Genomic DNA, 115,343 nt, shown 5'->3' with positions numbered 1-115,343 from the left:
GTTTCCTACACCGGCTACGCCAGCCAGACCATTCCCCTGACCGGCGAAACCACCCTCAACATTCAGCTGACCTCGGGCGAGCTGCTGGACGAGGTAGTGGTGGTAGGGTACGGCAGCGTCACCCAGAAGCAGGTGACCAGTGCGGTGACCACCATTGACGAGGACGACTTTAACGCAGGCAACATTAACGACCCCACCCAGCTGATCCAGGGAAAGGTCGCCGGCCTCACCATTTCCAAGCCGGGCGGCAACGTCAACGGCGGTAGCCAGATCCGCCTCCGTGGTCTGTCCTCCTTCGGTGGCAACCAGAGCCCACTCGTCATCATCGACGGTGTCGTAGGCGCTAACCTCAATACGGTAGACCCCGCGGATATCGCGTCGGTCAACGTGCTCAAGGACGGATCCGCCGCGGCGATCTACGGCATCCAGGCCTCCGCCGGAGTGATCATCATTACCACCAAGAAAGGCGTGGCCGGTGACCCGGTCATCGATTACCGTGGCTATGTATCGTTCGAGGACATTGGCAAGGCCCCCAGCACCGCCGACGCCGCCACCTACCTCAGCGAGCTGGAACGCGTGGGCGACCTCTTCCGCTCCCGGTCCGAGGATCCTTCCGGCCTACCCACCGGATCGGAAATCGCCAACAGCAATAACTACGGAGGGGAAACCGACTGGGTCGATGAGGTAACCCGTACGGGCGTCAGCCACGTACACAACGTCAGCTACGCCGGCGGATCGGGCAGCAGCACCTTCCGGGCTTCGGCCAACTACCGCGACATCAAGGGCATCGGGGTGGTGAACGATGGTTTCCAGCAGCTCAACGGTCGGGTCAACTTTACCCAGCGCGCCTTCGACGACCGTCTCTCGCTGAACCTCAACATCACGGCCACCGACCGCGATGCGGACATTTTCAACAACAACGCCTACCGCTACGCGATCACCTACAACCCGACCGCCCCGGTGCTGGCCGGTGCCGCCGGTTACGACGTACCCGAATCAATCATCCGCACCAGCAACCGCGGGTACGGCGGCTACTTCCGCATCGATAACTTCGATTACTTCAACCCGGTCGCCATCGCCCGCCTTACCGCCCGCAACGAACAAACCACCACCGTACTCTACAGCGTAGGGGCCACGTACAATATCCTCGATAACTGGCAGTTCAACATCAGCTACTCGCGCAACCGCCTGCAGCGCGTGGGTACCTCCACCGCTTCCCAGGCCAGCGCCTTCGCCGGCCAGGCCAACCCGGGCGGTAACCCCCTCACGGCCGGCTACGCCCAGCGCTACAACAACGACGAGCGCAATGACCTCTTCGAGGTGACGACGACCTACAACCTCGACCTCGGCGACAACGGTCTCGAGCTGCTGGCCGGTTACAGCTGGCAGGAATACAACAATTCCTTCTTTAACTCCGGTGGCTTCGGTACCGTCTCGGACGCCTTCGGTGGCAACAATCTCGGACAGCTGACCGCCATCGGCCTGGGTACCGTCCAGACCGCCTCGGGACGCGGGCTTTACCGCGTCATCGGCTTCTTCGGCCGGGCCCGTTTCAACCTGGGTTCCGCCTACAACGTGACCGCTTCGGTACGGCGCGACGGTACCAGCCGCAACAGTCTCGACAACCAGTACGACATCTTCCCGGCCATCTCGGCCAGCGCCGACCTGGTCGACGCCTTCGGACTGGGCTTCGCCGATAACCTGAAACTGCGCGTCGGTTACGGCATCACGGGATCGCTGCCCCCCGGCAACTACGACTACATCCAGCGCTTCAACGGCGTAGGCCAGTACCCCCAGGCCGGTGCATACAACACCGCCGTAGGCCCCATTTCCAACGCCAACGATCAACTGAAATTCGAGAAGAAGGGTGAGTTCAACGCGGGCATTGACTTTGCCTTCGGGGACTACGCCTTTACGGGTACCGTAGACTATTTCATCCGCCGCACCCGCAACCTGCTGGTGACCGCCGAGGTACCGAGTCCGCCCTTCCTGATCCCCACGATCCAGGCCAACCTCAACAACGCCGACCTCGTGAACTCGGGCGTGGAGGTCTCGCTCGGCTACTTCACCCAGCTGGGCGAGAATGCCAGCTGGGAGCCCCGCCTGGTCTTTTCCTCCATCAATACCCGCCTGGAGGACAACGGCAACGATCCCGATTTCAGCTTTAACAACAACCAGGATATTCAGTCGACCACCCCCGGTGCGCCGGGTCAGAACGGCGATCCGATCAGCCGGCTCGTCTTCGGTGCCGACTTCGGAGGAATCTACACCCGCCAGCTGGACGTAGAGGCGACAGTAAACTCGAACTCCAATGACTTCGTCTACCTCAACGAGGGGCAAAAAGTGTTGGTGGGTAACGGTTTGCCGGACTTCAGCCTCGGTCTGTCCAATACCTTCACCTTTGGCAATGCCGACTTCAGCTTCTTCCTGCGGGGCGATTTCGGTCACGACCTGGCTAACCTGTCGCGCAACTTCTACGGACAGGCCGGTAACCTGATCAGCCGTCCGATCGACAACATTCTCATCACCGATCTCTACCAGCCGAATATCACGGCGGCGCCGCAGTTCAGCGACTACTTCGTCGAAGACGCAAGCTTCGTAGCGCTGGACAACGCCCAGCTCGGTTACACCTTCGATCTGGGTGACGGCGGCGGGTTCAAGAACCTGCGGGTCTACGCTTCCGGCCAGAACCTGTTTTACATCACGGACTACACCGGCGTTGACCCCAACATCCGGTTCTTCGACGACGTAAACGGCAACGGGTTTGTGGACGGCGGCGAGAGCACCCTCAGCCCCGGAATTGACCGCCGCAGCACCTACTTCCGCACCCGGACCATCACCCTGGGCCTCAACGTGGGCTTCTAAGCACCCGCCGGCTCAAACCACAAATCAATCAGAATGAACTTCAACATTAAATCCAGGGTGCTCGGTATCGCAATGGCGGTAGCGCTCGTCCTGCCCTTCAATTCCTGTACGGACCTCGATCCGGAACTGTTCTCCGACCTTTCCAACGATAATTTCCCCGCTGGTCAGGGCGACGTGATCGGCCTGTACCTGAGTGCCTACACGCGTTTGTTCCCGATGATGAACCACAACAGTTACATGAGCATTCAGGAGGTCTCGAGCGATGAGGTCGCCATTCCCCAGCGGGGTTCCGACTGGTTCGACGGCGGCATCTGGCTGCGGACCCACCAGTTAACCTTTGACGCCACGGATCAGCAGTTCAACAACGCGTGGGTATTCCTGTACCAGGGGGTACAGCAGACCAACCTGGTTATCCAGACGATCCAGGAAACCGACGCCATCACTGACGAGGACAAGGCGCTTTACCTCTCGGAAATTCGCAGTCTGCGCGCCTACTGGTACATGCTCCTCATGGACGCTTTCGGTAGCGTGCCGTTGATCACCGAGGACTCCGACCTGACCGACCTCAGCCCGGTGCAAGCGTCACGCGCCGAAATCTTCAACTTCGTGGAGACCGAATTACTGGATGCCGCTTCCGGACTGCTAGAGGAGAAATCGATCAACACTTACGGTAAGATCAATTATTGGGTGAACCGGGCACTTCTCTCCCGCCTCTACCTTAACGCCGAAGTGTACACCGGCACCCCCCGCTACGCGGAGGCCGAGCAGATGGCCGATGAAGTCATCAACAGCGGGCTTTACTCGCTTACCGATGATTACTTTGACAACTTCTCCGTCGACAACGACAACGGGTTCAACTCAACGTCGGAGAACATGTGGGTCATCCCCTACGACGCGCCCGCCGTGGCAGGAGGCTTCAACATTCCCATGCAGACGCTCCACTACGTCAGTCAGACCACCTTCAGCCTGCAGGAGCAGCCCTGGAACGGCTACTGCAGCCTCTCGGAGTTCTACAATAGCTACGACGACGATGATCTCCGTAAGGGCGAGTACGGTAGCTACACCCGGGGTAACTTCCTGGCCGGACCGCAATACGCGGCTAACGGTGAGGACATCCTGGAGGACGGCGTCGCTACCGACCCCGACGGACCCGGCGTGGTCCACACCCCGGAACTGAACGCGCTCTTCCCGAATGCCTACCGGCAGGCAGGGGTACGGATATATAAGTACGAGATCCCCAACGGCTCTCCGAGCACCATTCCGAACGACTTCCCGATTGTCCGCTACGCCGAGGTGCTGCTCAACAAGGCCGAGGCCCAGATGCGGCAGGGCGACGACGGCGGGGCCATGCTGGTCAACATGATCCGCAACCGCGCCGGACTGGAGGACATGGACGATGTAGATATGGAGGAGATGCTCGCCGAGCGCGGCCGGGAATTTTTCTACGAAGGCCTGCGCCGGACCGACCTGATCCGCTTCGGTGCCTTCGCTTCGGGCACCTGGCCGTTCAAGTCGCCCCAGCCCGAAACCGCCAACCTCTTCCCGATCCCCGCCCCTCAGTTGAATGCCAACAGCAACCTGCAGCAGAACCAAGGGTATTGAATCGCGAATTTTCCGCCATCTTCGACGCCCCGCTTCCCCACAGGAAGCGGGGCGTCTTCGTTTACGTAAGTTGCCAGCCTATGAATTTCTGTTCCCACTGCGGGTCTTCCGAGCTCACCTTTGCGGTGCCGCCCGGCGACACACACGCCCGCTACGTGTGCGAAAACTGCGGAACGGTCCACTACCAGAATCCGAAGGTGGTCACCGGCTGCCTGCCCGTCTGGGAGGACCGGGTGCTGCTCTGCCGGCGGGCCATATCACCCATGCGGGGACTGTGGAACGTGCCCAGCGGCTACCTCGAGAACGGGGAGTCGGTAGTGGAAGGCGCCCGGCGGGAGGTACGTGAGGAAGCGGCCGCCGAGGTTGAGGTAGACTACCTCATCACCCTCTACAACATCGAACGTATCGGCCAGGTATACCTGCAATTCGTCGGGGATCTGGTGGACGGCGCTTACGGCGTCGGGCCCGAAAGCCTGGAAAGTCGGTTATTCACCGAGGCCGAGATCCCGTGGGACGACATCGCCTTCACGTCCTCGGCCTTTACCCTGCGTCGGTATTTCGCCGACCGCGCCACGGGCCACCGCCAGCTGCACCGCAGCAGCTATCCGGACGTGGGGAAATGAAGCCGCTAGCCGCCAAACCGGCGGAGGGCCTCTGCAAGGTCGGCCGGGGTGTCGATGCCCAGGCTGGGACGGTCGGTGAGCGCTACGTGGATGCGGTGGCCGGTAGCCAGCCAGCGGAGTTGCTCCAGGGATTCCTGTCGCTCGAGCTCACCGGGGGAGAGGCGGGTCAGAAGCTGCAGTACGGGCGCGCGAAAGGCGTAGAGGCCGATGTGCTGGAGGTGGTTGCCCTCATCGATCCACCGGCCGACGGGCAGGTCGTGCAAGTAGGGAATGGCGTGGCGGCTAAAGTAAAGTGCCTGCCCTGCGGTGCCGCGCACCACCTTCACCACGTTGGGCGACAGGAGGGCATGCTCGTCGCGGATCGGTGTAGCCAGGGTGGCAATGTCCACGGCATCATCGGAGAAGGGGGCCACGACGGCGGCAAGCTGCTCCGGAAGGAGAAAGGGTTCATCTCCCTGTACGTTAACGACCAGGTCGGCGGTGGGGTACGCCCGTGCCGCCTCGGCCACGCGGTCGGTGCCGGAGGGATGATCGGCGGATGTCATGACGGCCGCCCCGCCGAACCCGCGAACGTGCTGCAGGATGCGCTCGTCGTCCGTGGCAACGACCACTTCGTCGACTACCCCGGCTCCGCGAACGGCGCCATACACCCGCTGCACCAGCGATTCACCGCCCAGGTCAAGCAGGGGTTTACCGGGAAGCCGCGTACTCGCGTACCGGGCGGGAATGACCGCGAGAACCACCTAGTCCAGCTTCATTTCCGGAACATCGCCCTCCACCAGCAGCCGGCCGGCAGTAGCGTCGCGGATCTCCTGTACGCTTACGCCGGGGCCCCGCTCCAGCAACCGGAAGCCGCGATCGGGGGTGACCTCGAGGACGGCCAGGTTCGTGACGACCTTCTTCACGCAGTTCACCCCGGTGAGGGGCAGGCTGCACTCCCGCAGCAGCTTGCTTTCGCCAGCGCGGTTCGTATGCATCATGGCGACGATAATGTTCTGGGCCGAGGCTACGAGGTCCATGGCGCCGCCCATGCCCTTGACCAGCTTGCCGGGGATTTTCCAGTTAGCGATATCGCCTGTGTCGGACACTTCCATGGCGCCGAGGACCGTCAGCTGGATGTGCTGTCCGCGGATCATGGCAAAGCTCGTGGCACTGTCGAAGATTGCCGCCCCCGGCAATGCGGTGATGGTCTGTTTTCCGGCGTTGATGAGGTCGGCGTCTACCTCCTCCTCAGTAGGGAAGGGCCCCATGCCGAGGATGCCGTTCTCCGACTGGAAGGTGACGTCGATGCCTTCGGGCACGAAATTGGCCACGAGGGTGGGGATGCCAATGCCGAGATTGACGTACCAGCCGTCCTCGAGCTCCCGGGAGATGCGTTTCGCGATTCCTGTTTTGTCTAGCATGAGCTTAGCGGATTGTGCGTTTTTCGATGCGTTTCTCGTAGTCACGACCTTGGAAGATGCGCTGTACGAATACCCCGGGGGTGTGGATCTGATTGGGGTCCAACTCGCCTGGCTCGACCAGCTCTTCGACCTCGGCGATGGTGATGCGACCGGCCATGGCCATGACCGGGTTGAAGTTGCGGGCCGTGCCCTTGTAGATGAGGTTGCCGTCGGTGTCGCCCTTCCACGCCTTGACGATGGCGAAGTCGGCGGTCAGCGCCGTTTCCAGGATGTGGGGCTTGCCGCCAAATTCCCGTACCTCTTTGCCCTCACCGACTTCCGTGCCGTAGCCGGCGGGGGTGAAGAAAGCGGGGATACCGGCTCCACCGGCCCGGCAGCGCTCGGCCAGGCTTCCCTGGGGGATGAGGTCGACCTCGAGATCGCCGCTCAGCATCTGCCGCTCGAATTCGGCGTTCTCGCCCACGTAGCTCGCGATCATCTTCCTGATCTGCCGGCTCTGCAGCAGCAGGCCAAGGCCAAAGCCGTCGACGCCGGCATTGTTGGAGATACACGTGAGGTCGGTGACGCCGCTGTCGGCCATGGCGGCAATGCACTTTTCGGGGATACCGCAGAGGCCGAAGCCGCCCAGCATGAGGGTCATGCCGTCGGTGATACCGGCAATCGCGGCGCGCGCATCGGTGACGCGTTTTTGCATGGTCGTGAAATATTTAGGTCAGGGTGATCGATGGGGAGGGAGTATACGCATAATACGCAAGTCGGTCCGACGGCGGGGCCTATTCTTCCTCCAGTAATTGGTTATCCAGCCGTTTCTTCGTTTTGGCCCCCAAGCGGCGAAGGCGCTCGGCCCGCCCGATCAGGGTGCCGCCGTACTTACCCCCGGTGCTCAGCTTGTTGAGGGCATTGTGGTAGGAGGACTGGGCCTGGTCGAGCCGGTGACCGATCTTCTTGAGCTCCTCGGTGAAGGAGACGAATCCGTCGTAGAGTAGTCCGCTCTGCCGCGCGATCTCAAGGACATTCTTTTTCTGGTTCTCCTGCTTCCAGATGTAGCCCACGGTCCGGAGGGTGGCCAGCAGGGTAGAGGGGGTAACGAGCACGATGTTTCGGTCCAGGGCCTCGATGAAGAGCTGTCGGTCGGTGGTCAGGGCCAGGCCGAGGGCCGGCTCGATCGGGACGAACAGTAGCAGGTAGTCCGGGGAGTTGATCTGGTAGAGGCGGGTGTAGTTCTTGGAGGCCAGGTCGTGCACGTGCTGCCGCAGGCTTCGCAGGTGGGCGGCGGCCTCGAGCTTGCGCTGCGGCTCGTCCTCGGCCGCGCAGCTGCAGTAGCGCTCGTAGGCCGTCAGCGATACCTTGCTGTCCACGACTAGGTGCTTGTTGTCGGGCAGGCTGATGATGAAGTCCGGCCGCTTCTGACGGCCGTCGTCGTCGACGAAGCTGGACTGGGCGCGGAAGTGTACCCCCTCTTCCAGTCCGCTTGCTTCCAGGAGCGTCAGCAACTGCCACTCCCCCCAGTCTCCCTGGGTTTTAGTATTACCCCGAAGAGCACCAGCTAAGTTGTTGGCCTCCAAACTAATCTGCTGGTTTAGTTGTTGTAAATGTTGAATCTCCGTCCGCAGTTCTACCCGGTCGCGCGTTTCCTGCTCGTACCGCCGTTCCACCTGCTCTTCGAAGCCCCGGATACGCTCCTTCAGCGGCGTCAGTAGTCCGTCGAGTTGTTGGGCGTTCTGCAGGCTGAAGCGCTGGCTCTTTTCCTCCAGCAGCCGGTCTGCCGCCCGCTCGAAGTGGGCCACGGATTCGGCCTGCAGGCGTTCGGTTTCCTGTTGCTGCCCGTCGAGTCGTCGCTGCAGGTTGCGGTGGTCGGCGGTCAGCGTGGCCAGTTCCGCGCGTAAATCGCTGGCGGAGCGGATGTACTCCTGCAAGTTCTCGTACTGCAGCTCGGCGTCCGAGCGGACCTGCTCGTGCAGCTCCCGGCCGACAAAATCGCGTTTGACCGTCTCCAGCGATACGTGCGTGCCCCCCAGGCGCGTTCGCGCGTACAGCCACCCCAGCAGCGCACCAATGGCAACGCCTAGCCCAAGGCTGAAAAAGTACAGGGTGGGGGATACCTCCATGCCGCCAAGGTAGCATTCGGCAGTCATTTAACTAACAATACGTATAAAAAGCCACCGTTCTAAACCCAATGAAGTTTTTCCGCCTCTTACCCTTTTCCTTGCTCCTGTTTTCCGCTGCATCCACCGATGCCGAAGTGGGGTGGGGAGAATGGGTCGTGGACTGGTTCTCCAGCTGGTTCGTGGAGGCACCCGCGGAGACGCTCCCCGTCGCCGCGCCGGCCCCGGTCGCCGCGGCCGATCTGGCGCTGTTCTCCGTCGTGCCGGGCTCGGATACCCTGACACGCACCACGGGGTGGCCCTACGTAAGCGTGGACGCCGCTGCCGACGTCGACCGGCGCGAACGCCTGCTGGCGCAGACCGTCCTGGCAACCAATCCGGCGGGCCGTCTGCCCCTGGTCACCGCTTCCGCGGTCCGTATCCTGTACCAGGAAGGCCAACGGCCGGATTACTTTATCGATATGGCGCGCCGCTTCGCCGACGTGCAGGCCGTGGCCTTCGGCGACCGCCTTGCACCCGCGCTTGCCGCCGCCCCCGATCTGCCGACGCTCGTGGTCGTGACCGATCCCCCCACCAGCGTAGCTCCGGCGCACTGGTACCGGGCGCTGTATTCCCTCGGGAACTTTACCCTGATCCACTACGGCACTCCTGACCTGGTGACGGACCTGCCGACCGGCTGGGAGTGGGTGAATTGCCTGTTACGGGCCAAGGAAAGCGAGTCCTTCGTAGCCCAGGCCGTATTCGGGGCCCAGGAGCTCAACGGTCGATTCGCGGACGGCACCGGACTGGAGCTACCCGCCGTCCGCACCGGCTTCCGGGAGCCCGAGGCCACCGGTGTGGACCGCGAGCGCCTGGGCGCGCTGGATCAGGTGATCAATCGCGCCATCCGTTTCGGCGCGACGCCGGGCGCCCAGCTGGCCGTCCTGAAGGACGGAGAAGTGATCTACGAGCGAGCCTACGGCAACCACCGCTACCGCCGCAGCGAACCGGTACGGGTGTCTGACCTCTATGACCTGGCCTCGGTGACTAAAGCTGCGGCAACCACCCTCGCCGTCATGAAGCTATACGACGAGGGTCGGCTGCGCCTCGACGCCCGGGTCAGCGATTACCTGCCGGAGTACCGTGACCGTACCCCCGGCCGATACCGCATCGATCAACTGCTCACCCACCACACGGGACTACAGAGTAATCTGCCCCTGTATCCCTACCTGCACGAACCGTTCCTCTCCAACGTGCCTACGGCGGAAAACACCCTCGCCCTTAGTCCCCGGCGCTACCTGGCCAGCGACGTGCCCGCCCGGCTGCGCGCGGATCTTGCCCGTCTCGACCATACGCGTCGGCCGGTGTACCGCTACAGCGACGTCAATTACGTATTGCTACAATTTATCGTGGAAGCCATCGCCGGAGAAGGCCTCGACACCTACGTGGCGCGTAACTTTTACGAGCCCTTGGGGCTGCGCCATTTGTCGTTCCGTCCCCTGGAGCGCTTCGGGGAACGTCAGCTGGTGCCCACCATCGTAGACAAGTGGATGCGGCGCGGGGAGCTGCGGGGCTATGTCCACGACGAGGGAGCCGCCCTGCTCGGCGGGGTGGCCGGTCACGCGGGGCTGTTCGGCAACGCCTCCGACCTGGGACGGCTGTTCCAGCTGCTACTCGACGGGGGGGCGTACGACGGCCGCCAACTTCTTTCGCGTGCCACCGTTGAACGGTTTACCGAGCAGGGGCCGTACAACCGGCGCGCGCTGGGCTTCGACCGGCTGGCGGCCGGCTACGCCAGCGTCGTGCGGGCGGGCGCATCGGACCGCACCTTCGGTCACACCGGCTTTACGGGCACCTGCGTGTGGGCCGATCCCGACAACGACCTCGTATTTGTGCTGCTTACCAACCGCACGTATCCGGATCCCGACAACAGCAAGTTTATGAAGTACGGGACCCGCAGCCGTATGCAGCGCGACCTGTACCGCGCCCTCGGCAGTTTCCGCTCAGCCACCGCGGCGTGAGCTCAGGCCAGCCCGGAGCGAAAGGGAACGAACCGACATAAGCCCAGCTCCTCCTCTTCATAGCTATCGGAAGCCCGCTTCGTGATGCGCAGCAGTCGCTGATCCGCCTCCTCCGGTCCGACGGGGATAACCATGATCCCGCCTACGGCCAGCTGGTCGAGCAATGGCTGGGGAATTTCCGTAGCCCCGGCGGTGACTAAAATGCGGGCGTAGGGAGCCATCTCCGGTACGCCCCGGTTGCCGTCACGAAGAAAGAAGCGAATACCCCGGTCCAGGCGTAACTTTTTCAGGGTAAGCTTGGCTTTCCGGAAGAGGGGTTTGTGACGTTCCACGGTAAAAACGCGACCGCCCAGCAGGGACAGCACCGCCGCCTGATAGCCTGATCCGGTACCGATTTCCAGCACGCGCTGCCGTGGCAGGAGTTGTAGGGCGGTGGTTTGCCAGGCTACGGTAGAGGGTTGGCTGATGGTCTGTTCACAGTCGATGGGGAAGGGTTCGTCACGGTAGGCCCAGTCCCCGAAGGAGCTGTCCAGGAAGGAATGCCGCGGTATGTTGGCCATTACGTCAAGCACCCGGTCGTCAAACTCACCCGCGGCGCGCAGTCCGGTAATGAGTCGTTTACGTTGTCCGCGGTGCCGAAAACCATCTTCCATGTTACTTCAGTTGGCCGGCCAAGTCGGCGGGGGAGTAGTTGAGGTTCTTGAGCACCTTGTTATCGCTGTTGCGGTATACCAGCCAGTGATCGCCGCTGCGTTCCACGCGGCCCTCCTGCCCGAGCGACCGGTAGTGTTCCACGGTAGCTTCGGCCTCGGCGCGCGAGGCGCAGGTTTTGCTCATATTGGAGCGGTGAACCTCGTCGAATAAGGCTTTAAAGCGGTCGCCAAGACCGAATTCGAGTACGGCTCCGCTCAGTACGTATTGCAGGTCGGCCAGGGCGTCGGCTACTTCCACGATATCCCCGTCGGCGATCGCGGCTTGCAGCTCGTCCAGCTCCTCCTGCAGCAGATTCACCCGCAACCGGCTGCGGTCCGGGGGCGGGAGCGCAGGTGCCGTGCACACCGGAACGTGGAACGTACGATGGAATTCGGCGACCGCGGCCAGGGCATCGGGACTTTTCATACAGCTTGTTTGAGGAGGGGCGAATATAGCACAAACGGGGGTGGCTGCTTCGGTGCGACCGTGGATTACAGCCGTGGAACTTTATCGGACGTCTGAGTAAATACCCGATAAAAACAGGAAAAAAGGGGTATAGAATAGCGGCCGATAGGTGGGTGTGGTGCTCAGCTTCGCAATTTATTTTGTGCAACAAGGAAAACAAGAAACTTTAATTGCGTGATTTTTCTATTTGCGGAACTATTTTAGAAGTTTGTGCTGGTAATGTCCGCTCTCTGCTTGTCTTGGCAACTGTAATTAACCGGTTGTAATGGTCGTGGAACATTGTGCCGGTTTAATGTATCAGCTATCTTGTGTGTTCGATAAGGGTAAATGCGCCACGGCGTACGAGCCCCTCACCCCCCATAGCCCTCTGAACAATGCAATACCAAGATACTACCCCCCGCGAACCCGGCCTCTACACGCCCCACCTCGAATCCGACGCCTGTGGAACGGGTTTTGTAGCCAACCTGAACGGTGAGGCCAAGCACAGTATCGTCAAGGATGCGCTGTCTATGCTGGTCAATATGGAACACCGGGGTGCCTGTGGGTGTGAGCCGAATTCGGGCGACGGCGCTGGGATCCTGACGCAGGTGCCCGACGAGTTCTTCCGCCGCAAGTTGTCCGAAATGGGCAAGCAGCTTCCCCCCTTCGGGAAGTACGGTGTCGGCCAGCTGTTTCTCCCCGCCGAAAAGGAGCTGAGCCAGCGCTGCCGCTTCCTGTTCGAGGATTACTGCGACGAACTCGGCTTCGACGTGATCACCTACCGAAAGAACCCCCACGATCACGACGAAGTAGGTCCCACGAGCCAGGGTGCCAAGCCCCGGATGGAGCAGATCTTCGTGGAGCCGCGCACGGAAATGGAGCCCGCGGACCTGGAGCGTAAGCTGTACGTTCTGCGGAAGTTTGCCACCCACCGCATTCACGATACCTACCCCGAGACGCGCGACCAGTTCTACCTCTGTTCGTTCAGCTACAAGACCATCGTATATAAAGGCCAGCTGACCACCTGGCAGCTCCCCGGATTCTACAACGACCTGCAGGACCTGAGCTACAAGTCCGCGATCGCCCTCGTGCACAGCCGCTTTTCCACCAACACGGTGCCGAAGTGGAAGCTCGCCCAGCCCTTCCGCATGATCGCCCACAACGGCGAGATCAATACCGTACAGGGTAACGTCAACTGGTGGAAATCGAAGGAAAGCCTGATCCGGAAGACCTCCAACTTCACCGAGGAGGAGCTGGACATGATCTACCCCGTCTGCGGTAGTATGCTTTCCGACTCCGCCAACTTCGATAATGTCCTCGAATTTCTCACCATGAATGGCATGAGCATCCCTCATGCCCTCATGATGATGATCCCGGAAGCCTGGCAGCACGACGAAGCCATGCCCGACTACAAGAAGGCCTTCTACGAATACAGCAAGGCGTTGATGGAGCCCTGGGACGGTCCCGCTTCCATCTGCTTCACCGACGGTATCCTGGTGGGCGCTACGCTCGACCGCAACGGCCTGCGCCCGAGCCGCTACTGCCTCCTCGACGATAACACCCTCATCGTTGCCTCCGAGGCCGGCGCCCTTAAGGTCGACCAGAAAAAGGTCGTCAAGAAGGGGCGGCTGCAGCCCGGCCGTATCCTCGTGGCCGACCTGCAGGAGCACCGCGTTATCGGCGACGAGGAGCTGAAGGAGATCATCTGCCAGCGGTTGCCCTACCGCGACTGGCTGGACGAGCACAAGCAAGACATCAAGAACCTGCCGCTCTCGCGCAAGGCCGAGATCACCATGGATCAGAAGACGCTGTTCCGCCGGCTACAGCTATTCGGCTACACGAAGGAGGACCTCAGCGTGATGCTCGAGCCTATGATCAAGGGGGGGCAGGACCCCATCGGCTCGATGGGTAGCGACACACCGCTGGCCGTGCTGTCCCTGCAAAGCCAGCACATCGGCAACTACTTCAAGCAGCTTTTCGCGCAGGTGACCAACCCCCCGATCGACCCCATCCGGGAGCGGAGCGTGATGTCGCTCTACGCCATGCTCGGCAGCTCGGAGAACGTTATCGAGTCCACCGCCGCCAATGCGACCTACATCCACCTCGACACTCCGATCCTGAGCAACGACGAGGTGGCTAAGCTCCGCGAGCTGCACCACAAGAATTTCCGCGCCGGCGTCATTACCACCGTCTTCCCGGCCGACGGGCAGGGCGGCCGCCTGCAGGCCGCGGTGGAGCACATCCGCGCCCAGGCCGAGTCGATGGTGCGTAGCGGCTACAACATCCTGATCCTGAGCGACCGGGAAGCCGACAGCCACAGCGCCCCCGTGCCGAGCTTGCTGGCTCTGGGTGCCGTACACCATCACCTGGTCGCCAGCGGACTTCGGGCCCGTACCAGCATCGTGGTCGAGGGCGGAGATATCCGCGAGACCCACCACGTGGCCACGCTGATCGGCTACGGTGCCAGCGCGGTCTGCCCCTACATGGCCTACGCGGCCCTGGCCGACCTGCACGCCCGCAACGTCTTCGAGGAGGAGGGCTACGAGCTAAAGGACGTGATCAAGATCTACCGCAAGGCGGTGGGCAAGGGACTGCTGAAGATCATGTCGAAGATCGGCATCTCGACCCTTCAGTCCTACCAGGGGGCACAAATCTTTGAGATCCTGGGACTTAACCGCAAGGTCGTCGACGAATGCTTCCGGGGCTCCATCAGCCGCATCGAAGGCATCGGCTACGACGGACTGGCGAACGAAGTGCTGGTCCGCCACCACCTGGCCTATCCGAAGGAATACGTACCCAACCCGAAACTCGAGGTGGGGGGCGTCTACCAATGGAAGCGCCGCGGGGAGGCCCACACCTTCAACCCCAAGAGCATCCACTTCCTGCAGATCGCCGCCCGTAAGAACGACCCCGAGGCCTACGAGAAGTACCGCGACGCGATCAACGAGCAGACCGAGAAGGCCCTCACCCTGCGCGGCCTGCTGACGTTCCGCAAGACCGAGCCCGTACCGCTCGAGGAGGTCGAGCCCGCCGAGGCCATCATGAAGCGCTTCGCGACGGGTGCGATGTCCTTTGGGTCCATCAGCTGGGAGGCACATACCACCCTGGCCATCGCGATGAACAAGATCGGTGCCCGCTCCAATTCCGGCGAGGGTGGAGAAGACGAAGTCCGCTTCGAACTGGACGACAAGGGGCGCAATATGCGCTCCGCGATCAAGCAGGTAGCCTCCGGCCGCTTCGGCGTCACGAGCCACTACCTCACCAACGCCGACGAGCTGCAAATTAAAATGGCCCAGGGTGCCAAGCCCGGCGAGGGCGGACAGCTGCCCGGCCACAAGGTGGACGACTGGATCGGACGCGTCCGTAAGTCTACCCCCGGTGTAGGCCTGATCTCCCCGCCACCCCACCACGATATCTACAGCATCGAGGACCTGGCCCAGCTCATCTTCGACCTGAAGAACGCCAACCGCCGCGCCCGCATCAACGTCAAACTGGTGTCCAAGGCCGGTGTCGGCATTATCGCCTCCGGCGTAGCCAAGGCTCACGCCGATGCCATCCTGATCTCCGGCCACGACGGCGGTACCGGCGCCAGCCCGCTCAGCAGTATCCGCCACGCGGGACTGCCCTGGGAGCTCGGGCTGGCCGAGAGCCACCAGACGCTGGTGCGGAACAAGCTGCGCGACCGCGTCACTCTGCAGACGGACGGACAGATCCGTACCGGCCGCGACCTCGTGATCGCTACGCTGCTCGGCGCCGAGGAATACGGTGTAGCCACCGCCGCGTTGGTCGTGGAGGGCTGCATCATGATGCGCAAGTGCCACGTCAACACCTGCCCCGTCGGTATCGCTACCCAGAATCCGGAGCTGCGCAAGCGCTTCACCGGCGATCCCGAACACGTCATAAACTTCTTCCGCTTCCTGGCGGAGGATATGCGCTCGATCATGGCCGAGCTGGGCTTCCGCACCGTAAACGAAATGGTGGGTCGCGTAGAGCACCTGAAGATGAACAGCGAAGTAGAGCACTGGAAGTATCGCAGCCTCGACCTCAGCCCCATCCTCTATAAGGAAGTGGCCGACGAGTCGGTGGGCCTCTACAAGCGCGTGGATCAGGACCACGGCATCAGCGACGTGCTTGACCGCCGCCTGATCGCCTCCGCCAAGATCGCCCTGGAGGAAATGGAACCCGTCACCGGTTCTTTCGACATCAAGAACACGGACCGCAGCGTCGGCACCATGCTCTCCAACGAGATCAGCCGCCGCTTCCACGGGGAAGGCCTGCCCGACGGCGCCATCAAGTTCCGCTTCCGCGGTTCCGCCGGCCAGAGCTTCGGCGCCTTTGCCGCCAAGGGTATCGAGTTCCTGCTGGAGGGAGAAGCCAATGACTACTTCGGTAAGGGCTGCTCCGGCGCCCGGCTGATCGTGGTACCCGACCGGGTATCGACCTTCGACCCCCACGAGAACATCATCATCGGCAACGTAGCCTTCTACGGCGCGACCTCCGGCGAGGCCTACATCAAGGGGATGGCCGGTGAGCGCTTCTGTGTACGGAATTCCGGCGTGAAGGCCGTCGTCGAGGGCCTGGGCGACCACGGTTGTGAGTACATGACCGGCGGCGTGGTGGTAGTGCTCGGCGAAACGGGCAAGAACTTCGGAGCGGGGATGTCGGGCGGTATCGCCTACGTCTACGACCCCGAGGGCACCTTCGGCAACAGCGTCAATCCCGAGATGGTGGACCTGGAAGCGCTGGAGGAGTTTGACCGCAACCTGCTGAAGCAGATGGTCCGTAACCACTTTGCCTACACCAGTTCGAAACGTGCATTGGATATGCTCAACGACTGGGACACCGAGGAAGGTCACTTTGTCAAGGTGATGCCCCGCGACTACAAGGCTGCCCTCGCCAAGAAAGGGGAGCAACCCGACGTCGAGGTAAAGGTGGCGCAACTGGTCTAAGCACCCCAGCGTGAACAGGAAATAAACTAACGTAAACAGACTGGCTAGGTAGTGCGCCCGCGCCGTAACCGCCGAACGCTCCGCGCGCTACCCAGCAGGTAAAACGATAACTAACCATGGCAGATCCCACCGGATTCCTAAAACATACCCGAGAGCTACCCGGCAAGCGCCCCGTAGAAGTCCGCAAGACCGACTGGCAGGAACTTTACGAGCCCATGTCGGAGGAGAAGACCGTAACCCAGGCGAGCCGCTGTATGGACTGTGGCGTGCCCTTCTGCCACAGCGGCTGTCCGCTCGGCAATATCATCCCGGAGTTCAACGACGCCGTGTACGAGGAAGACTGGCGCGAGGCCTTCGAGATCCTGAGCTCCACCAACAACTTCCCGGAGTTCACCGGACGTATCTGTCCCGCTCCCTGTGAGTCGGCATGTGTCCTGGGCATCAACCAGCCGCCGGTTGCGATTGAGTTCATTGAAAAATCCATTGCCGAAGAGGCCTTCGAGCGCGGCTACGCCCGCCCCAATCCGCCTACTAGTCGCACCGGCAAGAAAGTAGCCGTGATCGGTTCGGGCCCGGCTGGCCTAGCTACCGCCGCCCAACTCAATAAGGCCGGGCATACCGTGACGGTCTTCGAGCGCAATTCCCGCGTGGGCGGCCTCCTCCGTTACGGCATTCCCGATTTCAAGCTCGAGAAGTGGGTCATCGATCGTCGTATCGAGCTCATGGAAGCCGAAGGGGTCAAGTTTCGCACCAACGCCAACGTGGGAGAGAACGTGGACGCCAAGCAGCTGGTCCGCGACCACGACGCCGTGGTCCTGGCCGGTGGCTCCACCATCCCCCGCGACATTCCGAGCAAGGGCCGTGAAGCACAGGGCATCCACTACGCCATGGAGTTCCTCGAGCAAAACAACAAGCGGGTGGCCGGCGATGACCTCAGCGACATGTACGAAATTCACGCCAAGGACCGCGATGTCGTCGTGATCGGCGGCGGAGACACCGGCGCCGACTGCGTCGGCACCAGCAACCGCCACGGAGCCCGCTCGGTCACCCAGATCGAGATCATGCCGATGCCGCCCACCGAACGCGGGGAGCACAGCTGGCCCAACTGGCCGATGATCCTGCGTACCTCCACCAGCCACGAGGAGGGGTGCGAACGGGAGTGGGCCGTGCTGACCGAGGAATTCGTAAAGGACGAAGAGGGTCACCTGTCCGGCATCAAGACAGTGCAGATTCGCTGGGGACGTGACCAGACCGGCCGCAACACCTTCGTCAAGATTCCCGGGACCGAGCGCGAGCTGCCCTGCCAACTGCTGCTGATCGCCGCCGGCTTCATGCATCCCCAGCACGAGGGCGTCCTGAATGACCTGGGCGTGGGACTCGACAGCCGCAAGAACGTAGCCGCCAGCCCCGAGCACAATTACCAGACCTCCGTCCCCAAGGTATTCGCCGCCGGCGACATGCGCCGCGGGCAGAGTCTCGTGGTCTGGGCCATCGCCGAGGGTCGGGAATGCGCCCGCGCGGTCGACGGCTTCCTGCGCAACGGAGAGTCCGTACTCGAAGGCCGCGACGAAGGCCGTCTGGAGCTGGATTTCGCCTGATCGTTGCCGGACCGGCAGCCGAAAGTTGTTGATTTTCCGACCTGGCGCTGCACCTGCGCGCCGCCGACCCGTTGGAAGGGAAAAACAACGACATGCAGTACCGGAAACTCGGAAAGACCAACTTTGACGTAAGCGAAATTAGCCTCGGCACCTGGCAGGTGGGAGGTAAGTGGGGTGAGCCCTTCAACGAGGCGACCGCCGAACGGATCATCAACGAGGCCATCGACGCCGGCGTCAATTTTATCGATACGGCCGACGTATACAGCGAGGGCCAGAGCGAAACCGCCGTGGGCAAGGTCGTCCGCGAACGCAGCGAGTACATCTACGTAGCCACCAAGTGCGGCCGGCAGATCAACCCCCATACGAACGAGAATTACAGCATCAACGCCCTGCGGAAGTACGTGGAGGACAGCCTGCAACGCATGAAGATCGAGCGCATCGATCTCATCCAGTTGCACTGCCCTCCGACGGACGTGTACTACCGTCCGGAGATCTTCGGCATTTTCGAGCGCCTGAAGGAGGAAGGAAAGATTCAGCACCTCGGCGTGAGCGTGGAGAAGGTAGAGGAAGCGATCAAGGCCATGGAATATCCCAACGTGGCCACCGTTCAGATCATCTTTAACCTGTTCCGCCAGCGGCCGGCCGAGCTGTTCTTCGAGCAGGCCCGGAAACACGACGTCGGCGTCATCGCCCGCGTGCCCCTCGCCAGTGGTCTGCTGACCGGCAAGTTTAACAGTGAGACCACCTTCGGGGAGGAGGACCACCGCCACTTCAACCGCAACGGCGAGGCCTTCGACCGCGGGGAAACCTTCGGTGGTGTCGATTTCGAGGAGGGGCTACGAGCGGTTAACCAGCTCAAAACCGTCTTCCCCAAGGAGGAAAACCTAGCCCCGGTCGCACTACAGTGGATCCTAAGCCACCCGGAGGTAAGCTGCATCATTCCCGGCGCCAGCAAGACGGAGCACCTCCGGTCGAACCTGTCCGTCGAGGAGCGCGAGCCACTCACCGACGCGCAAGTGGAACGCATGAACCGCATCTACGCGGAGCGAATCAAGCCGGAGGTGCACCAGCGGTGGTAATTACTGTGCTACCGTAAGCAGCGCGGTAAGAAAAATGATGAGGCTACCGGCCACGGCCATGACCACTTCCGCCCGCCGAGCGGGGGGTAGGGCCGTGCGCCGTCCGGCGAGCCGGAGTCCCGGGGATTCATGTAGGGCCGCCGCGCGGACAGCGCGGTTGTTGCGGCGATTCTGGAGCGGACTACGGGTCGGTTTGGGGGTGTGAAGCGGGGTCATTGGACGTTTATTTTGGGGTCGTTTACAAATGCGGCCGCAAAGATCGGTCTCTCCCGGGGGTGTAGCAACCCCATGACAAAATCATGTCCGGTTGACAGTTACAAATCAGGCGGTTTGCAGAATTTTGTATTGAGATGTAGGTACACGCAATTTAATCGCCCAGTTATACCGCCGGCGGAGCGATTATCGTCGCCGGGTTTTTTTAAAATTATTTGGACCCGCTCCGGGAACGCCGCTATTCCGTCACTTTCGCTTGCGTTTTTTGGTAGCGCGCTCCGCTTCTTCCATCAGTTCGGCCAGGCCCATACGGTCTTCCTTGCTCAGCGTCAGCGTTTCGCGGTACTGACTTCGGTCCAGGTCTACCACCTTGATGTCGTTACCGGTATACGCCTCTACCGCCCGCAGTAGCTCGTGCTCTTCGGGGGCGCAGAAAGAATAGGCCACGCCGCGGTGCTTGCCCCGGCCCGTCCGCCCGACCCGGTGTACGTAGTTGTCGGGTTGCTCCGGCAGGTCGTAGTTGATCACGTGGGTGACGTCGGGAATATCGATGCCCCGCGCGCTCACGTCGGTCGCCACCATGACGCGCTCCTCCCCGGCGCGGAAGGCAGCCAGGGCCGACTCGCGCTCCGCCTGTTCCATGTCGCCGTGTAAGGTGATGGTGGGGATGTTTACGCGCGCCATGGCCCTGGCGATGCGCTCGCAGCGGACGCGGGTGCGGGCGAAGACCAGCAGTTTGGCTTCGGGGTTCTCCTTGACGAAGCGCTCCAGGAAGAATCGCTTGTCATCCATGTCGATAAAGACCACCGAGTGGTCCACGTTCTTGCTGACCGGGTCCTTCGGCGAGATGCGAATGCGGATGGGGTTGCGTACCAGGGAATAGGCCAGTTTCTTGATGCGCTCGTTGATGGTGGCGCTGAAGAAAAGCGTCTGGTGGCGCTTCTGCAGGTGGCCGATGACGCCGCGGATGTCGTCGATGAAGCCCATGTCGAGCATCAGGTCGGCCTCGTCCAGCACCAGAATATCCACCCGCTCCAGGCGCAGGAGTTGCCGGCCGAGCAGGTCGTACATGCGGCCGGGGGTGGTGATGAGGAGGTCGAGTTCCTTGGTGAGCTGAGCGATCTGGGGTTCGATCTCCACGCCGCCGGTCAGGCCGAGTACCTGCACCCGCGTGCCCTGCGCCAGGGCGGTAAAGACGTCGGTGAGCTGCAGCGCCAGTTCCCGCGTGGGCACCATGACCAGGCAGCCGATGCCCGTCTCGCGCCGCTGGCTCTGCTTGCGTTCGTGCAGCTTCTGCAGGATGGGGATCGCGAAGGCCGCCGTTTTACCCGTGCCCGTCTGGGCAATAGCGAGCACGTCTTCCCCCTCCAGGATCGGCCGGATCGCGCGGTACTGGATGTCCGTCGGGCATTTCCAGCCTTGCTTGGCGATACTACGCTTCAGTTCGGGCGAGAGGGGATATTCGGAAAATTTCATGGGCGGGACTTGGGGCGGCGGCGCGCGGGTGCAGTGCAAAGAACGTGCTCCAGCGGCGGTTGGTTACGGGCGGGGTGGGGGAGCTTGCTATCTTTGGCCCACACCCGTGCCTATGTTTCCCGCAACCGTTGCCCTACTCCTCGTCGATCTGCAGGTCGACTTTTTACCCACCGGCATGCTCCCCGTCCCCGAGGGCGACCGGGTCGTACCCCTGGCCAACGCGCTGATGCCGCGCTACCGGACCGTCGTCGGGACCCAGGACTGGCACCCCGCCGACCATGGCTCTTTCGCCGCTAACCATATGTGGCGCAAACCCGGGCAGGTGATCGACCTGCACGGACTGCAGCAGGTGCTCTGGCCCATCCACTGCGTGCAGGAAACGTGGGGTTCCGAATTCGCCGCCGACCTTGAGGCAGCGGGTATAGATAAGGTCTTCCGCAAGGGCACGGATCCGCGGATCGACAGCTACTCCGGCTTCTACGATAACGGTCACCGCAAGTCGACGGGCCTGGCCGACTGGCTGCGCGAGCGGGGCATCACTACCGTACATGTCATGGGCCTGGCGCAGGACTACTGCGTCAAATTCACCGTGCTGGACGCCCTGAAGGAAGGCTTCTCCGTCACGCTCATCGCCGACGGTACGCGCCCCGTTGAGCTTGCCCCCGGCGACGGTGCCAGGGCCATCGAGGACATGCGGGCGGCCGGTGCTACGGTGGCGGAATCCGGCGAACTCTAGGGCATACCCGACATCGGATGTCCCCGACATCCGATGTCGGGCGGAAAAGACGCGATATTTTCCAAGCTACCGGCTTGTACACCCCTACGACCCGCAGCCAGCCTGGGATTTAACCGACATCCGATGTGCCGTACATCGGATGTCCGTCGGGTAACGACCAGCATTTGGGCGTGTCCCCGCGGATGACGCGCTCCCACATCGGATGTCGAGCACATCCGATGTGGGGAGGGCTCGCGGGTGTTTCGTACTTTGGTCACCGTAAGATTCGATCATGACAAAGCAATGTTTCTCCCTCCTTTTTCTGTGCCTACTGCTCTCCGCCTGCGGTAGTGATAATGCCGAGCCGGAGGACCCAGCGGCCACCAGTGTCACCCAGGAAGCGACTTCCGCACCGAGTTTTGAAGCCGATCCCCAACCCGTGCCCGAACAGGAGGTGACTACCCTGGCCGTCGGGTCGCAGGCCCCCGATTTCACGCTGCCGGGGGCCGACGGCGAGATGCACTCCCTCGCTGACTACGCCGATGCCGAAGTGGTCGTTATCGCCTTTACTGCCAATCACTGTCCGACCGCCCAGGCCTACGAGCAACGACTGATCGACTTCCAGCGCGACTACGCCGACCGGGGCGTACAACTGATTGCCATCAGCCCCAACAGTCCCCTCGGCCTGCTCTACGAAGAGCTCGGCTACACCGACCTGAACGATGACTACGACGTCATGGAAACCCGGGCTGACTACGCCGGCTTCAACTTCCCTTACCTCTACGACGGCGACGACCACGCCGTATCCCTCAAATACGGTCCGGTGGCCACGCCCCACGTCTTTATCCTCGATGCCGACCGCGTCCTGCGCTACACCGGCCGCATCGATGAGAGCGAACGCCCCGGTACTGCCCAGGCCGAAGACCTTCGCGCGGCCACCGATGCCCTGCTGGCCGGTGAGCCCGTACCCAACCCGACTACGCCCACCTTCGGCTGCTCGACCAAGTGGGCCTGGAAAACCGAGTACAACGAGCAATCCGAGGACAAGTGGCAGGCCCGCCCCGTCACCCTGGAACCCGCCGGCGTCGACAAGATCAAAGAGATCGTAGCCAACGCCGACGGTGATAAGCTCCGGCTGATCAACGTGTGGGCCACCTGGTGTGGCCCCTGTGTGATGGAGTATCCGGAGTTCATCAAGCTGCAGCGGATGTACGGCGCCCGCGATTTTGAATTCGTATCCATTTCGGCCGACAAACCCGACCAGGGTGCGCGCGCGCTCAAGTTCCTGGAGCAGGTCCACTCCGGCGTCGACAACTACCACTTTACGGGCGACAACATCTACGACCTCGTGGCCGCCCTGGACCCCGACTGGAACGGCGCCCTGCCGTACACCCTGCTCGTGGAACCGGGCGGGGAGGTGGTGTACCGCCACCAGGCCGAAGTGGACTTCCTGGAGCTCAAGCGGGCCATCGTGGAGCACAAAATGATGGGGCGTTACTATTGATGGGGTAGGGCCGGTCAGCTTTCCGTACCTTTGCGCCCCTTAAGCGCAAGCGTATGAAAACCAGAACGCTGAGACCCGACAAGGTCAACGTCATTACCCTCGGTTGCTCCAAAAACCTCGTGGACTCGGAGAACCTCATCACCCAGCTGCAGGCCAACGACTACGAGGTCCGCCACGACAGCAACGATGCGGCTAATATCGTCATCGTCAATACCTGCGGGTTTATCGACCTGGCCAAGGAAGAGAGCGTCAATACTATCCTGGACTACGCCGATCGGAAATCCCGCGGCGAGATCGACCGGCTGTACGTAACCGGTTGCCTCAGCCAGCGCTACAAGGACAACCTGGAGGAGGAGATCCCGGAGGTCGACGACTTCTTCGGCACCATGGAGCTGCCGGGCTTGCTGGCCCGCCTGGAGGCCGACTACAAGCACGACCTTATCGGGGAACGCTTCATCACCACCCCGGAGCACTACGCCTACCTGAAGATCAGCGAAGGGTGCAACCGCACCTGCTCCTTCTGCGCGATCCCCCTCATGCGCGGCGATCACGTCAGCCGGCCCATCGAGGAACTCGTACGGCAGGCCGAGAATTTCGCCCGCAACGGCGTGAAGGAGCTGATGCTGATCGCCCAGGAGCTTACCTACTACGGGCTTGACCTCTACAAGCGCCGCACGCTGCCGACCCTGCTGGAAGCCCTGGCGAAGGTCGAGGGCATCGAATGGATCCGGCTGCACTACGCCTACCCCTCGAAGTTCCCGCGCGAAATTTTTGACGTGATGGCCGAGCAGCCCAAGGTCTGCAACTACCTGGACATCCCCCTCCAGCACGGATCCGACGCGGTGCTGCAGCGCATGCGCCGGCAGGTGACCCGTCAGGAAACCACCGACCTGATCCGCTTCGCCCGGGAGCGCGTACCCGGCATCGCGATCCGGACCACCTTTCTCGTCGGTTACCCCGGTGAGACCGAGGAAGAATTCGAGGAGATGTGTGACTTCGTCCGCGAGATGCGCTTCGAGCGGCTGGGGGTATTCCAGTACTCCCACGAGGAAGACACCCGGGCCTACGACGTGGAGGACGACGTGCCGGCCGCCGTCAAGGCCGAACGCGCCGAACGACTGATGGACCTGCAACGGGATATCAGTCTCGAACTCAACCAGGCCCGCATCGGTGAAGTACTCCGGGTCCTGATCGATCGTAACGACGGGGACCACTACGTCGGTCGCAGCGAGTACGATAGCCCCGATGTCGACAACGAAGTGCACCTTCCGGCCACGGCCGCCTATTTACGGACCGGTGATATGGTTACGGCCCGCGTAGTTTCGGCTACCGAATACGATTTAATCGCGGAACTGGTTGCGGAGTAAGCGGGCAACCAGTATGTTTGCCCCCGCACTGAAAGGTACCTGCCGCCATGGCGGAATTGGTAGACGCGCTGGATTCAAAATCCAGTTCCTCCGGGAGTGTGGGTTCGATTCCCACTGGCGGTACTTCTTCAGAAAGGGCAAAAAAGATTGCCTGAAGAGTTGGAAATAAAACCGGGACGTCTATCTTTGCGGCCCGTTACTTCGCCGGAGTGGTGAAACTGGTAGACACGCACGTTTCAGAGGCGTGTGCTTTTACGAGCGTGGGGGTTCGACTCCCCCCTCCGGCACAGAGCTTCCTAAGTTCTGCTTGGCCTCGATCCTTCACCGGATCGGGGCCTTTTTTATTGGGGCCGCCGCTCCTCGCCGTTCACGCGCATCACGTAGGCATCTTCGGTATACCTGGCCTGCACTTCCCGCAGCACGCGTCGCAACTCCGCCTCATCGGTGTACTCCACCTGTACGCCCACGCGGGTGTTACGGCCTTCCCGGTCGGTGTAGGGCGTGTAGCCCGCTTCCTCCAGCCGCCGCGTTTGCTTATCCACGTTTCGCTGCCGTCCGAACAGGCCGATGGCAATGACGGCGACGTTGTTCTCGGTAGTGGCAGCTGCCGCGGGTGCGGTTTCGGTCAGGGGTGCGGTGTTGAGGCGCGGTGGCGGGGCGGGCGATACCTCTCCGGCATCTACCGCCGGTTCGCGCCGGCGCTCCGGCCGGGAGGGAGAGACGTTGAGGCGTTCGCGGGGGACTTCGGCCCGGTCCCGGGCCTCAGTTGACAGTTCCGAACTCAGGGTGCCGGCCAGGCGAAAGAGCAGAAAGATGACCGCCAGCACGCCGAGGCCGGCGGCAGCGTACCAGGCGTAGCCGCCGTAACGGCGGCCCAGCTTCGACTCCTTCATCTTCCGTACCGGCACCGGATCGGGCTTGGGGGCGTCCGGATTCGGCTTTTCCTTGCGTACGATCGGGCGAACCGGAATGGCCGGCAGTCCAAAGCTTTCCATACGAAAATTTTCCCCGGAACCGGAGAAGCGCAGCTCGCCGTCGGGCTGCCGGTACAGTTTGCCGATCCCCTCGAGCGACACGGTACGGCCAGCATCCAGGCTCTGGTTGGTCTGTTGCAGGAAACTTTCGAGGGCGTCCCGGTCAACCTCCCGCAGGAGGCGTCCGTCGTCGACCACCAGGTTGGCGTTGAAGCCGACGCGGGCCGCCGGGGCCGAGGCTTTGCCTTCAATCAGGCTGACCAGCGCGGGCTGCTCTACGACCAAGAGGGTGCCCAGGCCGGGAAGGCAGACACGGCCTTCTTCCATGAGGAGCGAGCGGAGAGCGGTAAGTACGACGGAGTGCATACCGCAAAGGTAAGGCCGCCACTAGTTTGGTAGCGGGGAGGGGCAAGCGCCTAGTTGAAGTTGGCCCCCTCGCTCATGGTGGCGATGACTCCGAAGGTGTTGCCCTTGTTCTCCATGACCTGAGCCCAGAGGGCATCCGGGTCGCTATTGAAGAGGTAATTGGGATCCATGCGGGCGGTGACCCAGCTGCCGGAATTGAGTTCCTCCTGTAGCTGCTGCTCGGACCACCCGCTGTAGCCCACGAAAAAACGGATGTCGCCGGGCGTGATGACTTTCTGGTCGATCAGCGCGCGCAGCTGCTGGTAGTTGCCACCCCAGTAGATGCCGCGGGTCACCTCGTCGCTGCCCTCCAGCAGGTCGCCCTTGCGGTGGAGGTAGTGTACGGTATCGGTGCCCACCGGGCCACCGAAGTACACCGGTGCGTCGAATTCGGGGAAGTCCTTGACCAGTTCGTCGACGCGCATGCTGACGCGGCGGTTCATGATGAAGCCAAGACTTCCTTCAGCATTGTGCTCGACGAGGAGCACGGTACTGCGCTTGAAATTCTGGTCGAGCATGAAGGGTTCCGCGAGGAGGATGGTTCCGTTGGTGAGCTGCTGGGACATGGGGCGGGAGTTGGAGGTTCGCAGGTAAAACGGTGCGCCGGCGATCTTGGTTTGTTACCCAAATCCTAATCGTTGCATCACCGGGGTGTCGGATTTCACGGCGTGTCGCGGCCAGGCTCCGTCGCCTTGCCCGCTAGTCGTACCTTTGGCGCATGGAAAAACTGATGCGTCAGCACTGGTGGAAACTGCTCTCCGTCCTTATTCTCGTCTATGCGCTGATCGCCGGCCTGACCGTGCCGCTCAAGCCCAACCTGCTTAGCGTCAGCCCCAACGCCGCTACCTTCGCGGAGGCCAACACCTTTCGGGTGCTCGGCTATAATACGTCCTTTACCGACGACGCCGGCGAGCTGCGGGCCTGGCTTAACTACGGAGACGGATACGCCCTGCGGGCGACCTCCGTTCGAGTGGTCGACGATCGTCGCGCCGACGTCACCTTCGACGTGCCCGACGGGCTGCCCGCCGACCAGCCGGAGAACAAGAAGCTTTCACTCATCCTGAGCGGACCGGTGACCGGTGCTTTCGTCTCACCGGATGCGGTGATCCTGCGGCAGGAAACGACCCCTGCCGACCCCGCGGCCCTGGCCGAAGCCTGGACCATCGGCGCCATGCAGGCCGGAGACCTGACGGCCCACCCGGGCATGACCTTCCCGTACCGCAGCCTGCTAGCGGAGACGATCCGCAACACCTACTTCCACGTAAGCCTCTGGTTCGCCATGATGTTCCTGTTCATCGCGGCGGTAGTGTACGCGGTGAAGTACCTGCGCCGCAAGTCGGCGCAGGAGGGGGGGACGGTCACCGACTATACCGACCTCCGTAACCTTACCGCTATGGAACGGGCGGACCACTGGTCGCTGGTCTTCACCGGCGTCGGTATGCTGTTCGGCGTTCTCGGCCTGCTCACCGGAGCGGTCTGGGCCAAGTACACCTGGGGCAGCTGGTGGAACTGGGACATCAAGCAGTTCACCACCCTGATCGCCCTGCTGATCTACGCCGGCTACTTCGTACTGCGGGCCGCCTTCCCGGATCCCGAACGGCGCGCCCGGCTGGGGGCGGTGTACAACATTTTCGCCTTCGCCTGCCTCATCCCGCTGATCTACATTCTGCCGCGCATGTCGGCGACCAGCCTGCACCCGGGAGCCGAGGGCAACCCGGCCATGGGCGGGGAGGACCTCGACAGCACCATGCGGATGGTGTTTTACCCCACCATCATTGGGTGGACGCTCTTCGGTGGCTGGATGGCGGGCGTGGCCTACCGCGCGCGGGTCGCCTCGGAGCGGCTGCTACGCCGGAGCGATGCGTACTGAAGGTATTCTTTTCCTGCGGGTACGGTACCCGTTGATGTTGCTGCTAACGCTGGCCCTTTGCACCTGCGCTCGCGCCCAGCGAATGGCGGACCGACTGATTGTCGCCTATACTTCGGAGGCCCCGGTAAAGAAAGCCCGGGGTGACGCTCAACGACGGGCACTGGCTCCGGATATCGACCTGCTGCACTTCACCGACAGCGCCGCCGCCGCCAAGGCGTACCAACGCCTGCGGGTAGCCCCCGGCGTACGCGCCCTGCAGTACGATTACCGGGTGACGTGGCGGGCGGTACCCGACGATCCCCTTTACGCGCGGCAGGAAAACTTCGGCCGCGCGGGTTTTGAGACAGTATGGGAAAAGCAGACCGGGGGCCGGACCGCGGGCGGGGTGCCCATCGTCACGGCAGTACTCGACGGGGGATTCGCTACGGATCACGAGGACTTGGTCGCCAATCTGTGGCGTAACCCCGGGGAAGTTGCGGGTGACGGCATCGACAACGACGGCAACGGCTATGTGGACGACCTCCACGGATGGAACTTTATCGGCGATACCGCGAGCTACGACGCCGACCCCCACGGTACGGCCGTAGCCGGCCTGCTCGGGGCGGTAGGTAACAACGGGATCGGCGTCACCGGCGCCAACTGGGACGCCAGCCTCATGCTGCTGGAGATCAGCACGGTGGCCGATATCATCGCCGCATACCAGTACATCATCGATCAACGGACCGCCTTTCGGGAATCCGCCGGACGGCGCGGAGCCTTCGTCGTGGTGACCAATGCGAGCTTCGGCATCGAAGGGGCCACCTGCTCCGACTATCCGGTGTGGGGGGGCATGTACGACCGGCTGGGGGCGGCGGGCATCCTGACGGCAGCCAGCGTATCGAACGTGGCGGAGGACGTGGACGCGATCGGCGACGTACCCACCGATTGCCCGAGTGAGTTCCTGCTCGCGGTGACCAACCTCGGGGTGTCCGACGGGCTGTTCCCGTCGGCGGGCTACGGCCGCACGGTGGTGGATCTGGCCGCTCCCGGGGAAGGCAGCTACTCGACCCGCCCGAACAACGGCTACGCCCCCTTCGGAAGTACCAGTGCCGCGGCCCCCTACGTGGCCGGCGCCGTCGCCCTGCTGTACGCCACGCCCTGCCCGGCGGTTGCAGCACTCACGGACCGGGACCCCCCGGCCGCGGCCCGCCTGGTGCGCGACGCCCTGCTCGCATCAACCGTAAGCCGACCCTCGCTGGCGGGCCGCACGGTCACCGGGGGCTCGCTCGACGTCGCGGCCGCCCGCGACGTACTACTTTTTAGCTGCGTCAGCGATACGGGCCCGCTGGAGGTGCTGTCGGTGGTGCCGAATCCCTCCGACGGCCGGATGACCGTGCTTACCTCTGCCACGGCGCTTTCCTCCACGGCCGCCGTGGTCGTATACGATATGGCCGGGCACGCGGTGGTGCGTCCCCGGACCGATCGGGTTGCCGGCAACGAAGTAGGAGTGACCATCGATATTTCCCGGCTGCCGGCGGGGTATTACGTGGTGGAACTCCGCGACGGGGACCGGGTAGCGCGGGCACCCTGCATCATTTTCTAGTAATGGCCTAAATTTCTAGCCGCAACGTGCCGGAAATTGTAAACTTTCCGTCTTCTTTGTCGCGCGAACATGGTGCGGGGGCTGGTGTTTTATGGCAAGCTCCCGAACGTGGGTTCGGAAAGTCTACACAACCTTACTTAATTATGCATAAGAATTTTGCTTTACTCTTACTTCTGCTCATCGGCCTTTCGTCCTGTGTCAGCAAGAAGAAATACGAATCGCTGCAGACCGATCTGGCCTCCCGCGACGAGCTGATCGCCCAGCGCGATCAGGAGATCAACCGCTACGCCCAGCAACTCGCTGAATGCGAGCGCCGGGAGATGCAGATCAATCAGCAACTGGAAAGCGCCCAGCAGCGCGCCCAGGACCGCGACGAAACCATCGCCGACCTCCGCAAGCAGCGCGACGCCCAGCTCGAGCAAGTGGGTAACCTCACCGTGCTCAGCCAGGGTGCCAACGAGAACATCGGCAACACCCTCCAGCAGCTGGAAGGAAAGGACCAGTACATCCGCCTCCTGCAGGCGGCCAAGTCCAAGGCCGACTCGATCAACCTCGCCCTCGCCGTAAACCTGAAGAGCGTACTGCGCGACGGCATCGAGGATGAGGACGTCAACATCCAGGTCGACAAAACCGTGGTCTACATCAACCTGTCCGATAAGATGCTTTACAAGAGCGGCAGCTACCAGATCACCGACCGCGCCGGAGAAGTGCTCGCCAAGATCGCCGCTATCGCCAAGGATCGCCCCTCGCTGGAGATCATGGTGGAAGGCTACACCGACAATGTCCCCATCAACTCTGCCTGTGTTAAGGATAACTGGGACCTCTCCGTGCTCCGCGCCACGTCTGTCGTAAAGGCCCTGCAGAACAAGTACGACATAGATCCCAACCGTCTGGTAGCGGCCGGCCGCGGCGAGTACAATCAGCTGGTGGACAACTCCACCGCCGAGAATCGCTCGACCAACCGCCGCACCCGCATCATCCTGCTTCCCAAGCTGAACCAGTTTTACGACCTGCTTGATCCCAATAGGATCCCGGAATAATCCACCGGCAGGTACTACCAAGGCCCCGATTCGTTATGATGGATCGGGGCCTTGTCTTTGCAGCCGTACCCGCAGCACATCCTTTCCCTCATTGCCGACCGCATAGGGCTCGGCGATCCGGTGGCCTACGATCAGGACGATGTGGCCGTCCGCATCGCAGAGCAAGGGCGTAGCGTCCCGCTCCCAGGGCGGCACTTTCGCGTCGGTGAAGTAGTCTTTCACCTTTTTAGTTCTGCCCTCCATACCCAGGGGGGCGAAGCGATCGCCGTTGCGGCGGGGACGCAGGTGCAGGGGGAATCCCGGAAAACGAACGTACTGGGTTCCGGCCGTCTTTAGCTGTTGCGGCGGCGGTACTACGTCGAGTAACAGGCGGCCCAGCCCGGGGAGGTGCACCTCGTAGGGCAACTCCCGGACCGTGTGAGGGCCATAGGACGGTGCCAGGGGTTGCAGGCGGACCAGGCCCGGACTCACGAAAGCTTCGTGGGTCCGGCTTGACAAGCGGGTAGTGCCCTCGGAGTACACCATCTGACGGTACTGCTCGGCGGTAAACCCGGTGTCGGGCGACAACAACCGCAAAACGGTAAGGGCATCTACCGGGTCAAGCTCGTCTCCGGCGCGGTCCCAGGTGAGTACCGGGCCGGTCCGTACGAAGGCCGGTTCCCGGGTGGCGCCCCGCAGGAGTAGTCGCTCGGCGGACCGGAGGTGGGAGAGGGTACCCCGCAGCCCGTCATCCTGCAGTCCGTATTCCCGAAGTAGCGGCACCACCCGGTGGCGGAGGGCGTTGCGGAGGTAGTTGGTGGAAGCGTTGGACGCGTCTTCGCGCCAGTATAGCTCACGGGACCGGGCGAAGGCCAGAATTTCCGCGCGGGAGGCCTCCAGTAGCGGGCGCACCACCGGAAAGGCGGTGCGGGGCGCGATCCCCCGGATACCCGACAGGCCGGTTCCGCGCAGCAGGTTGATCAGCATCGTTTCCAGCGAATCATCCAGGTGGTGGGCCGTGCAGAGCACATCGTAAGTGTACTCATCCAGAATTTTCTCAAAATATTTATACCTCTTCGTGCGAGCCGTAAACTGCAGCTGGATGGTTTCGCCTCCGGCCCGGGGCAGCTCGATGGTGGTTACGTGGAAGGCCGCACCCAGGCGGGCAGCGAGGGCCCCGACGAACTGCGCATCGCCGTCGGAGTCCGCGCCCCGCAGGCCGTAATTGCAGTGGGCGATGCCGAAGGTATACCCCTCCTCGTGGAGTAGGTGAGCCAGTACCGTGCTGTCCAATCCGCCGCTGGCGGCCAGCAGCACCCGGTCCATAGGGCGCAGCAACTGGTGGCGATCCACCAGGCTTCGAAACCGCTCGGGCAGGCTAGGGGAGCTCACGAGTTGTGGTACTTCTCGTTGCGGAGGATCGTCATGGCCCGGTAGAGCTGTTCGGTGAAGAACAGGCGGACCATTTGGTGGCTGAAGGTCATCTCGCTCAGGCGCAGCAGGTGGTTGGCGCGTTCGTAGAGGGCGGGGGAGAAGCCATACGCGCCTCCGACCGCGAATACCAGGCGGCGGGCGGGGCGATGCAGTTGCTTTTCTAGCCACGCCGCGAAGGCTTCGCTGGTGTACCCCGTACCCGATTCATCGAGCAGAATGAGGTAGTCGTCGGGACCAACGCGGCTGAGCAGGGCGGCCCCCTCGAGCTCGATGAGCCGTTCGGGGCTGTACTTACCGCCTCCCTTGATGTCGGGCAGTACGGTAATTTCAATGGGCAGGTAATGCGTCAGCCGTTTGGCGTAGATCTCCTCGCCCATCCGCAGGTATTTCTCCGCGGTTTTGCCCGTGTAATAGACCGCTACTTTCACTTGTACTGTTATTGGTCGGTGAGCAAGGTAGGCATTCGGCCCGCGGGTGGCGCGGCGGGATGGTCCGCTTTACCTTGCCGGCCTGTTTAAAGCAACTCCCCCCATGACTACCGAATACAAGATCGACTGCAACCCGGACCTGACCGAAATTCTCGTGGCCTACCTCGCCTCGGCCGGCTTCGATTCCTTTCTTGAGGAACCCGACGGCCTACTTGCTTACGCCATCGACGGAGAAGACTGGGGGGCGGTTAACGTATTGGAGGAACTGAGCCATCAGTTTGAATTCACATACACGGCAAAGGAGTACGTGGAGCAAAACTGGAATGAAGTTTGGGAGCGGGGGTTCAGCCCCATCCGGGTAGGGGAACTCCTGCTGATCCGTGCCAGCTTTCATGCGGCGGAGCCGGAGGTCGCCCACGAACTCGTCATCGATCCCCGCATGGCCTTCGGTACGGGGCACCACGCGACTACCTACATGATGTGCGAGTTGATACTCGACCACTACGGCGCCGGCCGAAGCGGCGACCGGGTACTAGATTACGGCTGCGGAACGGGGGTGCTGGCGTTGCTGGCACGACGGCTGGGTGCCCGCACGGTGGACGCGGTCGATATCGAGGCGCCCGCGGCGGAAAATACCGCGGACAACGCGGCGACAAACGGGGTCGAACTGGACCAAATCGTCCACGGAACGCTAGAAGATGTGCCCGTTGGACTGCCCTACGACCTGATCCTCGCAAACATTAATCGCAACGTACTATTGGATACGGGGGCGGCGTTGAAACAGCGTCTCCGCAGCGGGGGTACCGTCCTCCTCAGCGGTATCCTGGCCCGGGACGCGGACCGCCTGACGGACCACTTCACCGGACTCGGCTTCACCCTTCGCCGGCAGGAGGCACGGGAAGACTGGCGGGCCTTCGAATTCGTACGTGCATGAACAACGCCCCTATGCGGTTTTTCCTTCTGAGTTTACTGATCATCCTGTCGCTTTCCGTGGACGCCCAACTCGCCGAGTTGCCGGCCGATGCGGACCTGGCCGGTTTCGAGCAGGAGCTGGAAGCGTTCATGACCGCTACGCGCAACGACCGGGCCCGCACCACTTATGCCAATTTCGTAGGTACCCTCTACGGCGGGGGACTGACCCCCGAGCAGCAGGCCCGCGTGCAGCGTACGGCGGTAAGCCTCGCCGTACAAAACGTGCGCGCGGAATCCACGATGGCCGACTACCTCGACGTGCTGGCGTACCTGGCGGGCAAGGAGGAAGCCAAGCAGCAACTGTTCGCCCAGTTCCACGATATGCTGGAGGCGACCCTGGCCGCACCCGACCTCACGCCCGCCACCCTGGCCAGCGTACTGGCCGCTTCCTTTAACTACCTCGACCGCCAGCGCCTGGACACGGACTCCGGGCCCTACGGTTGGCGGGTAGCCGGGGGGGAACCTTCTTTCACTTACGACGGAGCCCCGCTCCTGATCGTGGATGAAGTGAGCCAGCTGGAGGCGAGCATGGCCACCGACAGCTTTCAGATCCGGGAAACCAAGCTCATCGTCGACCTTACCCAGGCGACCTTCACCGGCAAGGGCGGCACCACCGACTGGCGGCGGGTAGGCCTGCCGTCGGACATTCTTGTACGCCTGGTCGATTACCAGGTAAATCCGGCCCGCAACCTGCTGACGTCCGATTCGGCCCAACTGCAATTCCCCCAGTACTTCGGTGACCGGATCATCTACGGCTACTTCGAGGATCGCCTTCAGTCCGGCGGACCCCGGCCCGCGGGCGACGTGCCGGCCTTCGACAGCGATAATCCCATGCTGGACATTGAGAATATCGGTGACGGTATGGTGCTCCGTGGCCGCTTCGAACTGCACGCCGCGCGCGTATACGCGACCAGCGAAGACGAGGAGCGCGGGCTGGTCTTCTTTGACGTGCTGAACCCCGACGGCACCCGCAAAATGCGGGCCCAGGCCAACCAGTTTCAGGTGATCCCCGACGAGCGGCTGGTCGCCCAGCGTGCCAACGTGGCCCTCTACTTCGGCAAGGACAGCCTCGTGCACCCGAACACCAGCATCGACGTCGATATTCCCCAGAGCTTGGTCAAGCTGAACCGCACGAAAAGTACCTCCTCCCGCACGCCCTTCTACCACAGCATGAATCACTTCAACCTGGACGCCGACAACATCGACGTTTACCTGAAGGGCGACAGCGCGGTCATCGGCAAGACTACCGCCAGCTTCCAGGAGAAGGGAGACGTGCTGATCGAAAGTGAAAATTTCTTCGACAAGCGCGACTACTTCCAGATCAAGGCACTGGCCGGTTTCCATCCCCTCGACGAAATCTACCGCTACCGCAGTTCGCTGGCGTACGGTACCGACACGCTCTCCGCCAACGGATTGGCCGATCACTTTAAGTCGGGGCTTACGGCCCGGGACATCGAGTCGGCCCTCTACGAGCTGCAGGACCGCGGCTTCCTCTCCTACGACGCCGAGAACGCCAAGGTGATTCTCAAGCCCAAGCTGGAGCATTACGTACTGTCGGAGCGCGGAGCCAAGGACTACGACAAGCTGCGGATCGTAAGCCAGACCGAGGGCACCAACGCCGAAATCGACCTGAAGGCCGGCACCATCCTCGTAGAAGGCGCGCTGCCTGTCCAGTTCAACAACAAAAAGCAAATCGCCATCAAACCGTACGCGGGGCAGATCGCGATCGTGGGCGACCGCAACCTGGACTTCGGCGGGCAGGTCTACGCGGGCGCAGCCATCCTGACGGGCAGCGATTTTCACTTCCGGTACGATCCCAACTACATCCAGTTCGATTCGGTGCAGTACATCGACCTGTTCCTGCCCGAATCGGGTCAGATCGAGGAGGGCGGCCGGCGGGTATCGACGGCCAGCCGCATCGAGAACGTGAGCGGGTACGTTCTCCTGGACGCCCCCAAGAACAAGAGCGGTTCCGAGGATATCGGCTACTTCCCCTCCCTGCAGACCCGCGGGCCTTCGTACATCTACTACGACCGGGCCGACACCAGCTCGCTGTACTCCCGCGATAGCTTTTACTTCGAGCTGGCCCCCTTCAGCCTGAATAATCTCGACAGCCTGACCGACTCCGGGCTGGGGCTGGGCGGAGAACTGGTCAGCGGGGGCATCTTCCCGCCTATGGAGCGCACGCTCAGCATCCAAGAAGATGGCAGCCTCGGCTTCGTAACCGAGGTCGACAGCCTGGACGGCAGCGCCTACGGCGACCGGGGGAGTTATACCGGCCAGGTGACCCTCAACAACGGCGGCCTCGTCGGTAACGGTACCCTCAGCTACCTCGAAGCCGAGATCAGCAGCCCGGACATTCGCTTCGGCGTCGACAGCGCCACCACCACCGCCCAGTCCTTCCTGCTGCGGGAGGGCATCACCGGCGATCGGGCGGTTCCGCGGGTGGAGGGCGCCACGGTGGACGTAACCTTCCGGCCCTACGGGGATTCGCTCGTTGTCACCCCCCAGGAGGGCAGCACCTTCGATCTCTACGGCACCGGCGATCACACCTTCGACGGCCCGCTGGTACTGACCCCTAGCGCCCTGCGCGGCGGTGGCGTGCTGGACTGGTCCCGCGCGACGGTACGCAGCGAGGACTTCACCTTCGGGCCCCAGACCGTGGCTATTGACACCGGTACCGTCAGTATCAAGAGCCTCAGCGATGACGGAACCATTGCCCTCTCGACCACCGACGTGGCCGCGGACATTGATTTTGGGAACAGTACCGCCACCTTTCGGAATAACGGTACCTCGCTGACCACCGAGTTACCCTACATCCAGTTCAAAACCAGCAGCGACCGGTTCGACTGGGACATGGCGGTGGGGGATATCACCTTCGTCACCCAGGAGGGCAAGGACCGCTTTACCAGCATCAACCCCGACCAGGATACGCTCACCTTCACGGGCGTAACGGCCGTATACGACAACGCCGCCGGTCAGCTCGAAGTTGGAGGAGTGCCCTACATCGTCAGCGCGGACGCCCGCATCCTTCCGGGCGACAGCGCGGTGGTCATCCAGTCCGGGGGGCAGGTGCAGGAACTGACCAACGCCCGCATCATTGCGGATACGCTCAACCAGTACCACGTGATCGACCGGGCCACCGTCAACATTGCTGGTCGGAAGGAATACAAGGCCTCCGGATTCTACCAGTACAACGTAGGTCCCCACGAGCAGGAGTTCGAGTTGCAGAACATCGTGGGTACGCGGGTAGGGAAGGGGTTGCGCTCCGAAAAGGCCACCGCCACCCGGGCTGAGGGGGAAATTGCGGAAGACACCATCTTCTACATCGACGACAAAACGCGCTTCTACGGTACCATCCAACTCGACGCGGGCAGCAAGGAACTGGCCTTCGACGGCTACGCCCGTATCGACGCCGAGAAGCTTCCCTCCGCGGAGTGGTTCGTCGTCCGCAGCGAAGGCGACAAGAAAAACCTCGTCCTGCAAACGGAGGGGGTCGTCGACCGGGATGCCCGGCCGTTGTACACCGGCTTCTACCTCAGCAAACCGGAACGACACGTTTATCCCGCCCTGATCCGGACACCGGACCGGCGCGCCGATCATCCTATTCTCGACGCGACCGGCGTATTTACCTACGATGAGGATAATGACCGCTTCCTGTTCGGCGACAGCACGCGGGTAGCGGACCCCGAATCCCGGCTGGGTAACCTGATGGTCTTCGACCACGCGGCGGGAACGGTCAGCGGCGACGGACTGCTGGGCATCGGCGGCCGCCTCAATTACATTAGCATGCAGACTTACGGTACGCTGACGATGCAGTTACCGGAGCAGTTCGAGCCCGAGCCCGAACCGGAGGTGGCCCTGACGCAGGCGAACCCCGACGCTCCGGCTGATACCACCGCCGCCGACGCCGAGACGCTGACCGATAATATGTTCCTGCTGGAGGAGGAAACCCAGGACGCCCCGGCAACCGACGTCACCCAGTTAAGCCTGAGCGTGGACACCCCCGAAAGCGAAGCCTACCCGCAGACCGACGCGGAAATCATGGCCCTAATCGACCTGATCATGCCCGAACCACTGGTGCAGATCATGGCCACCGACTTCGCATCCGGTGCCTACGGCGCTCCGCAGTTGGCCATCAACGAGCGCATTCCCTTCGCTACGGCCGGACTGGAGAACCTCTTCCCGGCGGGGGGCGACGTGGAACGGGCCATTGCCGGCCTGCGGGCGGATGCCATCGACCTGCCGGCGGGGCTCAATCGCCATACCTTCTTCTTCAGCGATATGAAGTTGCGCTGGAACACGGACTACCAGTCCTTCGTCAGTACGAACAAGATGAACGGCCTGGCCAGCGTAGCGGGGCGGCCCATCAACCGGCGTTTCGAAAGCTACATGGAGGTCAAAATGACCACCGGCGGCGACGACCGCCTGTATCTGTTCCTCAAATCGCCGAGCGAAACCTACTACTTTTTCGGCTTCCGGGATGGTATCCTGAACGTGGTCAGCAATAACAATACTTTCATGAACGAGCTGCGCGACACGAAGGCCAAAGACCTGGTCCTCGAAATGCCGGATGGACAAACCTACGAGATACTCGAGGTCACCCCCGGCACGGCCCAGACCTTCCTGCGCCGCGTGGAAGCCGCCTTCGGTACGGAGAACTAGCGCATCCGCGCCCGCTTGACCAGGTACTGCTGCAGGATGGGCCGGAATCCGGCCTGAATATCCGCCTCTACGTAGTCGATCTTGTACTGCAGGCACTTTAGGCGCAGCCGCTCCTGGTAGGCCGCTACCTGCTGTACGTAGTGCTCACGCACCTGTTGGGGTTGCAGCTTGACGCGTTCGCCGCTCTCCATGTCGATAAATTCGTACGGGCGGTTCTCGAATTCGAAGTTGATCTCCTTGCGGGTATCGACGGTATGAAACAGGACCACCTCGTGTTTCGCGTGCTTCAGGTGCTGGAGGGCGGCAAAGAGTTCCTCTTCGCGCTCCGATTCGTCAAACATGTCGCTGAACAGGACGACCAGCGAGCGCCGGTGAATGCTGTCGGCGATCTGGTGAAGTGCCGCGGCGGTGCTCGTCTTTACGTCGTGGGTGGGCGCGTCAATGAGTTGCTGCAGGTAGGTCAGCATGAGCCGGTAGTGGGTCGTGCTTGACTTGGGCCGGGTGTGCAGGTCGACCCCTTCATTGAAGAAGGTGAGCCCGAAGGCGTCGCGCTGCTTCATCAGCAGGTTCATGAGGCTGGCGGCGGCCAGGGCCGAGAAACGGATCTTGTTGACGTGCTCCTCGCTTTTCGTCGTCACTTCCGGGAAGTACATGCTGGAACTGCTGTCAACGACGATCTGGCAGCGGAGGTTGGTCTCCTCCTCGTACCGCTTGGTGTACATTTTATCGGTGCGGGCGAATACCTTCCAGTCGATGTTGCGGGTCGGCTCTCCCTGATTGTAGATGCGGTGCTCGGCGAATTCCACGCTGAATCCGTGGAAGGGACTCTTGTGCAGGCCGATGATGAAGCCTTCCACCACCTGACGGGCGAGAAGTTCGAGGTTGCCGAGGTCACGGACCTGATCGTTGGTGATGAGCTGCATAGGCTAACTTATGGGGCTGGGGGGCGTTTGTCGATAAGAACGGGTACACTACCCGAATGGTACTAATTTCGGAGCATGCTAGGTAAAGTAAAACAATGGTTGGGAATCGAGGGCGTCAAACTGGAGCTGCTGCTCCCCCCCGACTTTCACCCCGGGATGGGGAGCATCGCCGGGCGGATCCGCCTGACGAGCAAGCACCCGCAGACCGTTTCCGCCATCAAGATCGTCCTGGTCGAGAAATATTCTCGCGGTAAGGACGACAACCAGCTGGTCGACGAGTACGAGCTCGGCCGGCAGATCGTCACCGATCTCATCGAGGTCCCGGCGGAAGGTGTTCCCGTAGAGGTGAACTTCCGTCTTTCCTTCGAGCCCCTGCCGTCGCCGGTTGACGCTTTTGGCAGCCGCAACCCCTTCTTCGGCGGGCTGGCCTGGGCGGCGAAAAAGCTGCGGGGCGTCAACAGTGAATTTCGCATCGAGGCGGAAGCGCAGGTGCAGGGGGTTGGACTCAACCCTTTTGACAAGCAGGTGCTGAATCGCTGAACGGTGGCTTAAGGTTTCATTAAACCCCGGTCCGAAACGTAGGATGCGCGGCAAACCCGCTATTTTATACGTCAAAACCGGCCCTATGAAACACTGCTACTTTCTGTTCCCCCTATTGACCCTCCTTTTCTTTTCCTGCGGCCGCCCGCTGCGGGTAGTGCGCGTCGCACCCTCAACCGAGGAGAGCATTGACCGGTACGAATACGGCAACCCCATACAGCGCCGGTCGGTCGCAGGCACCGACGTAGAGATTAACTACTACGATGCTTCTCGGGAGTACCTCGTTTTCGATCTTGTGGTCACCAACCGCGGGACATCCGATGTCCTCTTCGACCCCGCTACCGCCAGGCTGCTGCCGGAGGGCGGCCCCTTCCTGCCGGCCATCGATCCCGAATTTCAGCTGTTGAGTATGGACCTGGACGACGTCCGCCAGCAGCGCACCGCCCGCACCCTGGCCTGGGTCGGTGCGGCGGTGCTCGTTGGCACGGCCGTGTACGCGGCGACCAGTACGGACGTAAGTACCGTCACCGACAACGGCGACCAGGCCTACGCGCAGCTGGGCGCTTCGGTAGCGGATGCTGCCACCGTTGCGATCTGGCAGCGGGAGGCCGCGCGCAGCGGCCAGGTCTCGGATCTACCCGCGCCCGACAACCGCTTTTTTTGGCTGGACTACAGCATGCGCAAGACCACGATCCGCCCCGGCGAGTCGGCGATGGGGAAGCTGGTGTTCCCGCGGGCCGATGAATCGGAGCGCTTGACCGTATCCGTACTTACTGGCGGAGAGGACGTGCGCTTTTCATTTACGCAAATGATCTACCGCTAGGCCAGGTAGTAAGTAAAGAAATCGATGGTGCGGTCCCAGGCTAGTTTGGCGGCCGCTTTGTCGTAGCGCGGCGTCGTGTCGTTGTGGAAGCCGTGCTGGACCCCGGCGTACACATGGGCGCTGTGCTGCTTGCCGTTTTCCAGGAGGGCCCGGGCGTACTCCGGCCAGCCGGCGTTCACCCGCTCGTCGAGCCCGGCATACTGTAGCATGAGCGGCGCCTGAATGGCGGCTACCTCGTCCGCTGACGGTTGTCCGCCGTAGAAGGGTACGGAGGCCGCAAGATCGGGCAGGCGAACCGCCATATTGTTGGCGATGGAGCCACCGAAGCAAAACCCCACGACGCCCACCTTGGCAGGTTCCTCGTTGAGGTCACGCAGGTATCCGTAGCCCGCGATGAAGTCCTCCAGCATCTCCTCTCCGTCGCGCCGCCGTTGCAGCGCCCGTCCGTCGTCGTCGTTGCCGGGATACCCCCCGAGGGGGGTGAGTGCGTCGGGGGCCAGCGTCACGAATCCGGCCAGGGCGGCACGGCGGGCAACGTCCTCGATATGGGGGTTCAGGCCCCGGTTCTCGTGCACGACGAGTACGCGGCCCATCGGGCGTTCCGGCATCTCGGCCGGGCCGACGAGCAGGGCGCGGATCTCCCCCCCGCCCTTCGGTGAGGGGTAGGTGACGTACTCCCCCCGGATGCGGGGATCGTCGGCCGGTATTTGCACTGCGGTGGTGTACTTGGGCTGCAGGTAGTCGAGAATCCCCTTGACCGTCAACCCGCCCACGGCGAAGACGCCGAGGCGTTCGATAAACTCCCGTCGCTCGAGCTGGCTGTGCACGTAGCGGTCGAACAGGCGGTACACTTCAGGGTCCAGGTCTTTTTTGGGATGCATGGGCATGGGATACGGATTTAGGGAAAGATACGCCGTGCCGGCGCAGAAACCGGCCGCATCGCCAAACCCGCGGGGGCGGGCCGGGGTTTGACCCTTGCCTGAACCTACGTCCTTTCGTGCAACCGCCCGTATCCGATGGATCTTTTCCGTTTGCCCGCCTGGCCCGGCCCGCCGCTTTCCGGTGGTCACCGCACCTGCGCACCGCCGCAAACCCCTTTTCTCTATGACCTTACGCGACGCCGTGCGTACCGCCAGTAACACCGTCTCCCGCACCGCCCGCGAGCTTGCCCTGGTCAGCGGCAACCGCAGCGCTTCCCAGCTGGACCGCATCACCGCCTTCGGTCAATTGATCGGGGAGGAGATCGGCGACACGTGGATGCGCCGCTCGCGTGGCCTCGAGCGCGATTTCAACCAATCGCAGCTCTTTATGAAATTCGAGGGGGAGAACCCCACCGGTACGCAGAAGGACCGGATCGCCTTCGCCCACGTAGAGGACGCACTCATCGACGGCCGGGAGACCGTCTCCCTGGCCACCTGCGGCAACTACGGCGTGGCCGTAGCACTGGCCTGTTCGCTTGCGGGAATCGATTGCGAGATCTTCATTCCGGCCGGGTACCACACCCACCGGCTGGGGGAGATGGAGCGCCTCGGTGCCCGCATCTACCGGCCGCCGGGAACCTACGAGGACACGGTGGCCTTCAGCAACGCCGAAGCGCAGCGCAGGGGGTGGTATAACGCCAACCCCGGCGCCGCCAACACCGACCTGCAGCTGCGCGCCTACGCCACCATCGCCGACGAGATCGTGACCACCCTGGGCCGGGCACCCGACGTGGTGGCCGTACCCGTGAGTAACGGGACCTTGCTGGCGGGTATTCACCAGGGGTTTGCGCGGCTGCGCGACCAGAGCCGCATCGCCGTGCTACCGCGTATGGTAGCCGCCTCCAGTACGCACAAGAACCCCATCGTTTCCTCTTTCCGCCGGGGCAGCCGCCGGTGCGAGGACCTGCGCCCCGAAAAGATCCGCGAAACCCGCATCAACGAGCCCCTGATCAACTGGCACAGCTTCGACGGGCAGGAAGCCCTGGATGCGCTGTACGAAAGCGGGGGAGGGGCCCACAACGTCTCCGACCAGCAGCTCAAGCGGATGTCCACCTACCTTAGCCAGCGCGAGGCCCTGCAGGTACTGCCGGCATCGACGGCCGGACTGATCGCGCTGACCGAAAACAGCCCCGCGGATGAACCCACGCTAAAAGTAGCGGTACTAACCGCAAAACGCTAATCCCCTACATGCAACAAGCACCCCTCGACGGTACCGCGATAGTCTACGCCGACGGCGCCTTCAATACCCCCAACGGAAAAACCGCCCACGGCCTGGTGCGCTTCACCAAGCGCTACCGCGTCCTCGGCGTCATCGACCGCCCCTACGCCGGCCGCGACAGCGGCGAAGTGCTGGACGGCAAGCCCAACGGTATTCCAATATTCTCCAGCCTGCAGGATGCCCTCTCCGAGAGCCGGGAACGGGTCACCCACTTCGTGGTCGGCCTCGCCCCCGACGGTGGCCGCCTGCCCGCAGCGGGCCGCACCGCCGTGCGGGAGGCCATCGAGGCCGGCCTGCACATTGACAGCGGCCTGCACGACTTCATCTCCAACGACGATGCCCTGCGGCGCGCCGCGGCCGACCACGGCGTGCGGATCCGCGACGTACGCAAAACGCCGGACCGGGATACGCTGCACTTCTTCACGGGCGACATCGAGTCGGTCGACTGCCTGAAGCTGGCGGTCCTCGGTACCGATTCGGCCATCGGCAAGCGCACGACCGCCTGGCTCATCGTCCACGGCCTGCAGAACGCAGGCTACCGGGCCGAAATGATCGGTACCGGGCAGACCGGCTGGATGCAGGGGGCCAAGTACAGCATGATCATGGACAGCTGCATCAACGACTTCGTATCGGGAGAGATCGAGCACGCCGTGGTCAGCGCCTACCGCAACGAAAAACCCGATGCCATCGTCATCGAGGGGCAGGGCTCGCTCATGAACCCGGCCTATCCGGGCGGCTTCGAGATCCTGGCCGCCGGGCGGCCCGACCACGTAATCCTGCAGCACGCGCCCACGCGCAAGGAGTACGACGGATTCCCCGGCTACCGACTGCACTCGCTGGCCGAGCAGATCAACGCTATCAAGGTCGTTTCGGGCCGGGAGGTTCTGGCCATAACCCTCAACCACGAAGGGCTCGAACCGGGAGAAATCAAGGACGCCTGCCGCCGGGTCACCGAAGAGACGGGCCTGCCCTGCTACGACGTACTGGCGCACGGGAGCGACGAACTGGTGGAGCTCATTTCGCGCTACCTTCGTGGCCATGCGGATAACCCACGTTGAATACCAGCGTTACGACCTGGAGCTGATCGAGCCCTACACGATCGCCTACGAAACCATCGGTAAGGCGACCAACTTCGCGTTGCGGCTCGTAACCGACACCGGACTGGTGGGGTACGGTTGCGCCGCGCCGGATATGGTGGTGACCAACGAACTGGCCGCAGACGTGGAAGCGCACATCAGCGATACCATTATCCCCGCCCTGACCGGCGCCAAGCCCTTTCACTACGCACGCATCGTCGAGGAGCTGCGGCCGGTGCTGCGCAGTTCCGCACTGGCGATGGTGGACAACGCGCTCTACGACCTTGTAGCGAAGGCTGCCGGCGTGCCGCTCTACGAATTTCTGGGTGGCTACCGCAACCGCATCGCCACGAGCATCACCATCGGCATTCTGCCGGTAGCCGAGACGCTGGCCAAGGCGCGGGAATTCGTTGCCCAGGGCTTCGGCATCATCAAGATCAAGGGGGGGCTTGACGTGGAGGAAGACATTGCCCGCGTCCGCGTCGTGCGCGACAAGTTCCCGCAGATCGTCCTGCGCTTTGACGGCAACCAGGGCTATACTCTCGACCAGGCGCTGCACTTTATCGGGGCGGCCCAGCCACTGGGCGTGGACATTCTCGAGCAGCCCACCAGCATCCACGAGGAGTCGGTGATGGGCACCCTCACCCGCGATTCACCGATCGCCGTGATGGCCGATGAAAGCCTCAAGACCCTGGCCGATGCCTTCCGGCTTACCCAGCACGAGCTAACCGACATGATCAACATCAAGCTACAGAAGGTGGGCGGTATCTGGCCGGCCCTGCACATCAATTCGGTGGCCAAGTCGGCCGCCAACGAAGTGATGGTGGGCTGCCTGGACGAGTGCGGGCTGGGTATCGCGGCGGGCCTGCACTTTGCGCTCAGCCGGCCCAACATTGCATACGCTGACCTGGACGGCCACCTGGATTTCAAGGTGGACCCCTTCAGCAACCTGTTTCAGCTCGACCGGGGGATCCTCATCCCCAACGGTCGGCCGGGCCTGGGTACCTAAGCCTGCCTACATCGAGGCGCTCTGGTCGATCTGGGCGTCGTCCGGTACATTGAAGATGCTGCTCTCGAAGGCACTGGGAGAGAAGGAAACGCGCTCGAAGCCGATGGTCGTTCCCGGGGTTCCCTCCGTCACCTCGTCGGGAGCGGAATATAGCGTAAGGACGGAGGGTACGATCAGTCCGTCCACCGTTTGCCACTCCTGGAAATCCACCATTTGCTGCAGGTTCATATCCGCAATAGCGGGGTAGGTAACCGGGAATACAGCGTACTGCAACTGGTGGGTTTCCGGGTCGGCGTACAGCAGGTAGTCGTTGCCGCCGTCGCCCATTTCGTCGGGGATCTGTACCTGGAACTCGTCCATGGTTTCATCGCCGTATTCCGCTTCGCCGGAGTAGGTCACGGTGATGCCCGCGTCCGCGAATACGAAGGGCATACCCATGAGGTAGAAGCTGGCGCCCTGGTACAGGCGGGCGGGCAGGGCGATCGCGTCGGTACCCGGAGAGATCCAGGTGCTGTCGTTGCGGGTCACGATGTCGTAGTTGTCACCCTCGATCACTTGGTCGCGACTGCCGAGGTTGACGCGGTGAAAGTCGGTCAGCGTCGTTTGTCCGTCGCCGACGGGGAAGTCGCGAATCAGGAACGACACGGCCTGGGCGTTGTTCCAACCGGGCAGCCCGCCGTGGGCCTCCAGCACTTCCACGAACTCAGGAGCCAGGTTGGCGGGGGTCAGTTCTTCCTCGATGGCGGCTTCCGTTTCGGGCATGGCGGCTTCGGGTTGTTCGGGGGCATCGGAACAGGCCAGCATCAAAAACAACAGCAAGGACAGGGGGTAAAGGCGTTTCATGGGGTCTCTTTTTCTATTTGTATCCCCGCCGGGCACCCATTTGTTCAACCCGGCGCGGCGGCGGTGCGCGGGTGCGGTGGTCACGCGAAGGGGCAAGGGGACTGGAATTCGACCCGTTCCTTGGTTTCCGGATGGACGAAACTGATCCAAGCCGCGTGCAGGTGAAGCCGGTCGGCGGGCGCTCCGTAGAGGTCGTCCCCTACGATGGGACAGCCGAGCCCGAGGGGGTGGGCACAGTGTACCCGCAGTTGGTGGGTTCGACCGGTGACGGGCCACAGATCGACCAGTGTCCGGTTGCCCCGCCGTTCCCGGACCCGCCACCGCGTGCGGGCCGTTTTCCCGTGCTCCGTACAGACGATCTGCCGGGGCCGATCGTCGAGATCGCCGCGTAGCGGCAGGTCGATGTAGCCTTCTTCACCTACAACCGAGCCTTCGACGAGCGCCACGTAGCGTTTCTCTACCGTTCGCCGGAAAAACTGTCGCTGGATGCGCTTGTGGACCTCCGCCGATTTGGTGATCAACAGCAAGCCGCTGGTTGACATGTCGAGCCGGTGCACGATCAGGGGACCGGTAGCCTCGGGAAACCGCTCACGAATGCGGTGGTGTACGGAATCCGCGATGTGCCGCCCCGGTACCGACAGAAACTCGGCGGGCTTGTCGACCACCAGCAGTTGCTCATCCTCGTAAACGAAGGAGAGGTGCTTGTCGCGGGCCGGATTGACCAGCAAGGGGTTGGGGTCGACTTCCAGGCCGCGGAGCATGTGCGAAAGGATGGGCTCGCACTTCCCGCGGCAGGCGGGGTAGTACTGAAGATGCTGGCGGATCTCCGAGTCGGGCGCCTCTCCCCACCAGAACTCGGCCAGTGCTACCGGCTCGAGGTCGTGCAGATAAGCGAACTGCAGAAGCTTAGGCGCGGCACATTCCCCGGCCCCGGCGGGGGGTACCCCGAATACCGTCTCCGAAAAGATGCTGCCGAGTTCCCGCTCTTTGCCACCGGCGTCGAGAAAGGTATAGGCGGCGAAGATGCGCTGTTGCAGATCGGCGGACATCCGTTTGCGAAGATCGATCAGCTCTTCTAACGCGGAATTATACTCATCCAGCTTTTTCTTTTTAAGTTTTAGTTGATACTTCACTGCTTTCGTCAGATCCTTAAGGCCATAGCTGCGACGAATACTTTCCGCGGCCAGTTCTTGCTCCAGCGTGCTTAGCTCACTGGGGGCTAGGGTAGTGGCGGCCTCCTCGCGTCGACGTCGCCGGTCCGCTTTTGCCTGTTTGATTGACGCGCGTTCCTCGGCCAGTTGGCGATTACCTTCTTCCTCCGTACGTTGAAAATCCTCCTGCGCGTGGAGGAAATCCGGATCGCTACGTAGTGCTTCGATTCGTTCGGTTACCCGATTGACTTCTCGTTCTCCTTCCCGGTAGAAGTTAGCTTCGTCGAGCAAGTCGAAAACGGGCGGCACGAAACCGGGGAGGTGGTTGCTGTCGGCGAGTTTGCCCGAAAAGGCGGCCAGGTAGTTCAGGCCGCCCGAAGTGTCGCGCACGACTAGTACGCCAAACATTTTACCGCGACCGCCGGTGCCGGGATCGTCCAGTCCGAAATCGTGGGACCAGTCCCGCGGCCCCAGCAGGTGCTGCTGCAGGTCCGCCGCCGCGGCCCGGGCCAGCCGGTGCGGGCGGTAGTAGAATGGGAAAGTGAAACGTTCCGGTGGGGCAACGTCCCTTACATCGCGGGGGAGCGGGTGCAGGAATTCGGTCGGGGCGGCCATAGGGCGCAAAGGTAAGCCGGCGCGCTCCGGCCGCAGTCCGGTCAGCTGTCGGTATTTATACGCCTGTGCCTGTTGTATACGGTTTCGTTGGCGTAGGGCCACGTGAGAAACTCAGTTACCGGCCGTACCCAGCCTGTTGCGCACCGTTGTCCCGTTGTTTGATCAACCCAGCACCCTATGCCCCAAAACGTATCAGATGCTCCTCTCCGCCGGATCATCCGGCAGGCTGTAGCTTCATCCAGCACCCCCGTATCGGAACTCGACGCCAGAGACGCCGGCGTCGACAGCCTGTCGGGCATCGAGGCCCATCCCGGGCTTCGCGTCTTGCGGCTGGGGAGAAACCGAATCAGCGACCTCGCGCCACTGGCCGGACTGACGCGGCTCACCGGCCTGTTCCTGGAGCGAAACCGGATCACAGATGCTGCTCCCCTCGGGCTGCTGACCCAGCTTCCCGCACTGGACCTTAGCCATAATAGGCTTTCCACCGTGGATTGCTTCTCCCCCCCGCACAAAATCACCTGGCTGAACCTCAGCGACAATACCCTCGCGTCGGTGCGTCAGCTGGCCCGCTGCCCCTACCTGACCACCCTTGACCTGAGCGGAAACAACCTGACCGACGGAATGGAACTGCCGGCCCACGACCGCCTGCGGCACCTGAACCTGTCGGACAACCACCTCCGGGGAAGGCTCACCATCACGGCCATGCCAAACCTGCGGAGTCTGGACCTGAGCATAATGCCCTCTCGGAGGTACGGTTCGGGTCGGTGCATCCCAAGCTGAAGCGGCTCACACTTTCCTCCAACCAGGTGAGCGACCTCGAATTCCTGCGGTATACGCCCAATCTTATCGAGCTAAACGTTTCCGACAACCCCCTGCGCGACATCGGTGAGATCACGGCTCTGTGTCACCTGAGGAGCCTGTACCTCTGGCATACCATGATCAGCTTCGTTATGGGGTTGGCAACGTGTTCCGAGCTAGAAGAACTGGGGCTGGCCGACAATGACCTGGAGGGCGTAGACGATCTCCGAAAGCTCAATCACTTCGCCCTCCTGTTCCTCGGAGGAAATGCAAACATCGAGCCGGCGGATGTGGCCGCACTGGCCGAGCGGGTCAGCGAAGACTTTCGGGGACCGGACTGGAAAGAGCAGTCATCACCGGGCTGAAGCGATTTGATAGGTCGTTACCGCTCCGCCTACCGACCCGAAGAAGACCCTGCGGTCTATAGTGACCGCCGCCCGAACCGCTCCCCGCAGGTCCAGACCGGAGCGCGACTGAGACACGTAGGTGAAGTTGCCCGTTCCGTCGCCCGCCAGCAGCAGGCCGGGGTTGGCGTCGGAGGGGCCGTAGCGTAATCGGGGGTGCAGTTCATTTCCGGCCAGGATGAGGTCGCGGTGCCCGTCGTCGTTGGCGTCCAGCGACAAGATGGCGTGGACCGGGGCAAACTGGGCTTCTACCGGCAGGCTCATGGATGTAAAAGTACCGTCCTCTCCCTGGAGATAAAGGCGGGTCGCCAGATCGGTCGCGCGCAGGCGCGTACCCGTCTGATCGAGGGGGGACAGCAAATCGGCGGTGGTCACCACGGAGTAGCTGCGGTAGTCCGGAAAGCGCACCCGCTGACCGGAGAGCTGGCCGAGCAATTCGTCGCGGGTGGGATCCGGAACCTGCTCCCCCTGATTGTAATAACTAAGGATCGGATCCACGCTTCCGTTGCGGTCCAGGTCCGCCGCGTACAGTTCGGCCGGAGTGGCTTCGGATACATTGAAGAGCTGGTTTTCACCCTCGTTGCCCACCAGGATATCGGGGCGCCCGTCGCCCGTCAGGTCCTCCACGTGGACCACGTTGTACCAGCCGGTCGGGACATCGGAAAAGTAGCGCTCCGTGACCCGGCTAAGCGTGCCTCCCTCCCAGGCCAGCACGGTCAGGGGCATCCAGCGGCCGACCACGATCAGTTCCTGCTGGCCGTCGCCGTCGAGGTCGCTCCAGGTAGCATCCGTCGGAATCCCCCCCGGAAGCTCCACCGGAAGTCGTTCCGGAGCGGCATTCTTACCGAACCGGAGGAGATAGCTGGGCACTACCTCGGGGTAGCGACCCGGAACGGCTTGTCCACCTACGAAGACGACCGCACCGTCCGGGGTTTGACCGGCAGCTACGCAACCCGTAGCGGTGGGCGAAGCTGGAAGTGTGCCCGGCTCCAGCTTTCCCGCGCCCGCATTGTGCAGCAACACGTCCTTCAGCTGGTCGCTTTCGGAGGTGAGCTGATGGTACCCGCCCCGGGCTACGTAAACGTCCGGTTGGTCATCGCCGTCGAGATCCGTGATGGCGAGGTCCGTCACGCGGTAGCTACCGCTTCCCGGCAGGTCGATCGACCGCGGAGGGGCAAACCCGCCGCCCGCACGGGTGAGGAACAACTGTAGCGCAGACGTCTGATTTCCTCCGATCAGCAGGTCCGCTAACCCGTCCCCGTTGAGGTCGCCCGTGGCCATGACCGGGCCGGAGTGCGAAAGTTGCCGGGGCAGCAGGGGTTGGCGATCGAAGTCCCGGACATCGTCGACGGGGTCCCGGTATACGATATCCCCGTCCGCTTCCATGAGGAGGGGAGCTTCCGCTATCTTTTGCCGTGCTACGGAGGGGGCAGCATTGCGGTGCTCCACCAGAAATCGCTGATCGGCTGGTACGTCGCTGAATTGCTCTACCCGACCGTCCGGCCAGCGTACGGTAAGCCCCCGCACCTGCGTCCGCGCCCCGAGCCCGAAGTGCAGCACGAAAGGCCCGCTGCTCAGGAAGCCGCGGTTGGGGAAAAGCTCCTGGAGCTGCGTGGTGCTGTCCCCGTTGATGGTGACGCTGGCTCCGATCCCCGCCGGATTCCCGTCCGGCCCCCGCAATTCGACCTGCAGGTAGTGGTTGGCTCCGGCGGGGCTGTCGTTGCGGTAGAGGAAAGCAGGCTGGTTTAGGTTGTTGGTGACGAGGTCGAGGTCCCCGTCGTTGTCCAGGTCGACGGTCACGGCCCCGTTGCTGTTGGAGGGCCGCTCCAGCCCCCATTCGCGCGTCACGTCCTGAAAGCGCAGGTTCCCTCCGTTCCGGAAAACGAAGTTCGATACGTCGGAGGCGGGCATCTCATTGACGAGCTCCCGGACGTCGGTACGCTGCAGCCGGCCCCGGGCGGCCACGAAGTCCTCCATGTATTTGATGAAGTCCATATTGGTGTAGTCCCGGACGTAGCCGTTGGTGACGTGCAGGTCCTTGTAGCCATCGTTGTCCAGGTCGGCGAGCAGGGCCGACCAGCTCCAGTCCGTAGCGGCCACGCCGGCCAGTTGGCCGATCTCGGCGAAGGTGCCGTTGCCGCGGTTGAGCTGGAGCATGTTGCGCATGTTCTGTTCCTGCCAGCCGCTGGCGCGGTTAAGTTCGTGCTTGGACCGGTTGTCGTCGGCCATGAGCAGCTTGCGGCGCCGGTTGTCGGCGGGGAGCATATCCAGGCTGAACAGGTCCGGATGGCCGTCGTTGTTGATGTCGGCCACGTCGCTGCCCATGGAGAAATGGCTCGTGTGGCCCATCTGCTCCGCGAGCCGGTCCGTAAAGGTGCCGTCGCCGTTGTTGTAGTAGAGGTAGTCGGGTACCTCGTAGTCGTTGGAGACGTACACGTCCGTGAGGCCATCGCCATTCAGATCGCTCAAGGCTACCCCCAGGCCGTAACTGAGGGCCGAGCCGTTGATGCCAGCCGCCTCCGTGACGTCGGTGAACCGCCCGCCGTCGTTCCGCATCAATCGGAGGCCCCGGTCCGGATCGGGGGTGGCCAGCAGCTGACGGGTTTTCTCCACGTTCAGGATGGGCAGCGATTTGGGATTGTGGTTGAGCAGGAGAGCATCGAGGTCGCCGTCCTGGTCGTAGTCAAAAAAGTAGGCCTGGTTGGTGAAGGCCATCAGGTCGAGGCCGTAGCGTGCTGCTTCCTCGTTGAATACCGGTACGCCGTCGGGACCGGCGCCCTGGTTGATGAACAGCTGATTGCGCCGCTTCTCCGGGGGGAGCATACCCGAGTAGGAAAGGTAAAGGTCGGGCAGGCCATCGGCGTTGACGTCGGCCACGGCTACGCCCGTTTTCCAGGGACCGGAGCGCCCACCTGCCTGGCTTGCGTCGGTCACGTTGCGAAACTTCCAGTCGCCTTCGTTGAGGTAGAGCCGGTTGTCGCCCATGCTGGAGGTAAAGTAGAGGTCGGTCAGCCCATCCTGGTTGAAGTCCGCCGCCGCTACGCCGCCACCGTTGTAGAAGTACTCGTACATGAGTACATTGGTGTTGGGACCTTCGGTCAGCGTATTGGAGAAGGTGACGCCGCTTGCTTCCGGTGGCACCAGGGCAAAGCGCGCGGTCTGCTCCGCGGGTGCGGATCGGTCCCCCTCTCCGCACCCGGTCAGGCACGTAGCGAGCAGTGCGGGCAGGAAGAGCAGGGAAAGTGGGCGCATGGACGAAAGATAAAGCGGGGGGAATTCAAAAGAAAAGGTCCGTTCCCGTCAGCGACGAAAACGGACCTTGGTTGTAAGCCGGATTACTTAGTAACCGGGATTCTGGATGAGTAACTCGTTCCGGTTGATCTCACCCCGCGGGATGGGCCGGTAGAACATCTTGTCGTTCCACATACGGTTTTCTTCCGGTACGTTGACGGGCCGGTAGGTGTACTCGTAGGTTTCCGGATCGTAGTAGTAAGGCTCGTGGGCGGTCTTGCCGGGGAGCAGATCGGCGGTTACGTCGACGCCCCGCAGGGGGCGGCCCTGGGTTTCCTCGGCGATCAGCCAGCGGCGTACGTCGTGGTAGCGGTGCTCCTCGAAGGCCAGCTCCAGGCGGCGCTCGTTGCGGTAGCGGTCCATCAGGTCATCGCCGGTCTCGGTGATTTCCGGCATGCCCGCGCGGTAGCGGATCCGATTGAGCCACGCCCGCGCCTCATCTTCCTCGCCGAGCTCCATGCTGGCCTCGATGTAGTTGAGGACCATTTCGGTGTAGCGGATGAAAGGCCAGGGCACGGTGTTGAAGCTCGACAGGTTGTCCAGGATAGCGGGATCGGGGTTGGCGAACTTACGGGTGTAGTAGTGGGTACGGCTGCCGTTCCAGTCCTCTACCGAGGATTCCCGCGTATCGAGACCGGCGATGTAGATGGTCTCGCCGGCATCGTTCTGGTTGCCGGAATCGTAGGCACCCGTCTGGATCTCTCCGTAGGGGTCCCGTCCGGCGACGTCGGCGGGCCGGGGTTTCCACTCGGCACCGTCGTAGAGGATGTTGGCGTAGAAGCGGGGGTCGCGGTTCTCGTAGGGGTTTGTGGCCTGCTCCTCGTCGTCCCAGTCGAAGGGCGTACCGTCCATCATTTCGAAGTCGTCGACTAGGGCACCGATCGGGGTGTTACCCGCCCAGTTGTGGTAGCCGTTGGGGCCGTTGAACATGCCGAAGAGCGTCTCATTGTAGGTGCTCGCCACGGAGCGCTCGAAGATGAGCTCACTGGCGCCCAGGGCGTCGACGCCGGGGGCGGCGCTACCGCCGCCCATGGCGATGGAAACGGTATTCAGGGTTCCCTCTTCGGGCGACACGGGGGCCGTCAGGTCGAGCTTGTATCCGTTGGTAGCGTCCATAACGGCCAGGGCCGCGTCGCGTGCGGCGCGCCAGCGGGCTTGCTGATCGCCGGAGGTGTAGGCTACGAGGCCGATGTCGGAGTAATTGGCCATCGCCGGAGCGGCGGCGCGCAGTTTCTCCGCGTTGTACTGGTCGGAGGCGGCGTACAGCAGTACGCGGGCCTTCAGGGCCATGGCGGACAGGGTAGAGGCACGACCGCGGGCGGTGGCTTTGCCTTCCAGCAGGGTCATGGCCTGATCCAGGTCCTCGAGGATGAAGTTCACGGTCTCCTCCCAGCTCGAACGGGCGATCGAGTAGTCCTCGTTCAGTCCGTAGGGTTCACGGATGATCGGTACGCCTCCGTAGAAGCGCGCCAGCTGGTGGTAGTAGTACGCCCGCAGGAAGTGGGCCTCGCCCATCAGGCGGTCGCGGAGGTTGTCGTCCTGAAACGTGGAGGTAGGCAGTTCCTGCAGCGCAATGTTGGCCTGCCGGATGGCGGAGTACATATTGCCGTAGTTGTAGGTATAGTTGGTCCACGCGATGTTGTCCGGTGCCTCGTTGCCCTCGTTGAAGATGTCAATGCGACGTCCGGGGTGGGTGAAGAGGGCCTCGTCGGTCAGGCTGGCGAGCATCTGCTCGTCAAACCCACCGCGGCCGAGAAAGGCGTAGACATTGAACACGAAGGCCTCGGAAAGCGGTCCGTCGCCCCAGGTGGCCTGGCTGGAAATACTGTTTAGCGGCTCGGTATTCAGGAAATCGTCGTTACACGCTGAGAACAGCAGTACGCAGGAGGCTGCCACCACCGTCAACAAGCGGTAACCGGTCGTATATAAGATTGACATGGTCGGTTGGATGTGCATGATTAAAGGGTGATGTTGAGGCCGAAGTTGAGCACGCGCGACTGGGGGTAGTACTGGCCGCTGCTGTTGGTGCTCTCGGGATCGAAGAAGTTCAGGCTGTCGATGGTGAACAGGTTGAACGCGCTCAGGTAGGCACGGACCCGGCTCAGGCGGACCCGCTCGGTGAGGACGGTGGGGAGGGTATAGCCTACCTCGATGGTCTTCAGGCGAACGTAGTCCTTGCTGAAGAGCCAGTACGTGTTGTTGCCGTAGTTACCCCCGGTGTAGTAGGTATTGCCCCGCTCGGCCAGCCGCGGATGCTCGCTGCTCGGATTGGCGATGCTCCACCGGTTGTCGTATTGGTACTTCAGGAAGTTGCCGATGGTGCCGGATTCCGTCTGTACCCGCAGCGAGGAACCCGTGGCACCCTGCAGGAGCATATTCAGGTCGAAGCCACCGTAGCTGGCCCGGAAATTGGCGCCGAAGTTGAAGGTCGGGGTACCATTATCGTCGATGCGTACCTGGTCGTCGCCGTTGATGATGCCGTCGCCGTTCTGGTCGACGAACTTCATGTCGCCGGGGCGCAGGTTATTGGTCACGGCGGAGTAGTTAAGCTCGGTGTTGTTGATGTCCTGCTGGTCGATGAACACGCCGTCGGACTCGTACACGAGGTAGGCGCCGATGGGCTTACCCTCCTGCAGTTGGTAGTCGGGGGCACCGCTGATCTCGTCCAGAAAGATCACCTTGTTCTTGGCATAGCCGCCGTTGATACCGAAGCGGTACTGCAGGGCGTTGTTGGCGTTGCCATTGTAGCCGAGGTTGAACTCGAAGCCCCGGTTCTCTACTTCGCCGGCATTGACGGGGGGCAGCAGGCTGCTGATGCCCGAGGACGAGGGAGTGGAACCGGTTTGCTGGATGAGGATCTGGGTACGCAGGTTGCGGAAGGCTTCCAGGGTAACGTCCACGCGGTTGTTGAACAGAACGGCATCTACGCCCACGTTGTAGTTATTGGCACGTTCCCAGGTAAAACTGGGGTTGGCCAGCAACTGCTCCCGGAGGGTGGTGACGTTGGCCCCACCGATCGGGAAGTTGCCGAAGCCGTAGGTAGAGAGGAAAGCGTATTCCTGCAGTGAGCCGTTAAAGAATACCTGGTCGTTGCCCATCTGACCGTAGCTTGCGCGCACCTTCAGGAAGTCAATACCGGAAACGTTGAAGAACTCTTCGTTACTCGCGGTCCAGCCGAGCAGGATGCCGGGGAAGAACCCGAAGCGATCTTCCTCGGGGAAGATGTAGGAGCCGTCGTAGCGCCAGATGAACTCGGCGAGGTACTTGTCCTTGTAATCGTACTGCACCCGGCCGTAGTAGCCGAGACGGGCGCGATTATACCCCGAGCCGCCGGTATTCATGTTCAGGTTACCGCCGGCAAAGAGCTGATCGACTGCGGTGGAGATGTAGTTGCGGCGGAAGGCGTTGAAGTTCGTACCGTCGAAGGTTTCACGGGTCACACCGGCCATCAGTCCGAGGGAGTGTTCGCCGGGCAGCTCCACGTCGTAGTTGAGGCGGGCGGAGAGGTTCGTGTTGAGGATGCGTTCGTCGGACTGAAAGAGGCGCGGATCCTTGAAGTTGGACCGGATGGCGCCCTCCAGTGCGGGCACGCCCTCGTTGTCGTAGGACTGTCCGTCCCAGCTGTACAGTGTCCAGGGCGTTTGCCAGACCTTGCGACTGTTGACCTGCTGGTCAAGGGCGGCGGACAGGGTGAGGGCAAGGCCGTCAACCCAGGGCTGCGACAGGGTGAGGCTACCGTTGGTCTGGACGAAGTCGCGGATGTCCTTGTCGTAGCCCGTTGCGTTCGTGGTGATTACGTAGGGGTTCTGCCCGTTCTCGATGTCGGGGCCGGGCAGGCCGTTGGGCCACACCTCGTGTTCGAAGGGCTTACCACGCATCAGCATCCGAAAGATGGATCCGGCACTCTCCGTGGGGAAGTTCCGGTTTTCCCGGCGGAGCAGTACGCCGACGCTGGTGGTGATGTAGTCGTTCACGTCCGCATCCAGGTTGATGCGCATGTCGTACTGCTTGTAATTGGTGGCCGAGTTCTTGTAGAAGGCATCCTGGGTGGTATGACCCAGGGAGGCCAGGTAGCGAACGTTGTCGGTTCCGCCATCGACCTGCAGGGTATGGCGACCCTGGGGGGCCCAGGTCTTGAACGCATCGTCGAACCAGTCGGTGTCGGGGTGCCCCCACGGGTCGGAGCCGTCTTCGTATAGCCGAAGGTCTTCCGGGGAGTGGGTGGCATTGATCGGATTGACGCCGTCGGTCGGGGAAACGTACACGCCGGTCTCCTCCAGGGCGTTCCAGGCGTCTCCCCACTCGTCGACCGGAACACCGGACTGGTAGATCTGAAGTTCGTTGATGATCCGACCGTACTCCGAGGCGTTGGCCATGTCGGGGATGACGGTTGGCTGGGCCCACCCCTGATTGAAGTCGTAGCTCACCGAAGGCTTGCCCGTGGTGCCCCGCTTCGTGGTAATGAGGATGGCACCGTTGGCGGCGCGGGCCCCGTAAATGGCCGCCGAGGCGTCCTTGAGTACGGAGATGGACTCGATGTCCTGGGGGTTGAGGCGGGCCAGTCCACCGGCCCGGTCCGGGACGCCGTCGATGACGATCAGCGGACTGCTGTTGCCCAGCGTATTCTGGCCACGGATATTGATGGAGGCGTTGTCGGATCCCGGCTCACCGCTGCTCTGAATGACCACGACCCCCGGCAGACGGCCGGCGAGCGAGGCACCCAGGTTGACCGAGGGCGACTCTTCGAGCTGCCCGCCGGAAACCGATACTACGGCGCCCGTAACGGTGGCCTTCTTTTGTTTGCCGTAGGCTACTACCACCACCTCGTCCAGAAGCTCGCCGCTCGACAGGCTGAGGGAGATGACGTCGTTCTCCCCGATGGGGACCTCTTTGGTGCCGTACCCGGTGTAGGAGATTACGAGCGTTTCCTCGGGAGAGGCCTCAACGCTGTAATAGCCGTCGATGTCGGTCACGGTTCCGCGGGTAGTGCCCTTTACGAGTACACTGGCCCCGATGAGTGGATCGCCGGTACCCTCATCGGTGAGGGTACCCGTGATGGTTTTTAGCTGCGCGCTGAGGGATAGCGTGAACAGAACGGCCAGCGCGCTGAGGCCGGTTCTGAGCATTACGTAACGTCTGTTCATAATATACTAGTTTGCATGATGCGGACCCCTGGATGAGGGGATGGGTTACATGATCGTGAGTCTAAAGCAAAATACCACACCGGTCGTAGCGCAGGCGGCAGTACAATGGTAGGTAGTTACAAGACGAATGTAGCCAAAATTCTGAATTACATATCTCCCCGGTCGGCAATCTCAGCGCAAATTACATCGGTTGTCCAACGGACAGTCTCCCGGCGCCCGCCCGTCCGGGTCTCGGTTAAGATATGCGATTGATGCAAACGATTGCGGGTCTGGCAGTTACCTGGTGTGGCGTTTCCCTCCGGTTTTTACGACCTAGCCGAAGCCAACCTGACGGTGCGCCGGATCACTGACCAAGTCGCCGCAGCCGTCCGTTAATTACCGCCATCACCAGCCGGTCCGCCCCATCGTAGATTAGTAGGTCGGCCGGATTTCCAACGTCGATGTCGCGGGAAATGCTACCGGAAGGGGTGAGCACCCGCAGTACCTCCGTTGGTGGCGGGTCGGGTAGGATAGTTGTGGCCTTGACGGCGGTGTAGCCGTCGCGGTAGAGAGCCGTGGGGTCGAGGTCGCGGATCGCGTTCGCTCCCAACGCGGTAGGATACACTCTTCCGGGGACCACGCGGAAACTGTCCAGGTCCACCCGTTCGAAGGCACCGAAGGTCGACAGGTCGCCCAAGTCGCTGATGTAGGCCGAGGAGGTGTAGCGGCGATTGTCGGGCGGCAGCGTACGCTCGGCGATGCGGAAGCCGATGTCGAGCACGAAGCTGCCCTCGGGGCGCTCCACGCGGGCGTTCTCCAGGATCAGCGCGTGCATGCCGTTGCTCTCGTTTTCCGGAATTTCCAGGTAGTCCGCTACCGAATACTGTTCGAAGCGCCCCGTTGCGATGGCGTGCAGGCCGTTGATGAGCCCGAGGACGTTCAGGCGGCGGATCTCCTGTTTCTCGGGGTCGCCGGGGTAGCCGCCCGACTCGATGAGCACCGTGCGGGTGCCCCACTTTTGCAGGTTATCGCCGAAGGCGCGGGGCTCGAAGTCGTCGTTGTAGCGGCCGATCTGCCCGGGCACGGCCTCCTGCCAGCGGTCGTTGAGCAGGGCGATCAGCTGGGCGGCGTCGGTGCGCTTTTGGCTCATGGATTTCTCCCAGTCGAAAGCCGGCGCCAGGATGGAGATCACGCAGCCTTTCTCGCCGGGGAAGCCGGCAGAGTAGTAAATGCCCTGATCGTGGAGATTGAATCCCCAGTCGGCCTGCAGGCGATCCCGCTCCCCCTTGAGGACGCGCGCCTCCGGGCTGGTCAGGTGCAGCGCGTCGCGGTTGAGGTCGATGCCCAGGGCGTTACGGCGCTCGTAGCGGTTTGCCCCGTCGGGGTTGAGCATGGGGATGAAGGTGAGGTGCAGCGACTCACGGAGCGTGGCCCGGAGGGAATCCAGTCCGTCGTCCCGGCCCGCCAGCCAGTGAAACAGGTCGAACAGCGCCGCCGTTGCCGTGGGCTCGTCGCCGTGCATCTGCGACCACAGCAGTACCTCGGTGGGCCCGCTGCCCCACTGCACCCGGTGAATGGCCCGCCCCTCTACGGACGTACCGGCGGTGTCTACCCCAAAGCCCCCACCCAGGGCGGCGTACAGCGGGGCCAGGTCCGCCGGCTTGAAGCGGCGGGTGGTGAGGCTTTCTTCCCGGTACCGGTCAACGGAAGTCTCCACCGCCGCGAAGGGGAAATCGGGATAGTTGGTCACGGGGGCCGGACCCTGACTCTCGGCACAGCCAATCACCAGAACCCACAGCAGCAATACCGCGGCGGGGCGGCTAAAACGGGAGGAAGTCATCATCTACTTGCTATCGCTCAGGTCCAGTAATTCCACGTTGCGGAAATCGATGGGATGGCTTTCGGCCTGCAGGGCGATGTAGCCCTCCGTCAGGATTTCCCCTTCGCGTTTCTGCCAGTCCTGCAGGGAGTAGACCCCTTCGCCGTTGCCGGCCCCGTCGGCGCTGAGGCCGACGGCCCCGAAGTCGCCGCCGATCTGCGGGTGCTGAAAACTGAGCACCGTATCTCCTTCGATGAGGAAGTGCATGGCCTCGCCACCCAGTACGATCGCCTCCGCCCGGATCCAGCCGTCGCCGTCGTAGGTTTCCGATGCAGCGTTGATGCAGTGATTGAAGTTTATGGTATCCCCCATCATCACCGCCGTGCCCGGCGTGCACACGTTGCCGGTAGTCCGTTCTCCGGTCCCGAGCCCCCCCAGGAGCTGCAGTTCCACCGATACCGGAAAGTCCTGTCCCATCTCGTTGCTCGCTGCGCTCTGAGAATGCAGCATCACCCCGCTGTTGCGGACGTTCCAGCTGGCCCCGCCGGGTGTTTGGTCCCCCGTGAACCGGTACTCGAAGCGGAGCTTGTAGCGCGAGTAAGGTTGCTGGTAGTACAGGTGCCCGTAGGCATCGTCGAAGGCCTCGTAGTCCGCATAACTCACCCGCAGCATGCTGTCCTCCACCCGCCAAGTGTTACGGAAGTTGTCGTTCAGCGGCCGGCCGGCCATCTTGATGTCCCACCCGGACAGGTCCCGGCCGTTGAATAGCGGCACCCATGCTTCCTCCTGCGTCCCGGTATCCGTCGCGGCCGCTTCTTCCGGCACGTCCTGGGCGCCGCAGGCTGGGAGTAGCAGCAACAGGAAAAGGGGCCATGAAAGCCGGGCCGGTAGGCGATTCATGAACGGGGTGGGGCGGGGACGCAGGTGCATTGAAGTTTCCTTTGGACCAATGTACCCCGGAACCCGTAATTCGACAAGCCGGTCGGCGCGGGTCGGAAAGCGTCCCGGGTGGTCATTACCTTTATGACCGATGGCCCGGAGAAGATTGGTGTCAGGAGTTAGCGTGAACTGTAATCGATCGTGCATACCCCCTTGGGTTGCCGCCCTGCTGCTGCTGGCCGGGTGGACGACTTCCCTCTGTGCCCAGTTCGGCGGTCCGGTTACCCGCAATCACCTTACGGCCGAGGTACTCCACGACAGCAGCGGAACGCTGCACCCCGATCGGCTGCTTTCGAAGCTCGGGCAGTTCGGTTCCCCGCAGGGTCGGATCGTGGTCGCCGGACGCCACTACCTGTGGTTGCGCACCCGGCTCATCAATTCGTCGGCTACCTCAGCCGCCTATACGCTTCGCTATTCCTCCGCCGTCGATACCGCCTGGGTGTACGTTCCGGAGAACACCGGCCGGCTCGGACTTCGTTACCGGGAGATCGCGGCGCGGCAGGACACCGCTGCCGTCGTGCCGGACTACCAGTTCCGGCTCCCGGCGGGCAGCCAGCAGCCGGTGTTCTTGCGCGTCAGTCTCCGACAGTCCATACCTGACACGGAGGCGGCCCGCCTGGTCATCGACCGCCCCGACGGCGTTTCCGCGCTTGTCTACAGTCTGTGGTCGGCCTTCTACATCGGGGTGCTCATCTGTATGGGGCTGCTGAGCCTCATCATGCTGCGGCTGTTCGGGGATAGGGTCTTCCTGTACTTCGCGTTCCTGATGCTCAGTTTCGTAGTCTACACCCTCTGCGCCGGCGTTATATTGGATGCCCTCGAGCGAAACGTACTGGGCAATCCATACTTCCTGGCCATCCCGGCGGCAATAGGTGGGGTGGTGGTAGCGATCACAAGGTTTACCGTGGTCTTCCTGCGGCTGCGACGCGACCATCCCCGGGCCGCCGAAAGAATGCGCAAGCTAATGTGGACCACCTTGGTAGGAATGTTCCTGCCCTGGACGGTGGCGCCGACCCTGCGGGGTGCCGTATGGGGCACCCACTTTGTTGTCTTTGTGTGGATTCTTATGGCCTTGTTTATCCTGTTCCGGTTGGGTCCGTCGCGCCACGCCAACATACGTCGCTACTTGCTCGCGGTGGCCTGCGTGGCGGTTCCCGCGCAGGCGGATACGGCCTACGTGATCCTGACCGCCCGCAGTGATTTGCTCATGCAGGTAGGGGTACAATTGGGGTCGGTCGCCTTTTCAGGTCTACTGCTTGCCGGGCTCTACGCTCAGGTCAAGGTTCTGCGCGCCGAAACGACGGCCCTGGCCGAGGCTTCCCGGCTACGGACGCGCTTCTTTGCAAACATTTCCCACGAGTTCCGTACCCCGCTGACCCTGATCATGTCGCCCCTGGAGCGCCTGCTGGAACGGGAGGATAACGATCCCGATCGCGAAGAATTGCTCCGGATCGCCCACCGCCACGCCGGCCGGCAGCTGGAGTTGGTTAATCGTATCCTCAGGCTCACCCGTCTGGAGGCACACGAGGACGTGCTGGAAGCCCGGCCCACCGACCTGCGCAGTCTCGTACGCGCCGTTGTCGACGACTTCCGTCCCGCGGCCGAGGCGCACGGCGTCGCCTTTTCGCTTACGCAGTCGGGTAAACCGTACTGGCCGAGGGTAGACCCCGTCAAGGTGAACGACATCTTGTTCAATCTGCTGTCGAATGCCCTCAAGCACACACCCGCCGGGGGCAGGGTAGGGGTGCACCTCGCCTTCACGGAAGCGTGCACCCGCCTCAGCGTCACCGATACGGGTAGCGGCATACCCGCCGACCAGTTGCCTCACGTGTTCCAGCGCTTCTTCCGCGCGGGTGGCGACGACGTGCCGGGGGCAGACAGTACCGGTATCGGCCTGGCCATCGTACGCGAACTCGTGGAGCTCCACGGGGGCCGGGTGTCCGTTACGAGCGAAGTAGGTAGCGGATCGACCTTCGAAGTGTTCTTGCCGGTCATCCAAGCCGCCGCGATGGACGCGCAAGTTGCTGAAGATCAGGATATAGTAAATTATGAAACAGTGTGCGACGCCCCGAATGAAACGCTCTCGGGCGTAGGTGGTGCCCCGTCCCACCTCCTGATCGTGGAAGATAACGAGGAGCTATGCAAGTTGCTACGCTTGTTACTGGCCGACCGCTACCGCATTACCGTGGCCCCCGATGGGGTAGAAGCCCTGCGGTTGGCCCGCCGGGTGTCGCCGGACCTGATCCTCAGCGACGTCATGATGCCCCGGATGGACGGATTTGCCCTCTGCGCGGCCCTGAAGACCAACCTGGAAACGAGTCACGTACCGGTGATCTTACTGACCGCCCGCGGGGATGTCGGCCAACGCATTCAGGGGCTGGAGACGGGGGCCGACGCCTACCTGACCAAGCCGTTCAACGACCGGGAATTGATCACCCAGATCGAAAGTCTGCTCCGGAGCCGCCGTCTGCTCCGGCAACGCTACGCAACGTCCATCGCCCTGCGGCCTAGCGAAGTCGCGGTAACCGAGGTCGATCAGGATTTTCTTGCGCGCGCACTGCAAATTGTCGAGGACAGCCTGGCAAACCCGGACTTCAAGGTTGCCGACTTTGCCCGCGAGGTCGGGATGAGCACCGCCAGCCTGAACCGGAAACTGCGGGCTTTGCTGGATCAGTCCACCAATCAGTTCATTCAGGGCGTACGCCTGCAGCGCGCCGCCGAACTGCTGACCGCGAGCCAGTACACCGTAGCCCAGGTTGCCGAGCTGACGGGCTTCACGAGTAGCGCCTATTTCGTACGTCTTTTCCGGGAGAAGCATGGCGTTACGCCGGGTGTCTTCCAGCGGGAAAGGTCGGCTTCATCGTAGCGATTTTGTTAGCGTTGTCGTTACGCTACGTTACGGTTGATAAGAAGGCCATTAGCGCCGGACACCAGTATTTGGTTTGCCTAAAATTGTATGTATGGAAGGTCCCTTGGACTTAGAAAAGAATTGGTGCGGCACACACAACAGAGGATTTTTCCCCGGACTATTAGCGTGGCAGCGCCAACTTCAAATAATTGATTAGATGAGCATGACATCACCTAAGTGGGGTAAAGCAACTGGGTTTGCGCTTCTTGTTTTGCTCTCACTATTTATGATATGCATCGTATTTAGAAGGAACGCCTGGAGTGTAGTCTTCCCAAAAGCTGGACAAGTCATAAATAACTGAGCTGCAATTGTCCACTTTTTGTGGAAGGCTACATGCGTACCGTTCGTCCGCTTGATGAGTTCAATTGACCGGAAGCTTACGACTTCATTTACGACCAGCGGTGGCTCGTCGTTTGGGGTGATGGGAAGATAGCGCAACGAAGGGATCAACCGCTGAAATCTCGGGATTCGGCAAGTTGCATCTGCTTTTCGGCTTGTTGTTTCCGAAATGCCCGAATAGCTTTGTGCACCCTTGATATTCTATTTTAAAAGGATCCGATCCATGCACAGCAAACAACTGTCCGTAGGGGGCATACATTCCGGGAGTAACCCCCGGAAGGTCACCCCAATTCACCTTTACCTATTCGCAGCACTATTAGTGGTGGTGACCTCACCGGCTACCGCACAGTATCACGCCGAGGTCAGCACCGTACGGGGTATCAATAACCCGGAAGACCTCATTCGGACTGGCCGGGGCGTGAACGTGGCCAGCACCCATCTCCATATAGACGGTTCCGGACCCACAAGCATGCGGAAGTGGCGGCGGCGCTATGCGGCGGATTTCGAACGGTGCATACTCGCGCGTGAGCAACCCTCAGGACCGGAGGATAGTGGATTCGAGTCGCAGTTTGCCAAGCCCCGCATTATTAACACGACCGATCTAGGCGCCGACCCGGACGACAAACAGTCCATGGTACGCCAGTTGGTCTCCGCCGACGTATACGACATCGAGGGGTTGATCGTCGCAACGGGCTGCTGGAAGCCAAGGCAGGAAAATACGGCTATGCTCGATAGCCTGCTCGACGCCTACGCGGCGGCGTATCCTAACCTAAGCGTACACGCCCCCGACTTTCCCACGCCGGACTATCTGCGGTCCGTCTCCGCGATGGGTCAAACCGGATACGGTATGAGCGACGTAGGCGCGGGAAAGGACAGTCCCGGATCCAATCTCATCGTTGCCGCCGTAGACCGTGACGACCCACGCCCCGTATGGGTCATGGGCTGGGGCGGAATGAATACGGTTGCACAAGCCATCTGGAAGGTACGCGAAACCCGTTCGGCGGAGAAATTGAATAGTTTCCTGGCCAAACTGAGATTATTTGACATCCTGGGCCAGGACGATGCCGGATCCTGGATCGCTCATACTTTCCCGGAAGTATTTTATATCCGGGCCACCGACGTGTACGGTTGGCAACCCACGGACACCTACCTGGACGAGCACGTGCAGAACCACGGTCCGCTGGGTGCCGTTTATCCCGACCGGATCTGGGCGACCGAGGGTGATACGCCTGCGTTTTTGCACGTCTACCCCAACGGCCTGCATGATCCGGAACAAGTCGGACAGGGAGGCTGGGGCGGACGCTTCGACACGACCGAGCGGGCGGGTATCCGCAGCATGTCGGAAGTTGCCAAGATCATGCCGGGAGCGGAAGAACAATACGACCCCTACTATATGTACGGTAATATTGCGGTGGGAGAGGCCACCTTCGGCCGCTGGAAGGAGGCCATTCACAACGATTTTGCTGCGCGCATGGACTGGAGCATCACCGACATCTACGCCGCGGCAAATCACCACCCCATGGCAGTACTTAATGGTAGTTACTCCCGGGAGGTGCTCACCCTGGAAGCGCACCCGGGTACGGATGTCTCGCTGAGTGCGGAAGGCTCGCTGGATCCGGACGGAGATGGTATGCACTACGCATGGTACTACTATCCGGAAGCCGGCTCCTACGACGGTCCGCTCACCATTGCAGCAAACGAAGGTCCCTCCTGCGTCGTTCAAATTCCCAAAGGAGCGGCGGGCCGAAGCCTGCACATTATACTGGAAGTCCGAGACAGCGGAACGCCGACGCTGGTCGCCTACCGCCGCATGATCATCAACGTAGGTAGGAAAAAGTAAACGGACTCGGAATGGCAACCTTCAACGAATCCCGTGCCCCCTTCAAACCTTATGGCCTAAGCTGCGAGCGGTGGACCCCCAGCCTCATGGGGCGGCCGGATCGACATAACGAAATCGAGCTCAATTACCTTCCCCGTGGTTCGGTTACCTACCTTCTGCAGGACCGCCGGGTCACCCTTCCGCCCAACCGGCTTGCCATATTTTGGGGACTCATTGCGCACCAAATTGTAGAATTCGATTGTCCGCAACCCTATTTCGTGTGTACCATTCCCTTCTCCGTATTCTTGGAGTGGAGGCTGCCGCCTTCGTTCGTAAGCCGTGTTCTAGGCGGGGAGGTCCTGCTCGAACAACGTGTGAAGGCAGCTACCTCCGATGAATATTTGTTGCACGGCTGGATGGAGGATGTTCATACCCCGGCGGGCCGCAGCGTGATGTTGCAGGAAATGCATGGCCGTATAGCGCGTATGGCGCTACACCAGGATCCGAAGTTCGGGCCCTCCGAACCCTTACTTCCCCTGGCATCCCCGGAGATCAACCAGGTGGAACGCATGGCGGTCTTCATTGGTCAAAATTTCCGGGAGCCAATCCGGAGCGCCGACGTCGGTAGAGCTGTCGGTTTACACCCTGACTACGCAAACGTGGTGTTTAAAAAAGCATTTTCCCTCTCAATCAGCGAGTACATTACTACCGAGCGGATCGCGTACGCCAGCCAGCAATTGATGGCCACGGTAACTCCAATTACGGAAATTGCTTTCGCCAGTGGCTTTAACTCGCTTAGTCGGTTCAATGCCGCTTTTCGCAAGAGTAATCGTTGCACGCCACGAGCGTACAGAAAGGGTGCCCCCCCTTCGGTCACCCCGGCCTAGCGGCCGCCGGCCCCGAGCCACCGCCACCGCTCGGCCCAGTCCATAAGTACGGCTTCCCGCCATTTACCGATTGTGAGTCCGCCCTGTATGGCCCCGTCGTAGAGCTCCGGATCGGACCGGTCGGTATACCAATGGTCGCCGAGAGGAAAATCGGTGGGGCGAGGATCGGCCGGCCAGGTATTGCTGATCACCAGCTCGCCCACGCGGTCGTCAAGGGCCGGGATCGCGGAGGCAAAGCGGTAGGCAAGCACTTCCGCTTTTTTGGGAGCGTAGCGTAGGGTATACTGGCCGTCACCCAGGTAATATCCGGGCCAGGTCTGTACGGTGTTACCGTAGCCTACCTCCATACTGAAACATACGGAATCCGGGGGTGCCCTGATGTGAGGACCGGAGAAGTGAAATTCGACCACCGCGCAGAAGGCGACCGTGTCCGCGCGGCTGGTGACGCCTTCGTACACCACCCGGGAACTATGGTCGATAGGGATGAAACTCCCGCCCCAGCTTTCGCGGCCCGGCTGAGTGGGATCTCCATCCATGAGGTAGGGTAGGGAAGGGGTATCCCCCATCTTGATTTGTCCCCCGTAGTAATTGATGAAGTCCTCTCCGAGGTGGCCACCGCCCTTTATGTACTTCTTGTAGTATGCGGAGGTAGAAATGCGGTCCAGCTGTTCGTTATCGGAAAAGAATCCGTAGTAGGAGGAATTAACTTCGATGAACCAGAGTTCCGGAAACTGGGCAGCTACGTAAGCGTAACTGTTCACGCTCCATTTTTTGTTGGGCCCTCCGATCCAGTATATGCGGATCTTGTCGGCGATATCCGGTGCATCGTGCAGGGCCTGTGCCACGTCGTCAAGTCCGCCCCAGACCTGAATCCACAGGGGCGCGGATGTTGGCTTTCTGGCACAGCTAATTATCCAATCGGACCCTTCGGTAGCCATTGAATAACCGGCGTGAGGTGCAGCACCCCGACGTCCCTGTTTAGTCACCGCACGCAGGTGGCGCGGAGTGGCAAAACCTTTTCCGTGTGCTTGTAGCTTAGGCAGGTCCTGCTCGTAGAGGTGGATCATACGCAGGATTTCCCGGCTTGATCCCGCCCCGTAGGAGGGCGAGGAGACTAGCCCTTCGATGGTGAATCGGTCGCTGTACATCAATAAATGCGCCATCGACTGATTATCGTCGGGGTCAGTGCCGCCGATGTCGGTGCTTACCAGTACGCGTGGCTTGTTCGGTACCGGAGCTTGGGAGTGCATCACGACGGGGCCACCGATGAGTAAGAGTATAATAAGGAGCTTATGCATGGTCGAATATTAGTGGGCTGGACAAGGATCCTTATGAATTACTACCCGCAAATGCAGGGAGTCGCCCAGTCCACCGGGAAGAGACGAACGGAAGGCATTGCCTAAGCGAACGGTGGTACCCTTTGGCCAAGAAAAGCCCGCGAACTCCTAGTGCAAGATGAACGGGTAATCTGGAAGGGGTGTAGCCCGATTTCACCAATACTATTCTTTTCATTCCCTTCTGCCGGTCCGAATTTTAAATTATCTGATGCGGTAACCTCAAAGTTAATGTTGGGCAGATATACCGCATGAAATCTAGGATTCCGCTCAGTTTTCCGGCGAATGGCACTGGTTTTGCGTGGAACGTACCCTTAAGTTTGACCTCACATCAGATTTTACGGCTCGTCCATAGGCAGAACCGTCGACGGCGCACGAATAGGAATTTGGGCTCTTTACTGCATCGATCTACTACCTGTTATGTCAAAAGTCCTCATGCACTTAGTCAGCCGATTATATATCCACCTGCGCCCGCTACGGCTTCCTTTAGTAGGCTTGCTGTTGGCCACTGCCGGTTGCTCCGCCCAACCCTCCTCCCCACCAGCGCGCGAACGCGTCCGCGTGCTCGTGACCACCGATGGCGAAATTGACGACGCTTGCTCCCTGGTGCGCTTTCTTCTTTACACCAATGAGTGGGACGTCGAAGGCATTATCACCTCTAGCTCTCAGTACCACTGGCACGGCCACAACTGGGCGGGGGACGACTGGCTGGATCCCTACCTAGCCGCCTACGCGGAGGTATATCCCAACCTAACCAAACACGATCCGGGCTATCCCACGCCTCAGCACCTGCGCTCCGTCGCCCTGCTCGGAAACGTTGCAGAAGCCGGTGAAATGGACTCTATCACCGCCGGGTCGCAACATATCGTGGAGGTGCTCCTGGACGATGCGGACCAACGGCCCATCTGGGTGCAGGCATGGGGAGGGACGAATACCATCGCCCGAGCGCTGAGGACGATCGAGGAAGAACACCCCGTGCGGATGGAGGAAGTAGCCAAAAAGCTGCGCTTCTTTTTCATTTGGGAGCAGGATTCCACGTATCAGGCGTACATCCGGCCCAACTGGGGTAAGTACAATATTCCGACCATCGTGTGCGACCAATTCTGGGCCATCGCCTACCAGTGGAATAAGATCTTACCCGCGGACAAGCGCCGCTACTTCGAGGCCGATTGGATGAAAGAAAATATACTAGCAGGCCACGGCCGCTGTGCTCGCTGTACGCCGCCCATGAACCCGGTAGTCATGGGCTGTCGGGCGATGCCGATTTCACTCCCGGGGATTTCCGGTCGGAGGGCGACTCGCCGGCTTTTCTGCACACCATTGATGTCGGCTTGCGCAGTATGGAGTCGCCCGATTACGGCGGTTGGGGCGGCCGGTACGTGCGCGCGCGAGAGAACACTTGGTTTGACCCGTATCCGGATAGCACCTCCACCTACCCGCCGGGCAGGTATTACACAAGCAATGCGTGGGGCCGGGTGTACATGCGGGAGACCTACCCCGAACGGCAGGACTTGATGGAAGCGTACTTCCGTCCGCTCACCCGTTGGACCGATGCCCTCCAACGCGACTTCGCTGCACGGGCCGACTGGTGCGTGCTACCTTACGATCGCGCGAACCATCCGCCCGTAGTGGCTCTGGCCCATTCAGAAGACCTGAAAGCAAGCCCGGGAGACGTCGTTCTCCTGAGCGCCGCCGGGACGACGGACCCCGACGGCGATGCCCTGAGCTACCGCTGGTGGTACCACGAGGAAACAAGCAAAGGAATAGGACCCGTTCTTATAGCGGGCGGCGGGGCGCAGGATGCAGTGTTGCGGGTACCCGAAGCCGCTATAGGTTCTACCATTCACCTAATCTGCGAAGTAACCGACGACGGTCTGCCTTCTCTCACGCGCTACCGGCGGGTCATCATCACGGTAATTTAATGAGCCCAGAAAAATTGAAACCAACCTACCTTTCATTCACAGCTTCAACATCTCAACCATGATCAGCGCCTCTATCTACCCGTACGGAGTGGTACTGCTTGCCCTAATGATGAGTGTCAGCTTAGTAGCCCAGCAACCCGCCTTCCCGACCGCCCACGGGTACGGGAAATACTCGCTTGGGGGCCGGGGCGGGGCGGTTTACATCGTTACCAACCTGGATGACAGCGGAAGGGGCAGCCTCCGACAGGCCGTGGAAGCTTCCGGGCCGCGCACGGTCGTTTTTCAAGTTAGCGGGAACATTGAACTGGCGAGTCCGCTGACCATCCGCAATCCCTATCTTACCATTGCCGGACAAACGGCTCCGGGGGCGGGTATCTGTTTGAAGAACTATCCGCTGAACATCGACGCGGACCACGTCATCGTGCGCTACCTGCGCATTCGTCCCGGAGACATATCCGGCCGGGATTACGATGCGGTTTCCAGCCGATACCATAAGCACATCATGCTGGACCACCTATCGGCGAGCTGGAGCGTGGATGAAACCCTATCGGTGTATCACTGCGATAGCATCACGGTACAGTGGTCGATGATTACGGAAAGTATGTACGACTCCAATCACGAGAAAGGTACGCACGGCTTCGGAGGCATCTGGGGATCAAACCACGGGAGCTACCACCATAACCTGCTGGCGCACCACACCAGCCGCAACCCCCGTATGGCGTCGGGGTCCGGATTCACGGATTTCCGGAACAACGTCATTTACAATTGGGGGTACAACAGTACCTACGGGGGAGAAGCCAATCAGGTGGGCAACGATAAGTTCAACTTCTCTACCTTCAACGTGGTAGCCAATTACTACAAGCCCGGTCCGGCAACCTTACCGGGTGAGGTAGCGTACCGGATTGCCAATCCTTCATTTAGGGGCAAAGAGGACCACGGTAAATGGTACGTAGCGGAAAACGTGATGGAAGGGAATGAGACGGTTACCGCTGACAACTGGGCGGGCGGTATCCAAACGGATCTGCCAACGGAACAGTTCCGGCTTTACAAACCCTGGTCAGCTATGCCGGTTGCCGCGCATTCCGCACACGAAGCCTACGGAGTCGTACTGGACTCCGCCGGAGCCGTCCTGCCGCAAAGAGACGGGATCGATACCCGCATCGTAGGAGATGTCCGTAGCGGGGGCGCCACCTTCGAGGGGAAAAGCTACCGGCGGGATCACGGGGAGATCGGCACCGAGCGCATCTCCGGAATCATCGATACCCAACAAGACGTCGGTGGCTGGCCCGATTTACCTATCGGACCGGTACCATCCGATACGGATAAGGACGGTATGCCGGATGGCTGGGAGGATGCCAACGGCCTTGACAAACATGATTCCGAAGATCGAAATACGTTAGCGCCTGATGGCTACACTATGCTGGAGAAGTACTTGAACAGTATCTGATAGGGTAGGGGGCAAATCATGACCATTCCTGAATAGTGGCTTTATCGTTCTATAGCAGGAGCACCGTTCGCCCTCCCCGGCTGAATGCTCAGGTTGCAGATTGTGTAGAAGCGTAAGCTAGAAAAACCTAGCAACCTAATATTATTCAGTTAGTTATGCGGAGTGGTATCCTGAATTTGTTTTCTTGGTTTAGTTTCCCTGCGCGAGCCCATATAGCGGTTTACGTTGTTCCGTATTTCAATTTTGAGGCGGTATGAACAAGGAGAGGCTGATAGGCGGCTGGCGATATCAGAGTTTTGAAGCTCTTTGGCTCTACGATCTGTGCCACGAGTTTCGCCGCAACACTGGCAAGTAACCCTTTCTGTACCGGCAAAGTCAGTCTTTCCATTTTTCCCATAATTTATATTATGTTAAGTAGAGATAAAGAAGCCTCCCCCGGTGACGACGCCAGTACAGTCAAACGCGCCTCACGGACCTCAATCAATCACCCCCCCCCCCTCAGCCCCGAGCTTTCAAAAATTCGGCCACCGACAAGACCGGTAGCTTTGCTGGAGTAAAATTCCGCTATTTACGGGTGATGATCGCTTCCGATCCGCTTTCAAGCGCGGAGTAGTACTGCAGGGCGTCTTCAAAATCGGTGAACGTGTCGTCGTTCAGGGCTAGCCGTACGACCTTTCCGCTTAAGTCGACCAGCTGTACCAGTAGTGTAATGTCTCGGAGGACGCGCATGGTGGTAAGTCGGTCGAGTTGCCGCCCGAGAATGAAACTGGCGTTGGCGATGGTCAGCGAGGAAACATAAAGCTCCAGTTGAGCCCGGTCAGCCCGGGAAAACAATTCCGCCGCGGCCGGGTACTCCTGGCGCCGGCCCAGCAGGTCGAGTACTATATTGGTATCGATAAACAGCCAAGTCATCCATGCTTGTCGACCAGGTAGGCTGTATAATCAGCCCGGTACCGATCTTCGTCATCCGGCAGGTTAACGACGCCACTAAGCCGGTCCACCAACGAAGTGTAAGTAGGTGTCCCTCCTCTACCCTCCGGTGCAGTCAGTAACGCCCCATACTGCTCGATCATGCGCGACAGATTGGTTGCCCGGTTCCGGCCGAACTCCTTGGCGCGGTCGATGGTCGCGGCACTAAGCAGGTGGTTTTTGTACTTAGCTGTCCCCTGCTCTGCGGACCGCCTCCGCGTCAACACCTTCCCCTTCTATTTCCGGCCACCCGCGAAGGACGAAGTCGGCAATGGCCTGCAGCCTCGCTGCCGGAGCACCGTCCCGTGCCAGGGTCGAAAAACCCTGCACCGTACAACTGACGAGGGCAGCAAGTGTCCCGGCATCCGTATCCACGGGAAGCAACCCCCCGGTCTTGTCCCGCTCTATCCGGCTGGTCAGTAACGCTTCTAAGGCAGCACGCGTAGCGGCACCCTCCGCTCGTACATCAGCGGCGGCCGGTGAGCCGGTGGCCAGTCCGGTGCCAATTAGGCAGCCCTTCGGCGTGTCCTCGCCGGTGAAGGTGCGAACGGCGTTAGCCAGGACCATCGCGGCGGCCTCCCGTGCACTGGCCGCCCCCGCGATGGCTTCTGCTTGGCTTTGCGGATCGCCCAGGTAGAGTCGCATAGCCTCCAGGAATAGCTGCTTCTTGTCCCCGAAAGCGGAGTAGATCGCCGGGGCGTTGATTCCCATGGCCCGGCTGAGGTCGGATATGGAAGTTGTCTCGTACCCTTGGGCCCAGAAGGTCTTCATGGCCGTCTCGAGGGCGGCCTGACGGTCGAAGCTTCGCGGACGGCCGGGGGATCGCTTTTTCGCAGAGGTTGTGTTTTTCATAATGATCGCTCGTAAATGTCTATAGAATAAAGGAATGAGACTAAACTTTAGTTTCCTAGTGACCGTTAGGTAAATAAAAGAAAGCAAGAATATGCCCATTCAGACATCATCTCAACCAACTCCAGATACTATGAAAAGTTGGATCGCCAAGTCCGGCGTGGATTCCATAGCGGATCTGGCCTTTGAAACGGCACCCGTGCCGGTGCCCGGCCCCGGTGAAGTTCGCATTCGAGTGAAAGCAGTGTCGCTGAACGCCCGCGACCTCATGGTGCTCGAGCAGGGCTTCATGCGATCACCGCAAGTGGATCTCGTCCTTGGATCGGATGTTTCCGGAACCGTCGATGTCCTGGGTGAAGGGGTAACCGACTGGCAGGTAGGCGATCATGTCGTCAATCTTCACTTCAACGGCTGGTTCGACGGGGTGCCGCCCGCTTTGGCGGGGGGTGGACTGGGCAGCCTTGAAGAACAGGGCGTTCTGGCTGAGTACATCGTCCTGCCTGCAGACCGTATTTCCGCGGCCCCGCGCGGTTTCAGCCACCCCGAGGCGGCCTGTCTTCCCTGCGCCGGCGTCACCGCCTGGAATGCGCTGATGGCCAGCCAACCCGTTGGCGAGGGCGACAAGGTATTGGTCATCGGTACGGGCGGCGTAGCTACTTCCGCCATGATGATCGCCCAGGGCGCGGGCGCAGAGGTTATCCAGCTGGTGCGGCGCGACGATCACAACGACCGGCTACGCTCCCGGGGCATCGAAACCATCATCAATTCCGCGTCCGAGGAGGACTGGGGGCAGGCCGTCGCCGAGGCGACCGGAGGGGTCGACAAAGTCATAAACACCATTGGCTTCGGAGCAGTCAACCAGGCGCTGACCGCCTGTGCTTACGGCGGAGAAGTGGCCGTCATCGGTCTGCGCGATCAGAAGGGTCCGGCCCTCGGCTTCGAACTCTTCGGTAAGTCGGTACGCGGCATCATGGTGGGAAGCGCCAGCATGTACGCCGCACTGAAGGAGCAACTGGAAACGTCGCGGAAAAAACCGATTATCGAACGGACGTATCCCCTGGCGGAAACGGATGCCGCACTTCAAGCCATGAAGCAATCCGGCCGCCTCGGAAAAATCGTGGTCACCACTGAGGCATAGGGGGAACCCCTACCCGCGCACCCGCATGAATAATTATGCGGCCCAGCCAATCGACCCACCGCCAGTATTTATGACTATGCAATCGGTACCGATCGCCCTTAAAATCCATACGCATGACTTTATCAGATTACAGAACCCTCGGCAGATCGGGATTAATCGTGAGTCCGCTCGCCCTTGGTACCATGACGTTCGGAAATTCTTCCTGGGGTTCGCCGGATGACGTTTCGGAACGAATCTTTGATACTTACCTGGATCGGGGGGGCAACTTCGTCGACACGGCGGATGTCTACTCCTCCGGTCGCAGCGAGGAGTTGCTTGGAACCTTTATCCGGCAGTCCGCCAGGCGGGACCGCATCGTGTTATCCACCAAGTTCGGCTTCAACGCCGAGGCGGGCAACCCCCACGCCGGTGGAAATGGTCGGAAGAACATCCACCGGGCACTGGAGGGTTCGCTGCGCCGACTCGGTACGGGTTACATCGACCTGTATTGGATGCACGTCTGGGATATGGTTACTCCAGTTGAGGAAGTGCTGCAGACCCTTACGGATCTCGTCCGGCAGGGGAAGATCCGCTACTTCGGCTTTTCCGATATGCCCGCCTGGTACGCCGCGAAGGCTGGTGCCCTGGCGCGCGACGGTCGGCTTATCGGACCGGTAGCCCAGCAGTTGTACTACTCCCTCGCCGAACGAAGCATCGAGCGCGAACACCTCCCCGCGGCCCGGAATGCCGGCCAGGGCATTGTACCCTGGAGCCCCCTGGCCTATGGTTTCCTGACCGGCAAGTATCACCGGACCAGCGACGGGGGGCTGGCTTCCGGCAGCGGGCGACTTGACAAATTCAATCCTATGTTCCCAGAGGTAACCGATCAGCACTGGGCCACGCTTGATACATTGCGTAACCTAGCGGATGAAAGCGACTATTCCCTGGCGCAGATCGCGCTGGCCTGGGTAGCCAATCGCGCGGGCGTCGACGCTACGCTTACGGGAGCGCGATCGGTCGAACAACTGACGGAAAATATCGCGGCGTTGGAGGTTGATCTTCCCCGGGAGGCCTGGAGTAAACTCGATGCGGTTAGCCGGCCCGCACACACCTTTCCATACCATATCTTCACCCCGGAAGTTAATCGGGGGGTGTTTGGGGGGCATCGGGTTCGTCCCTGGTCCGGAGGCCACTGAAGCGTTGGCTGCAAGGAGTAAAAGTGGTACCCATCTGCAGTGCCCCCTGGTCACCGATTGGTAAGAGCCCGTTGAAGTCCCCTACATTGAGACTTACCTACAGGTGAATAAGAAACCATCATGGTGGACATTGAGCAGATAACGGTCAACGACCGCAGCGAGTTTTTAGACAAATAAACCAGGTAGGTTGATTATTAGGCGATGTCTCGACAGTACACCCCGAAACGGTGCCCCGGTACGCGCTGACGCTGCTAACCCTAATTGAGCTGAGCCTCCCTTGGTGTAATATCCACCTCCACGGCTACCGTTTCCAGCTCCTCGCGCAGCGCCGCTTCAATGTCCAGCGGCTGCCCCAGCAGGTCGGTAAACCGCCATTCCGCAAAGTTGGGCTCGAATTTGTACCGGCCCCAGGCGGCGGTGCACATGATGGGCGGATTGACAATCTCCGTGAGGTAAATGCCCCACTTCCCGTTCTCGTTCTTGAAGGTCTTGCGGACGGTATAGACCTTTCCCTCGGCGGGATGATTCGGGATGTCAGCGGGGATGCGCTTGGCGTCTACACAGATTACTTCTTTACCTAGCATGTTGATCGTTGTTAGTGTGTCAGTACTAATTACCCCCGAGGGGGCCGCTTAGTTTCGTGGTACCTAAGATCCCGCGTTTCCCGTCCCGGTAGCGCCGAAAAATGCGTAGATTTTCCCTTCGGTGGGACGCCACGCCGGGCCGGATACGTCAGATCACCCGCTTCGCTCACCCGCTGCCTTTGCATACTTGCTCCATCAACTTCAAAAGCCTGCTTCGCATGAGACTTCTTTCCCTCTGCTGCCTGCTGCTCCTCACCGTGGCCTGCACCACCCCTAAATCGACCGCCGGCAACGACGGGTGGATTTCTCTCTTCGACGGAGAGTCCCTGGAGGGCTGGAAGGCCAGCGAGCACCCCTCCACCTTCTCGGTCGACGACGGCAAGATCGTGGTCCACGGACCGCGGGCGCACCTCTTTTACACGGGGCCCGTCATGGACCACGACTTCACCGACTTCGAGTTCAAGGCAGATGTGATGACCACCCCGGGCTCCAACTCCGGCATCTTCATCCACACCGCCTACCAGGAAGACGGCTGGCCGGCGAAGGGCTACGAGATCCAGGTCAACAACTCCCAGTCGGACTGGCGGCGCACCGGCAGCGTCTATTCCTACGACGACGTGCGGGAGGTGCACGTGCCGGATAACGAATGGTACACCCAGCACATCATCGTGCGGGGCAACCAGGTGATGGTCAAGCTGAACGACAAAACCGTAGTCGAGTACACCGAGCCCGCGGATATGGAGCAACCCGGAGACACCAAGGTGAAGGGATTGTCCAGCGGCACCTTCGCCCTGCAGGGACACGATCCCGACAGCAAGGTCTACTTCAAAAATATCATGGTCAAGCCCCTGTCGCGGTAGCGAGCCGGGCCTTCGGAGGCGTTCGGCTACCGTCGGCTGACCGGGCTTGATGCTGAAGTGCACGGCCGCACCTCGGCGCCGGAAAATCCGGCCCGCTCCGGGTGTTTCGTGAACGAAAAACCACGGTTCATACTTTCGCTGTAAGCCGGGTATACCCCCGGAGAATGCCGAAATCCAGGCGTTAATTAAACAGTCCTCATGAGCAACACGAACAACGATCCACAGTCGCCTGCGAACGGTCAGAATCGGGCGATTTACGTAGTGTACGCCCTCGCAGCGCCCCCCGAGCAGGTATGGCGTGCCCTTACCGAGCCTGAGCTGCTGGAGCAGTGGCTCTTTCCCAACGACATTGTCCCACAGGTGGACCATCCCTTCTCTTTTCGCACTACCCCCGCCCCCGGATTTGACGGAACTATCCGCTGCGAAGTCAGGGCGGTGGTACCCCATCTGTACCTGGTGTATTCCTGGAACAGTGGTCCGGTCCAGACGGTGGTGAACTTCACCCTGGACGCACCCACCGACGGATCTACCCGCTTGACCCTCCTGCACACCGGCTTCGGCCCGAAGGATGGCGCCATTTACGATCTGCTGGAAAAGGGTTGGCGCGTGCGCTCGGGTGGGTTACTGCAGGAGGTCGTAGCCTCGCTGCAGGATACCGCCGCCGGTAACTAATTGGTCAGTATGTGCCAACGGAGCGCACCGACCGGGGAGCCAAACGATGTGGGCCATCACCTGTTAATTTACCCTGCCATCAGCCGCACTGCTTATGCTACAGGTACGTGAAACTCCGGTTACTGACCACCGCCTGACCCCCTACGTAGCGGGATACGGACTCATACGGCTTCGCAGCGACAGCATCCACGAAAAGGAACTTCTCCCGTGGCCGGGCGGCTTTCTACTGTTCGTCAATCAGGCGTTTGAACTGGAGGGGCAAACCTATCCGTCCGGCTGCCTGCGTGGCATCCACGAATCCGCTTCCTGCCTCCGGTGGCAGGGCGACGAGCTGGAGGTGTTCGCCGTGCGCTTCGCGCCGTGCGGTTTACGGCCATTCCTCAGTGAACCCCTGGAACGGCTAACCAATTCCGTTAGCGCAGCGCCGGAACTATGGAACTCCCCGTCACCTTCCGTTTACCGGGCCGTAGCCGCCGCGCCCGTGCTGGAAACCAAGGTGACTATGGTGGAGGATTTTCTGATCGGTACCCTGAACGGTGGCGGTATCGATGCTATTGACCGGACTATAATGGAACTGGCCGATACGCTCCAGCACGATCCTTCCGCAACGGTTGGTCCGGCACGCGAACGGATTCCCCTCGGCAACCGCCAATTCGCGCGGAGATTCAAGGCGCTTACCGGAGTCACCCTGCGTACGTACCTAAGGATTTGCCGGTTCGCCTACGCCAAAACCAGTCTGCTCAGATCCTCCACCCCTTCCCTGACCGCGCTGGGGTATGATGCCGGCTACTTCGACCAGGCCCATTTTTCCCGGGATTTCACCCACCTGGCGGAGCAATCACCCAAGCGCTTCCCGGCGCACTACCCCCTCCACCGGCTGCTCGCGGAACGGGACGACTAACGCCCCGTCGACGGTCGCGATTTTACCCGTGGGGTCATCACCGTGTCGCTCCCGTACAATTATGCCCCACGGCCTACCCCGAACTTTGGTGAACAACAGCGCACCGCCCTCACCGGAAAGTGCGTAGCACGAATCACCAAAGTAGTTACCAATGATTATCATCACCGGCGCCACCGGCCAACTTGGACACCAGGTAATCGCCGCCCTCCGCCAACACCTACCCGCAAACCAACTCGTGGCTTCCGTCCGGGACACCCATAAAGCCGCCGCGCAATTAAATGACGGCATTGAGGTGCGGGCGGGAGACTTTACCCGCCCCCGTGACCTGGAAACGGCATTTGCCGGAGCCTCCCAGGTACTGATCGTATCGGTAGACAAGGTCGGCAACACCGCCACGGAAATGCACCACGCAGCCATCCGGGCGGCCCGGGCGGCCGGTGCCGAGCGTATTCTGTACACCAGTCACCAGGGTGCCCGCCTGGATTCTCCGTTCGCCGCCGCCCACGACCACGCGGTGACCGAGCAATTCCTCGCCGCCGGGCCTGCCGCTTACACGGCGTTGCGGCACGGATTCTACGCCGAGAGTGCGCTGCACATGGTAGGTTCCGGGCTACGGAACGGCGAGCTGCGGGTACCGGAAGACGGACCGATCAGCTGGACGGCCCGCGCCGATCTGGCCGCTGCCGATGCCGCTATCCTCGCTACGCCGGGCCGGATCGACGGCATCAGTCCTCCGCTCACTGGCCGGGAGATGTACACCATGTCCGACCTGGTCCGCCTCGCCTCCGAGGAGAGCGGTCGGGATATCAGGCACGTCACGGTGACCGACGCCGAGTGGCTCGCAGCCACGGAGGCCAGCGGGGTACCCAAAGTTTACGCGGAGATGCTGCTGGGGACCTTTCTGGCCGCCCGGCGCGGCGATTTTGCCGTCGTCGATCCGACCCTGGAAAACCTGATCGGTCGGCCGCCACGGGGCATGCGTGACATCCTGGGTGAGTTTTTGCGCACCGCTAAAGCGACCGACATAGCGGAATGAGCATCCGGCCCTTCCACGGTTCTCCGCCGGGTTTGCCGTTCCGGTGTCCGCGGACCTGCAGGCTCCCCAACCCCACCGCCCCACCCCTACCCGACCGCCCGGCACCCGCGGCCGCGCCAAACGGCATAGCTGGTTTACGGAGACAGCAAGCGGGACCGGATCGGAGGACGGGACCGCAGGTGCGGGGAAGGTACGCGGGGTCGCTCGGCGCTGGCTTAGAGGAGAAAGCCCGTAAAGAAAGGGGTTTCATCGTTCCCCCGATCGCGCGCTTTTCCGGTGACGGAAGGCCCTAACACCGGTTACCTTTCCGTTAGGTTTCCCTGCACCATCTTACCAGAATGCGCCAGACGTACCCGCTCTTTCCTCTCCTCCTGTTTCGTCAGTTGGCCTCGGTTGCGGCGGCGAAGTAACGAATCCTTTCCTCGGGAATACGTACCGGATGAGCTTTATTAGGGAAAAATCGGCTGTGCGGGGGGCTATCAACGACGGAGGGACCGTGCGGCCGCTGACCGCGGCGGAGGTGGATACCTACGACGGTGATGTTGCCTGCAACGACCTCATCGCTATGGCTACTGCCGGTGCTACCGCGCACCGTCCAGCCAGGCTTTTGCCGCCGTCAGCGCATCGTCGGTCACGACGTCGGGGACGATCTTATCGCCGTAGGCCCGTTTGTTCCGGTCGCCGTACACGGATACGGTCAGGTTCAGCAGCGCGCCGTCGGACAGAAAGATGGTAGTGTTCGTGGTGGAAAAGCCTGCCGTCGCCGCGCCGAAACTCCGGGTGTCGGGGCGTCCGCGGAAGGCCACGGTGACTACTTCCCCCGAACTGCCGGTGCGCCCGTCGGTCAGCACGGCCACGCGGGGTGACGGGTGCCGCAGCTTGTAGGGCCGACCGCTTACCCTGACCATCCTGCGGCGCCCCATGAATGAGCCATCCTTTCGGTAGCCCCAGGCCGTAGCGTGGCTGCCGTCGCGATCCATGAAGTAGCCGGCGGTACCCCGCCCCAGGATTGGCCCCAGTCCGGCGAGCATTGGCCAGCAGTTGCCACCGCTATTGCCGCGTAGGTCGACTATCCAGTCGGTGGTCCGGGGACCGTCCAGGCTGGCGATGAGCGACTGCAGCGAATCGGCGAAGTGCTGCAGCGTCGCGGGATGACCGGAACTCACCATGGGTACGATTACATAGCTCACCTCCGGACTGATGACCCGGCCGGTCGCCTGGGGGATATCCTGTATGCCCCCATCGTCCTGCGCTCCCCCGCTCCCGGACCGCCACGCGGCCGTTTGGGTAGAATCCATGAGGAAGGAGTGGCGGTTTACTCGCCTGAGCATATCCTGCAGGGCCGGATACGTTTCCGCCGGCCTGGTCGCGCCCCGCGCGAGGCTGTCGGCGCGCCGGCGCAGGGCTGCCCAGTCAAAGGTTTCACGGTCCAGTACCCGGGTACGTACGGTGGTGAAAAACGCATCGATGTACGCCACGGCCGGGGTGGTATCGGACGGAGGGACAGGCTGGGCGGCGCAGGCCGTAATTGCCGTGTACAGCAACCACAGCGTAAGGAGAGATCTCATGGTCCCAATATGCGGGGTCCTGCCCTTTTTTCCGCACGCACCAGCGTTAACGCAGACTTAAGGTGGCGCGGACGCGGGTGCGGGGCCTTCTGGAACGGAGGTTGAAATACGGAATAATGTTATGCCTGACCATCCTGCGAATGGTCGTCGGCTTCCGGAAGGGATTCCCAGCCGGAAGCCAAGCCCTCCTTTTCCCCGTTTCTCCAGTAAAACACCGGTGTATCGTTGCGCAGTAGGTCCACCCACACCACCAACTTGCCCGGATGGTCCGCTTCCACGGTAACTACCGAATCGTCTGCCAGGCGGAGGTGAATGTTTCCGGCATTCTGTGTCATATCCCAGTGCAGTTGGTAGCTCACGATCTTTACAAAGTGTGGTTGGGGTACGTCCACCGCTGACCTTTGGTGAAGGAGCAATTCCCTCGCGGGTGGGCTCTCCATTTTTCTCCTAAACCCTTAATGTACACTTTTAGCTCAGTTTGGCGCCTCGGATCACGGGCCGCCCGCCGGCTCACCGCCGGATGCCCAATTTGCGGAGTTTGCTGAACAGCGTCTGGGGGTGCATCTGCAGGATGTCGGCCGCCCCGCCCGGGCCGCTGACCTTGCCTCCCGTGCTGTCGAGCACGAGCTGAATGTACCTGCGCTGGTACTCCTCGAAGGACACAAACGCGGTCAGCGTGCCATCGAACAGGTCCAGCACCGGAGGCGCCTGTGACGCGCTTCCGCCGGGCGCCGGCATGTCCGGAGGCACGATCACCGGCAGCACCCCTTCCGTGGCGGTAATGAAGGCACGCTCGATCAGGCGTTTCAACTCACCCACATTTCCCGGAAAGTCGTACGCTTCGAGCCGGTTTACCGTAGTAGCCGCGACACCGGAAATTTCCTTACCGAAACGCTGGTTACACTGCTGTATGAAGTGCACGATGAGGGGAGGAATGTCGTCGCGTCGCTTCCGCAGCGGGATACTCGCCACTCGGGAAACGTTGAGCCGGTAGAACAGTTCCGCGAGAAATGCCCCTTCGTCTACCAACGATTGTAGGTCCTGCGTGGTGGTACAGAGTATCCGGACATCAACGGTAGCGGCTTGATCGCCGTATCGAGAAGTGAATTCTCCGTCCTGCAAAAACCTGGCCAGTTTCGCTTGGACCGGCGGCGGAAGCGCTTCGACCGCATGGAGCAAGAGGGTGCCGCCGGCAGCCGCCCGGAGGCCCCCCGGGGCGGTGGCCCCCCCGAAGAGCTCGCGCCCGACCAGGGCGGGCGGCAAGGCGGCACAGTCTACCGTCACCAGGGACCGGTCGGCCCGCCGGCTCAGTTCGTGAAGGTGGCGGGCGAGGAGCCGCTTGCCGGTTCCCGGTTCGCCGGTGATGAGGACGGGAACGTTCAGCTCCGCCAGGTGGTGGACCCGCCGCACGACCGAGCCGAATGCCTCACTCCGGTAAACCGGGCGGGTTTCGCCGGCCTGCCGGCCCAGCCGCGCCCGCAGATCGCGAATTTCGCCTTTGCTTGCCTCTGCCTGGCGTTCGGCCGCAGCCAGTGCCGTGTTGAGTGTCGCCTCGTGCGCGAGCTGCGCACCGATGTCGCGCGCGGAGAGCAGGTATAGGCTTTCGCCGCCGGACTGGCTGCCGACGATACTCATTTCCATAGGGATGGCGGTGCCGTCCTGGCGGATCAGCTTGCCCCGAAAGTGTACCCGGCCCCGCTCGCCCACCTCGGCCAGGCGGCGTCGGAGCTCGTCTTCACTAAAGCCGTCCAACAGTTGGCGCAAGTGGGTCAGCCGCCGCAGTTCCCGCAGCGCGTACCCCAGGTGTGCACGCAGCGGATCGTTGAGGTAGGATACCTTCCCCCGGGCGTCAAACTCCAGGACGAAACAGGTCATTGCGTTTAGGATGCCGGTAAAGCGGGTTTCGGAGTGGTCCTCAGTGGGCATTAGCATGCAGCAGATGCAGCTCCCTTCTGAGAGTACAAGCTTGACGAGGTGAAACGTGTAGGGCTCGTCGCGCTCGGGCCACAGCTTCCGGACCAGGCACTCCCCGGGCCGGAGGTTGGCCAGCCACTCCCGGGGCGCCGGCGAATCTTCTCCCTGGGTGAGTAGTAGCTCTGACAGCAGGTCACCACTACCCCACCCCAGCTGGCTCAGCAAGTCCGTAAATGCCCCATTGGTAAGGAGGGGTTCCCCGTCCTCGTCCAGCAGCTGAGTCGGCAGGGGATTAACCTGTACCCACTCCGCGATGGCGGGCGGCAGGGTGGAAGAATCAGGTGCAAAATCGGTCATTAAAGAGTTGTGTTGGGGTATAAGAAGCGCTGCCGCGCGCTAAAGGCGGGATATTACCAACAATCGCCGGATGAATACGGGGAGGGAAAACTCTTACGCCATTACATAACAGGTAAAAACCGTCGGAGCGGTGCAGCGTCGAGGTATAGCGGGAATACGCGGGACTTGTTAAGGTTATTTACGCTTATCGATGAACAGCGTAGATAATGTTTACGCCATTTGATAAATGGCTTTCGCGGTCACCAAAAGCCCACGACGCCTCCCTAACTTAGGAGTACGAAGTGCCGGGGCGCGGGGGTACATCCCCCGAAGCCAGGGGCTAAAGGACCTGCCCTATGCGATCACTCCTTTGATTTGTATCCCTTACTTACCGAAGCCCGGAGCTTGACCAATAGGTTGCTCCGGGCTTCCCTTGGCCCACCATCACCCAACAGATTCCCGATGACGTTCTCCATCCTTTCCTACGAAGTATTCTGGGACACCGATAACAACCGCGGTGGTGTCGACCTGGCCCTTACCGGGGGCCAACTGATCCGACTCACCACCGACCGGCCGGAGGTGCTCACCTGCTGGAACGGGCTGCTGAAGGGCCCGTGCCCTCACTATTTCTCCGAGTTGGGCACGGCCGGCATCTGCACCATTGCCCATCCAGCGCTGCGACCCATTGGACCCCCGCTGCGTGTGCCGGGTGGCTCCGGGAGGCGGGCTTGATTCTGAATTCCCTCTCCTATGTTCGCCGCTCCCCTTGCCATCGTCAGCTACGCCTTGATCCACGATCGCTGGCAACTCGTGACGGTTATAGTCGAATATGACCCCCACCAACACAGCCGTACGTCATTCATCGAGTTCTTTTCCGGAAACTACGCCGCGGCCGGGGACGAGAGCTTCCGTTACCGGCTGGCGGAATCCGGGCACGGGGGGACATTGCGGGACTTTTACACCAAGGAGACCTTAGGCTGCGATGAAACCAGCTGCAGCTGTCCGGAAGGGGACGCACGAAAGTAAGGCGGTGGCCTTATCTCCGGATTCCCAGTTTGCGAAGCTTACTGAATAGCGTCTGCGGATGCATCCCTAGGATCTCGGCTGCGCCACCCTCCCCACTTACCTTGCCCGCTGCACTATCCAGAACGCGTTGGAGGTATTTGCGCTGGTACTCCTCAAAGGCTACGAACTCGGTCAGCATACCGTCGAAGAGGTTGAGCTCCGGCGGCTTTCCCGGGTGCCTGCTCGCCTTGGTTGGTTGTGGCTGCGGGGGCAGCCCGCCCGCCGCCAGGATATAGGCGCGTTCGACTATCTGTTCCAGCTCCCGGATATTGCCCGGAAAGTGGTACGCTTGCAGGTGCCGCAGGGAGGTGGCGTCGATGCCGGATATTCCGTTGCCATACTGCTGGTTGAAGGTATCGATGAAGTGCCGTACCAGGGGGTAAATGTCTGCGCGGCGCTCCCGTAGCGGAATGCACGCCACCGGGTATACGTTCAGCCGGTCCAGCAACTCCGCCCGGAAGCTTCCCCGCTCCGCCAGGCGCTGGAGGTCCAGGTTCGTGGTGGCGAGTAACCGTACCGGCGGGGTGGTTTCTCCCTCCATCATCTCCAGCAAGCGCGCCTGCATCGGCAGGGGAAGTGCCCCGATCTCGCGCAGCAGGAGCGTCCCCCCGGCGGCCGCCTGGTAATATGCCGGCCGGAGGTTTGCGGCCTTAGCAAAGGTGTCCGGTTGGTAGGTGAAGAGTTCGCGCTCGAGCAGGGCCGGCGGCAGGGCCGCACAGTCTACCGTGATCAGTGGCTGGTCCGCCCGCCGGCTCAGTTCGTGGATGGCGCGGCCGATCAGTTGCTTGCCGGTGCCGGGTTCGCCCGTGATGAGTACGCAATCGTCCCCGGGCGCAACGTGCTGAATGCGGCGCACTACCGCCCCAAAGGCGGCACTCCGGTACACCAGGTGGGTTTCCTCCACGCGGTAATTGAGCTTGGCGCGGAGGTCGTGATTCTCGTTTTCGACCGTCCTGGCGTACTCCCCGACCTCCACCAGGGCAGTGTTGAGTGAGACCTCGTGGCTGAATTTAGCCGCAACGTCCCTTGCCGTAACTAGGTACAGACTTTCGTTGGGCAGCTGACTGGCGACGATACTGATTTCCATCGGCATCACTTTGCCATCCTTGCGGGTGAGCCCCCCGCGGAACTGTACCTGACCGTGGTTGTCCACCTCCGCAAGTAGCCGGAGTAGCTCGTCGGTCCGAAAGCGATCCCACAGCTGGCGGACGTGCCCCAGGCGCTTCAGGTCACCCAGCGCGTAACCCAGCCGCTCCCGCAGCGGGTCGTTGAGGTAGGAAAGGTTGCCCCGGGTGTCGATCTCCATCACGTAACAGGCGATCGAATTGAGGATGCCGACGAGGCGGGCTTCCGAGAGGTCATCGCCGGGCATTAACATGCAGCAAAGACACACCCCGCCGGGCAGGGTAAGCTTCACCAGGTGAAAGGTGTACCGCTGGTCGCCCCGCAGGCGCAGCTTCTTTACCAGGCATTCCCCGGAACGCAGGGTAGCGAACCACCCCTTCTGCGACACGGGTAGTTCCCATCCGGTTGGGAGCAGGTCGGTGAGGAGATCGTCCGGGCCCCGTCCCAGCTGGTTCAGCAGGGTAGAAAAGGCGGCGTTGGTGATCAAAACGCCGCCGTCCCCCGTGAGCAGTTGGGTCGGTAACGGATTTGCCCGTACCCATTCCGCGATCGAGGGCGGCAGGGTCAGGGGGGGCGGTTCGGAATCGGTCACGGAATTCGGGTTAGGGTGGAAGTACATCGGGCCGTGCCTTTCGGAAAAAGCCGTTCTGTGGAATATACTGCGCCGCCGCCGCGCTGGACGAATTTTATTCGTCGTTTATCCCGCGCGCGGAGCAGCGCCGGCTTGCTGCGTACCTGAATCAGTTGCCGTCCGGCTTCCGGGCGTTGGCATTCAGGCTTGCGGGCCAGTGCCATGCGTCCGCCGGATCGGGCCGTGCCGGATCGAAGGGCTCCACGTCGTCACGGAAATACTTCACCAGGTCCAGGTCATTCGCCCGGATGCCCAGGAGTACACAACGGGCCAAGGTATAGGCGCCGTAGGGGTTGAAGTGGGTATTGTCGGCCAGCGCCTCCCGCTGCCCGGGAAAGGCGCCCGCCGGGTAGTGCACGAAGGCCTGCTTGGACGCCTCCGGCCCCAGGGCCTCGTAGAATTGTTTACTCATGGCGTTGAGGTCGATGAGGGCCACGCCCTCCGCGCGGGCCAGTTGCCGCATGGCCTCCGGGTAGTCGCCGAGCGTATTGACGATCTTTCCGTCCGCGTCAAAGTTGCGGCGGTGCATGGAGGTGACCAGCACCGGCGTGGCGCCCCGCTCGCGGGCCACGCCGATGAAGCGCCGGAGCTCCTCCTGATAGGTAGTGAACGGCTCCACGTGGGCACTGCCGGATTTCTGGTCGTTGTGGGCAAACTCTACGAAGAGGTAGTCGCCCGCCTTGATCAGGCTGGCGATCTTGTCCAGCCGTTTTTCGGCCACGAAACTCCGCAGGGCCTCGCCCGACTCCGCGTAGTTGGCGACCGACACCCCCCGCTGCAGGAAGCGCGGCAGCATCTGCCCCCACGACGCCCACGGTTCGTTCTCCTGGTCGGTTACCGTCGAATTACCCGCCAGATACACCACCACCGGGTCGACGGCGCGCCGGATCTCTATGGCGCTGACGCAGGTGCGGGGGCCGTTGAATTCCAGCGTGAGCTGCTGGTCCCAGTTGAGGTAGCCGAGTTCGCGTGATTTCAGGCGAATGGTTTCCGTAGTGTCGATCCGGGGGGTGCGGACGTTGACGGTAAAGGTGACCGAGGTGGGGCGGCCGGGCTCGGTACGCAGCCCCTCCAGCATCAGTCGGCGGGATTCCGCCTTTACGGTGGTTTGGCTTTCCCCTTCCGGGTCGCCGAGCGTAAGCGTAACGTCGTAGTGCCCCTCGGGCAGATCGACCACAAAGTAGAATGGCACGTCGGAAGTGAGAAAGTCGCCGGTCAGCGCGTCCTTCCCCGATCTCCGTACGCTACGCACGGGCGCTTCGCTGATCAGTCCGAAGCCCCGCTCCGGGGTATACAGCGTGGTATCCGCAACGGCAAGGAAGCCCTTCGCCAGCGGGCCCACTCCGACGTCAAACTTCAGGGGCAGGGCGGTCTGGGCTCCCAGCCCTGCGCCGGCCAGCAAGACGAGCAGGAGCACACCGCTGTAATTTCCGGCTGAGGGTTGGCAACGGTTGCGGTAATGTTGCATAGTAGTTTTGTTTGGATACCGAAAACTGGCTAGGGCCCGGCTTGCGCAAGACCACCGTCCCCAAGGTAGCCCAGGCCCGGAAATACCCAACCGACGGGGCGTTAGCGCACCGTTGCTCAAGGTGTCACCATGCCGTTGGGCAAAAAAATAATTCGCTTATGCTTTCGGCGAAGTAGCCGGCGCCCACTAGTGGACGCGCTCGAACCGCTCCCGCGTAACCCGGATCACGTCCAGCTCGCCCGCGGCAAAGCGGAGGCTGACGTTGTGCCGCTCCGTCACCCCCGCGTCGCGGTCCTCGGAGAAGGTAAAGTTCCATACGTTGTAGGATCCCATGGCCGGGTCGTAGGGGCGATCCAGCGGCTTATCGGGGAGAATGAGCGCGTAGCTGGCGTAGGGCTCCTCCCGGTAGAGTTCGGTCAGTTTTGGGACTAAGGTAGTCAGGGAGTCCCCGAGCACCACGGCCTGGGACGCCGGCAGCGCGGCCGGCCACTGGGGGATGGAATCGAGTCGCCCCCCACCCCGCTCAATCACGTCGACGATTTGGTCGGTGAACTGCAGGACGACCCGGTCCGTCCGCCCGGTGGTCGTCTCCAGGGTGAGGACATCGTAATTGCCCAGGGGAACGGGCAGATCCGTCGGGTGCCCGTAGGGTGTACGCGCCGCCACGTTGATCCGGTCGAACGTCTTCTCCAGCCCGAGGGCCTGTAAGCGGGCGTACACCGTTGCGGGCGGGCTGCCGATGCGGAGGTTGTAGCGGCCGCCCCGGGTAATCTCGTCGGTGACCGGTCCGCCCCCCACCGTCGGGTCCTTCGGTGTGCAGGCAGCCAGGGTGAGGAGAACCAAGGGGAAGACGAATTTCATGGCGCGTAGGATTTACTCGTGTGGACGCAGGCGGACGCACGTTCGTTGGCGGGCCGGGCGGAATTCAAGGTAAGGCCGTCCGTGACCCCACCGAAGAACGCTACGCCCCCGATGACCACCTGCGAAATCCGGTTGATCTCATAAATGTCCATCGCTCGAATTTGGTGTTGGCCAGTGGCCGGGCAGACCCGGGCGCGTCGTAGGTGATAGCCCGTCCGTAGTTTAGTATAGCTTCCAGCAGCGAAAGCGGCGGTCAGACGAACGGGTTTCCTTTCGGCCGTGCGGTTGGTAGCTCAGGCACCTTAGCTTAGCGTCGGTGCCGCCTGCATCACTTTCCGTTCGTGGTTTTTAAGCAAAGTGCTTCGTGCAATTGTAGCGCTCACAATCCCAGCCGGTCTCGGTGGATACGACGGTTGTGATCGAGGTGTTACGCGCTCCGCCGCAGTCGTCCCTTCGACCGCTCCGCAGTCCATCTCCCTTAGTCGATGATCGAGTTTGACGGGTACGCCCTTCGCTTCCGCGATGGTCCCGGCGGTTTCTTTGGCCCGGGATAAGTCACTGGAGTAAATCAGGTCCCAATCCTCATTTGTCAGGCGTCCGGCGAGGGCCTTCGCCTGGAGTTTGCCCTTCTCGTTCAGGGGAATGTCGGTGTGGCCCTGTACCCTCTTGTCGAGGTTCCAATCCGTAATCCCGTGTCTTACGAATCCAATGCGGGTCATGCTACGTGCCTTGTGTATACGGCCGGTAAGCTAAGCATTGGGCGGTACCAGTTTCCATTCCTTTTGAGCGTACGCCCGCGTCACCTTGCCGCTGCCGGGCGCGGCGGGGTGATTGGCGAAGATCAGGCCGCCCCGTACGGTAACCCGACTCCCCGCGCGGCCACCAACAGCAGTACGATGGGGGAGGAAAAGGGGCAGTACGGTCGCCGGCCAGTTGACCGGTCTGCTATCCCGGAAGACTTCCGGGGCATACCGGGACCAGCCCTGAGTAGAGACTGCCGCCTCACGGAAGATGCCCGGGTACAGTTCCAGCCGCATCCGTTCGTGGAATTCGGCCAGGCGGTCCTGGTAGGCCAGGTAGTTGGCTAGGTCGGAGTGGGTAAGGGCATTCAGCGAAAGCAGCGCATGCACGCTCGGAAACAGGTAACCGGCAACGATCGAGCTGACCCGCAACCGGTACTCCCGGTCGTCGAGGGCGGAAAACAGGAAGCGTCCGTCGGCGTCGGTGAGGGTATTCAATTCTCCGTCGGGACTACTAAGGTTGACCACCGCCCCGATCACCGGGTCGCCGCCGGTTTCCCGTACGGTGCCGGAGAGGGACAACTGACACAGGCCCAGCGCGGACTTTGCCAGGAGTATTTAGATAAGTAGAACTTTAATATTAGATTTACGAATAAAGAAAATTCCGGATGAGTAATTGATGTAGATAGTACCAGAATCACCGCGAGGGCGTAGCCTCGGTGCGGACGGTCTCCAGGTAGAGCTGCTCCAGCTCGTCGAGCTTGATGCTGTCGGCGGCCAGGGTATGGTGCAGGATACCCCCGCGAATGATGCCGATGTGGGTACCCGTTTCCTTGGCGCGGAACAGGTCGTGGGTGGCCATGAGGACGGCGACCTTATTGTCGCGCATTTCGCCAATGAGCCGCGCGAAATCGTTGCTGGCCTGCGGGTCCAGTCCGGAGGTAGGTTCGTCGAGCAGCAGGTTGTCCGTCCGCTTGGCCATGGCGATGGCGATACCGACCTTTTGCCGCATTCCTTTGGAGTAGGTGGCGATGCGGCGGGGGATGGCGTCCGCCAGCAAACCGACGGATAGCAACAGCTCGGCGGCGGCGCGCGGGTGCAGGGAAACATCCGCTAAGCCGGCGAAAAAGCGCAGGTTTTCCAGCCCCGTCAGGTTGGGGTACAGGTTGAGGTTTTAGGGAATGTAGGCAAGGTGCCGCTTCGATGCCGCGGCGTTAGTGGTCACGTCGATGCCGTTCACCGCTACCCTGCCGGCCGTCGGCTGGATAAAGCCCATGAACAGGTTAATCGTGGTGGTCTTCCCGGCCCCATTGGCTCCGAGCAGGCAGAACACCTCGCCCGGACGAACGTGCAGGTTAAGCGGATAGAGCGCCGTATGGTTTCCGTATTGTTTGGTCAGGTTCTGGGCGAGCAGCATGGGGCAGGTCTTATAAATGCAACTGAGTTGCAAATAAACCTGCTTTCCAACGCTCCATCAAGGATGGAGCGATTATTTATCCATTCTTGCTGCACGCCTGGCAGCTTCCGGAGAGCGTGATGTTGCTATTGTCGACCTGGTAGCCGTTGGGTAGGTGGTAATTGACATCGCCGGGAACACACTCCACCTGGTCGCAAACGACGCAACGGAAGTGCAGGTGGCCGTGGGCTTCGTGATCGTGTTCACAGTTCTGCTTGCAGCTTGCGAAGTACTGCCGCCCGTCATCGGCGACAATGCGGTGGGCCAGCCCGTCTTCGACCAGGCGGTTGAGGATACGGTAGATCGTGACCCGGTCCATCTCCTCCTCCAGCTTTGCGGTGATGCCGTCGTGACTCAGGGCGTTGGGTTCGCGCTGCAGCAATTCGATAACGGCAGTCTGGGACTTTGTCTTCCGGCGTGGCATACGGTGAGCAATTTGGCTAGTAAGAAAAGGTGTCTACCCCACCCTTGGTTTAGGGAGCCGCTGCCTATCCGACGGGAACCGGTCCGCCACCGGTGCCGGACCGGTTCCTTAGCCCCGAAGTTCGGTCTTCCCCGGTTTCCTCCTCGTGGGTCAGTGAAGGGGCATGACCACGCTAAGCTGTCGGTAGTTGCTGTTCACTGCACCTGCGCTTTGCCGCGCGCGTTCAGCCGAGCGCTGCGACTATTCCGTAAACAATTCGGAAAGTCAACGCATTATTGCAACATCGTTGCGTTTAATTCCTCCCTATGTCCAATCGATCCACGATAGCCCGGTCCCCCCATTACGACTGGGTAGGAGTGACGGCGGGCGTGCTGTGCGCGATTCACTGCGTGCTGACGCCCTTCGTAGCCGCCCTAGTCCCCGTGCTCGCCGATGCAGGGGGTTGGTGGGGCATGCTGGACATCGCCTTCCTGCTCATCAGCTTATTTGCGGTAGTGGGCCTTGTCCGCTCCACTTCCCTGCGCTGGCTACGCCGGTTCGCACCGCTCAGCTGGATCACGCTGGCGCTGGGCCTGGCGGGCGAACGCTACGGCCTGGCCGGCGGCGATTACATCATGTACCTAGGGGCCGCGGGGCTGCTGGTGGCACACGTTGTCAACCTCCGTAACTGCCGCCGGTGCCACTACCGTGCCGCGGACGCGTAAGATCGGCGTTCACCCCATTACTACCGATGGGCGACACGGAGCGGGGAAGCTTCAAGTCCGCCGAGCAGGACCGGCCCCACCTACTAGTTGCGCCAGCTAGACGGTTGTGTACGGCTGTGGTCCCCAAAGCGTACTTACGAGCCCGGGCTCCGACAGCATGCAAGCTGATATACTGACCGCCGTTCGTTGCTGCAGGTCAGGGTACGGGCCTCTGATTTAACCTGACGATTGTTTTACTTCAAGCTCCCCCCAGTTCGCGTAAATTCAGCTACGGGTCCCAGTTCGCCCTGGTTCATATTCGTAGTTACACCGGTGCTGAACTTGACCATAGTATATCATTACTAATTCCATTACTAAACGGACAGAATAACGGTAGCCAGCATTAACTTTCAACGGCTGACGACCTTGGGGTTCTCCTATAGATACCTTAGCAGGGCGCCTTTTAGGCAAGCTGAATGTTTGGTATATTGGACCGGGGGGATGGTCAAGTCACACCGCTAAGTTAGTAGCGCTAACTGCCTCGACCTACAAGGTAACCGTATCCACTGGTTTTGTAATTGCAACAGACCGAGTAATGAATCTACAAGATTTTATTATCCAAGCTAAGGATTTACTGAGAACGGACATGAATCGATGTCTCAAATTTTTAGTTCCCAGGATAACTCCGGACTGTGGCGTATTCGACGTGCTGATACAAATCGAAGGCAGGTTCAATTACGTGGAAAATGAATTTAATAAAGGCATAATCGATAGTGAGGACAAGAACCTGCGGCTAAACACCATTAGACAGGGATTATTAAATACTATCAACAGCTTAACTGAAGCCGACGTAAAGCTCGATAGAATCGAGGACAGGATACACCAGAATGAAACCACCGACAAGTTGTTGGACAAACTCAGCGAGGCGTATAGCGAAATTGAAAAATTAAAGGCAATTGAAAACCAGCCGAAAAAAGCGCAGCAAAATCTAAAAATAATCATCCGCTGCGAGCCTGAGATATCCGGAAGACCGGATATGTATACGTGCCAGTGCATCATTTACGACGATCAAACGGGTAAATCCACGGAAAAGGTGATCCCGTTGCGCAGAGAGCCCGGGGGGATTGTGGCGACGATTCATGGAATCAATTCAAGCGATTATATCCAGATCCGGGTAAAGGGCTCCGAAAAGCAGTGGGAAAGTGATTACTTTAGTCCCCAATTCCTGCACCAAACGTTGAAAATAGTTTAGAAAGAGAACTATGCATTTACGCTTAAGAAACGATTGGGAATATCAGGGTAACGACCGCTGGGATTGGACCGTATTCCTGGAGGACGATGGTTCGGGGGACATTGATACCGTCATCTCCGTAGAGTATGTCCTGCATCCAACCTTTCCCAACCCACGAAAGGTGAAAACTAATAAGAGTCAGAACTTCAGAATGAGGATGAATGGCTGGGGGGTATTCTTAATAAGGGCTTTTGCCAATACCGTTGGGGGGGAAAAGATCAGATTAGAGCATCAGTTAGAACTCAGGTACGATCCACCAATCGGGACAACTGAATGACTATCCCCCTTCCTGATCGGTTGTAGCGCCGTATCCTCCGGTCGTGCTAAAGTGATCTTAGCCGGCAGTGGAAGGGGCGGCACCTTATTTCAGGCGAAAGTAGACTCGGTGTATTTCCGCGTTATTCCGGATTAGGTAACCGATCCGGAGGCAGAGAATACCTACCACCGCAGGCAGGATGATGCTCAGCCACTCCGTGCCGATCCCGGCCACCAGAAGCACCACTACGAAGTGCTGCCGAAAGTACTCACCGTTCTCCAGCTGAACCGCGGTGAGGTACCCCCACCCTAGTAACCCTCCCAGACCCAGTAGCGCAAGCAGGGGTTTGCGAATGACCCTGAGCCAACTGTCCTGGCCCGTAGTGGATTTCACTACCTTGTCATGGTCGAGTAGGTGCTGCATGACTTCATCCGTTTGGATGACGCTGCTGAAGTCATACGTGAGCTTACTCTCTTTTTTATAGTGAACGACTACTTCACGTTTATCCTCATGGGATTCCACGTAGCGGATGTAGGAAAAGGGAATCGTTTTCTTCTTCGTTCCGTGGGGTAAGCCATCGGGGTTGGCCGGCGCAGTAGTACCATAACCAGTCTGGGCTTTCAGAATGCCAATCTCTTTACCGGAAATATAGAAGTACACCTTGTCTGCCCCGGCTTCAGAGATCAGCCACGTTTTGACTTCAGCTTGGGTGGTACTCATTTTACGACGACTTGTTAAGGGTAATGTAAAGCGCTTACCGGTGAACGGCAAGGCTCCCCGACGCAAACGGACCTTGCTACCATTTATGATCTCTTAGCAGAGTAAAGACCGATCAGGGTGGCTGGATGCAGCTGCTTGTAGGCGTATTGCAGCAAACGGGTAGCGCGATACACCTATACCTTGCCACCATCCCCATCCTTTACCTACTCCTTCTCCAGGTCTCCGATGATCGTCTCGGCCTGCACGTAGCCCTCCATAATCGGCTCCCCGGCGATGAATCGTTCGATGTCATCCGGCTGGGTCGCGTAGTCTTGCATATCGGCCAGAATCTCGTCCACCAGGGACCGCCACTCAGCGTATGCACCCTCCTTTTGCTGGATCAACACCTCCTGGTAAATGGAGGCCCAGGTGCCCCGCATTCGTTCGTCCCATTTGTTCTTGACGGTCGTAAAGAAGGTGGCGTTCACGTTATTAATTTTCAGTTGGTCCTGCGTCTCGAGCAGTTCCTTTCGCGCGCCGCGGGCAGTCATTTCGGCAACGTCAAACAGCAGCTGATACACGACCAGTTCGGTAGAGTCCTCCGACAGCATGCAGGAGCAGTGCTTACAGAATACGGGGGCTAAATATCCCTTGTCATCCCCTGTCCTGCGCTTGATCTTCTTCGACAAGTGCGATTCCGGAACGTCCACAATGCCCCGGAGCTGAATGGTAGCGGACAGCTGCAGGCCGTACTTTTCGTTGACCTGCACACAGTCTGCGTCGGAGGGGGACTGAAAATCGGCGTAGGCGAGTACCACCGTGGGTTGCCAGAACAAATTGTCTTCGGTCTGGACGGCTGGTTGGGCCCCTACGGACGACGCGATGATACTAAGCAGGAGAAAGAGGCAGGTCCTGAATTTCATGGGTCGGAAGATTTGTGTTTTGCCTTGGTCTTTTTTACACGTACCGGACCGGCAGCTTCGGGGTGGTGCGCTTCCCCACCCTACGGCCCCTGGGTAACCGACGCGCAGGCGCCATTAGCACCTACAAAGTACGCTCCCGGATACCACCGTTTCTGCAAGTGGATGACAGATGCTGCCGGAGCGCCCATTACCTACAATCCGCCCGTATTTTGCACGAGCAAATCGGTACTCCGGATTCGTCAAGTACGTAAACGACAGCGGGGCCAGCTCCCCGTCATTGTCTACATCAATGTACACCAACACCACCTCGAAAGGGTTGGTCACTTCCCGGACGCCGCCGGCTGGGTGATACGGGTGAGGACGATGGTCGTCGAGGGAGTTAGGGGTGGGGTCAGCGTCAGCGACAAGTCTACATACGTCCAGAGGAAACTTCCTCACCGCTCAAAACAATTAGGAAGTCTGCTTTGAAACCGATCATAATAGGAATTATCTTTCTCGCTCGATATCCTATTCCAGTAAACTTCGTGAGAATCAGTGCCAAGGCTTAATCGTGAAGGATTCACCAGGCGATATAGGAAGCATGTATCCGGTTCTATCAAGCAAACTTTTTCGTTGTCAATAATCGCATTGTACTGAAACAACGGTTCAGGACCGTCAAAGACTCTCCAGTAAAATGACGCTCTGCCATTTACCTCCAGCTTCTCAATGGATAATTCATAATAGTTACAAGCCCCCCCTACCGTATCAATAAGGCTCCAATACCCGGTTACTTCATTCTCCTGATGTATTCGGCTTTCATCGCATCCAAACAAAAAACACATAAGCACAAGAGTGCGCGCTAGTGAATATATCATATGCTTAATTTTAGAATAAAAAAAAGACACATGTTGGTGAAACTCGTAGAAACTACAAAAATTGGCGATTAAGCTGCCACCCTTTCTTTGGACGGGGTGCAGCGCTGGCGCGCCCGTACCAAGGTCCTATTGGATGAACTGTTCACCACCTGGAACCCGATGTGCCCCACCCGAGCCGCGTCCGACTTAGACGGATCGTGCGCACCCAGGACCGACACGTTTACGAACCCAACTATCGCTCAGCACGCTGATGGACTACCAAGGCAGCAGGTCACGGCACGAGCCACCTCATGGCCGGGCGGGGTTGTACGCTTCCCCTAAGCCGCAACCACTCTAAAGTAGAAATTCTCGTTGGCAATTTCGTAGGATTCCGGGCTCTGGTAACCCAGGCTCCGGTGGGGTCGATCGTAGTTGTAGGTCAGTGACCACTGCTGGAGCTGGTCGTTGAGCTCATCCAGACTAGCGAACCAGCACTGATTCAAGCACTCAACCCGCAGCGTCTTGTTAAGGCGCTCGATCAGCCCGTTCTGGCTTGGCTTGCCGGGTTGGATGTGTTTGAGTTCGATAGCGTGGTCTGCGGCCCACTGCCGTAATTGATGACTGATGAACTCCGGGCCGTTGTCACACCGTAGGTAAGCGGGGCACCCGCGGACTCCCAGTAATTGATCCAGTACTTCGATCAGCTTACGCGCCGAGATACTGGGATAAGCCTCCGTCCACAGCGCCTTGCGGGAACCTTCGTCCATCACGTTGATGATCCGCACCGGCTGTTGCTGCGGACCGACCACCCAATCGCTGACAAAATCCATCGCCCAGCCCTCGTTGATCCCGTCGGGAGGCAACAGTTCCCGGTATTCCCGCCGGATCCGGGCGCGCTTGGGTGGTAAGCGTAGGTGAAGTCCCGATGCGGTCCAGATCCGGTAGACCCGTTTATGATTGATGACGTGGTCCTGATTACGCAGGTAGTAAAAGATCATCCAGAAGCCTCAGGCCAGGAAGCGTTGGGCGGTACGCTCCAGTAAATCCTGCAACTCCCAGTCCCGCTCTTCGAAGCGAAAGCCCAGGCGGCGGTGATGGTAGGTCTGGCGGCGAAAGCCCAAGACGCGGCAGTTGCGGCGCACACTTTGCCGACGCTGCTGCCTGATCTGATCGATCATTGCTTCTTGGCGTCCTGGGCTTGCCACTTTTTTAGCATGGCATAACCATCTGACAGGATGCCGTGATCAATACTGAGTTCGGCGTACATCTTCTTCAGCCGGGCGTTCTCCGCCTCCAGCTGCTTGAGCCGGCGCTTCGTCTCATCGGCCTCCTCGGCCTGTTCCTTCTTCCACTTGTAGAAGGTAGCCGCGCTGATCTGATGCTGGCGACAGAGATCGGCTACGCTGGTCCCGGCGTCGTGCCGGGCCGAGATCTCAAGCCTCTGGGTGGGGGTAAACTTGCTTTTCCGCATGGTAAAACCACTTTTGACGGGTGAACTAATTTAGGGTTAGTTCTACTTTTGGATGGTTGCACTTTTGGGGAAGCGTACAAGCCACCAAACAAAACCTCCTCCCCCACCCCACGCCCCAGCAGCGCCTGTCCGACCGGCGACTGCAGCGACACGCAGTAGTACACCGCCCCCGCCACCGTCACCTTACCCAGGCCCTTGGCCAGATAGTAGCTGCCGCGGTCGGTGACCACCAGGCTGCCGCGCGCCACGCGGTCGCTGGCGGGTAGCCGCCGAATAGCGGTGAGCTCCCGCTGCTGCTCGAGGGCCTGGGCGAGTTGCTGCCGGGCCTGGGCCTCCTCGCGCTGGAGCATGGCGCGGCCGGTCTCGTACTTGTCGCCGACGCTGCTCTTGGTTTCGTTGGCGCGGGAGCCCGCGATGCCGTCCAGTATATTCCGGACGGTAGCGATGCGCCGCTCCACGTCATCGACGCAGGCCTGGTGGAGCTGCTGTTTGATCTGGTCAGGGTCGGTCACGGGTAAGGGATTGCGGGCAAGATAGTTCGGACCGGGGTGGCGGGGTGGCTACGGCAAGCGCGTCCGGCGAAGCGACCGGAAGACTACCCCGACCACCTTAACGTTTTACTTAAGACTCTTAAGATTTCGAAAACCTTCGCGGGCTACCGACCGACTACCTTGTAGCCGAACCCACCAAAAACCCACACCCCCATGCGTACACTGCTACTTTCCCTGTTTGTCGTATTCGTTTTATCCGCCTGCTCCGAGGAGCAACAAGCCCTAAACCGCATCGCGGGCACCTTCGAGACCACCGCCTTCGTCGTCACGGCGCCCGCTACCGACAGCGTCCTGTTTAGAGCATCCCCCACCTTTCAGTTTGCGGAATGCGACCTGCGCGATAACCGGAACGGGCAACGGTGCCCGGTGACCATCGTCGACGCCAACGGTACCGTTTACGACTATCAATACGGTATTGAAACCACCCGGACCGGGCCCGATTACATCGTTTTTCGGCCCCTCACCGAAGAAACGTGGGAGATTGATACCGACCTGAACCGGTCCATTCATACCCGTTTCGTCTTTGAGCTCGACAAGGAAGTGCTGAAGATGTACACGAATGAGTTTGCGCTATCCAGGGACTCTATCGCGGGGTACCGCGAGTACGACGTATCCATCACGGCCGTCAAGCGCTAGGCGATGCTACGTATCATCCTGCTACTACTGGCCACCCTCCCCCTGGCGGCCCAGACCACCCTTTCCGGTACCGTCACGGACGCCACCTCCGGTGAGCAGCTCGCCGGGGTCAACGTATACCTCGCCGGCGCCACCGGCATCGGTACCCAGACCAACGCCTACGGCTTCTACAGCCTCACCATCCCCGCTACCCTGACGGCCGACCGCGCGGTGTTCAGCTACCTGGGCTTCCGCAGCGATACGGTCACTATCCGGCGCAGCTCCGAAGAACGGCTAAACCTGGCACTCGCGCCCGCCGGCCAGCAACTCTCCACCGTGGAGGTACGGGCGGAATACGCCGCCGCCACCCGCGCCAGTGGGGGCGTCCACCAGCTCGATCCCCGGCAAATCGCCGACAATCCGGTCCTGCTGGGGGAGAAAGACGTACTCAAGTCCCTGCAGCTGCTCCCGGGCGTCGGCAACCCCCGCGAGGGGTTCGGGGGCCTGTTCGTGCGGGGCGGCACCCCCGGGCAGAACCTGATCCTGCTGGACGGGGCGCCCGTCTACAACGCCTTTCACCTCTTCGGCTTCCTTTCGGTCTTCAATCCGGATGCCCTGCAGGGCGTGACCCTCTACAAAGGCCAGTACCCGGCCCGCTTCGGGGGGCGCGTCTCCTCGGTGGTCGACCTCCGCATGAAGGAGGGCAACCGGAAAGCGTGGCACGGACGGGGCGGCATCGGGCTGCTCACCTCCCGGCTGACGCTGGAAGGGCCCGTCGGCACCGGAGAGAAGGTCAGCGTGCTCGTCTCCGGCCGCCGCACCTACCTAGACGCCCTCTACAACCTGGCCAGCGGCGGCGACGATAAGCTCTACTTCTACGACGGCAACTTCAAGGTCAACTACCGCCCGGACGACCGGCAGCAATTCTTCGTCAGCGGCTACCTGGGACAGGACCGCTTTGCCTTCCGGGACCAGCGCGGCGACTACGTGCAGACCGACGGCTTCGCCTGGGGCAACCGCACCCTGACCGTCCGCTACAACCGCCAGCTCAGCGACCGCGCCTTCCTGAACGTGACGGGGCTGCGCACCGCCTTCGCCTTTACGGTGGAGAACGAGGAGGTCACCCGCGATCGGCTCTACCGCGTCACCTACCGCAGTGGCATCCGCGACCTCGGCCTGCAGGCCGACCTCGACTACTTCCTCTCCAACCGCCACACCCTGCGGACGGGGCTGTCGGTCACCGACCACGACTTCGACCTCTCCGCCCGGGCCGAGAACCTCGCCACCGACGGCGGCCGGGCCGACGGCGCCGATACCGTACGCGCCCTAGAACTGACCGCCTACCTCGAGGACGAGTGGACGCTTTCCCCCCGCCTGACGGCCAACTACGGCCTACGCTTCACCCGCTTCACGCCCCGCGGCGGGCGCAGCTACGCGGCCGCCGAACCGCGGCTCAGCCTGAGCTACCGCTGGCGGTCCGCCTGGACGGCCACCCTCGGCTACGCCTACACGCGGCAGTACCTGCATTTGCTCTCGAATTCCGGGCCCAGCCTGCCGACCAGCCTCTGGATACCCGCGTCGGAGGAGGTACGTCCCCAGGCCGGGCAGCAGGTTTCGGTCGGTACCGCCTGGAGTCCCGCCGAACGCCGCTGGTCGCTGTCGGCTGCGGTCTTCTACCGGCGCTTTACCGACATCATCGGCTACCAGAACGGGGCCAGCTTCTTTCTGCTCGACGCCATCAGCGATCCGGGCAAGGCCGACCGCATCGACATCGTCGACAACCTCACCACCGGCCGCGCGCGGGCCGGCGGGCTCGAGCTGGGCGCGACCTACGCGTCGGCCCGGCTGCGGGCCACGCTGGCCTACACCCTGTCCGGCGTCGAGGAGCAGCTGGCGGGCGTCAACGACGGCCACTACTACCCCGCCGCCCAGGACCGCCGCCACGACCTCACGCTCACCGCCCGTTACGACCTGCGGCCCAATCTGCTGCTGTCCGCCAACTGGACCTACGGCAGCGGGGTGCCGACCTCGGTGCCCCTGAGTCGCTACTCCTACCGACCCACGCCGGGCTTCGGCTACGCGGACTACGATCTGAGCGACTACGAGTCTCGCAACAACTACCGCATGGCCCCCGTCCACCGGCTGGACGTGGCCCTGCGCTGGCTGCGCGCGCCGAAGTGGGGCAAGATTGTCTGGGAACTCGGCCTCTACAATGCCTACAGCCGGGCCAACCCCTTCTACGTCAGTACGTGGCGGAGCGGCAACGGCTACCGGCTGGTCCGGCACGCGCTGTTTCCGGTGATCCCCTCCTTCTCCTTTAATTTTGAATTCTAGCCCATGCGCTTCCTGACCGCCGTTTCCCTCCTGTCCGTCGCCCTGCTCGCCACGGGGTGCACCCAGTTCTTCGAACGGGAGATCGAATTGGACGAGCTGCCCTTCGCGCGTAGCCTGGTGCTGCAGACGATTCTGTTTCCTCAGGACTCCTTTGTCCGCGCCGACGTTTACGTCACCGCCCCCGCCGTGGGCGATCCACCCGCGGACTACCCCCGCGGCGGCTTGGTCACGGAGGCGCGGGTAACCCTGAACGGGCCGACGGGCAGTTTCCCCCTGACGTTCCGGGCGCTGGGCGGCTTTAACTGCTACGTACTCCCGGTGGAGGGGTTCACCCTGGAGGCCGGAGCGACCTACGAGGTGGTCGCGGAGTGGGACGGGCTCACCGCACGGGGGCGGACCACCATCCCGGAACTGGCGATCGCGCGCGACTCCATCGTCCTGGAGGACGTGAGCAACGACCAGGAACGGCGCGTCCGGCCGCTGTGGCCGAACGGGCCCGGGGAGGACGATTACTATATGCTGTTCCGGGATCAGGTATACGAAACCCAGCCCGACGACGTGCAGCGGGACATCTACGACTTCATCCACGGGCGCGATGTCCTGGGGCCCACCCTCACCGGCGAGTCGTTCGCCGGGACGTCCGCTAACGGCTATGAGTTAACGATCAACGTCTGCCAGATTACCCAGGCGACCTACGACTACCTGCTGACCCTGGAAGCCATCCGCAACAACAACGACAATCCCTTCGCGGAACCGACCACGGTGGCCAACAACCTGGAGGAGGGGCGGGGGCTGGTCGGGGCAAGCAGTTGCCGGCGTATCGTCTACTAGCTGCATCACCGCAGTACCGGAGGGGGTGTACCCGTTGCGGTTTTCTGCCCAGGCAGGGCGTCGGAGGGCTTATATCCACCCCCGGCTTATCGACGGAGCGGAACACCCTTACTCCTCCCCCGGCGGACACCGCACCCGCAGTACGGCGGCACGAAACAGTTCGATTTTGGTCAGCACGCACCCACGACCGGTCAGCCGCAGGCTGTCGGCCGTGAGGGTTGCGCGTACTGCCGGAGCGGTAGCTACGTCGTACAGCCAGTATACTTCTCCCGTATCCCCCGGCCGCGCCGGCGCACGCTCACCCGGAGCCGCGGAATGGATCCGCAGGTAATAGTCCAGGACCGGCCTGGCCAACGAATTCGCCCGGTAGGGATGGGCCTCCGCCAGGGCCGCCAGGGCCCGGCCGTCGCCGAAGGTCAGCGGGCGGTAGTAGGCGCCTACCACGTTCGTACCGCCCAGCGCGACCAGGGATGCCGCCAGGAAGGCAATCCGCAGCACGCTCGGCAACTGCCGGTACAGGCTGCGGGCAGAGAGCGCGATGAGCAACCACAGGCCCGGCAGGGCAAATAACATCAAGCGGTCGATGAGGCTGTAGAAGTGAAAGGCTGAAGACGCGACCGCGAACAGTAGCGGCAGCCCCAGAAAAAGGTAACGCAGGCGGAACCGCAGCACGCCCGCAACGACCAGCAATCCGCCCCAGAGCAGCGACACCGCCGTGTATCCGAACAACAACCGCAGCAGGTTCCACGCCTGATCGCCGGCGATCTGGAGATTGCCGACGGTGGGGAGCAGGGGAAAGAAATAGACGGCGTGGAAATCGTCGAGGTACGTACTCCCGACCGACTGCCGCAGCACGCTGAAGTACAGTATGGCGAAGGACGCCAGCCACCCTCCGATAGGTACGACCCACCGGCGGTCGTGCACCAGCCCCGCCAGTCCGACGGCCGCCAGCACGAACGCGGCGGGCAGGGAGAACCACGGGGAAACCACGCCCACAACCAACCACTGCCAGCGCGGCCGCCCCCCTAAGTACATCGCCAACAGGCAGGCGGCGATCCCGAGGTCGAGGCCATAGGGCTTCACTTCGCCCACGAAGCGAAGTACGGTGGGGTTGGTGAACAGCAGCGCCAGCGGGAGGAGCGTCCAGTAGCCAAGCCCCAGGGAGTGGGCCGCTCGGTACAGCCCGTAGATCGCCAGCAATCCCCCCGCGAAGGCCGGTAACCGCAGCACGGTCTCCCCGTAACCGAAGAGTTCCGCCAGCCCTTTGGTAAGTACCAGGTAGAGGGGTGGAGCGTACTGTTCGTGGTCCAGCGGAAGAAACAGCCCCGCGAAACCCCGGTCGTAGAGGTTGCGGGCGACGTTGGCCTCGTCTAGGAATAGCGGCCGGGCGTACGCGAGGTTGACCGTCCAAAGAAGCACCCCCGCAACGACCAGCAAAGAGAGGGCGGTACGTTGGGATGGGTAGCGGATGCGGGACGAATTGATTGGGTAAGTAAGGGCGCAAAAGTTGTGCGCCACAATTTTGCGGAGCGGATGCTTGCCACGACCAAGGGATTAATCCCCGAGGTACAGGTTGTAGCTAACCACCTTATCACTCTCCGTACGCTCGTAGTTCTCGATGCAGAGTGCGTTACGGGGATCTTCACACCTGAACGGGTCGAGAACCGTCCGGTCGGTGATGCTTTCGATGGCCAGGCTGTCGTAGGTTCCCCGCCCACCGGTGATTTCCGCCGGAAAAAAGGTGAGGGCACCGCCGGCGCTAAATGACACGATGTCCAACAAGCGCACTTCGCCGGTCGCGGGCACTACCACCCGCTCCCGTCCGGCGGGAACGAGTTGCGGGTCCAGGTAAAAGATTAACGCCAGCGGTTGATCGGTCGTATTGACCACCGAAAAGGCGTAGGTCGGCATCGGCTCACAATCGTCACAGTCGTTACAGCCCGTCAGCACCGCGGTGAGGACCGCCAGCCAGCCGACGCGTACCGTCGTCCGAAACCGGCAGTAAACTGAGCGGATGGGTTGCTGTCGCACGCCACAAAGATAGGAAGTTCCGGAGGCAACCGCCACCCGCCGCCGTAACGTGGTATAAAAGTGACCTCCAAGTGTTAGCCTTATCAAACTATTAACTTAGATTTGTAGCATAACCCCATTCGCCGTATGCAAGCCATTGTCGACTACCTGACCGCCATCGATCCCATCCTGGCGGCGTTGTACGCTTCCCTCTTCACCTGGATCCTCACCGCGGCGGGGGCGGCGCTGGTGTTCTTCTTCCGGGGCATGAACCGGACGCTGCTCGACGGTGCCCTGGGCTTTACCGGCGGCGTGATGGTGGCGGCCAGTTTCTGGAGCTTGCTCGCGCCGGGGATCGAGATGAGTCCGGGCGAGGGCTTTGCCAAGGTTTTGCCCGCGGCGGTGGGCTTTGCGCTGGGCGCGCTATTCATCTTCGGACTGGATAAGGTGCTGCCCCACCTGCACATCAACTTCGACGAAACCGAGAAGGAGGGCGTCAAATCCCCCTGGCGGCGCACTACCCTGCTCGTGCTGGCCATCACCCTGCACAATATTCCCGAGGGGCTGGCGGTCGGGGTGCTCTTCGGCGGCGTGGCGGCGGGTATGCCCGGGGCCTCCATCGGGGCGGCCGTGGCCCTGGCGCTGGGCATCGGTATTCAGAACTTTCCGGAGGGACTGGCCGTGTCCATGCCCCTGCGGCGGCAGGGGGTCTCGCCCTTCAAGAGCTGGTGGTACGGACAGCTCTCCGCGGCCGTCGAGCCCGTGGCGGCCGTGGCCGGTGCGGTAGCCGTCAGCTTCTTCACGCCCCTGCTGCCCTACGCCCTGGCCTTCGCGGCGGGCGCGATGATCTTCGTGGTCATCGAGGAGGTTGTGCCCGAGACCCAGCTCGAGAGCAACACCGACATCGCCACGCTGGGCTTCGTCCTGGGTTTCATCGTGATGATGACCCTCGACGTCGGACTGGGCGGATAAACAGGTGCGGCGGCGGCGCGCGGGTGCGGTGAACTTCTGTAAACGAAAAAGCGCGACGGGCATAAGGCCCGGCGCGCGAAAATGCATGTTAGAAGTTTTTAAGAACATCCAGTAAATCCGCTTACACACGCGGTCGATCCGCGGTAGTGGCGGCCCGGTGGGTTGCCACCTGACCCTGCCCGCGGATCAGCAGCTAAGGTGTATTCTTTTCGCCCACGGGCGATAGTACTTTACGCGCTAGGTGTTGCACTATCCGATCAAACACCCCGCTTTTGCTGCTTTTTCACCCGAAATCCCGGCCCGGCAGGCAGGTCCGGACAAAAAAAGCGCGCGCCACCCCGGGGGGCGACGCGCGCTTATCATCAGGTTACTCGTCGGATCAGGCCAGGAAAGGATTGGCGATTTCTAGGACGGCCTCCATGGTGAGGGGCTCGTCCCAGGCCTGGGTGACACGGTCGCGGTTGACCTGGGTTACCGTGGTCACGTCGAGACCGAGGTGGGTGACGTTATTCTCGCCCGCGTACACACCGTCGGCGGCGGCAACTCCGGTGGAGTTCATGCTGCCGGTGATCCAGCCCTTGGAATCGCGCATCCGGCGAATTTCGGAAGCGTGGCGCGCCTCGACGGAGTGGATCTGCAAGGCGGCGGTGAGTACGTCACCGTTGCCCATCAGGCTGGTGGCCTGACCTTTGTAGGCCCGGACGCCGGTGTCCTCGAAAGCCTGGGCAAGGACCAGGAAGGTGGGCGTATCCGAGAAGGTGGGGAACATGCCGCCGGCGGTGAAGTCGAATTCGGGCTTGTCGATGGGAGTACCACCCGATCCGCTGATGGCGGTACGGAGAAAGTTCACGTGGTCGGCTTCGTGCCGGGCGATGAGGGCTACGGTTTCGCGCATGTCACCGGTCAGCAGACTGTTGGCGTCCAGTCCCATCTGGTAGAACTCGGCTTCGAGGTACTCGAGGGTAAGGGCGTAGTTCAGCACCTCGATAACGGAGTTGCCGCTCGTCTGAGCGAAGGCCGTAGTAGGCTTCAGGAAGGCCGCCAGGGGCAGGGCCACGGTGGCCGCCTTGCCGAGCGTACGTCCGACCTCACCGAAGGCCGCCCGCCGGGTGGTCGGGGCCGCTTCGGCGCTGGCCAGGGATTCGAATTGGTTGAAAAGCTTGAGGAGTTTCATGGTCGTTTATTTGGGGCGACTACTGCGGCAGTCCGCTGGCGTCGATGGGGGTAAGGATGAAGGAACCGGCCATGGAGAGGACCTGGCTGGGGGTCCGGGCAACATCGAGCCCGTTGCTGTCCACCACGTCGCTGTTGGCGAAGGCGGTGGGGGTACCGATATTGATGCTACGGATGGCGGCGGCGTGGCGGGCTTCGACGCTCACGATCTTGCCGGCGACTACCAGGTAGTCGGGGTTCATGATCAGGCGGCCGGCACCGTTGTAGGCCGATACGCCGAGGTCCTCGAAGACCTGGGCGGTGCCGAGTACGCTGCTGCGGCTGTTGAAATCGATGCTGCTGAAGTCCACTTCCAGTCCGGGAATGGCCGAGGAACCCAGGGCGGCACGGAAGAAGTCGACGTGGGCGCGCTCGTGGGCTTCCAGATCGGCCAGAATGTCCTTCTCTTCGTTGTCGGCGCTGGCGTAGTAATCTCCCTGGAGTACCTGGGCGTAGAAGGCGGCCTCGAGTTGCTCGAGGGCGTAGGCGTAGTTGAGGATCCCGATATCCCCGGAGCCGAGGTTAACAGTTTCGTTCATCATGATCGGATCGTCGTCGTCGGCGCATCCGGCGAGGAAAAGGCCGGCGGCGGCGAGGGTCATCCCGGAGGTACGCAGGAAGCGCCGGCGACCCTGGGGGTCCCGGTCGGCTACGACCCGCGATGTAGAAGTTGGTGTCTTCATAAGGCGTTTTGGTTTGTGGGTAAGTACGGAGGGAAGGGGGGGCTGGATTGCCGACGTTGAGAATTTATTACCCAAGCGTAGGCTGCCTTGCCGAAGCGACATTAGCTCCGACTTAATGTGTCCCGCCGTGAACACGGTCCGATTTTCCGCCTTCCGCCGCCGTCGGCGTTAGTTTTCGTAGGTTGCGGCCATGAACCTAAAGGACTCTACCGCCCTCATTACCGGCGGCGCCTCCGGCCTCGGCGAGGCGACCGCCCGGCGCTTTCACCGGCTCGGCGCACGCGTGGCGCTGCTCGACCTGAACCAGGACGCCGGAACCCGAATTGCCGACGAGCTCGGCGAGCGGGCCGCCTTCTACCGGGTCGACGTGACCGACGCCGCGTCCGTACAAACCGCGGTAGACGCGGTGGTGGCCGATTTTGGCGCCCTGCACGTCTGCTGCAACTTCGCCGGTATCGCGCCGGCCGTCAAGACCATCGGCCGCGACGGCCCCGGCGATCCCGCCATGTTTGCCAAGGTGATCTCCATCAACCTCATCGGCACCTTCCACGTCGCCAGCATCGCGGCTTACGCCATGGCCAACAACGAGCCGCTCGACGACGACGGCAGCCGTGGGGTCATCATCAATACCGCCTCCGTAGCAGCCTACGAAGGGCAGATCGGACAGGCGGCCTACAGCGCCTCGAAGGGCGGCGTGGTGAGTATGACGTTCACCATGGCCCGCGACCTGGCCCGCAACGGCATCCGCGTCAACGCTATCGCTCCGGGGCTCATCCATACTCCCATGTTCGATGCCTTTCCCACCGAGGTGTTCGACTCCCTGTCGCAGCAACCGCTCTACCCCACCCGCCTCGGCAAGCCCGACGAGGTAGCGCAACTGGCGCAGCAACTCGTGGAGAACAACTACCTCAACGGTACGACCGTACGTATGGACGCCGGCATCCGGATGCAGGCACGTTGATGGGCGAATTTGCCGTTGTTTGTCAAATGAATTAGGTTCCCCTCTATGGAAAATTATACCGCTACGGTTGCGGAGACCGATTACGATGTGCCGGGCGAGGTGCTGGCCAATATCGATCTCAGCGGCCCCTTTGCCGGCAAGTACCACCTGTTGCTCGACGGCCGCAGCTACGTCTGCGAACTGATCGACGCCGACCCCTACCGGAAGATGGTGACGGTGAGCGTCGACCGCCAGAGGTTCACCGTCCAACTGGCGGACGCCTACGACCGCACCGTAGCCCGCTTGGGACTGGCCACCTCCGTCAGCCAGCAGAACGACGACGTCACCGCTCCCATGCCGGGGCTGATCCTGCAGCTGATGGTAGCGGAGGGAGACGAGGTCGAGGCCGGCACCCCCCTGCTGGTACTGGAGGCCATGAAGATGGAGAACGTCATCAAGGCCGAGGGATCCGGCACGGTGAAGACCGTCCATGTAACGGAAGGCGAGGCCGTCGACAAGCGACAGCTGCTAATCGAAATGCAATGAAGAAGATCCTGATCGCCAACCGCGGCGAAATCGCCCTGCGCGTGATGCGTACCGCCCGCCGCATGGGCATCGCTACCGTAGCGGTGTACTCCGACGCCGACCGCAACGCGCCCCACGTACGCTTCGCCGACGAGGCGGTGCACCTCGGTCCCGCCCCCTCCGCGCAGTCCTACCTGGACATGGACAAGGTCATCGCCGCCGCCCGGGATACGGGGGCCGATGCCATCCACCCCGGTTACGGCTTCCTGAGCGAGAACGCCGCATTCGCCCGCCGCGTGGCGGACGCCGGTATCATCTTTATCGGTCCGAAGCCCCACGCCATCGAGGTGATGGGCAACAAACTCGCCGCGAAGGATACCGTGAGCAGCTATGACATCCCGATGGTGCCCGGACTGGACGAGGCCGTCGACGACCCCGCCCGCGCCCGGGAGGTGGCCGCCGAGGTAGGCTTCCCCATCCTCATCAAGGCCGCCGCCGGCGGCGGTGGCAAGGGCATGCGGGTGGTCGAAAACGCGGAGGAACTGGAGGAGCAGATGCAGCGCGCGATCAGCGAAGCCAAAAATGCCTTCGGCGACGGGTCGGTCTTCATCGAGAAGTACATCGGCTCGCCCCGCCACATCGAGGTGCAGGTGCTCGCCGACACCCACGGCCACTGCGTGCACCTCTTCGAGCGCGACTGCAGCATCCAGCGGCGGCACCAGAAGGTCGTGGAGGAGGCGCCCTCCGCCGTCGTTGCACCCGCGCTCCGCCGCCGGATGGGCGAGGCCGCGGTGAAAGTGGCACGCTCCTGCGATTACGTCGGGGCGGGCACCGTGGAGTTCCTCCTCGACGAGGAGCACAACTTCTACTTCCTCGAGATGAATACCCGCCTGCAGGTGGAGCACCCCGTCACGGAACTCATCACCGGCATCGACCTGGTGGAGCAGCAGATCCGCGTGGCCCGCGGGGAAGAACTGGCCTTTACCCAGGACGACCTCCGGATCGACGGCCACGCCCTGGAGCTGCGGGTATACGCCGAAGACCCGCAGAACAACTTCCTGCCGAGCATCGGGCGGCTGACGACCTACCGAGTACCGGAGCACGCCCGCGTCGACGGCGGATTTGAGGAGGGAATGGACATCCCCATCCACTACGACCCGATGATCGCCAAGCTGATCACCCACGGGGCCACCCGCGCCGAGGCGATCGAGAAGATGCTCGACGCGATTGGAGAGTTCCACATCGAGGGCATCGAAACCACCCTGCCCTTCGGGCGCTTCGTCTTCACCAGCGAACCGTTCCGCTCCGGCGACTTCGACACCAAATTCGTACAGCGGCACTTCACCCCGGAGGCCATTGCGGAAGCGGACGCGGAGGTCTCGCGCGTCGCGGCCCTCTTCGCCGCCCACCTCTATCACCAGCGTACGCAGCAACTCAGCGTACCCGCCTCCGGCAGTCCCGCCTGGCTCAGCCGCCACTGATAATCTAGCCCCGCCATGACAAAATTCGAGATTCTACAGGATAAACTGGAGCAGGCCCGCGAGGGCGGCGGCGCCCACCGCGTCGACAAGCAGCACGAGAAAGGAAAGCTGACGGCCCGCGAACGCGTGCACCTGCTGCTCGACCCGGGCAGCTTCGAGGAGGTCGGCGCGCTGGTCACCCACCGCACCACCGACTTCGATATGCAGGACCAGGTGTTCTACGGCGACGGCGTGGTCACCGGCTACGGGACGATCACGGGCCGGCTGGTGTATGTTTTCGCCCAGGACTTCACAGTCTTCGGCGGTTCGCTCTCCGAAACCCACGCAGAGAAGATCTGCAAGCTGATGGACATGGCCGTAAAGACCGGTGCGCCCCTGATCGGGCTCAACGACAGCGGCGGGGCCCGCATCCAGGAGGGCGTACGCTCCCTGGGCGGCTACGCGGACATCTTTTACCGCAACGTCCAGGCCTCCGGGGTCATCCCGCAGCTGTCGGCCATCATGGGACCCTGTGCCGGCGGGGCCGTCTACTCTCCCGCCATGACGGACTTCACCATTATGGTGGAGCACACGAGCTACATGTTCGTCACCGGTCCCAACGTGGTTAAGACCGTAACGAATGAGGAGGTGACCAGCGAGGAACTAGGCGGAGCCTCTACTCACTCGACCAAGAGCGGCGTGACCCACCTGACCGCCGCCAACGACGTACTCTGCCTGAAGCAGCTACGTGCCCTGCTCAGCTACCTGCCCCAAAACTGCGAGGAGAAGCCCGCCGACCTGCCCTACACCCTGGGCACCGAGGTGCGGGAAGAACTACTCGGCATCGTGCCCGAGAATCCGAACCAGCCCTACGACATGCGTGAGGTGATCCGCGGGATCATCGATCCGGAAAGCTTCCTGGAGATCCACGATCGCTACGCCGAGAATATCGTGGTCGGTTTCGCCCGGCTGGCTGGCAAAAGCATCGGCATCATCGCCAACCAGCCGTACAGCCTGGCGGGCGTGCTCGACGTGGACAGCTCCAAAAAGGCCGCCCGCTTCACGCGGACCTGCGATTGCTTCAACGTGCCGCTGCTCGTGCTGGTCGACGTGCCCGGATTCCTGCCCGGCACCGACCAGGAGTGGAACGGCATCATCACCAACGGGGCCAAGCTGCTCTACGCCCTGAGTGAGGCGACGGTGCCGCGGGTGACCGTGATCACCCGCAAGGCCTACGGCGGCGCCTACGACGTCATGAACTCCAAACACATCGGGGCCGACTTCAACTTCGCCTGGCCCGGCGCGGAGATCGCCGTGATGGGTGCGAAGGGAGCCAGCGAGATCATCTTCCGCCGCGAGATCAAGAAGGCCGAAGATCCGGCGGCCAAACTGGCCGAGAAGGAAGCCGAGTACGGAGAGAAATTCGCCAACCCCTACCGGGCGGCTCAGCGGGGCTTCATCGACGAGGTCATCTACCCGCAGGACACCCGCAGGAAGCTGATCCGCGCCTTCGCCAGCCTAGAGGGGAAAGTCACCGTGCTCCCTAAAAAGAAGCACGGTAACATTCCGCTCTAGTTACTTCCGAAGGCGGCTGCCGATGATGCCCAGGTCAAGCAGGACGGCGATAATCATGCCGACGGTCTGCGCGCTCTCGAAGTAGGTTTCTGAAATGCCGTACCACAGGGTGGTCAGCGGCAGGAAGAAGAAGCCGAGCAGCGGAAGGATGAAGCCGTCGAACGCCCGGGCGAACCAGCCGGTGAGGAAGTATAGCAGGACGATGACGAGGCGGGGGAAAAAGAATCCCAGCAGAAGAATCAGTAGTGGCATGGCGAGGGTGCTACGTGATAAATAGTGCGAGCTTACTTGGCGGTGGCGACGCGCCACAAGATTCCGGCGTCGTCGTCCGCTACGATCAGACTTCCGTCGGGCAGTACGGTTACGCCCACGGGGCGTCCCCAAACCTTACCGCTGGAAGCGTCGGCGATGAAGCCGGTAAGGAAATCCTCCGGTGGTTGCGGCGCTCCGTCGGCATCAAAGGGCACGAAGACCACCTTGTAACCGGAAAACTCCGAGCGGTTCCAGCTGCCGTGCTGCCCCACGAAGGCACCGTTGCGGTAGCGGGCGGGGAACTGATCGGCGGTATAGAAGACCAGGCCGAGGGAGGCCGTGTGCGGGCCGAGGGGTACGTCGGGAACGACGGCGGCGTCCACCAGCGACTGGTGGGGATCGTCGGCCCAGCGCGGGTCGTTGATCTGCCCGTAGTAGCTGTAGGGCCAGCCGTAGAAGGCACCCGGCTGCACGCTGGTCAGGTAGTCGGGGACGAGGCCGTCGCCGAGCTTGTCGCGCTCGTTGACCGCGGTCCAGAGCGCACCGGTGACGGGGTTCCAGTCCATGCCGACGGGGTTGCGGAGGCCGGTGGCGTATTCCCGCATGTCGCTGCCGTCGGGGTTGATCTCCAGGATGGTGGCGCGGTTGGTCTCGTTCTCCATGCCGTTCTCGCCGACGTTACTGCCGGAACCGACGGAAACGTAGACTTTGTCGCCGTCGGGAGCGGCGAGAAGGTTGCGGGTCCAGTGGTTGTTGTATCCCTGGGGTGGGGTCTTGAGGATTTGCTCGCCGGCGGACGCATCGAGGGTGGCCTGGCCGGTTTCGTAGGGATAGCGCCAGGTGGCGTCGGTGTTGGCGACGTAGAAGTAGCCGTCGAGGACGAGCATGCCGAAGGGCTGGTTGAGGTCGGTCGCGAAGACCTCGCGCTTGTCGGCGGTGCCGTCGCCGTTGGTATCGGTCAGCCGCTGGATGCGGTTGGCGCTGTTGCGGGTGTTGGACTCCACCACGAAGATCTCCCCGGCGGGAGACACATAGACCGAGCGGGGGTGCTGCAGGTCGTCGGCGAAGCGATTGACGGTAAAGCCTTCGGGCGCCTGGGGTGTACGGTCGGCGGGCCAGTCGGTGATTTCGCTGAGCTTGACCGCGGACTCGGTGGTATAGGGGCTCGGCAGTTCGAGGGGTCCGACCGCGGTTTCCACGGTTACGGGCGGCTGGTCGCTCAGCTCGGCCTTTCTTTCGCTGCTGACCTGCGAAACGCAGGAGGAGGTGGCCGCGATCAGGGCGGCGGCCAGGAGAAACGTAGTTTTCATATCTATGGAACCTCGTTACCCGGGTAGGTGGTTCGCCGGGCGGCGGGGTGCAATAAAGGTCAAAGCGACAATCTTTAAATTGGCTTATAGCCCTTTTTACCATATGTATCTGGTAAAAATACCAGGTAGTTGTCTGATACTAATTGTTAGGACAAAAGTTGTCCAAATATTTGGTAAAGCAAGATGCGGTAGTAACTTGCGATCACCTAAACCTTTTACACCCCCATTACCGCGCCTCTACCTCAGTCCTGACCTAACCGGCGCGACGCTTTCCGTCATTTTCTGTCTGCTTTTCACTTTCGGCCCCGAACGGGGTGTGCCCAGGAAGCTTCCTTCCGACCGGGTATGCCGTGTCCGTGCCGGACTAACCCATACTTAATCTAACCTATGAAACCTGTATTACCCTTTCTTTCTCTCGTATTGGCCATCGGCCTGACCTCCTGCTCCGAAGACGGCCCGCTGGCTTCCGAAGCACTCACCCCCTCCACTTCCTTCCTGGTCGACCAGGATGAGGACGGCCACGTGGCCGTAGCCGACCTGGGGCTGGCGGGGCCCATCGTGGATCACCTGCAGGGCCACTCGGCCAAATACGCCGATGCGGAGATGGTGACCAAATCCTTCCCCGACGGGACCACCGAGACGATGTATCTCGTCGACGACGACATCGCCCTCACCAAAGACCAGCTCCGCGAGCTGCGCGCCATGGATGCCGCGCTCGAAAAGCAGTACCGGACCAACAACCTGGTCAGCGACAACAGCATCAGCGTGATCGGCTACACCGGCAGCGGCTACGCCCTCACCAGCACCATGCGCACCGCCCTGCAGTGGGCCGTAGACAACTACAACGCCCTCAACACCAGCAGGCGCTTCACCCTGACCTTCGGCGCCAGCACCTCGGCCGACATCGTGGTCTTCCGCAACGTGAGCAACAACGGAGCCGGTGGCGTGGCGGGCTTCCCCAGCGGCGGACAGCCCTACAAGTGGGTGGAGATCTACAACGGCATGAGCAACTACGACACGAATACCAACGAGCACGTCATCACCCATGAGATCGGCCACGCCATGGGCCTGCGGCACACCGACTGGTTCAGCCGGGAATCGTGCGGACAGTCGGGCGAGTCGGCCGGTTCGGACGGTGCCATTCGCATCCCCGGAACCCCGAGCGGATTTGACCCCAATTCCGTGATGCTCTCCTGCTTCAGCAGCGGTGAGGACGGCGAATTCGGCTACTACGACCGGGTAGCGCTCGAGTACCTTTACTGATCGTAAAATAAGCCGGTAACGGGCCCGTTTCCCTATACAGGGGGACGGGCCCGTTTTGTTATTACCATAATTATGTCGCATTTTTGGGGCCGCCGCGCCCAGGTTTCCGGTTTGCCTTAGGCGTCCGGGCCCCTCCGCGGGGTCACCGAGACGTGCTTCCACTCCGAAACCGCTCCTCACTACCCTCCGTCGGCAACCGCCGCACCTGCGTCCCCGCAACCCGTGCGCGCCCTCTTTACAAACCGCAATATCATATGACTATCACCTCCACGAGCACCCAGATGAAGCTCAAGCGCATCTTCATTCAGAACCAGCTGCCCGAAGTTCTCACTCCCCTGCACCGCATGAGCCACAATATTTTGTGGTCCTGGATGCCCCAGGTTTCGGAGGTCTTCATGAGCATCGACCCGCAGGAATTTGTCGAGTTGAATTACAACCCCGTCGCCCTGCTGGAGCAGCTTTCCCCGGCCCGCCTCAGGGAACTGGCCAACGACAAGGACTTTATCAAGCGGGTCAACGCCGCCGAACAGGCCTTCGACGCCTACCTCGCGGAGCCCCGGAAGGAGGGCCTGCCCCGGATCGCCTACTTCAGTATGGAGTACGGCCTGCACATCAGCCTCAAGCTGTACAGCGGCGGACTGGGCGTACTGGCCGGTGACTACCTGAAGGAAGCGAGTGACAGCAACGTCGACCTCTTCGGCGTCGGCCTGCTCTACCGCTACGGCTACTTCAACCAGGGGCTGAGCCTCAACGGCGACCAGATCCACCACTACCCCGCCCAGAAATTCACCCAGCTGCCCGTGGAGCCGGTCCGCCGCGACGACGGCAACTGGCTCAAGATCTCGGTCGGCATCCAGGGCCGCATCGTACAGGCCAAGGTGTGGAGCCTGGCCATCGGCCGCATCAAGCTCTACCTGCTGGATACGGATCACGAGGACAACGCCCCCGAAGACCGCGCCCTCACCCACCAGCTCTACGGCGGCGACAACGAGCACCGCCTGAAGCAGGAGATCCTGCTGGGCATCGGCGGCGTGCGCGCCATCGAAGAGATGGGCCTCAATCCGGACATCTACCACCTCAACGAGGGCCACGCCGGCTTCCTCTCGCTGGAACGCCTCAAGAACTACGTGGCCGGCGGACTCGACTTCCCCGAAGCGCGGGAAATAGTACGGGCCTCCAGTCTCTATACCACCCACACGCCGGTACCCGCAGGGCACGACCACTTCCCCGAGTACCTGATGCGTAACTACCTATACAACTACGCCGACGAGCTCGGCATCGACTGGCAGGAGTTCATGGCCCTGGGCCGGTTCAACGCCAACGACGAGCACGAGGACTTCAACATGTCCAAGCTCAGCATCCGGCTGTCGCAGCGCGTCAACGGCGTGTCCAAGCTGCACGGGCAGGTAAGCCAGGAGATGTTCACCAACCTCTACCCCGGCTATACCGCCGAGGAGGTACACATCGGCTACGTCACCAACTCGGTCCACTACCCTACCTGGATCGCCGACAGCATCCACGAACTCTTCTCGACCAAGTTCGGCAAGGACTGGGTGCGCGACCAGAGCAATAAGGACATCTGGCGCAACGTCCACAAGATCGACGACGAGAAGCTCTTCACCACCCGTCACGCGCTGAAGGTGCGCCTGATCAACTACGTGAAGCAAAAGCTGGAGCACGATATGCGGCGGCGCGGCGAAAGCCCCCGGACCACCTTCGACATCCTCAGCAAGATCAACGACAAGGCGCTGGTGCTCGGCTTCGCCCGCCGCTTCGCCACCTACAAGCGCGCCACGCTGCTGTTCACCAACCGCGACCGCCTGCGCGAGCTGGTCAACCGCAAGGACCAGCCCGTCATCTTCCTCTTCGCCGGCAAGGCCCACCCGGCCGACCAGGGTGGACAGGACCTGATCCGGCAGATCGTCCAGATCAGCAAGGAGCCCGACTTCGCCGGCAAAATCATCTTCCTGGAGGACTACAACATGGAGATGGCCAAGCTGCTGACCCAGGGCGTCGACATCTGGCTGAACACCCCGACCCGTCCGCTGGAAGCCTCCGGCACCTCGGGCATGAAGGCCGCACTCAACGGATCGGTCAACTTCTCCGTCCTCGACGGCTGGTGGGCCGAGGGCTACCGCCCCGATGCCGGCTGGGCCTTGCCGCTGGAACGCACCTACGACGACCAGCACCTGCAGAACGAGCTCGACGCCGAAACGATGTACCGCATCCTGGAGGAGGAGATCATTCCGATCTACTACAAGCGCGACGAGCGCGGCATCAGCACCGAGTGGATGAGCTACGTCAAGCAGATCATCGCCGAGGTCGCGCCGACCTTCACGATGAAGCGGATGATGGACGATTACTACGAACGCTTCTACCTGCCCCTGGCCAAAAGCGCCGCCGCCGTACGCAAGGACGACATGAAGCCCGGCAAGGAGTACGCCGCCTGGAAGGAGGCGACCGCCGAGAAGTGGGACGGTATCGAGACCATCGAGAATAATAGCTACGATACCGTCAACCACGCCCTGCCCGTCGGCGACACCTTCGCGGCCGAAGTGGTGGTCTCGACCAACGGCATCGACCCCGACCACCTCGTGCTCGAGGCTCTCTTCTACCAGCGCATCGACGAGGATAAGATCGTCCTGCGCCGGGCCGAGCCCTTCCAGCGGGTAGCCCAGACGGAGGGCA

General features: G+C 61.6%; 95 protein-coding genes, 2 tRNA genes and 3 pseudogenes (2 of these 100 cut by a window edge). 52 read left to right on the top strand and 48 right to left on the bottom strand.

Going from position 1 to position 115,343, the window contains the following annotated elements:
- The 3 genes from DQG19_RS01210 to DQG19_RS01200 form a co-directional block, all read left to right on the top strand.
- Positions 1–2,865: the 3' portion of a SusC/RagA family TonB-linked outer membrane protein gene (locus DQG19_RS01210; protein WP_116124405.1), read on the top strand. 234 nt of this gene lie to the left of the window's left edge; the window shows 2,865 of its 3,099 coding nt (coding positions 235–3,099); the start codon falls outside the window, past its left edge; it ends in the stop codon at positions 2,863–2,865.
- Between the two features lie 33 nt (positions 2,866–2,898).
- Positions 2,899–4,467, top strand: coding sequence for a RagB/SusD family nutrient uptake outer membrane protein (locus tag DQG19_RS01205; protein ID WP_116124404.1), 1,569 nt, complete (start codon positions 2,899–2,901; stop codon positions 4,465–4,467).
- Between the two features lie 80 nt (positions 4,468–4,547).
- Positions 4,548–5,090 carry an NUDIX hydrolase gene (locus DQG19_RS01200; protein ID WP_116124403.1) on the top strand — a complete coding sequence of 181 codons (543 nt, stop codon included), beginning with the start codon at positions 4,548–4,550 and terminating at the stop codon, positions 5,088–5,090.
- Positions 5,091–5,095: 5 nt separating this feature from the next.
- On the opposite strand, the gene kdsB is transcribed toward DQG19_RS01200, so the two are convergent.
- The 4 genes from kdsB to rmuC all read right to left on the bottom strand — a co-directional run bounded on the left by kdsB (position 5,096) and on the right by rmuC (position 8,601).
- Positions 5,096–5,833 (bottom strand): 3-deoxy-manno-octulosonate cytidylyltransferase, encoded by a 738-nt coding sequence (gene kdsB, locus DQG19_RS01195; protein ID WP_116124402.1) that lies wholly within the window; start codon positions 5,831–5,833, stop codon positions 5,096–5,098.
- Positions 5,834–6,493, bottom strand: coding sequence for a 3-oxoacid CoA-transferase subunit B (locus DQG19_RS01190; protein WP_116124401.1), 660 nt, complete (start codon positions 6,491–6,493; stop codon positions 5,834–5,836).
- Positions 6,494–6,497: 4 nt separating this feature from the next.
- On the bottom strand, positions 6,498–7,187 hold the full coding sequence (locus DQG19_RS01185; RefSeq protein WP_116124400.1) for a CoA transferase subunit A: 690 nt from the start codon (positions 7,185–7,187) through the stop codon (positions 6,498–6,500).
- 79 nt (positions 7,188–7,266) lie between these two features.
- Complete coding sequence (gene rmuC, locus DQG19_RS01180) at positions 7,267–8,601, bottom strand: DNA recombination protein RmuC (RefSeq protein ID WP_116124399.1); 1,335 nt, start codon at positions 8,599–8,601, stop codon at positions 7,267–7,269.
- A gap of 98 nt (positions 8,602–8,699) precedes the next feature.
- On the opposite strand from rmuC, the gene DQG19_RS01175 reads away from it, so the two are divergent.
- Positions 8,700–10,598 carry a serine hydrolase domain-containing protein gene (locus DQG19_RS01175; protein WP_157974255.1) on the top strand — a complete coding sequence of 633 codons (1,899 nt, stop codon included), beginning with the start codon at positions 8,700–8,702 and terminating at the stop codon, positions 10,596–10,598.
- Positions 10,599–10,600: 2 nt separating this feature from the next.
- Here DQG19_RS01175 and DQG19_RS01170 read toward each other — a convergent pair whose 3' ends face one another.
- Complete coding sequence (locus tag DQG19_RS01170; RefSeq protein WP_116124397.1) at positions 10,601–11,251, bottom strand: protein-L-isoaspartate(D-aspartate) O-methyltransferase; 651 nt, start codon at positions 11,249–11,251, stop codon at positions 10,601–10,603.
- 1 nt (position 11,252) lies between these two features.
- A complete protein-coding gene (locus DQG19_RS01165) occupies positions 11,253–11,717 on the bottom strand; it encodes a nucleoside triphosphate pyrophosphohydrolase family protein (protein ID WP_116124396.1) in 465 nt (154 codons plus the stop codon).
- Positions 11,718–12,130: 413 nt separating this feature from the next.
- On the opposite strand from DQG19_RS01165, the gene gltB reads away from it, so the two are divergent.
- The 3 genes from gltB (at position 12,131) to DQG19_RS01150 (ending at position 19,361) form a co-directional block, all read left to right on the top strand.
- Positions 12,131–16,684: a glutamate synthase large subunit gene (gene gltB, locus DQG19_RS01160; RefSeq protein ID WP_116124395.1), complete on the top strand. Its 4,554-nt coding sequence runs from the start codon at positions 12,131–12,133 to the stop codon at positions 16,682–16,684.
- A gap of 116 nt (positions 16,685–16,800) precedes the next feature.
- A complete protein-coding gene (locus tag DQG19_RS01155; RefSeq protein WP_116124394.1) occupies positions 16,801–18,282 on the top strand; it encodes a glutamate synthase subunit beta in 1,482 nt (493 codons plus the stop codon).
- 92 nt (positions 18,283–18,374) lie between these two features.
- Positions 18,375–19,361, top strand: coding sequence for an aldo/keto reductase (locus DQG19_RS01150; protein WP_116124393.1), 987 nt, complete (start codon positions 18,375–18,377; stop codon positions 19,359–19,361).
- On the opposite strand, the gene DQG19_RS01145 is transcribed toward DQG19_RS01150, so the two are convergent.
- Both DQG19_RS01145 and DQG19_RS01140 read right to left on the bottom strand, forming a co-directional pair.
- Complete coding sequence (locus DQG19_RS01145) at positions 19,362–19,577, bottom strand: hypothetical protein (RefSeq protein ID WP_116124392.1); 216 nt, start codon at positions 19,575–19,577, stop codon at positions 19,362–19,364.
- A gap of 243 nt (positions 19,578–19,820) precedes the next feature.
- Complete coding sequence (locus DQG19_RS01140; RefSeq protein WP_116124391.1) at positions 19,821–21,050, bottom strand: DEAD/DEAH box helicase; 1,230 nt, start codon at positions 21,048–21,050, stop codon at positions 19,821–19,823.
- Positions 21,051–21,162: 112 nt separating this feature from the next.
- Between DQG19_RS01140 and pncA the strand changes: the two genes are divergently transcribed.
- From pncA to DQG19_RS01115, 5 genes are all read left to right on the top strand, one after another.
- On the top strand, positions 21,163–21,786 hold the full coding sequence (pncA, locus tag DQG19_RS01135) for a bifunctional nicotinamidase/pyrazinamidase (protein WP_116124390.1): 624 nt from the start codon (positions 21,163–21,165) through the stop codon (positions 21,784–21,786).
- 271 nt (positions 21,787–22,057) lie between these two features.
- A complete protein-coding gene (locus DQG19_RS01130) occupies positions 22,058–23,269 on the top strand; it encodes a redoxin domain-containing protein (RefSeq protein WP_116124389.1) in 1,212 nt (403 codons plus the stop codon).
- 53 nt (positions 23,270–23,322) lie between these two features.
- Positions 23,323–24,636, top strand: coding sequence for a 30S ribosomal protein S12 methylthiotransferase RimO (gene rimO / locus DQG19_RS01125; protein WP_116124388.1), 1,314 nt, complete (start codon positions 23,323–23,325; stop codon positions 24,634–24,636).
- Between the two features lie 41 nt (positions 24,637–24,677).
- A tRNA-Leu gene (locus tag DQG19_RS01120) sits at positions 24,678–24,759 on the top strand.
- Positions 24,760–24,839: 80 nt separating this feature from the next.
- Positions 24,840–24,923: transfer RNA gene (locus tag DQG19_RS01115), tRNA-Leu, on the top strand.
- A gap of 54 nt (positions 24,924–24,977) precedes the next feature.
- On the opposite strand, the gene DQG19_RS01110 is transcribed toward DQG19_RS01115, so the two are convergent.
- Positions 24,978–25,976, bottom strand: a complete 999-nt coding sequence (locus tag DQG19_RS01110) for a hypothetical protein (protein ID WP_116124387.1) — start codon at positions 25,974–25,976, stop codon at positions 24,978–24,980.
- A gap of 50 nt (positions 25,977–26,026) precedes the next feature.
- The gene (locus tag DQG19_RS01105) at positions 26,027–26,581 is read right to left on the bottom strand and encodes a YqgE/AlgH family protein (protein ID WP_116124386.1); all 555 of its coding nucleotides are present in this window, start codon (positions 26,579–26,581) and stop codon (positions 26,027–26,029) included.
- 152 nt (positions 26,582–26,733) lie between these two features.
- Here DQG19_RS01105 and DQG19_RS01100 point away from each other — a divergent pair, with 152 nt between their 5' ends.
- The 3 genes from DQG19_RS01100 to DQG19_RS01090 all read left to right on the top strand — a co-directional run bounded on the left by DQG19_RS01100 (position 26,734) and on the right by DQG19_RS01090 (position 30,507).
- Positions 26,734–27,885, top strand: a complete 1,152-nt coding sequence (locus DQG19_RS01100) for a cytochrome c biogenesis protein (RefSeq protein WP_116124385.1) — start codon at positions 26,734–26,736, stop codon at positions 27,883–27,885.
- Complete coding sequence (locus DQG19_RS01095) at positions 27,875–29,467, top strand: S8 family peptidase (protein WP_116124384.1); 1,593 nt, start codon at positions 27,875–27,877, stop codon at positions 29,465–29,467. Before DQG19_RS01100 ends, DQG19_RS01095 begins: the two co-directional genes overlap by 11 nt.
- A gap of 143 nt (positions 29,468–29,610) precedes the next feature.
- Positions 29,611–30,507 (top strand): flagellar motor protein MotB, encoded by an 897-nt coding sequence (locus DQG19_RS01090; RefSeq protein ID WP_116124383.1) that lies wholly within the window; start codon positions 29,611–29,613, stop codon positions 30,505–30,507.
- Between the two features lie 33 nt (positions 30,508–30,540).
- On the opposite strand, the gene tilS is transcribed toward DQG19_RS01090, so the two are convergent.
- Both tilS and DQG19_RS01080 read right to left on the bottom strand, forming a co-directional pair.
- Positions 30,541–31,878: a tRNA lysidine(34) synthetase TilS gene (gene tilS / locus DQG19_RS01085; protein ID WP_157974254.1), complete on the bottom strand. Its 1,338-nt coding sequence runs from the start codon at positions 31,876–31,878 to the stop codon at positions 30,541–30,543.
- Positions 31,875–32,348, bottom strand: coding sequence for a 23S rRNA (pseudouridine(1915)-N(3))-methyltransferase RlmH (locus DQG19_RS01080; RefSeq protein WP_116124381.1), 474 nt, complete (start codon positions 32,346–32,348; stop codon positions 31,875–31,877). Before DQG19_RS01080 ends, tilS begins: the two co-directional genes overlap by 4 nt.
- A gap of 103 nt (positions 32,349–32,451) precedes the next feature.
- Here DQG19_RS01080 and prmA point away from each other — a divergent pair, with 103 nt between their 5' ends.
- Positions 32,452–33,282, top strand: a complete 831-nt coding sequence (gene prmA, locus DQG19_RS01075; RefSeq protein ID WP_116124380.1) for a 50S ribosomal protein L11 methyltransferase — start codon at positions 32,452–32,454, stop codon at positions 33,280–33,282.
- Positions 33,283–33,293: 11 nt separating this feature from the next.
- A complete protein-coding gene (locus DQG19_RS01070) occupies positions 33,294–37,985 on the top strand; it encodes a hypothetical protein (protein WP_157974253.1) in 4,692 nt (1,563 codons plus the stop codon).
- Here DQG19_RS01070 and DQG19_RS01065 read toward each other — a convergent pair.
- Positions 37,982–38,908, bottom strand: a complete 927-nt coding sequence (locus DQG19_RS01065) for a DUF58 domain-containing protein (protein WP_116124378.1) — start codon at positions 38,906–38,908, stop codon at positions 37,982–37,984. The two genes, DQG19_RS01070 and DQG19_RS01065, sit on opposite strands and share 4 nt — an antisense overlap.
- 75 nt (positions 38,909–38,983) lie before the next feature.
- On the opposite strand from DQG19_RS01065, the gene DQG19_RS01060 reads away from it, so the two are divergent.
- Both DQG19_RS01060 and DQG19_RS01055 read left to right on the top strand, forming a co-directional pair.
- Complete coding sequence (locus DQG19_RS01060; protein ID WP_116124377.1) at positions 38,984–39,448, top strand: sporulation protein; 465 nt, start codon at positions 38,984–38,986, stop codon at positions 39,446–39,448.
- Positions 39,449–39,533: 85 nt separating this feature from the next.
- The gene (locus DQG19_RS01055; RefSeq protein WP_116124376.1) at positions 39,534–40,271 is read left to right on the top strand and encodes a hypothetical protein; all 738 of its coding nucleotides are present in this window, start codon (positions 39,534–39,536) and stop codon (positions 40,269–40,271) included.
- Here DQG19_RS01055 and DQG19_RS01050 read toward each other — a convergent pair.
- On the bottom strand, positions 40,268–41,152 hold the full coding sequence (locus DQG19_RS01050; RefSeq protein WP_116125150.1) for a dienelactone hydrolase family protein: 885 nt from the start codon (positions 41,150–41,152) through the stop codon (positions 40,268–40,270). The two genes, DQG19_RS01055 and DQG19_RS01050, sit on opposite strands and share 4 nt — an antisense overlap.
- Positions 41,153–41,375: 223 nt before the next feature.
- On the opposite strand from DQG19_RS01050, the gene DQG19_RS01045 reads away from it, so the two are divergent.
- Genes DQG19_RS01045 through DQG19_RS01035 form a run of 3 tightly spaced genes read left to right on the top strand, consistent with a single transcriptional unit; the run spans position 41,376 to position 44,555 of the window.
- Positions 41,376–42,431 (top strand): pyridoxal-phosphate dependent enzyme, encoded by a 1,056-nt coding sequence (locus DQG19_RS01045; RefSeq protein ID WP_116124375.1) that lies wholly within the window; start codon positions 41,376–41,378, stop codon positions 42,429–42,431.
- A gap of 8 nt (positions 42,432–42,439) precedes the next feature.
- Positions 42,440–43,528 carry a DUF1611 domain-containing protein gene (locus tag DQG19_RS01040; RefSeq protein ID WP_116124374.1) on the top strand — a complete coding sequence of 363 codons (1,089 nt, stop codon included), beginning with the start codon at positions 42,440–42,442 and terminating at the stop codon, positions 43,526–43,528.
- Positions 43,509–44,555, top strand: coding sequence for a mandelate racemase/muconate lactonizing enzyme family protein (locus DQG19_RS01035; protein ID WP_116124373.1), 1,047 nt, complete (start codon positions 43,509–43,511; stop codon positions 44,553–44,555). The genes DQG19_RS01040 and DQG19_RS01035 overlap by 20 nt, the downstream gene beginning before the upstream one ends.
- 6 nt (positions 44,556–44,561) lie before the next feature.
- Here the strand turns inward: DQG19_RS01035 and DQG19_RS01030 are convergent, their stop codons facing one another.
- Both DQG19_RS01030 and DQG19_RS01025 read right to left on the bottom strand, forming a co-directional pair.
- Positions 44,562–45,398 (bottom strand): hypothetical protein, encoded by an 837-nt coding sequence (locus tag DQG19_RS01030; protein WP_116124372.1) that lies wholly within the window; start codon positions 45,396–45,398, stop codon positions 44,562–44,564.
- Between the two features lie 80 nt (positions 45,399–45,478).
- Positions 45,479–47,164, bottom strand: coding sequence for an RluA family pseudouridine synthase (locus tag DQG19_RS01025; protein ID WP_198661620.1), 1,686 nt, complete (start codon positions 47,162–47,164; stop codon positions 45,479–45,481).
- A gap of 177 nt (positions 47,165–47,341) precedes the next feature.
- Here DQG19_RS01025 and DQG19_RS01020 point away from each other — a divergent pair, with 177 nt between their 5' ends.
- Together DQG19_RS01020 and DQG19_RS01015 are read left to right on the top strand one after the other, a co-directional pair.
- Complete coding sequence (locus tag DQG19_RS01020) at positions 47,342–47,944, top strand: leucine-rich repeat domain-containing protein (protein ID WP_116124370.1); 603 nt, start codon at positions 47,342–47,344, stop codon at positions 47,942–47,944.
- Positions 47,929–48,327 carry a leucine-rich repeat domain-containing protein gene (locus DQG19_RS01015; protein WP_116124369.1) on the top strand — a complete coding sequence of 133 codons (399 nt, stop codon included), beginning with the start codon at positions 47,929–47,931 and terminating at the stop codon, positions 48,325–48,327. Before DQG19_RS01020 ends, DQG19_RS01015 begins: the two co-directional genes overlap by 16 nt.
- Here DQG19_RS01015 and DQG19_RS01010 read toward each other — a convergent pair.
- The 5 genes from DQG19_RS01010 to DQG19_RS00990 form a co-directional block, all read right to left on the bottom strand.
- The gene (locus DQG19_RS01010; protein ID WP_198661619.1) at positions 48,316–51,618 is read right to left on the bottom strand and encodes a VCBS repeat-containing protein; all 3,303 of its coding nucleotides are present in this window, start codon (positions 51,616–51,618) and stop codon (positions 48,316–48,318) included. The genes DQG19_RS01015 and DQG19_RS01010 overlap by 12 nt on opposite strands.
- 87 nt (positions 51,619–51,705) lie before the next feature.
- A complete protein-coding gene (locus DQG19_RS01005) occupies positions 51,706–53,595 on the bottom strand; it encodes a RagB/SusD family nutrient uptake outer membrane protein (RefSeq protein WP_116125148.1) in 1,890 nt (629 codons plus the stop codon).
- A 20-nt stretch (positions 53,596–53,615) separates the two neighbouring features.
- Positions 53,616–56,801 (bottom strand): SusC/RagA family TonB-linked outer membrane protein, encoded by a 3,186-nt coding sequence (locus DQG19_RS01000; RefSeq protein WP_116124368.1) that lies wholly within the window; start codon positions 56,799–56,801, stop codon positions 53,616–53,618.
- Positions 56,802–57,144: 343 nt separating this feature from the next.
- A complete protein-coding gene (locus tag DQG19_RS00995; protein ID WP_116124367.1) occupies positions 57,145–58,623 on the bottom strand; it encodes a M14 family zinc carboxypeptidase in 1,479 nt (492 codons plus the stop codon).
- Positions 58,624–59,457, bottom strand: coding sequence for a DUF1080 domain-containing protein (locus tag DQG19_RS00990; protein ID WP_232826408.1), 834 nt, complete (start codon positions 59,455–59,457; stop codon positions 58,624–58,626).
- Between the two features lie 172 nt (positions 59,458–59,629).
- Here DQG19_RS00990 and DQG19_RS00985 point away from each other — a divergent pair, with 172 nt between their 5' ends.
- The 3 genes from DQG19_RS00985 to DQG19_RS00975 all read left to right on the top strand — a co-directional run bounded on the left by DQG19_RS00985 (position 59,630) and on the right by DQG19_RS00975 (position 65,491).
- Entirely contained in the window at positions 59,630–62,404 is a 2,775-nt protein-coding gene (locus tag DQG19_RS00985; RefSeq protein WP_116124366.1) for an ATP-binding protein, read from the top strand.
- 604 nt (positions 62,405–63,008) lie between these two features.
- Positions 63,009–64,625: a DUF1593 domain-containing protein gene (locus DQG19_RS00980; RefSeq protein ID WP_116124365.1), complete on the top strand. Its 1,617-nt coding sequence runs from the start codon at positions 63,009–63,011 to the stop codon at positions 64,623–64,625.
- An 11-nt stretch (positions 64,626–64,636) separates the two neighbouring features.
- Complete coding sequence (locus DQG19_RS00975; protein WP_116124364.1) at positions 64,637–65,491, top strand: helix-turn-helix domain-containing protein; 855 nt, start codon at positions 64,637–64,639, stop codon at positions 65,489–65,491.
- Here the strand turns inward: DQG19_RS00975 and DQG19_RS00970 are convergent.
- Positions 65,488–66,789, bottom strand: a complete 1,302-nt coding sequence (locus tag DQG19_RS00970) for a nucleoside hydrolase-like domain-containing protein (protein ID WP_116124363.1) — start codon at positions 66,787–66,789, stop codon at positions 65,488–65,490. The two genes, DQG19_RS00975 and DQG19_RS00970, sit on opposite strands and share 4 nt — an antisense overlap.
- A gap of 456 nt (positions 66,790–67,245) precedes the next feature.
- Between DQG19_RS00970 and DQG19_RS21605 the strand changes: the two are divergent.
- From DQG19_RS21605 to DQG19_RS00960, 4 genes and pseudogenes are all read left to right on the top strand, one after another.
- A pseudogene (locus DQG19_RS21605) lies at positions 67,246–67,971 on the top strand (DUF1593 domain-containing protein); the annotation flags it as partial.
- A gap of 23 nt (positions 67,972–67,994) precedes the next feature.
- Positions 67,995–68,150, top strand: a pseudogene (locus DQG19_RS21600) (hypothetical protein); the annotation flags it as partial.
- A 156-nt stretch (positions 68,151–68,306) separates the two neighbouring features.
- The gene (locus DQG19_RS21270; protein WP_232826407.1) at positions 68,307–68,747 is read left to right on the top strand and encodes a PKD domain-containing protein; all 441 of its coding nucleotides are present in this window, start codon (positions 68,307–68,309) and stop codon (positions 68,745–68,747) included.
- Positions 68,748–68,805: 58 nt separating this feature from the next.
- Positions 68,806–70,194, top strand: coding sequence for a polysaccharide lyase family 1 protein (locus tag DQG19_RS00960; RefSeq protein ID WP_198661617.1), 1,389 nt, complete (start codon positions 68,806–68,808; stop codon positions 70,192–70,194).
- Positions 70,195–70,758: 564 nt separating this feature from the next.
- On the opposite strand, the gene DQG19_RS00955 is transcribed toward DQG19_RS00960, so the two are convergent.
- From DQG19_RS00955 to DQG19_RS00950, 3 genes are read right to left on the bottom strand one after another with little or no spacing between them, the layout of a single operon-like run.
- Positions 70,759–71,106, bottom strand: a complete 348-nt coding sequence (locus DQG19_RS00955) for a type II toxin-antitoxin system VapC family toxin (RefSeq protein WP_116124362.1) — start codon at positions 71,104–71,106, stop codon at positions 70,759–70,761.
- The gene (locus DQG19_RS21595; protein ID WP_410503609.1) at positions 71,103–71,390 is read right to left on the bottom strand and encodes a DUF6364 family protein; all 288 of its coding nucleotides are present in this window, start codon (positions 71,388–71,390) and stop codon (positions 71,103–71,105) included. The genes DQG19_RS00955 and DQG19_RS21595 overlap by 4 nt, the downstream gene beginning before the upstream one ends.
- Positions 71,350–72,015 carry a TetR/AcrR family transcriptional regulator gene (locus DQG19_RS00950; protein ID WP_116125145.1) on the bottom strand — a complete coding sequence of 222 codons (666 nt, stop codon included), beginning with the start codon at positions 72,013–72,015 and terminating at the stop codon, positions 71,350–71,352. Before DQG19_RS00950 ends, DQG19_RS21595 begins: the two co-directional genes overlap by 41 nt.
- Positions 72,016–72,145: 130 nt before the next feature.
- Between DQG19_RS00950 and DQG19_RS00945 the strand changes: the two genes are divergently transcribed.
- Both DQG19_RS00945 and DQG19_RS00940 read left to right on the top strand, forming a co-directional pair.
- Positions 72,146–73,150: a zinc-dependent alcohol dehydrogenase family protein gene (locus DQG19_RS00945; RefSeq protein WP_198661616.1), complete on the top strand. Its 1,005-nt coding sequence runs from the start codon at positions 72,146–72,148 to the stop codon at positions 73,148–73,150.
- Between the two features lie 113 nt (positions 73,151–73,263).
- A complete protein-coding gene (locus DQG19_RS00940; protein ID WP_116124360.1) occupies positions 73,264–74,325 on the top strand; it encodes an aldo/keto reductase in 1,062 nt (353 codons plus the stop codon).
- 257 nt (positions 74,326–74,582) lie between these two features.
- Here the strand turns inward: DQG19_RS00940 and DQG19_RS00935 are convergent, their stop codons facing one another.
- The gene (locus tag DQG19_RS00935; protein ID WP_116124359.1) at positions 74,583–74,909 is read right to left on the bottom strand and encodes a hypothetical protein; all 327 of its coding nucleotides are present in this window, start codon (positions 74,907–74,909) and stop codon (positions 74,583–74,585) included.
- A gap of 218 nt (positions 74,910–75,127) precedes the next feature.
- On the opposite strand from DQG19_RS00935, the gene DQG19_RS00930 reads away from it, so the two are divergent.
- From DQG19_RS00930 to DQG19_RS00915, 4 genes are all read left to right on the top strand, one after another.
- Complete coding sequence (locus DQG19_RS00930; protein ID WP_116124358.1) at positions 75,128–75,769, top strand: DUF1080 domain-containing protein; 642 nt, start codon at positions 75,128–75,130, stop codon at positions 75,767–75,769.
- 198 nt (positions 75,770–75,967) lie between these two features.
- On the top strand, positions 75,968–76,441 hold the full coding sequence (locus DQG19_RS00925; RefSeq protein WP_116124357.1) for an SRPBCC family protein: 474 nt from the start codon (positions 75,968–75,970) through the stop codon (positions 76,439–76,441).
- 94 nt (positions 76,442–76,535) lie between these two features.
- Entirely contained in the window at positions 76,536–77,342 is an 807-nt protein-coding gene (locus tag DQG19_RS00920) for a helix-turn-helix domain-containing protein (protein ID WP_116124356.1), read from the top strand.
- Positions 77,343–77,493: 151 nt separating this feature from the next.
- Positions 77,494–78,378, top strand: a complete 885-nt coding sequence (locus DQG19_RS00915; protein WP_116124355.1) for an NAD(P)H-binding protein — start codon at positions 77,494–77,496, stop codon at positions 78,376–78,378.
- Positions 78,379–78,959: 581 nt separating this feature from the next.
- On the opposite strand, the gene DQG19_RS00910 is transcribed toward DQG19_RS00915, so the two are convergent.
- From DQG19_RS00910 to DQG19_RS00900, 3 genes are all read right to left on the bottom strand, one after another.
- Entirely contained in the window at positions 78,960–79,946 is a 987-nt protein-coding gene (locus DQG19_RS00910) for a S41 family peptidase (protein ID WP_116124354.1), read from the bottom strand.
- 119 nt (positions 79,947–80,065) lie between these two features.
- Positions 80,066–80,305, bottom strand: coding sequence for a hypothetical protein (locus DQG19_RS00905; protein WP_157974252.1), 240 nt, complete (start codon positions 80,303–80,305; stop codon positions 80,066–80,068).
- Between the two features lie 151 nt (positions 80,306–80,456).
- Complete coding sequence (locus DQG19_RS00900; RefSeq protein WP_116124352.1) at positions 80,457–82,217, bottom strand: sigma 54-interacting transcriptional regulator; 1,761 nt, start codon at positions 82,215–82,217, stop codon at positions 80,457–80,459.
- A 441-nt stretch (positions 82,218–82,658) separates the two neighbouring features.
- Here DQG19_RS00900 and DQG19_RS00895 point away from each other — a divergent pair, with 441 nt between their 5' ends.
- Positions 82,659–82,928, top strand: coding sequence for a hypothetical protein (locus DQG19_RS00895; protein ID WP_116124351.1), 270 nt, complete (start codon positions 82,659–82,661; stop codon positions 82,926–82,928).
- Between the two features lie 18 nt (positions 82,929–82,946).
- A complete protein-coding gene (locus tag DQG19_RS00890; RefSeq protein ID WP_116124350.1) occupies positions 82,947–83,222 on the top strand; it encodes a hypothetical protein in 276 nt (91 codons plus the stop codon).
- A gap of 10 nt (positions 83,223–83,232) precedes the next feature.
- Here DQG19_RS00890 and DQG19_RS00885 read toward each other — a convergent pair whose 3' ends face one another.
- The 8 genes and pseudogenes from DQG19_RS00885 to DQG19_RS00855 all read right to left on the bottom strand — a co-directional run bounded on the left by DQG19_RS00885 (position 83,233) and on the right by DQG19_RS00855 (position 89,966).
- Positions 83,233–84,978: a sigma 54-interacting transcriptional regulator gene (locus tag DQG19_RS00885; RefSeq protein WP_198661614.1), complete on the bottom strand. Its 1,746-nt coding sequence runs from the start codon at positions 84,976–84,978 to the stop codon at positions 83,233–83,235.
- Positions 84,979–85,126: 148 nt separating this feature from the next.
- Entirely contained in the window at positions 85,127–86,434 is a 1,308-nt protein-coding gene (locus DQG19_RS00880) for a rhamnogalacturonan acetylesterase (RefSeq protein WP_198661613.1), read from the bottom strand.
- A 237-nt stretch (positions 86,435–86,671) separates the two neighbouring features.
- On the bottom strand, positions 86,672–87,346 hold the full coding sequence (locus DQG19_RS00875) for a hypothetical protein (protein WP_116124347.1): 675 nt from the start codon (positions 87,344–87,346) through the stop codon (positions 86,672–86,674).
- On the bottom strand, positions 87,343–87,498 hold the full coding sequence (locus DQG19_RS20710; RefSeq protein WP_157974251.1) for a hypothetical protein: 156 nt from the start codon (positions 87,496–87,498) through the stop codon (positions 87,343–87,345). Before DQG19_RS20710 ends, DQG19_RS00875 begins: the two co-directional genes overlap by 4 nt.
- A 150-nt stretch (positions 87,499–87,648) precedes the next feature.
- Positions 87,649–88,065, bottom strand: a complete 417-nt coding sequence (locus DQG19_RS21590; protein WP_198661612.1) for a histidine phosphatase family protein — start codon at positions 88,063–88,065, stop codon at positions 87,649–87,651.
- A gap of 30 nt (positions 88,066–88,095) precedes the next feature.
- Complete coding sequence (locus DQG19_RS00865; protein WP_116124346.1) at positions 88,096–88,668, bottom strand: carboxypeptidase regulatory-like domain-containing protein; 573 nt, start codon at positions 88,666–88,668, stop codon at positions 88,096–88,098.
- A gap of 115 nt (positions 88,669–88,783) precedes the next feature.
- Positions 88,784–89,503 (bottom strand): annotated as a pseudogene (locus tag DQG19_RS21430) (ABC transporter ATP-binding protein).
- A gap of 76 nt (positions 89,504–89,579) precedes the next feature.
- Positions 89,580–89,966, bottom strand: coding sequence for a Fur family transcriptional regulator (locus DQG19_RS00855; RefSeq protein WP_116124345.1), 387 nt, complete (start codon positions 89,964–89,966; stop codon positions 89,580–89,582).
- 305 nt (positions 89,967–90,271) lie between these two features.
- On the opposite strand from DQG19_RS00855, the gene DQG19_RS00850 reads away from it, so the two are divergent.
- The 3 genes from DQG19_RS00850 to DQG19_RS21585 all read left to right on the top strand — a co-directional run bounded on the left by DQG19_RS00850 (position 90,272) and on the right by DQG19_RS21585 (position 92,217).
- Positions 90,272–90,670, top strand: coding sequence for a MerC domain-containing protein (locus tag DQG19_RS00850; RefSeq protein ID WP_116124344.1), 399 nt, complete (start codon positions 90,272–90,274; stop codon positions 90,668–90,670).
- Between the two features lie 574 nt (positions 90,671–91,244).
- Entirely contained in the window at positions 91,245–91,901 is a 657-nt protein-coding gene (locus tag DQG19_RS00845; RefSeq protein WP_116124343.1) for a hypothetical protein, read from the top strand.
- A gap of 10 nt (positions 91,902–91,911) precedes the next feature.
- On the top strand, positions 91,912–92,217 hold the full coding sequence (locus tag DQG19_RS21585) for a pYEATS domain-containing protein (protein WP_116124342.1): 306 nt from the start codon (positions 91,912–91,914) through the stop codon (positions 92,215–92,217).
- An 84-nt stretch (positions 92,218–92,301) separates the two neighbouring features.
- Here the strand turns inward: DQG19_RS21585 and DQG19_RS00835 are convergent, their stop codons facing one another.
- From DQG19_RS00835 to DQG19_RS00815, 5 genes are all read right to left on the bottom strand, one after another.
- Positions 92,302–92,916: a hypothetical protein gene (locus tag DQG19_RS00835; protein ID WP_116124341.1), complete on the bottom strand. Its 615-nt coding sequence runs from the start codon at positions 92,914–92,916 to the stop codon at positions 92,302–92,304.
- 203 nt (positions 92,917–93,119) lie between these two features.
- Positions 93,120–93,818, bottom strand: coding sequence for a hypothetical protein (locus DQG19_RS00830; RefSeq protein WP_116124340.1), 699 nt, complete (start codon positions 93,816–93,818; stop codon positions 93,120–93,122).
- 1,171 nt (positions 93,819–94,989) lie between these two features.
- Positions 94,990–95,649 (bottom strand): integrase core domain-containing protein, encoded by a 660-nt coding sequence (locus DQG19_RS00825; RefSeq protein WP_116124339.1) that lies wholly within the window; start codon positions 95,647–95,649, stop codon positions 94,990–94,992.
- A gap of 176 nt (positions 95,650–95,825) precedes the next feature.
- Positions 95,826–96,122, bottom strand: coding sequence for an IS66 family insertion sequence element accessory protein TnpA (gene tnpA / locus DQG19_RS00820; RefSeq protein ID WP_116124338.1), 297 nt, complete (start codon positions 96,120–96,122; stop codon positions 95,826–95,828).
- Positions 96,050–96,634 carry a 3-oxoacyl-ACP synthase gene (locus DQG19_RS00815; RefSeq protein WP_116124337.1) on the bottom strand — a complete coding sequence of 195 codons (585 nt, stop codon included), beginning with the start codon at positions 96,632–96,634 and terminating at the stop codon, positions 96,050–96,052. Before DQG19_RS00815 ends, tnpA begins: the two co-directional genes overlap by 73 nt.
- 192 nt (positions 96,635–96,826) lie before the next feature.
- On the opposite strand from DQG19_RS00815, the gene DQG19_RS00810 reads away from it, so the two are divergent.
- The 3 genes from DQG19_RS00810 to DQG19_RS00800 are packed head-to-tail and all read left to right on the top strand — an operon-like array spanning position 96,827 to position 100,453.
- Complete coding sequence (locus DQG19_RS00810; RefSeq protein ID WP_116124336.1) at positions 96,827–97,309, top strand: hypothetical protein; 483 nt, start codon at positions 96,827–96,829, stop codon at positions 97,307–97,309.
- Between the two features lie 3 nt (positions 97,310–97,312).
- Positions 97,313–99,622, top strand: coding sequence for a TonB-dependent receptor (locus DQG19_RS00805; protein WP_116124335.1), 2,310 nt, complete (start codon positions 97,313–97,315; stop codon positions 99,620–99,622).
- Positions 99,623–99,625: 3 nt separating this feature from the next.
- The gene (locus DQG19_RS00800; protein ID WP_116124334.1) at positions 99,626–100,453 is read left to right on the top strand and encodes a DUF4249 family protein; all 828 of its coding nucleotides are present in this window, start codon (positions 99,626–99,628) and stop codon (positions 100,451–100,453) included.
- Positions 100,454–100,561: 108 nt separating this feature from the next.
- On the opposite strand, the gene DQG19_RS00795 is transcribed toward DQG19_RS00800, so the two are convergent.
- Positions 100,562–101,890, bottom strand: coding sequence for a hypothetical protein (locus DQG19_RS00795; RefSeq protein WP_116124333.1), 1,329 nt, complete (start codon positions 101,888–101,890; stop codon positions 100,562–100,564).
- 117 nt (positions 101,891–102,007) lie between these two features.
- Positions 102,008–102,484 (bottom strand): hypothetical protein, encoded by a 477-nt coding sequence (locus DQG19_RS00790; protein ID WP_116124332.1) that lies wholly within the window; start codon positions 102,482–102,484, stop codon positions 102,008–102,010.
- Between the two features lie 126 nt (positions 102,485–102,610).
- Between DQG19_RS00790 and DQG19_RS00785 the strand changes: the two genes are divergently transcribed.
- Positions 102,611–103,435, top strand: coding sequence for a ZIP family metal transporter (locus DQG19_RS00785; protein ID WP_116124331.1), 825 nt, complete (start codon positions 102,611–102,613; stop codon positions 103,433–103,435).
- Between the two features lie 379 nt (positions 103,436–103,814).
- Here DQG19_RS00785 and DQG19_RS00780 read toward each other — a convergent pair whose 3' ends face one another.
- Together DQG19_RS00780 and DQG19_RS00775 are read right to left on the bottom strand one after the other, a co-directional pair.
- Positions 103,815–104,609 (bottom strand): ferritin-like domain-containing protein, encoded by a 795-nt coding sequence (locus DQG19_RS00780; RefSeq protein ID WP_116124330.1) that lies wholly within the window; start codon positions 104,607–104,609, stop codon positions 103,815–103,817.
- Between the two features lie 19 nt (positions 104,610–104,628).
- On the bottom strand, positions 104,629–105,330 hold the full coding sequence (locus DQG19_RS00775) for a ferritin-like domain-containing protein (protein WP_116124329.1): 702 nt from the start codon (positions 105,328–105,330) through the stop codon (positions 104,629–104,631).
- A 190-nt stretch (positions 105,331–105,520) separates the two neighbouring features.
- Between DQG19_RS00775 and DQG19_RS00770 the strand changes: the two genes are divergently transcribed.
- The 4 genes from DQG19_RS00770 to DQG19_RS00755 are packed head-to-tail and all read left to right on the top strand — an operon-like array spanning position 105,521 to position 109,830.
- Complete coding sequence (locus DQG19_RS00770; RefSeq protein WP_116124328.1) at positions 105,521–106,291, top strand: SDR family oxidoreductase; 771 nt, start codon at positions 105,521–105,523, stop codon at positions 106,289–106,291.
- 45 nt (positions 106,292–106,336) lie between these two features.
- Positions 106,337–106,816: an acetyl-CoA carboxylase biotin carboxyl carrier protein subunit gene (locus tag DQG19_RS00765; protein WP_116124327.1), complete on the top strand. Its 480-nt coding sequence runs from the start codon at positions 106,337–106,339 to the stop codon at positions 106,814–106,816.
- Positions 106,813–108,276, top strand: coding sequence for an acetyl/propionyl/methylcrotonyl-CoA carboxylase subunit alpha (locus DQG19_RS00760; RefSeq protein WP_116124326.1), 1,464 nt, complete (start codon positions 106,813–106,815; stop codon positions 108,274–108,276). Before DQG19_RS00765 ends, DQG19_RS00760 begins: the two co-directional genes overlap by 4 nt.
- A gap of 15 nt (positions 108,277–108,291) precedes the next feature.
- The gene (locus DQG19_RS00755) at positions 108,292–109,830 is read left to right on the top strand and encodes an acyl-CoA carboxylase subunit beta (protein ID WP_116124325.1); all 1,539 of its coding nucleotides are present in this window, start codon (positions 108,292–108,294) and stop codon (positions 109,828–109,830) included.
- Here DQG19_RS00755 and DQG19_RS00750 read toward each other — a convergent pair whose 3' ends face one another.
- Both DQG19_RS00750 and DQG19_RS00745 read right to left on the bottom strand, forming a co-directional pair.
- Entirely contained in the window at positions 109,831–110,082 is a 252-nt protein-coding gene (locus DQG19_RS00750; protein ID WP_116124324.1) for a hypothetical protein, read from the bottom strand. It abuts the gene before it with no gap.
- A gap of 32 nt (positions 110,083–110,114) precedes the next feature.
- Complete coding sequence (locus tag DQG19_RS00745) at positions 110,115–111,392, bottom strand: PQQ-dependent sugar dehydrogenase (RefSeq protein WP_116124323.1); 1,278 nt, start codon at positions 111,390–111,392, stop codon at positions 110,115–110,117.
- Between the two features lie 387 nt (positions 111,393–111,779).
- Between DQG19_RS00745 and DQG19_RS00740 the strand changes: the two genes are divergently transcribed.
- Together DQG19_RS00740 and glgP are read left to right on the top strand one after the other, a co-directional pair.
- The gene (locus DQG19_RS00740; protein WP_116124322.1) at positions 111,780–112,655 is read left to right on the top strand and encodes a M57 family metalloprotease; all 876 of its coding nucleotides are present in this window, start codon (positions 111,780–111,782) and stop codon (positions 112,653–112,655) included.
- Positions 112,656–112,909: 254 nt separating this feature from the next.
- On the top strand, positions 112,910–115,343 hold the 5' portion of the coding sequence (gene glgP, locus DQG19_RS00735) for an alpha-glucan family phosphorylase (protein ID WP_116124321.1). Its footprint extends 125 nt past the window's final position; only the first 2,434 of its 2,559 coding nucleotides appear in the window; the start codon lies at positions 112,910–112,912; the stop codon falls past the right edge of the window.

Origin of the sequence: Lewinella sp. IMCC34183 (genome assembly GCF_003390915.1) — a bacterium.
Taxonomy (GTDB): Bacteria; Bacteroidota; Bacteroidia; order Chitinophagales; family Saprospiraceae; genus Neolewinella.
The sequence above is the reverse complement of the archived record's forward strand: the minus strand, read 5'-3'. Positions and strand labels throughout refer to the sequence as shown.

What these genes read in the sequence shown, in the direction of transcription:
- DQG19_RS01205 (WP_116124404.1), top strand. Translation starts at nt 2,899, where the DNA reads ATGAACTTCAACATTAAATCCAGGGTGCTCGGTATCGCAATGGCGGTA.
- DQG19_RS01200 (WP_116124403.1), top strand. Translation starts at nt 4,548, where the DNA reads ATGAATTTCTGTTCCCACTGCGGGTCTTCCGAGCTCACCTTTGCGGTG.
- DQG19_RS01190 (WP_116124401.1), bottom strand. Translation starts at nt 6,493, where the DNA reads ATGCTAGACAAAACAGGAATCGCGAAACGCATCTCCCGGGAGCTCGAG.
- DQG19_RS01185 (WP_116124400.1), bottom strand. Translation starts at nt 7,187, where the DNA reads ATGCAAAAACGCGTCACCGATGCGCGCGCCGCGATTGCCGGTATCACC.
- rmuC (WP_116124399.1), bottom strand. Translation starts at nt 8,601, where the DNA reads ATGGAGGTATCCCCCACCCTGTACTTTTTCAGCCTTGGGCTAGGCGTT.
- DQG19_RS01170 (WP_116124397.1), bottom strand. Translation starts at nt 11,251, where the DNA reads ATGGAAGATGGTTTTCGGCACCGCGGACAACGTAAACGACTCATTACC.
- DQG19_RS01165 (WP_116124396.1), bottom strand. Translation starts at nt 11,717, where the DNA reads ATGAAAAGTCCCGATGCCCTGGCCGCGGTCGCCGAATTCCATCGTACG.
- gltB (WP_116124395.1), top strand. Translation starts at nt 12,131, where the DNA reads ATGCAATACCAAGATACTACCCCCCGCGAACCCGGCCTCTACACGCCC.
- DQG19_RS01155 (WP_116124394.1), top strand. Translation starts at nt 16,801, where the DNA reads ATGGCAGATCCCACCGGATTCCTAAAACATACCCGAGAGCTACCCGGC.
- DQG19_RS01150 (WP_116124393.1), top strand. Translation starts at nt 18,375, where the DNA reads ATGCAGTACCGGAAACTCGGAAAGACCAACTTTGACGTAAGCGAAATT.
- DQG19_RS01145 (WP_116124392.1), bottom strand. Translation starts at nt 19,577, where the DNA reads ATGACCCCGCTTCACACCCCCAAACCGACCCGTAGTCCGCTCCAGAAT.
- DQG19_RS01140 (WP_116124391.1), bottom strand. Translation starts at nt 21,050, where the DNA reads ATGAAATTTTCCGAATATCCCCTCTCGCCCGAACTGAAGCGTAGTATC.
- pncA (WP_116124390.1), top strand. Translation starts at nt 21,163, where the DNA reads ATGTTTCCCGCAACCGTTGCCCTACTCCTCGTCGATCTGCAGGTCGAC.
- DQG19_RS01130 (WP_116124389.1), top strand. Translation starts at nt 22,058, where the DNA reads ATGACAAAGCAATGTTTCTCCCTCCTTTTTCTGTGCCTACTGCTCTCC.
- rimO (WP_116124388.1), top strand. Translation starts at nt 23,323, where the DNA reads ATGAAAACCAGAACGCTGAGACCCGACAAGGTCAACGTCATTACCCTC.
- DQG19_RS01110 (WP_116124387.1), bottom strand. Translation starts at nt 25,976, where the DNA reads ATGCACTCCGTCGTACTTACCGCTCTCCGCTCGCTCCTCATGGAAGAA.
- DQG19_RS01105 (WP_116124386.1), bottom strand. Translation starts at nt 26,581, where the DNA reads ATGTCCCAGCAGCTCACCAACGGAACCATCCTCCTCGCGGAACCCTTC.
- DQG19_RS01100 (WP_116124385.1), top strand. Translation starts at nt 26,734, where the DNA reads ATGGAAAAACTGATGCGTCAGCACTGGTGGAAACTGCTCTCCGTCCTT.
- DQG19_RS01095 (WP_116124384.1), top strand. Translation starts at nt 27,875, where the DNA reads ATGCGTACTGAAGGTATTCTTTTCCTGCGGGTACGGTACCCGTTGATG.
- DQG19_RS01090 (WP_116124383.1), top strand. Translation starts at nt 29,611, where the DNA reads ATGCATAAGAATTTTGCTTTACTCTTACTTCTGCTCATCGGCCTTTCG.
- prmA (WP_116124380.1), top strand. Translation starts at nt 32,452, where the DNA reads ATGACTACCGAATACAAGATCGACTGCAACCCGGACCTGACCGAAATT.
- DQG19_RS01070 (WP_157974253.1), top strand. Translation starts at nt 33,294, where the DNA reads ATGCGGTTTTTCCTTCTGAGTTTACTGATCATCCTGTCGCTTTCCGTG.
- DQG19_RS01065 (WP_116124378.1), bottom strand. Translation starts at nt 38,908, where the DNA reads ATGCAGCTCATCACCAACGATCAGGTCCGTGACCTCGGCAACCTCGAA.
- DQG19_RS01060 (WP_116124377.1), top strand. Translation starts at nt 38,984, where the DNA reads ATGCTAGGTAAAGTAAAACAATGGTTGGGAATCGAGGGCGTCAAACTG.
- DQG19_RS01055 (WP_116124376.1), top strand. Translation starts at nt 39,534, where the DNA reads ATGAAACACTGCTACTTTCTGTTCCCCCTATTGACCCTCCTTTTCTTT.
- DQG19_RS01050 (WP_116125150.1), bottom strand. Translation starts at nt 41,152, where the DNA reads ATGCATCCCAAAAAAGACCTGGACCCTGAAGTGTACCGCCTGTTCGAC.
- DQG19_RS01045 (WP_116124375.1), top strand. Translation starts at nt 41,376, where the DNA reads ATGACCTTACGCGACGCCGTGCGTACCGCCAGTAACACCGTCTCCCGC.
- DQG19_RS01040 (WP_116124374.1), top strand. Translation starts at nt 42,440, where the DNA reads ATGCAACAAGCACCCCTCGACGGTACCGCGATAGTCTACGCCGACGGC.
- DQG19_RS01035 (WP_116124373.1), top strand. Translation starts at nt 43,509, where the DNA reads ATGCGGATAACCCACGTTGAATACCAGCGTTACGACCTGGAGCTGATC.
- DQG19_RS01030 (WP_116124372.1), bottom strand. Translation starts at nt 45,398, where the DNA reads ATGAAACGCCTTTACCCCCTGTCCTTGCTGTTGTTTTTGATGCTGGCC.
- DQG19_RS01025 (WP_198661620.1), bottom strand. Translation starts at nt 47,164, where the DNA reads ATGGCCGCCCCGACCGAATTCCTGCACCCGCTCCCCCGCGATGTAAGG.
- DQG19_RS01020 (WP_116124370.1), top strand. Translation starts at nt 47,342, where the DNA reads ATGCCCCAAAACGTATCAGATGCTCCTCTCCGCCGGATCATCCGGCAG.
- DQG19_RS01010 (WP_198661619.1), bottom strand. Translation starts at nt 51,618, where the DNA reads ATGCGCCCACTTTCCCTGCTCTTCCTGCCCGCACTGCTCGCTACGTGC.
- DQG19_RS01005 (WP_116125148.1), bottom strand. Translation starts at nt 53,595, where the DNA reads ATGTCAATCTTATATACGACCGGTTACCGCTTGTTGACGGTGGTGGCA.
- DQG19_RS01000 (WP_116124368.1), bottom strand. Translation starts at nt 56,801, where the DNA reads ATGAACAGACGTTACGTAATGCTCAGAACCGGCCTCAGCGCGCTGGCC.
- DQG19_RS00995 (WP_116124367.1), bottom strand. Translation starts at nt 58,623, where the DNA reads ATGATGACTTCCTCCCGTTTTAGCCGCCCCGCCGCGGTATTGCTGCTG.
- DQG19_RS00985 (WP_116124366.1), top strand. Translation starts at nt 59,630, where the DNA reads ATGGCCCGGAGAAGATTGGTGTCAGGAGTTAGCGTGAACTGTAATCGA.
- DQG19_RS00980 (WP_116124365.1), top strand. Translation starts at nt 63,009, where the DNA reads ATGCACAGCAAACAACTGTCCGTAGGGGGCATACATTCCGGGAGTAAC.
- DQG19_RS00975 (WP_116124364.1), top strand. Translation starts at nt 64,637, where the DNA reads ATGGCAACCTTCAACGAATCCCGTGCCCCCTTCAAACCTTATGGCCTA.
- DQG19_RS00970 (WP_116124363.1), bottom strand. Translation starts at nt 66,789, where the DNA reads ATGCATAAGCTCCTTATTATACTCTTACTCATCGGTGGCCCCGTCGTG.
- DQG19_RS21270 (WP_232826407.1), top strand. Translation starts at nt 68,307, where the DNA reads ATGCGGGAGACCTACCCCGAACGGCAGGACTTGATGGAAGCGTACTTC.
- DQG19_RS00960 (WP_198661617.1), top strand. Translation starts at nt 68,806, where the DNA reads ATGATCAGCGCCTCTATCTACCCGTACGGAGTGGTACTGCTTGCCCTA.
- DQG19_RS00955 (WP_116124362.1), bottom strand. Translation starts at nt 71,106, where the DNA reads ATGACTTGGCTGTTTATCGATACCAATATAGTACTCGACCTGCTGGGC.
- DQG19_RS00950 (WP_116125145.1), bottom strand. Translation starts at nt 72,015, where the DNA reads ATGAAAAACACAACCTCTGCGAAAAAGCGATCCCCCGGCCGTCCGCGA.
- DQG19_RS00945 (WP_198661616.1), top strand. Translation starts at nt 72,146, where the DNA reads ATGAAAAGTTGGATCGCCAAGTCCGGCGTGGATTCCATAGCGGATCTG.
- DQG19_RS00940 (WP_116124360.1), top strand. Translation starts at nt 73,264, where the DNA reads ATGACTTTATCAGATTACAGAACCCTCGGCAGATCGGGATTAATCGTG.
- DQG19_RS00935 (WP_116124359.1), bottom strand. Translation starts at nt 74,909, where the DNA reads ATGCTAGGTAAAGAAGTAATCTGTGTAGACGCCAAGCGCATCCCCGCT.
- DQG19_RS00930 (WP_116124358.1), top strand. Translation starts at nt 75,128, where the DNA reads ATGAGACTTCTTTCCCTCTGCTGCCTGCTGCTCCTCACCGTGGCCTGC.
- DQG19_RS00925 (WP_116124357.1), top strand. Translation starts at nt 75,968, where the DNA reads ATGAGCAACACGAACAACGATCCACAGTCGCCTGCGAACGGTCAGAAT.
- DQG19_RS00920 (WP_116124356.1), top strand. Translation starts at nt 76,536, where the DNA reads ATGCTACAGGTACGTGAAACTCCGGTTACTGACCACCGCCTGACCCCC.
- DQG19_RS00915 (WP_116124355.1), top strand. Translation starts at nt 77,494, where the DNA reads ATGATTATCATCACCGGCGCCACCGGCCAACTTGGACACCAGGTAATC.
- DQG19_RS00910 (WP_116124354.1), bottom strand. Translation starts at nt 79,946, where the DNA reads ATGAGATCTCTCCTTACGCTGTGGTTGCTGTACACGGCAATTACGGCC.
- DQG19_RS00900 (WP_116124352.1), bottom strand. Translation starts at nt 82,217, where the DNA reads ATGACCGATTTTGCACCTGATTCTTCCACCCTGCCGCCCGCCATCGCG.
- DQG19_RS00895 (WP_116124351.1), top strand. Translation starts at nt 82,659, where the DNA reads ATGACGTTCTCCATCCTTTCCTACGAAGTATTCTGGGACACCGATAAC.
- DQG19_RS00890 (WP_116124350.1), top strand. Translation starts at nt 82,947, where the DNA reads ATGTTCGCCGCTCCCCTTGCCATCGTCAGCTACGCCTTGATCCACGAT.
- DQG19_RS00875 (WP_116124347.1), bottom strand. Translation starts at nt 87,346, where the DNA reads ATGAAATTCGTCTTCCCCTTGGTTCTCCTCACCCTGGCTGCCTGCACA.
- DQG19_RS20710 (WP_157974251.1), bottom strand. Translation starts at nt 87,498, where the DNA reads ATGGACATTTATGAGATCAACCGGATTTCGCAGGTGGTCATCGGGGGC.
- DQG19_RS21590 (WP_198661612.1), bottom strand. Translation starts at nt 88,065, where the DNA reads ATGACCCGCATTGGATTCGTAAGACACGGGATTACGGATTGGAACCTC.
- DQG19_RS00855 (WP_116124345.1), bottom strand. Translation starts at nt 89,966, where the DNA reads ATGCCACGCCGGAAGACAAAGTCCCAGACTGCCGTTATCGAATTGCTG.
- DQG19_RS00850 (WP_116124344.1), top strand. Translation starts at nt 90,272, where the DNA reads ATGTCCAATCGATCCACGATAGCCCGGTCCCCCCATTACGACTGGGTA.
- DQG19_RS00845 (WP_116124343.1), top strand. Translation starts at nt 91,245, where the DNA reads ATGAATCTACAAGATTTTATTATCCAAGCTAAGGATTTACTGAGAACG.
- DQG19_RS21585 (WP_116124342.1), top strand. Translation starts at nt 91,912, where the DNA reads ATGCATTTACGCTTAAGAAACGATTGGGAATATCAGGGTAACGACCGC.
- DQG19_RS00835 (WP_116124341.1), bottom strand. Translation starts at nt 92,916, where the DNA reads ATGAGTACCACCCAAGCTGAAGTCAAAACGTGGCTGATCTCTGAAGCC.
- DQG19_RS00830 (WP_116124340.1), bottom strand. Translation starts at nt 93,818, where the DNA reads ATGAAATTCAGGACCTGCCTCTTTCTCCTGCTTAGTATCATCGCGTCG.
- DQG19_RS00825 (WP_116124339.1), bottom strand. Translation starts at nt 95,649, where the DNA reads ATGATCTTTTACTACCTGCGTAATCAGGACCACGTCATCAATCATAAA.
- tnpA (WP_116124338.1), bottom strand. Translation starts at nt 96,122, where the DNA reads ATGCGGAAAAGCAAGTTTACCCCCACCCAGAGGCTTGAGATCTCGGCC.
- DQG19_RS00810 (WP_116124336.1), top strand. Translation starts at nt 96,827, where the DNA reads ATGCGTACACTGCTACTTTCCCTGTTTGTCGTATTCGTTTTATCCGCC.
- DQG19_RS00805 (WP_116124335.1), top strand. Translation starts at nt 97,313, where the DNA reads ATGCTACGTATCATCCTGCTACTACTGGCCACCCTCCCCCTGGCGGCC.
- DQG19_RS00800 (WP_116124334.1), top strand. Translation starts at nt 99,626, where the DNA reads ATGCGCTTCCTGACCGCCGTTTCCCTCCTGTCCGTCGCCCTGCTCGCC.
- DQG19_RS00785 (WP_116124331.1), top strand. Translation starts at nt 102,611, where the DNA reads ATGCAAGCCATTGTCGACTACCTGACCGCCATCGATCCCATCCTGGCG.
- DQG19_RS00780 (WP_116124330.1), bottom strand. Translation starts at nt 104,609, where the DNA reads ATGAAACTCCTCAAGCTTTTCAACCAATTCGAATCCCTGGCCAGCGCC.
- DQG19_RS00775 (WP_116124329.1), bottom strand. Translation starts at nt 105,330, where the DNA reads ATGAAGACACCAACTTCTACATCGCGGGTCGTAGCCGACCGGGACCCC.
- DQG19_RS00770 (WP_116124328.1), top strand. Translation starts at nt 105,521, where the DNA reads ATGAACCTAAAGGACTCTACCGCCCTCATTACCGGCGGCGCCTCCGGC.
- DQG19_RS00765 (WP_116124327.1), top strand. Translation starts at nt 106,337, where the DNA reads ATGGAAAATTATACCGCTACGGTTGCGGAGACCGATTACGATGTGCCG.
- DQG19_RS00760 (WP_116124326.1), top strand. Translation starts at nt 106,813, where the DNA reads ATGAAGAAGATCCTGATCGCCAACCGCGGCGAAATCGCCCTGCGCGTG.
- DQG19_RS00755 (WP_116124325.1), top strand. Translation starts at nt 108,292, where the DNA reads ATGACAAAATTCGAGATTCTACAGGATAAACTGGAGCAGGCCCGCGAG.
- DQG19_RS00750 (WP_116124324.1), bottom strand. Translation starts at nt 110,082, where the DNA reads ATGCCACTACTGATTCTTCTGCTGGGATTCTTTTTCCCCCGCCTCGTC.
- DQG19_RS00745 (WP_116124323.1), bottom strand. Translation starts at nt 111,392, where the DNA reads ATGAAAACTACGTTTCTCCTGGCCGCCGCCCTGATCGCGGCCACCTCC.
- DQG19_RS00740 (WP_116124322.1), top strand. Translation starts at nt 111,780, where the DNA reads ATGAAACCTGTATTACCCTTTCTTTCTCTCGTATTGGCCATCGGCCTG.